This window comes from Streptomyces sp. NPDC050625, assembly GCF_040654755.1.
Lineage (GTDB): Bacteria > Actinomycetota > Actinomycetes > Streptomycetales > Streptomycetaceae > Streptomyces.
The window spans coordinates 1-89,675 of record NZ_JBFAIQ010000026.1 but is presented as its reverse complement, the minus strand read 5'-3'; the positions used below and the strand labels follow the sequence as shown (position 1 = coordinate 89,675).

Annotated in this window: 93 protein-coding genes, 1 tRNA gene and 3 pseudogenes; 58 read left to right on the top strand and 39 right to left on the bottom strand. The window is 70.0% G+C overall.

Annotated features, from left to right (window positions below; genetic code table 11):
• Nucleotides 1-245: 245 nt before the first annotated feature.
• A complete protein-coding gene (locus AB0I54_RS37580; RefSeq protein WP_363300768.1) occupies nucleotides 246-1,244 on the bottom strand; it encodes an inorganic phosphate transporter in 999 nt (332 codons plus the stop codon).
• Between the two features lie 7 nt (nucleotides 1,245-1,251).
• On the bottom strand, nucleotides 1,252-1,872 hold the full coding sequence (locus AB0I54_RS37575; RefSeq protein WP_053759661.1) for a DUF47 family protein: 621 nt from the start codon (nucleotides 1,870-1,872) through the stop codon (nucleotides 1,252-1,254).
• Nucleotides 1,873-2,060: 188 nt separating this feature from the next.
• On the opposite strand from AB0I54_RS37575, the gene AB0I54_RS37570 reads away from it, so the two are divergent.
• Nucleotides 2,061-2,399, top strand: a complete 339-nt coding sequence (locus tag AB0I54_RS37570; RefSeq protein WP_363300766.1) for a metal-sensitive transcriptional regulator — start codon at nucleotides 2,061-2,063, stop codon at nucleotides 2,397-2,399.
• 81 nt (nucleotides 2,400-2,480) lie between these two features.
• On the opposite strand, the gene AB0I54_RS37565 is transcribed toward AB0I54_RS37570, so the two are convergent.
• Together AB0I54_RS37565 and AB0I54_RS37560 are read right to left on the bottom strand one after the other, a co-directional pair.
• Nucleotides 2,481-2,657 (bottom strand): hypothetical protein, encoded by a 177-nt coding sequence (locus tag AB0I54_RS37565; RefSeq protein ID WP_363300765.1) that lies wholly within the window; start codon nucleotides 2,655-2,657, stop codon nucleotides 2,481-2,483.
• 94 nt (nucleotides 2,658-2,751) lie between these two features.
• Nucleotides 2,752-3,606 carry a hypothetical protein gene (locus tag AB0I54_RS37560; protein WP_363300764.1) on the bottom strand — a complete coding sequence of 285 codons (855 nt, stop codon included), beginning with the start codon at nucleotides 3,604-3,606 and terminating at the stop codon, nucleotides 2,752-2,754.
• A gap of 144 nt (nucleotides 3,607-3,750) precedes the next feature.
• On the opposite strand from AB0I54_RS37560, the gene AB0I54_RS37555 reads away from it, so the two are divergent.
• A complete protein-coding gene (locus AB0I54_RS37555) occupies nucleotides 3,751-3,924 on the top strand; it encodes a hypothetical protein (protein ID WP_363300763.1) in 174 nt (57 codons plus the stop codon).
• Nucleotides 3,925-3,968: 44 nt separating this feature from the next.
• Here AB0I54_RS37555 and AB0I54_RS37550 read toward each other — a convergent pair whose 3' ends face one another.
• The 4 genes from AB0I54_RS37550 to mshD all read right to left on the bottom strand — a co-directional run bounded on the left by AB0I54_RS37550 (nucleotide 3,969) and on the right by mshD (nucleotide 9,021).
• The gene (locus AB0I54_RS37550) at nucleotides 3,969-4,391 is read right to left on the bottom strand and encodes an NUDIX hydrolase (RefSeq protein ID WP_363300791.1); all 423 of its coding nucleotides are present in this window, start codon (nucleotides 4,389-4,391) and stop codon (nucleotides 3,969-3,971) included.
• A 28-nt stretch (nucleotides 4,392-4,419) separates the two neighbouring features.
• Nucleotides 4,420-5,481, bottom strand: a complete 1,062-nt coding sequence (locus tag AB0I54_RS37545; RefSeq protein WP_363300762.1) for a CHAD domain-containing protein — start codon at nucleotides 5,479-5,481, stop codon at nucleotides 4,420-4,422.
• Complete coding sequence (locus AB0I54_RS37540; RefSeq protein WP_363300761.1) at nucleotides 5,462-7,816, bottom strand: RNA degradosome polyphosphate kinase; 2,355 nt, start codon at nucleotides 7,814-7,816, stop codon at nucleotides 5,462-5,464. Before AB0I54_RS37540 ends, AB0I54_RS37545 begins: the two co-directional genes overlap by 20 nt.
• A gap of 275 nt (nucleotides 7,817-8,091) precedes the next feature.
• The gene (gene mshD, locus AB0I54_RS37535; RefSeq protein ID WP_363300760.1) at nucleotides 8,092-9,021 is read right to left on the bottom strand and encodes a mycothiol synthase; all 930 of its coding nucleotides are present in this window, start codon (nucleotides 9,019-9,021) and stop codon (nucleotides 8,092-8,094) included.
• A 157-nt stretch (nucleotides 9,022-9,178) separates the two neighbouring features.
• On the opposite strand from mshD, the gene AB0I54_RS37530 reads away from it, so the two are divergent.
• Nucleotides 9,179-10,981, top strand: coding sequence for a bifunctional metallophosphatase/5'-nucleotidase (locus AB0I54_RS37530; RefSeq protein WP_363300759.1), 1,803 nt, complete (start codon nucleotides 9,179-9,181; stop codon nucleotides 10,979-10,981).
• A 100-nt stretch (nucleotides 10,982-11,081) separates the two neighbouring features.
• Here AB0I54_RS37530 and AB0I54_RS37525 read toward each other — a convergent pair whose 3' ends face one another.
• A complete protein-coding gene (locus AB0I54_RS37525) occupies nucleotides 11,082-13,136 on the bottom strand; it encodes a pectinesterase family protein (RefSeq protein ID WP_363300758.1) in 2,055 nt (684 codons plus the stop codon).
• Between the two features lie 253 nt (nucleotides 13,137-13,389).
• Between AB0I54_RS37525 and AB0I54_RS37520 the strand changes: the two genes are divergently transcribed.
• The gene (locus AB0I54_RS37520; protein ID WP_363300757.1) at nucleotides 13,390-13,737 is read left to right on the top strand and encodes a DUF6247 family protein; all 348 of its coding nucleotides are present in this window, start codon (nucleotides 13,390-13,392) and stop codon (nucleotides 13,735-13,737) included.
• Nucleotides 13,734-14,093, top strand: coding sequence for a hypothetical protein (locus AB0I54_RS37515; protein ID WP_363300756.1), 360 nt, complete (start codon nucleotides 13,734-13,736; stop codon nucleotides 14,091-14,093). The genes AB0I54_RS37520 and AB0I54_RS37515 overlap by 4 nt, the downstream gene beginning before the upstream one ends.
• On the opposite strand, the gene AB0I54_RS37510 is transcribed toward AB0I54_RS37515, so the two are convergent.
• From AB0I54_RS37510 to AB0I54_RS37485, 6 genes are all read right to left on the bottom strand, one after another.
• Entirely contained in the window at nucleotides 14,068-15,525 is a 1,458-nt protein-coding gene (locus AB0I54_RS37510; protein WP_363300755.1) for a HAMP domain-containing sensor histidine kinase, read from the bottom strand. The genes AB0I54_RS37515 and AB0I54_RS37510 overlap by 26 nt on opposite strands.
• Before the next feature lie 2 nt (nucleotides 15,526-15,527).
• Nucleotides 15,528-16,262: a response regulator transcription factor gene (locus tag AB0I54_RS37505; RefSeq protein WP_363300754.1), complete on the bottom strand. Its 735-nt coding sequence runs from the start codon at nucleotides 16,260-16,262 to the stop codon at nucleotides 15,528-15,530.
• Nucleotides 16,263-16,398: 136 nt separating this feature from the next.
• Nucleotides 16,399-16,611 carry a hypothetical protein gene (locus AB0I54_RS37500; RefSeq protein WP_363300753.1) on the bottom strand — a complete coding sequence of 71 codons (213 nt, stop codon included), beginning with the start codon at nucleotides 16,609-16,611 and terminating at the stop codon, nucleotides 16,399-16,401.
• A 32-nt stretch (nucleotides 16,612-16,643) separates the two neighbouring features.
• Entirely contained in the window at nucleotides 16,644-17,744 is a 1,101-nt protein-coding gene (locus tag AB0I54_RS37495; RefSeq protein WP_363300752.1) for a trypsin-like peptidase domain-containing protein, read from the bottom strand.
• Between the two features lie 156 nt (nucleotides 17,745-17,900).
• Nucleotides 17,901-18,923 carry a LacI family DNA-binding transcriptional regulator gene (locus AB0I54_RS37490; RefSeq protein ID WP_363300751.1) on the bottom strand — a complete coding sequence of 341 codons (1,023 nt, stop codon included), beginning with the start codon at nucleotides 18,921-18,923 and terminating at the stop codon, nucleotides 17,901-17,903.
• An 86-nt stretch (nucleotides 18,924-19,009) separates the two neighbouring features.
• The gene (locus AB0I54_RS37485) at nucleotides 19,010-19,789 is read right to left on the bottom strand and encodes a response regulator transcription factor (protein WP_316749867.1); all 780 of its coding nucleotides are present in this window, start codon (nucleotides 19,787-19,789) and stop codon (nucleotides 19,010-19,012) included.
• A 166-nt stretch (nucleotides 19,790-19,955) separates the two neighbouring features.
• On the opposite strand from AB0I54_RS37485, the gene AB0I54_RS37480 reads away from it, so the two are divergent.
• The 8 genes from AB0I54_RS37480 (at nucleotide 19,956) to AB0I54_RS37445 (ending at nucleotide 25,212) form a co-directional block, all read left to right on the top strand.
• Nucleotides 19,956-20,822 (top strand): alpha/beta fold hydrolase, encoded by an 867-nt coding sequence (locus tag AB0I54_RS37480; protein ID WP_363300750.1) that lies wholly within the window; start codon nucleotides 19,956-19,958, stop codon nucleotides 20,820-20,822.
• Between the two features lie 64 nt (nucleotides 20,823-20,886).
• On the top strand, nucleotides 20,887-21,141 hold the full coding sequence (locus tag AB0I54_RS37475) for a MoaD/ThiS family protein (protein WP_263210273.1): 255 nt from the start codon (nucleotides 20,887-20,889) through the stop codon (nucleotides 21,139-21,141).
• A 3-nt stretch (nucleotides 21,142-21,144) separates the two neighbouring features.
• Nucleotides 21,145-22,428: a hypothetical protein gene (locus tag AB0I54_RS37470; RefSeq protein WP_363300749.1), complete on the top strand. Its 1,284-nt coding sequence runs from the start codon at nucleotides 21,145-21,147 to the stop codon at nucleotides 22,426-22,428.
• Nucleotides 22,429-22,537: 109 nt separating this feature from the next.
• Nucleotides 22,538-23,233 carry a DUF2993 domain-containing protein gene (locus AB0I54_RS37465; protein WP_363300747.1) on the top strand — a complete coding sequence of 232 codons (696 nt, stop codon included), beginning with the start codon at nucleotides 22,538-22,540 and terminating at the stop codon, nucleotides 23,231-23,233.
• 209 nt (nucleotides 23,234-23,442) lie between these two features.
• Nucleotides 23,443-23,523: an Ms5788A family Cys-rich leader peptide gene (locus AB0I54_RS37460; protein ID WP_350751515.1), complete on the top strand. Its 81-nt coding sequence runs from the start codon at nucleotides 23,443-23,445 to the stop codon at nucleotides 23,521-23,523.
• Between the two features lie 133 nt (nucleotides 23,524-23,656).
• A complete protein-coding gene (locus tag AB0I54_RS37455; protein ID WP_363300746.1) occupies nucleotides 23,657-24,502 on the top strand; it encodes a sulfurtransferase in 846 nt (281 codons plus the stop codon).
• Between the two features lie 42 nt (nucleotides 24,503-24,544).
• Nucleotides 24,545-24,832 (top strand): DUF1416 domain-containing protein, encoded by a 288-nt coding sequence (locus AB0I54_RS37450; protein WP_046732511.1) that lies wholly within the window; start codon nucleotides 24,545-24,547, stop codon nucleotides 24,830-24,832.
• 122 nt (nucleotides 24,833-24,954) lie between these two features.
• Entirely contained in the window at nucleotides 24,955-25,212 is a 258-nt protein-coding gene (locus tag AB0I54_RS37445) for a DUF3099 domain-containing protein (protein WP_363300745.1), read from the top strand.
• 18 nt (nucleotides 25,213-25,230) lie between these two features.
• On the opposite strand, the gene AB0I54_RS37440 is transcribed toward AB0I54_RS37445, so the two are convergent.
• On the bottom strand, nucleotides 25,231-25,593 hold the full coding sequence (locus tag AB0I54_RS37440; RefSeq protein WP_363300744.1) for a DsrE family protein: 363 nt from the start codon (nucleotides 25,591-25,593) through the stop codon (nucleotides 25,231-25,233).
• A 265-nt stretch (nucleotides 25,594-25,858) separates the two neighbouring features.
• Here AB0I54_RS37440 and AB0I54_RS37435 point away from each other — a divergent pair.
• The 7 genes and pseudogenes from AB0I54_RS37435 to AB0I54_RS37405 all read left to right on the top strand — a co-directional run.
• Nucleotides 25,859-26,185: pseudogene (locus AB0I54_RS37435) on the top strand (hypothetical protein); the annotation flags it as partial.
• Complete coding sequence (locus AB0I54_RS37430) at nucleotides 26,146-26,793, top strand: hypothetical protein (RefSeq protein ID WP_363300790.1); 648 nt, start codon at nucleotides 26,146-26,148, stop codon at nucleotides 26,791-26,793. The pseudogene AB0I54_RS37435 and the gene AB0I54_RS37430, both read left to right, overlap by 40 nt.
• Complete coding sequence (locus tag AB0I54_RS37425; RefSeq protein WP_363300743.1) at nucleotides 26,790-27,641, top strand: hypothetical protein; 852 nt, start codon at nucleotides 26,790-26,792, stop codon at nucleotides 27,639-27,641. The genes AB0I54_RS37430 and AB0I54_RS37425 overlap by 4 nt, the downstream gene beginning before the upstream one ends.
• Nucleotides 27,638-28,633: a hypothetical protein gene (locus tag AB0I54_RS37420; RefSeq protein WP_363300742.1), complete on the top strand. Its 996-nt coding sequence runs from the start codon at nucleotides 27,638-27,640 to the stop codon at nucleotides 28,631-28,633. The genes AB0I54_RS37425 and AB0I54_RS37420 overlap by 4 nt, the downstream gene beginning before the upstream one ends.
• 236 nt (nucleotides 28,634-28,869) lie before the next feature.
• A complete protein-coding gene (locus AB0I54_RS37415; RefSeq protein WP_363300741.1) occupies nucleotides 28,870-29,445 on the top strand; it encodes an FABP family protein in 576 nt (191 codons plus the stop codon).
• A 16-nt stretch (nucleotides 29,446-29,461) separates the two neighbouring features.
• Nucleotides 29,462-29,899: a transcriptional repressor gene (locus AB0I54_RS37410; RefSeq protein ID WP_363300740.1), complete on the top strand. Its 438-nt coding sequence runs from the start codon at nucleotides 29,462-29,464 to the stop codon at nucleotides 29,897-29,899.
• 10 nt (nucleotides 29,900-29,909) lie between these two features.
• Nucleotides 29,910-30,875, top strand: a complete 966-nt coding sequence (locus tag AB0I54_RS37405; protein ID WP_363300739.1) for a folate-binding protein — start codon at nucleotides 29,910-29,912, stop codon at nucleotides 30,873-30,875.
• Nucleotides 30,876-30,906: 31 nt separating this feature from the next.
• Here AB0I54_RS37405 and dtd read toward each other — a convergent pair whose 3' ends face one another.
• Nucleotides 30,907-31,332, bottom strand: a complete 426-nt coding sequence (gene dtd / locus AB0I54_RS37400) for a D-aminoacyl-tRNA deacylase (protein WP_363300737.1) — start codon at nucleotides 31,330-31,332, stop codon at nucleotides 30,907-30,909.
• A 158-nt stretch (nucleotides 31,333-31,490) separates the two neighbouring features.
• Here dtd and AB0I54_RS37395 point away from each other — a divergent pair, with 158 nt between their 5' ends.
• The 3 genes from AB0I54_RS37395 to AB0I54_RS37385 all read left to right on the top strand — a co-directional run bounded on the left by AB0I54_RS37395 (nucleotide 31,491) and on the right by AB0I54_RS37385 (nucleotide 34,755).
• A complete protein-coding gene (locus AB0I54_RS37395) occupies nucleotides 31,491-32,138 on the top strand; it encodes an aerial mycelium formation protein (RefSeq protein WP_363300736.1) in 648 nt (215 codons plus the stop codon).
• Between the two features lie 96 nt (nucleotides 32,139-32,234).
• Nucleotides 32,235-33,488 carry a GNAT family N-acetyltransferase gene (locus AB0I54_RS37390; RefSeq protein WP_363300735.1) on the top strand — a complete coding sequence of 418 codons (1,254 nt, stop codon included), beginning with the start codon at nucleotides 32,235-32,237 and terminating at the stop codon, nucleotides 33,486-33,488.
• Between the two features lie 349 nt (nucleotides 33,489-33,837).
• Nucleotides 33,838-34,755, top strand: coding sequence for a GntR family transcriptional regulator (locus AB0I54_RS37385; protein WP_363300734.1), 918 nt, complete (start codon nucleotides 33,838-33,840; stop codon nucleotides 34,753-34,755).
• On the opposite strand, the gene AB0I54_RS37380 is transcribed toward AB0I54_RS37385, so the two are convergent.
• Nucleotides 34,750-34,938: a hypothetical protein gene (locus tag AB0I54_RS37380; RefSeq protein ID WP_363300733.1), complete on the bottom strand. Its 189-nt coding sequence runs from the start codon at nucleotides 34,936-34,938 to the stop codon at nucleotides 34,750-34,752. The two genes, AB0I54_RS37385 and AB0I54_RS37380, sit on opposite strands and share 6 nt — an antisense overlap.
• Nucleotides 34,939-35,101: 163 nt before the next feature.
• On the opposite strand from AB0I54_RS37380, the gene AB0I54_RS37375 reads away from it, so the two are divergent.
• The 5 genes from AB0I54_RS37375 to AB0I54_RS37355 all read left to right on the top strand — a co-directional run bounded on the left by AB0I54_RS37375 (nucleotide 35,102) and on the right by AB0I54_RS37355 (nucleotide 40,634).
• Nucleotides 35,102-35,980: a GntR family transcriptional regulator gene (locus AB0I54_RS37375; protein WP_363300732.1), complete on the top strand. Its 879-nt coding sequence runs from the start codon at nucleotides 35,102-35,104 to the stop codon at nucleotides 35,978-35,980.
• Between the two features lie 29 nt (nucleotides 35,981-36,009).
• Nucleotides 36,010-36,735, top strand: a complete 726-nt coding sequence (locus tag AB0I54_RS37370; protein ID WP_363300731.1) for an HAD family hydrolase — start codon at nucleotides 36,010-36,012, stop codon at nucleotides 36,733-36,735.
• 112 nt (nucleotides 36,736-36,847) lie between these two features.
• Nucleotides 36,848-37,915: an aminoglycoside phosphotransferase family protein gene (locus AB0I54_RS37365; RefSeq protein ID WP_363300730.1), complete on the top strand. Its 1,068-nt coding sequence runs from the start codon at nucleotides 36,848-36,850 to the stop codon at nucleotides 37,913-37,915.
• Nucleotides 37,916-37,924: 9 nt separating this feature from the next.
• Nucleotides 37,925-38,530 (top strand): TetR/AcrR family transcriptional regulator, encoded by a 606-nt coding sequence (locus tag AB0I54_RS37360; protein WP_363300728.1) that lies wholly within the window; start codon nucleotides 37,925-37,927, stop codon nucleotides 38,528-38,530.
• A gap of 61 nt (nucleotides 38,531-38,591) precedes the next feature.
• Entirely contained in the window at nucleotides 38,592-40,634 is a 2,043-nt protein-coding gene (locus tag AB0I54_RS37355; RefSeq protein WP_363300727.1) for an AAA family ATPase, read from the top strand.
• A gap of 33 nt (nucleotides 40,635-40,667) precedes the next feature.
• Here the strand turns inward: AB0I54_RS37355 and AB0I54_RS37350 are convergent, their stop codons facing one another.
• Nucleotides 40,668-41,510: a nitroreductase/quinone reductase family protein gene (locus tag AB0I54_RS37350; protein WP_363300726.1), complete on the bottom strand. Its 843-nt coding sequence runs from the start codon at nucleotides 41,508-41,510 to the stop codon at nucleotides 40,668-40,670.
• 190 nt (nucleotides 41,511-41,700) lie between these two features.
• Here AB0I54_RS37350 and AB0I54_RS37345 point away from each other — a divergent pair, with 190 nt between their 5' ends.
• On the top strand, nucleotides 41,701-42,198 hold the full coding sequence (locus AB0I54_RS37345) for an HAD domain-containing protein (RefSeq protein ID WP_363300789.1): 498 nt from the start codon (nucleotides 41,701-41,703) through the stop codon (nucleotides 42,196-42,198).
• Nucleotides 42,199-42,268: 70 nt separating this feature from the next.
• On the opposite strand, the gene AB0I54_RS37340 is transcribed toward AB0I54_RS37345, so the two are convergent.
• Complete coding sequence (locus AB0I54_RS37340) at nucleotides 42,269-42,778, bottom strand: NUDIX domain-containing protein (protein ID WP_363300725.1); 510 nt, start codon at nucleotides 42,776-42,778, stop codon at nucleotides 42,269-42,271.
• 130 nt (nucleotides 42,779-42,908) lie between these two features.
• Here AB0I54_RS37340 and AB0I54_RS37335 point away from each other — a divergent pair, with 130 nt between their 5' ends.
• From AB0I54_RS37335 to AB0I54_RS37325, 3 genes are all read left to right on the top strand, one after another.
• Entirely contained in the window at nucleotides 42,909-43,373 is a 465-nt protein-coding gene (locus tag AB0I54_RS37335; RefSeq protein WP_363300724.1) for a helix-turn-helix transcriptional regulator, read from the top strand.
• Between the two features lie 77 nt (nucleotides 43,374-43,450).
• Nucleotides 43,451-44,098: a hypothetical protein gene (locus tag AB0I54_RS37330; protein WP_363300723.1), complete on the top strand. Its 648-nt coding sequence runs from the start codon at nucleotides 43,451-43,453 to the stop codon at nucleotides 44,096-44,098.
• Between the two features lie 127 nt (nucleotides 44,099-44,225).
• Nucleotides 44,226-44,570: a DUF2516 family protein gene (locus AB0I54_RS37325; protein ID WP_363300722.1), complete on the top strand. Its 345-nt coding sequence runs from the start codon at nucleotides 44,226-44,228 to the stop codon at nucleotides 44,568-44,570.
• A gap of 43 nt (nucleotides 44,571-44,613) precedes the next feature.
• Here AB0I54_RS37325 and AB0I54_RS37320 read toward each other — a convergent pair whose 3' ends face one another.
• From AB0I54_RS37320 to AB0I54_RS37310, 3 genes are all read right to left on the bottom strand, one after another.
• Nucleotides 44,614-45,924, bottom strand: coding sequence for a SpoIIE family protein phosphatase (locus AB0I54_RS37320; protein WP_363300721.1), 1,311 nt, complete (start codon nucleotides 45,922-45,924; stop codon nucleotides 44,614-44,616).
• Between the two features lie 249 nt (nucleotides 45,925-46,173).
• Nucleotides 46,174-47,277 (bottom strand): NlpC/P60 family protein, encoded by a 1,104-nt coding sequence (locus AB0I54_RS37315; protein ID WP_363300720.1) that lies wholly within the window; start codon nucleotides 47,275-47,277, stop codon nucleotides 46,174-46,176.
• 192 nt (nucleotides 47,278-47,469) lie between these two features.
• A complete protein-coding gene (locus tag AB0I54_RS37310) occupies nucleotides 47,470-48,207 on the bottom strand; it encodes a class I SAM-dependent methyltransferase (RefSeq protein WP_363300788.1) in 738 nt (245 codons plus the stop codon).
• A 294-nt stretch (nucleotides 48,208-48,501) separates the two neighbouring features.
• Between AB0I54_RS37310 and mshA the strand changes: the two genes are divergently transcribed.
• From mshA to AB0I54_RS37290, 4 genes are all read left to right on the top strand, one after another.
• A complete protein-coding gene (mshA, locus tag AB0I54_RS37305; RefSeq protein ID WP_363300719.1) occupies nucleotides 48,502-49,878 on the top strand; it encodes a D-inositol-3-phosphate glycosyltransferase in 1,377 nt (458 codons plus the stop codon).
• A complete protein-coding gene (locus AB0I54_RS37300) occupies nucleotides 49,871-50,383 on the top strand; it encodes a YbjN domain-containing protein (RefSeq protein ID WP_363300718.1) in 513 nt (170 codons plus the stop codon). Before mshA ends, AB0I54_RS37300 begins: the two co-directional genes overlap by 8 nt.
• A 119-nt stretch (nucleotides 50,384-50,502) precedes the next feature.
• Nucleotides 50,503-52,188, top strand: a complete 1,686-nt coding sequence (locus AB0I54_RS37295) for a glycosyl hydrolase family 28-related protein (RefSeq protein ID WP_363300787.1) — start codon at nucleotides 50,503-50,505, stop codon at nucleotides 52,186-52,188.
• 87 nt (nucleotides 52,189-52,275) lie between these two features.
• A complete protein-coding gene (locus AB0I54_RS37290; RefSeq protein ID WP_363300717.1) occupies nucleotides 52,276-53,079 on the top strand; it encodes a hypothetical protein in 804 nt (267 codons plus the stop codon).
• Here the strand turns inward: AB0I54_RS37290 and AB0I54_RS37285 are convergent.
• Nucleotides 53,072-53,944: an AraC family transcriptional regulator gene (locus AB0I54_RS37285; protein ID WP_363300716.1), complete on the bottom strand. Its 873-nt coding sequence runs from the start codon at nucleotides 53,942-53,944 to the stop codon at nucleotides 53,072-53,074. The two genes, AB0I54_RS37290 and AB0I54_RS37285, sit on opposite strands and share 8 nt — an antisense overlap.
• Nucleotides 53,945-53,993: 49 nt before the next feature.
• On the opposite strand from AB0I54_RS37285, the gene AB0I54_RS37280 reads away from it, so the two are divergent.
• Entirely contained in the window at nucleotides 53,994-54,431 is a 438-nt protein-coding gene (locus tag AB0I54_RS37280) for a DUF2000 domain-containing protein (protein WP_363300715.1), read from the top strand.
• A 29-nt stretch (nucleotides 54,432-54,460) separates the two neighbouring features.
• Here the strand turns inward: AB0I54_RS37280 and AB0I54_RS37275 are convergent, their stop codons facing one another.
• Nucleotides 54,461-55,714 carry an MFS transporter gene (locus AB0I54_RS37275; RefSeq protein WP_363300714.1) on the bottom strand — a complete coding sequence of 418 codons (1,254 nt, stop codon included), beginning with the start codon at nucleotides 55,712-55,714 and terminating at the stop codon, nucleotides 54,461-54,463.
• Between the two features lie 203 nt (nucleotides 55,715-55,917).
• Here AB0I54_RS37275 and AB0I54_RS37270 point away from each other — a divergent pair, with 203 nt between their 5' ends.
• On the top strand, nucleotides 55,918-56,679 hold the full coding sequence (locus AB0I54_RS37270; protein ID WP_363300713.1) for a phosphoglyceromutase: 762 nt from the start codon (nucleotides 55,918-55,920) through the stop codon (nucleotides 56,677-56,679).
• A 78-nt stretch (nucleotides 56,680-56,757) separates the two neighbouring features.
• Here AB0I54_RS37270 and AB0I54_RS37265 read toward each other — a convergent pair whose 3' ends face one another.
• The 4 genes and pseudogenes from AB0I54_RS37265 to AB0I54_RS37250 all read right to left on the bottom strand — a co-directional run bounded on the left by AB0I54_RS37265 (nucleotide 56,758) and on the right by AB0I54_RS37250 (nucleotide 61,393).
• Complete coding sequence (locus AB0I54_RS37265) at nucleotides 56,758-57,906, bottom strand: site-specific integrase (RefSeq protein WP_363300712.1); 1,149 nt, start codon at nucleotides 57,904-57,906, stop codon at nucleotides 56,758-56,760.
• A gap of 1,151 nt (nucleotides 57,907-59,057) precedes the next feature.
• A complete protein-coding gene (locus AB0I54_RS37260) occupies nucleotides 59,058-59,300 on the bottom strand; it encodes a nickel-binding protein (protein ID WP_363300711.1) in 243 nt (80 codons plus the stop codon).
• A 768-nt stretch (nucleotides 59,301-60,068) separates the two neighbouring features.
• Entirely contained in the window at nucleotides 60,069-60,344 is a 276-nt protein-coding gene (locus AB0I54_RS37255; protein ID WP_363300710.1) for a ribosomal protein L7/L12, read from the bottom strand.
• Nucleotides 60,345-60,384: 40 nt separating this feature from the next.
• Nucleotides 60,385-61,393, bottom strand: a pseudogene (locus AB0I54_RS37250) (site-specific integrase).
• A gap of 879 nt (nucleotides 61,394-62,272) precedes the next feature.
• On the opposite strand from AB0I54_RS37250, the gene AB0I54_RS37245 reads away from it, so the two are divergent.
• Nucleotides 62,273-62,821 carry a hypothetical protein gene (locus AB0I54_RS37245; RefSeq protein ID WP_363300709.1) on the top strand — a complete coding sequence of 183 codons (549 nt, stop codon included), beginning with the start codon at nucleotides 62,273-62,275 and terminating at the stop codon, nucleotides 62,819-62,821.
• Here AB0I54_RS37245 and AB0I54_RS37240 read toward each other — a convergent pair.
• A pseudogene (locus AB0I54_RS37240) lies at nucleotides 62,773-63,060 on the bottom strand (transposase); the annotation flags it as partial. The gene AB0I54_RS37245 and the pseudogene AB0I54_RS37240 sit on opposite strands and share 49 nt — an antisense overlap.
• Nucleotides 63,061-63,216: 156 nt before the next feature.
• Here AB0I54_RS37240 and AB0I54_RS37235 point away from each other — a divergent pair.
• Entirely contained in the window at nucleotides 63,217-63,735 is a 519-nt protein-coding gene (locus AB0I54_RS37235) for a hypothetical protein (RefSeq protein WP_363300708.1), read from the top strand.
• Nucleotides 63,736-64,662: 927 nt separating this feature from the next.
• On the opposite strand, the gene AB0I54_RS37230 is transcribed toward AB0I54_RS37235, so the two are convergent.
• Complete coding sequence (locus AB0I54_RS37230; protein WP_363300707.1) at nucleotides 64,663-64,962, bottom strand: hypothetical protein; 300 nt, start codon at nucleotides 64,960-64,962, stop codon at nucleotides 64,663-64,665.
• 655 nt (nucleotides 64,963-65,617) lie between these two features.
• Between AB0I54_RS37230 and AB0I54_RS37225 the strand changes: the two genes are divergently transcribed.
• Both AB0I54_RS37225 and AB0I54_RS37220 read left to right on the top strand, forming a co-directional pair.
• Nucleotides 65,618-66,685, top strand: a complete 1,068-nt coding sequence (locus tag AB0I54_RS37225) for a MerR family transcriptional regulator (protein ID WP_363300706.1) — start codon at nucleotides 65,618-65,620, stop codon at nucleotides 66,683-66,685.
• Nucleotides 66,686-67,074: 389 nt separating this feature from the next.
• Entirely contained in the window at nucleotides 67,075-67,560 is a 486-nt protein-coding gene (locus AB0I54_RS37220) for a DUF4265 domain-containing protein (RefSeq protein WP_363300705.1), read from the top strand.
• Nucleotides 67,561-67,803: 243 nt separating this feature from the next.
• Here AB0I54_RS37220 and AB0I54_RS37215 read toward each other — a convergent pair whose 3' ends face one another.
• The 3 genes from AB0I54_RS37215 to phoU all read right to left on the bottom strand — a co-directional run bounded on the left by AB0I54_RS37215 (nucleotide 67,804) and on the right by phoU (nucleotide 69,212).
• Nucleotides 67,804-68,055 (bottom strand): SCO4226 family nickel-binding protein, encoded by a 252-nt coding sequence (locus AB0I54_RS37215; RefSeq protein WP_363300704.1) that lies wholly within the window; start codon nucleotides 68,053-68,055, stop codon nucleotides 67,804-67,806.
• Nucleotides 68,056-68,185: 130 nt separating this feature from the next.
• Entirely contained in the window at nucleotides 68,186-68,341 is a 156-nt protein-coding gene (locus tag AB0I54_RS37210) for a hypothetical protein (protein ID WP_363300703.1), read from the bottom strand.
• Between the two features lie 181 nt (nucleotides 68,342-68,522).
• On the bottom strand, nucleotides 68,523-69,212 hold the full coding sequence (gene phoU, locus AB0I54_RS37205; protein ID WP_361616779.1) for a phosphate signaling complex protein PhoU: 690 nt from the start codon (nucleotides 69,210-69,212) through the stop codon (nucleotides 68,523-68,525).
• A gap of 223 nt (nucleotides 69,213-69,435) precedes the next feature.
• Here phoU and AB0I54_RS37200 point away from each other — a divergent pair, with 223 nt between their 5' ends.
• Nucleotides 69,436-70,752, top strand: a complete 1,317-nt coding sequence (locus AB0I54_RS37200) for an ATP-binding protein (RefSeq protein ID WP_363300702.1) — start codon at nucleotides 69,436-69,438, stop codon at nucleotides 70,750-70,752.
• Nucleotides 70,749-71,429, top strand: coding sequence for a response regulator transcription factor (locus tag AB0I54_RS37195; protein WP_010358452.1), 681 nt, complete (start codon nucleotides 70,749-70,751; stop codon nucleotides 71,427-71,429). The genes AB0I54_RS37200 and AB0I54_RS37195 overlap by 4 nt, the downstream gene beginning before the upstream one ends.
• A gap of 98 nt (nucleotides 71,430-71,527) precedes the next feature.
• On the opposite strand, the gene AB0I54_RS37190 is transcribed toward AB0I54_RS37195, so the two are convergent.
• Nucleotides 71,528-72,202: a DUF461 domain-containing protein gene (locus AB0I54_RS37190; protein WP_363300701.1), complete on the bottom strand. Its 675-nt coding sequence runs from the start codon at nucleotides 72,200-72,202 to the stop codon at nucleotides 71,528-71,530.
• A gap of 594 nt (nucleotides 72,203-72,796) precedes the next feature.
• Between AB0I54_RS37190 and AB0I54_RS37185 the strand changes: the two genes are divergently transcribed.
• From AB0I54_RS37185 to AB0I54_RS37160, 6 genes are all read left to right on the top strand, one after another.
• Nucleotides 72,797-73,279 carry a CarD family transcriptional regulator gene (locus AB0I54_RS37185; RefSeq protein ID WP_003953493.1) on the top strand — a complete coding sequence of 161 codons (483 nt, stop codon included), beginning with the start codon at nucleotides 72,797-72,799 and terminating at the stop codon, nucleotides 73,277-73,279.
• A 344-nt stretch (nucleotides 73,280-73,623) separates the two neighbouring features.
• On the top strand, nucleotides 73,624-74,376 hold the full coding sequence (ispD, locus tag AB0I54_RS37180; RefSeq protein WP_363300700.1) for a 2-C-methyl-D-erythritol 4-phosphate cytidylyltransferase: 753 nt from the start codon (nucleotides 73,624-73,626) through the stop codon (nucleotides 74,374-74,376).
• Entirely contained in the window at nucleotides 74,366-74,881 is a 516-nt protein-coding gene (gene ispF, locus AB0I54_RS37175) for a 2-C-methyl-D-erythritol 2,4-cyclodiphosphate synthase (RefSeq protein WP_363300699.1), read from the top strand. Before ispD ends, ispF begins: the two co-directional genes overlap by 11 nt.
• Nucleotides 74,882-75,063: 182 nt before the next feature.
• Nucleotides 75,064-76,467 (top strand): cysteine--tRNA ligase, encoded by a 1,404-nt coding sequence (cysS, locus tag AB0I54_RS37170; protein ID WP_363300698.1) that lies wholly within the window; start codon nucleotides 75,064-75,066, stop codon nucleotides 76,465-76,467.
• 97 nt (nucleotides 76,468-76,564) lie between these two features.
• Nucleotides 76,565-77,503, top strand: coding sequence for a 23S rRNA (guanosine(2251)-2'-O)-methyltransferase RlmB (gene rlmB / locus AB0I54_RS37165; RefSeq protein WP_363300697.1), 939 nt, complete (start codon nucleotides 76,565-76,567; stop codon nucleotides 77,501-77,503).
• Nucleotides 77,504-77,664: 161 nt separating this feature from the next.
• Nucleotides 77,665-79,350 carry a DoxX family membrane protein gene (locus tag AB0I54_RS37160; protein WP_363300696.1) on the top strand — a complete coding sequence of 562 codons (1,686 nt, stop codon included), beginning with the start codon at nucleotides 77,665-77,667 and terminating at the stop codon, nucleotides 79,348-79,350.
• A gap of 96 nt (nucleotides 79,351-79,446) precedes the next feature.
• Here AB0I54_RS37160 and AB0I54_RS37155 read toward each other — a convergent pair whose 3' ends face one another.
• The 3 genes from AB0I54_RS37155 to ugpC all read right to left on the bottom strand — a co-directional run bounded on the left by AB0I54_RS37155 (nucleotide 79,447) and on the right by ugpC (nucleotide 82,068).
• Nucleotides 79,447-80,178: a nucleotidyltransferase family protein gene (locus AB0I54_RS37155; RefSeq protein WP_363300695.1), complete on the bottom strand. Its 732-nt coding sequence runs from the start codon at nucleotides 80,176-80,178 to the stop codon at nucleotides 79,447-79,449.
• Nucleotides 80,179-80,263: 85 nt separating this feature from the next.
• Nucleotides 80,264-80,731, bottom strand: coding sequence for a hypothetical protein (locus tag AB0I54_RS37150; RefSeq protein ID WP_363300694.1), 468 nt, complete (start codon nucleotides 80,729-80,731; stop codon nucleotides 80,264-80,266).
• A 200-nt stretch (nucleotides 80,732-80,931) separates the two neighbouring features.
• Entirely contained in the window at nucleotides 80,932-82,068 is a 1,137-nt protein-coding gene (gene ugpC / locus AB0I54_RS37145) for a sn-glycerol-3-phosphate ABC transporter ATP-binding protein UgpC (RefSeq protein WP_363300693.1), read from the bottom strand.
• 218 nt (nucleotides 82,069-82,286) lie between these two features.
• Here ugpC and AB0I54_RS37140 point away from each other — a divergent pair.
• A tRNA-Thr gene (locus AB0I54_RS37140) sits at nucleotides 82,287-82,360 on the top strand.
• A 63-nt stretch (nucleotides 82,361-82,423) separates the two neighbouring features.
• On the opposite strand, the gene AB0I54_RS37135 is transcribed toward AB0I54_RS37140, so the two are convergent.
• Nucleotides 82,424-84,061: an FAD-dependent monooxygenase gene (locus AB0I54_RS37135; protein WP_363300692.1), complete on the bottom strand. Its 1,638-nt coding sequence runs from the start codon at nucleotides 84,059-84,061 to the stop codon at nucleotides 82,424-82,426.
• 211 nt (nucleotides 84,062-84,272) lie between these two features.
• Here AB0I54_RS37135 and AB0I54_RS37130 point away from each other — a divergent pair, with 211 nt between their 5' ends.
• From AB0I54_RS37130 to AB0I54_RS37100, 7 genes are read left to right on the top strand one after another with little or no spacing between them, the layout of a single operon-like run.
• Nucleotides 84,273-85,358 (top strand): SchA/CurD-like domain-containing protein, encoded by a 1,086-nt coding sequence (locus AB0I54_RS37130; protein WP_363300691.1) that lies wholly within the window; start codon nucleotides 84,273-84,275, stop codon nucleotides 85,356-85,358.
• Nucleotides 85,359-85,409: 51 nt separating this feature from the next.
• Nucleotides 85,410-85,880, top strand: coding sequence for a cupin domain-containing protein (locus tag AB0I54_RS37125; protein WP_363300690.1), 471 nt, complete (start codon nucleotides 85,410-85,412; stop codon nucleotides 85,878-85,880).
• Nucleotides 85,877-87,145: a beta-ketoacyl-[acyl-carrier-protein] synthase family protein gene (locus AB0I54_RS37120; protein ID WP_363300689.1), complete on the top strand. Its 1,269-nt coding sequence runs from the start codon at nucleotides 85,877-85,879 to the stop codon at nucleotides 87,143-87,145. Before AB0I54_RS37125 ends, AB0I54_RS37120 begins: the two co-directional genes overlap by 4 nt.
• Complete coding sequence (locus AB0I54_RS37115; RefSeq protein WP_363300688.1) at nucleotides 87,142-88,392, top strand: ketosynthase chain-length factor; 1,251 nt, start codon at nucleotides 87,142-87,144, stop codon at nucleotides 88,390-88,392. Before AB0I54_RS37120 ends, AB0I54_RS37115 begins: the two co-directional genes overlap by 4 nt.
• 60 nt (nucleotides 88,393-88,452) lie before the next feature.
• Nucleotides 88,453-88,710 (top strand): acyl carrier protein, encoded by a 258-nt coding sequence (locus AB0I54_RS37110; RefSeq protein ID WP_263210185.1) that lies wholly within the window; start codon nucleotides 88,453-88,455, stop codon nucleotides 88,708-88,710.
• Between the two features lies 1 nt (nucleotide 88,711).
• The gene (locus AB0I54_RS37105) at nucleotides 88,712-89,191 is read left to right on the top strand and encodes an SRPBCC family protein (protein ID WP_363300687.1); all 480 of its coding nucleotides are present in this window, start codon (nucleotides 88,712-88,714) and stop codon (nucleotides 89,189-89,191) included.
• 22 nt (nucleotides 89,192-89,213) lie between these two features.
• Nucleotides 89,214-89,537, top strand: coding sequence for a TcmI family type II polyketide cyclase (locus tag AB0I54_RS37100; protein WP_363300686.1), 324 nt, complete (start codon nucleotides 89,214-89,216; stop codon nucleotides 89,535-89,537).
• Nucleotides 89,538-89,675 lie beyond the last annotated feature (138 nt).

Genomic DNA, 89,675 nt, shown 5'->3' with positions numbered 1-89,675 from the left:
GGGCGGGTGAGGTGGGGACTCGGTCGGCTGGTAGCGGGCGCTGTAGCCGGGCCTCAGGGCTCACTTCTCAGCCCACCGAGACGGGTGGGCGGGTGGGAAACGGGGGTCTGGGGGCGGAGCCCCCAGGCGTGGACTGGCTCGGCTGGTAAGTGGGCCCTGCGACCGCGCCCCTGGGGCGACTTTTCGGCCGACCGAGACGGGCGGGTGGGTGGGAAACAGAGCCCCCAGGGACCAACACCCCGCCCCTACAGGAACGCCAGCTTCACAACGGCGTAGGCCAGCGCAGCGACCAGCGCTGCTGCCGGCATCGTGATGAACCACCCCATGACGATGTTCTTCGCCACACCCCACCGCACCGCGTTCACCCGCTTCGTCGCCCCGACGCCCATGATCGCCGAGGTGATGACATGGGTCGTGGAGATCGGCGCCTTGAAGAGGAACGCCGTGGTGAACATGATCGACGCACCGGTCGTCTCCGCCGCGAACCCCTGCGGCGGATCCAGCTCGATGATCTTCCGCCCCAGCGTCCGCATGATGCGCCAGCCCCCCGCGTACGTACCGAGCGACAGCATCACCGCGCAGACGATCTTCACCCACACCGGGATCGGATCGCCGTAGGTCTCGTGGCCGGAAATGACCAGGGCCATCACCACGACACCCATGGTCTTCTGCGCGTCCTGGAGGCCATGGCCGAGCGCCATACCCGCCGCGGACACCGTCTGCGCTATCCGGAAGCCGCGCTTGGCCTTGTGCGGGTTGGCCCGCCGGAAGATCCACATGATCGCCGTCATGACCAGATAGCCGACGATGAGACCCACGATCGGCGACAGGAACATCGGGATGACGACCTTGTCGAGCACCCCGTTCCACAGCACGGTCGTGCCGCCCGCGAGCGCCGCGCCCACCAGGCCGCCGAACAGCGCGTGCGAGGAGGAGGACGGCAGGCCGAAGTACCAGGTGATCAGGTTCCAGGTGATCGCACCGAGCAGCGCGGCGAAGAGGATGCCCATCCCCCTGCTGCCCTCGGGTGTCTCGATCAGCCCCTCGCTGACGGTCTTGGCGACGCCGGAGCCCAGGAAGGCACCGGCGAGGTTCATGACCGCGGCCATCGCCAGCGCGGCCCGCGGCGTCAGCGCACGCGTCGACACCGACGTCGCGATCGCGTTCGCCGAGTCGTGGAAACCGTTGGTGTACGTGAAGAAGAGCGCGACCGCGATGGTCACGACCAGAGCGAAGGTGTCCATCGACGCCTCAGGACTCCTTGACGGCGATGGTCTCCACCGTGTTCGCCACGTGCTCGAAGGCGTCCGCCGCTTCCTCCAGCACATCCACGATCTGCTTGAGCTTCAGGACCTCGATCGCGTCGTACTTGCCGTTGAAGAGGTGTGCAAGAAGCTTTCTGTGGATCTGGTCCGCCTGGTTCTCCAGCCGGTTGACCTCGATCCAGTACTCGGTGAGGTTGTCCAGGGTGCGCAGATGCGGCATGGCCTCGGCGGTCAGCTCGGCCGCCCGCGCCAGCACCTCGATCTGCTGCTCGACACCCTTCGGCAGTTCCTCGACGTTGTAGAGGACGACGAGGTCGACGGCCTCCTCCATGAAGTCCATGATGTCGTCGAGGGAGGACGCCAGGGAGTAGATGTCCTCACGGTCGAACGGCGTGATGAACGAGGAGTTCAGCTGGTGGAAGATCGCGTGCGTGGCGTCGTCACCCGCGTGTTCCGCTGCCCGCATACGCTCTGCGATCTCGGCCCGGGCGGAAGCGTCCGCCCCGAGCAGTTCCATCAGGAGTTTCGAGCCGGTGACGATGTTGTCCGCGGAGGCGGCGAACATGTCGTAGAAGCTCGTCTCCCTGGGGGTCAGACGAAAGCGCACGTGGGGTCCTCGGGGTGCTTCGGTTTCGGTCAGGCTGATGCTAGAGGCAACATCCGGCCACGGCTATCGGGCCGTCCTCCAGTGTCGCCCATCGGACAGATCGATCATCACGGGGGCGTACCAAGGGCCCTATACCCAGCAAAGTTCGTTACCATATACCCACTAGGGGTATATGTCTGGAGGACGCGATGACGACCACCGAGGCCGGAGCCACGGCGCCCTCCGAGGGCGCGCACCAAGGGGCGACGCACGGGTACCACAAGCAGAAGGACGAGCACCTCAAGCGGCTGCGCCGGATCGAGGGGCAGATCCGCGGGCTGCAGCGCATGGTCGACGAGGACGTCTACTGCATCGACATACTCACGCAGGTGTCCGCCTCGACCAAGGCCCTGCAGTCCTTCGCGCTGCAGCTCCTGGAGGAGCATCTGCGGCACTGCGTCGCGGACGCGGCCGTCAAGGGCGGAGACGAGATCGACGTGAAGGTGGACGAGGCGACCAAGGCGATCGGACGCCTGCTGCGCACCTGACCGCGTACAGGACGAGCAGGGGAAGAGACAGGAGGAGTCACGGGGCGGGCGGTCCCCCCGCCCGCCCGTGGGACACCCGGCCTACTCGCCGGAGGTGTCACGCTCCTGGGCCACTTTCAGCACCTCGTCGATGCTCTCAAGGCTGAGCCGGTCCTCGCGGGCGGCCGAGGCCGCGATGATCAGGTCTCCGCACAGCTCGATCTCGGCGAGGGCCACGTGGTCCTGAACTGCCGTACCGCCGACCGGAGCCACGTGCATCACCTCTTCTCTGCCGTCACCGACTTCCTAGAGTAGGCAGTGGTCTACACACCGCGCATGGCACGGACGGGCTAGTTCGCGAGATGGTTACCGGCTAGTTCTCTGGCTGGTTTTCTGCGATGCGGCCCGCGTAGATGTCCTTCTCGCGCGGCAGCCGTACGTCCGCTGGGGCCCCGAAGTCGTACAGCAGCGTCGTCGAGGCGACCGCCACCGTGGCCTTCTGCTCCCCGTTGACAAAGCTGAAGTGCTGTCTGAGCTTGCGGATGCGGCCCTGGTCGTCGAGGTAGGCGTCGAACGGCACACGGGCCGTGGCGAACCCTTTCGCCGCCGCCGCCAGGGCGTCCCGGTTGCCCGCCGAGGCCGTCCTGGCCGCCGTGCCGAGATCGGCGGTGCCCCGGAAGTGACGCACCTCCGTCCCGCCCACCTCGGTCCGCCCCACGAAGGTCGCCGTGCGCGTCCCGCGCAGCAGCTCCGCGGCCGCGTACGGATCCGTCGCCCCGCCCGTCACCAGGTTTCCGTCGGAGAGCGTCGCGGTCTCGACCCGGACCCATTTGTCGGCGGGCACCCCGGCGCCCCGGTTCTTCATGAACAGCGCACCCGGGGCGAGGAGCTCCGTGATGGGCCGGTGCTCCACCGTCCCCGCCGGGTCCTGCGGGAGCTGCACGGTGAGCCGGCCGAGCTGTCTGCGGTAGTCGTAGACACCCTTGCCGCGGATGGTGACCCGGGTGCCGCCGGTGGCCATCTCCATCGACGTGCTCGCCTTCGAGCTGCCCGCCTCGCGCAGCAGATCGGCGGCGCGGTGCAGCGCGACGACCGGATCCACCGCGCCGCGCACGTCCTCGGCGGCGGCTCCGCTCCCGGAGCACCCCGTTCCGCACACCCCCAGCACGAGCGTGATCCCCACCGCGGCGACCGTGCCTCCCGAGCGCCTGTGCTGCCGCCGATCCATCGCCTGCCTACCCCCAGCCGGTACGTCCGTCACGGGCCCCCTGTCGCATCGGCTAACGACGAGCAGGGGCCCGCCGTCACGCGCAGGCGAGGGCATACCGCGGGCATGGGAGCGCTTTACCTTCGGGCCGGTAACGTTGTCGGCGTGACACAGCAGGACGGTCCGGATCGGGTCCGACAGGGGCAGGAACACCACACGACGACCTACGAACAGGGCCGCTTCTGCGTGGCCCGCTGCACCTGCGGCTGGCGCGGTCCGGCCCGCCGGGCCAGAAGCCAGGCCCGGACGGACGCGGAAGGTCACGCGGCGGACCGCTGACCGCTACGCGTGTTCTACACGTGAGTTCTGGACACGTTCGAGTTCTACGTGTGTTCGAGCTGCCGCAGCAGCACTTCGACCAGGTCCCGGTCGCGCGGCTGGGTCAGCCGGCCGCGGGCCGCGACGGGGGAGAGCCACAGGATGCGGTCCACCTCGTCGTTCGGGACGAAGCGCCCGGAGCCTGCCTCGGCCGCCCAGTAACGGACCTGTTTGGGGCGGCCGTTGGCCAGATAGTGCAGGGCGGGCAGCTCGGCTCCGAGCACGGCGCCGTAGCCGGTCTCCTCCGCGACCTCGCGCAGCGCACCCGCCCTCGGGTCCTCGCCGCGCTTGAGCTTGCCCTTGGGGTGGGACCAGTCGTCGTACTTGGGCCGGTGGACGAGACAGACCTCCAGGTCGCCGTCCACCGGAGAACGGCGCCACAGAACGCAGCCCGCTGCCTGGACGATGGTTTCCTTCGCGTGCGTCACCGGTGCTCTCACCGCCTCCTCGGGAGGGTCAGGGTGCGCTGACCACCTGTTTCTGCCATGACTGCTGGAACGCGAACCGCGCCGCCTCCACCTCGTGCCGCTGGTCGGCGTGCAGCACACCGAGGGCGTACGCCGTCGCCGGGGCGATGCGCGGGGTGCGCGCCGCCTGGGCCGCCGCGGCGGCCGCCTCCGAGGCGTCCCGGTGCCGGTTCAGGGCCTGGCCCGCCGCGAGGAGCCGTACGTCCACGGGGGCACCGGGCCCGAGGAGGACCTCGCGGGCGTAGCGGTGCAGCCGCAGCAGCAGGCGGACCTGGTGCCAGGGGCCGTCCTGGGGGTGCGGGGACGGGTCCGGGGACAGGCCGTGGATCAGGGCCTCCGCGTTGTACGGATGGCCGGCGGTGACCAGGGGCAGACCGGCGATCGCGGCGGTGAGCCGCTCTTCGGCCGCGGCGGCCGCCGGGCGCAGATCGGTGGTGGCCGCGGCGGGGGTGAGCGGGACCTCGCTGGCGAGTACGGCGACCTTGTCGGCGACCGCGTGGAAGCGGGAGGAGCCGAGGGCCTGGAGGGCCGTGGAGTGGGCGCGGGTCCGGGCGAGGGTGAGCTGGCGTTCGAGCAGGGCACCGGCCTTCGCGGCGCCGACGGTGAGGTTGCCGCGTTCCGGGACGGCCGTGACCGTGACACCGCGGCCGCTCGCGCTCGCGGCGGTCGCCTCGACGGCCTGTGCGGGAAACGCCGTCGACCCCGACAGCCGGTGCAGCGCGAGCAGCAGCCGCTCCAGCCGGGCCTCGTAGGCGTGCTCCAGCCCCAACGTTCCCGAGAGCCAGGCCAGTTCGGGGCGCATCTCCTCGGACCAGTCGGAGTCGAGGAGCGGGCGGAAGGTGTGCAGGCTGCCGCTGATGCGGCGGGCCGAGCGGCGCAGGGCGCGTGCCGCGTCGACGGTCTCCTCCGCGGTCGCGGCCGCCCCGGTCTCCCGGTGCAGCCGCAGGGCACGGAGGAACTCCGTGGCCTGGGCGCGCAGGTAGCTCGCGAGGGCGTCCCCGGTCACAACCCCGGCCGTGGGGTCCGTCGGGTCAAGGTGTTGCTGTGCCACGCCGGCGCCTCCGGGCGTCTATGAGCATCTCCTGGACGTTGCGCAGGGGCTGGCCGTCCGCGTCGGTCGCGTGCCGGGTCCAGTCGCCGTCCGGGCCGAGGTGCCAGGAGGACGTGGTGTCGGACATGCCGGTATCGAGCAGTCGGTTCAGGGCCGCCCGGTGGGCCGGGTCGGTGACCCGTACCAGGGCCTCTATCCGGCGGTCGAGGTTGCGGTGCATCATGTCCGCGCTGCCGATCCACACCTCGGGCTCGCCGCCGTTGCCGAAGGCGAAGATCCGGGAGTGCTCCAGGAAGCGGCCGAGGATGGACCGTACGCGCATGTTCTCGGACAGGCCGGGGACGCCCGGGCGCACCGCGCAGATGCCGCGCACCCACACGTCGACCGGCACACCCGCCTGCGACGCGCGGTAGAGCGAGTCGATGAGCGCCTCGTCGACGATCGAGTTGACCTTGAAGCGGATGAACGCCGGACGGCCCGCACGGTGGTGCTGGACCTCCTTGTTGATCCGCGAGATCAGGCCGTCGCGCAGGGACTTGGGCGCGACCAGCAGACGGCGGTACGTCTCCCGGCGCGAGTAGCCCGACAGCCGGTTGAACAGGTCGGAGAGGTCCGCGCCGACCTGCGGGTCCGCCGTCAGCACGCCCAGGTCCTCGTAGAGCCGGGCCGTCTTCGGGTGGTAGTTGCCGGTGCCGACGTGGCTGTACCGGCGCAGCGTGTCACCCTCCTGGCGGACCACCAGGGACAGCTTGCAGTGGGTCTTCAGACCGACCAGGCCGTACACGACGTGGCAGCCGGCCTCCTCCAGCTTGCGCGCCCACTTGATGTTGGCGTGCTCGTCGAAGCGGGCCTTGATCTCCACCAGGACGAGGACCTGCTTGCCGGACTCGGCCGCGTCGATGAGCGCGTCCACGATCGGGGAGTCGCCGGAGGTCCGGTACAGGGTCTGCTTGATCGCGAGGACGTCCGGGTCGCCGGCCGCCTGCTCCAGGAAGGCCTGCACGGACGTCGAGAAGGAGTCGTACGGGTGGTGCAGCAGCACGTCCCGGCTGCGCAGCGCCGCGAAGATGTCGGGCGCCGAGGCCGACTCGACCTCCGCCAGGTCGCGGTGGGTGCCCGCGACGAACTTCGGGTACTTCAGCTCGGGCCGGTCCAGGCCGTGGATGCGGAACAGACCCGTGAGGTCCAGCGGGCCGGGCAGCGGATAGACCTCGGCCTCGCTGATCTTCAGCTCGCGCACCAGCAGGTCGAGGACCTCGCGGTCGATGGACTCCTCGACCTCCAGGCGCACCGGCGGCCCGAAGCGGCGCCGCATGAGCTCCTTCTCCAGTGCCTGGAGCAGGTTCTCGGCGTCGTCCTCCTCCACCTCCAGGTCCTCGTTCCTGGTGAGCCGGAAGGCGTGGTGCTCCAGCACCTCCATGCCCGGGAAGAGCTCTTCCAGGTGCGCGGCGATGACGTCTTCGAGGGGGACGTACCGGCCGGGGGCGGCCTCCAGGAAGCGGGACAGCAGCGGCGGCACCTTCACCCGGGCGAAGTGCTTGTGGCCGCTGACCGGGTTCCGTACGACCACGGCCAGGTTCAGCGACAGACCGGAGATGTACGGGAAGGGGTGCGCCGGGTCGACCGCGAGGGGCGTGAGGACCGGGAAGATCTGGTGCCGGAAGAGCGTGAACAGGCGCGCCTGCTCCTTCTCGGTCAGCTCGTTCCAGCGGACCAGGTGGATGCCCTCCTCCGCGAGGGCGGGGGCGACGTCCTCGTGGTAGCAGGCGGCGTGCCGGGCCATGAGCTCGCGGGAGCGGGCCCAGATCATCTCCAGCACCTCACGGGGCTGGAGCCCGGAGGCGGAGCGGGTGGCGACGCCCGTCGCGATCCGCCGCTTCAGACCGGCCACCCGGACCATGAAGAACTCGTCCAGGTTGCTGGCGAAGATCGCCAGGAAATTCGCCCGTTCGAGAAGGGGCGTGTTCGGGTCCTCGGCCAGTTCGAGGACCCGCTCGTTGAAGGCGAGCCAGCTGCGCTCCCGGTCGAGGAAACGACCCTGCGGCAACTGGACCCCTTCAACCTTCGACTCCTCGTACGCGTCGAGGTCGGCATCGATGTCGGGTTCCAGGTCGGAGACCGCGCCAGCCACGGTGTGCGGGCGGTGCGCGGCTATGGAGCCCACGGAGGGCTGCGCGTGCTGGACCTGTGCCTGGGTGTCTGACTGGCTCATAAACCCATTGTTCCGCGCCACGAGCGAGACGGGCGCGTCGGAACGTGCGGGTGGGAGCGTCACGGCCCCGTTTTCCCCGGGCCCCTCGGGAGGCGGGGAAGGCTCTGGCACGGCGGGCTTCATTGGCTGAGCGTCGCAAGTTCGTCTGAACCGATGGTTACGGAGACATGGCGTGCGGGATATGTGGGAGCGGCTCCCGGGCGTCTACGCCGACCGGGTTCCCGTACGAGCCCGAAGGTGGCGGCGCGTACGTCCTTCCCCCGTGGAGGGACGTACGCGTCCGCCGGTCTCATACGGCAGGGCGGTGACGGTGAGGAGGAGAGCGGTCGCGGTCAGTTGCAGGCCCTCATCAGGGGTATGTCATGTATGCGATATGTGTCAGGTCCATGAGAGATGTGTCAGGTCTCGGTCCTGTACATCAGGTCGGTCTCGTGCGTCACGAACCCGAGCCGCTCGTACACCGACACCGCGGACTTGTTGTCGGCGTCGACATACAGCATCGCCGTGGACAGCCCCTGCGCGGCCAGATGCCGCAGGCCGATCGTGGTGAGGGACCTGCCGAGCCCGCCGCCCTGCGCGCCCGGGGCCACCCCGAGGACGTACACCTCGCCGATGCCCTCCGCGGCGTGCACCTTGGTCCAGTGGAAGCCGACCAGCACGCCCTCCCGCTCGGCCAGGAAGAAGCCGGCCGGGTCGAACCACGGCTCGGACATGCGGTCGTCCAGATCGCGCTGGGTGAGGGAGCCCTGCTCCGGGTGGTGCGCGAAGGCGGCGGCGTTCACCGCGAGCCAGGCCGCGTCGTCCTGCCCCGGCACGAACGTGCGCACGGTCACGCCGGCGGGCAGCTTCGGCTCGGGCAGCTCCAGATCGGTCAACGACCGCCGCATCTGGCGTAGTTCACGGAACAGGGTCAGCCCCAGGACCTGGGCGAGGTGCCGGGCCGCGGAGTGCCCGCCGTGTGCCCACACCCGCAGCCGCTTGCCGGACGCGGCCAGCAGGGCCGAGCCGAGCGCGCGCCCGTGTCCGTGCCCGCGGTGCGAGGGATGTACGACCAGTTCGGCGGCCGGCGCCTCCACCGGATCGGTGTCCTCCAGTTGGGCGTAGCCGACGAGTTCGCCGTCCACGGTCAGCAGCAGATGGGAGACGCCCTCGCGCGCGCCTCCGCGCAGTTGCAGCCGCCCCTGCTCGGACACCGGATGCTGACCGTCGGACCGGGCAGCCTCCGTGAGCAGTCCGACCACGGCCTCGGCCTGGTCCGGGGAGAGCTCGGAGAAGGTCTCGATGGAACGGGAGTGGAAGGGCCGTACGGTGTCGTCGTCGCTGGTCATGCGTATGAGGGTACGGCGCGGTCCCCGCAAAGTGGCGGCAAAGGAACAGGCAAAGGGAAACCAGGATGTAACCCTGAACCCCCTGTCGCGCTACGCGCGTTGACCCTAGGCTGCGCCCGATCGGACACTCACCACAGCAGACCCACAGGGGGGTTCCATGCCGGCCACGTCCCCATCGCCACGCCCCGCCAGACGCCGTACGTACGCGCTGCTGGCGGCCGCGGCGAGCCTCGCCACCGCCGCCGCACTGGCCGCCGCGCTGCCCGCGGACGCGCACGACAACAAGGGCGGCGGACATCTGCCGAGCCGCTACCAGGACGTCCAGCTCCTCTCCTTCAACGACCTGCACGGCAACCTCGAACCGCCGGCCGGTTCCTCCGGCCGGGTCGCCGAACTCCAGGCGGACGGCACGACGAAGAACATCGACGCGGGCGGCGTCGAGTACCTCGCCACCCATCTGCGCCAGGCCCGCCAGGGTCAGGCGTACTCCATCACCGCGGCCGGCGGCGACATGGTCGGTGCCTCCCCGCTCATCTCCGGCCTGTTCCACGACGAGCCCACCATCGAGGCGCTCAACAAGCTGGACCTGGACGTCACATCCGTCGGCAACCACGAGTTCGACGAGGGCGCCAAGGAACTGGCCCGGCTGCAGAACGGCGGCTGCCACCCGACGGACGGCTGCTACTCGAACGAGGGGTTCTCGGGCGCGGACTTCCCCTACCTGGCCGCGAACGTCCTCGACGAGAAGACCGGCAAGCCGATCCTCAAGCCGTACTGGGTCTGGAAGAAGAAGGACGTCAGGATCGGCTTCATCGGCGTCACGCTGGAGGGCACCCCCGACATCGTCTCCGCCGACGGGGTCAAGGGCCTGAAGTTCAAGGACGAGGTCGAGACGATCAACAAGTACGCCAAGGTGCTCCAGCGCCAGGGCGTCCAGTCGATCGTGGCGCTGATCCACGAGGGCGGCTTCCCGGCCTCTTCCTCGTACAACTACAACTGCGACTCGCCGGGCGCCGGTGACGGCATCTCCGGCCCGATCGTCGACATCGCCAAGAACGTCACCCCGGCCGTGGACGCGCTCGTCACCGGCCACACCCACACGGCGTACGTGTGCACCATCAAGGACCCGTCGGGCAAGCCGCGCATGGTCACCTCGGCCGCGTCCTTCGGCCGCCTCTACACGGACACCACGCTGACGTACGACCGTTGGACGGGTGACATCGCCCGTACGGCCGTGAAGTCGGCGAACCACGTGGTCACCCGGGACGTCCCCAAGGCGCCCGACATGACCGCGTTGATCGGCAAGTGGAACACCCTGGCCGCCCCGATCGGCAACCGCGCCATCGGCTACATCTCCGCCGACATCAACAACACCGGCACCGAGTCCCCGATGGGCGACCTGATCGCGGACGCGCAGCTGGCGTACGGCAAGGAGCTGGACCCGGAGACCGACCTCGCGCTGATGAACCCGGGCGGCGTCCGGGCGGGCCTGACCTACGCGGCCAAGGGCGCCGAGGGCGACGGTGTCGTCACCTACGCCGAGGGCTTCACCGTCCAGCCCTTCTCCAACACGGTGAACCTGCAGAGCTTCACCGGGACCCAGCTGATCCAGATGCTCAAGGAGCAGGTGAGCGGTGCGAACGCGGCCGCCCCGAAGATCCTCCAGCCCTCCGCCGGCCTGACCTACACGCTGGACCTGACGAAGACGGGCGCGGACCGGGTGGTCACCGACTCGATCCGGCTGAACGGCGCCGCCATCGACCCCGCCGCCACCTACCGCGTCGCCACCAACAGCTTCCTCGCGGGCGGCGGCGACGGCTTCCCCACCCTGGGAGAGGGCGCGGGCGACCTCGTCGGCACGGACGACCTGACCGCCCTGGAGAAGTACCTGACGGCCAACTCCTCCGCCACCGCGCCGATCGCGCCGCCGGCCGCCGACCGGATCACGATCGTGCAGTAGAACCCGTGTGAACAGCGCTTCGGTTCCGAAATGACCCTGAGAACCGGTCTCAGGGTCATTTCATCGAGGCGCTCCGACGAAGAAGTGCCGCACGACACGGTCAGGAGGCCGTGGGCGTCCAGTCGCCCAGCCAGTCCGCGACCTCCTGGTCCGCGGCCTGGGCGTCGGTCAGCTGCGGGCGGTTGCCGCTCGCGGCGCCCGCCCCGGCGCCGGTGTTCCTGTACTCGGCGAACCGGTCGTCCTTCCAGCTGAAGCCGCCCATGTCCGACCACGGGGTGGACTTGATCGCGGCGCTCAGGGTGCTGTTGCGGACGGTGGCCTGCGGGTCGACGGTCGTGTCGCCGCCGGGGTGCCAGTTGCGGCCGAGGAAGAAGCTCGCGGCGGAGACGTCGCCGCCGATGGTCGAACGGTTGACGAGGATGCCCTTGCGGCCGGCGGCGGTCGACGGGGCCGTGACATAGCCGGCCGAGGTGCCGTTCCAGCGCTTCTTGAGGGTGATGACGGACCTGTCGATCACCGCCGTCGCCCGGCCGAAGACGAAGTCGACGTTGCCGGTGACGTAGGAGTTGGTGACGAGGACGCGGCCGGGCTTGTCCTTGGCGGCCGTCTCCATCTCCAGGGTGTCCTGGTCGCCTTCGATGATCACCGAGTCCAGCATGACCTTGTCGGCGGACGTCAGCAGCGCGACCGCCTGATTGGCGATGTCCGGGTGCCTGGCCTCGTCGAAGTCGTTGGTGACGGTGAGATTGCGCAGCTGCGAGTCGTCGGCCTGGAGGGAGACGGTGGCGCTGCCCGGGGTGCCGTAGGTGCCGGAGCCGTCGGGCTTGGTGGTCCCCGCGGCGTTGTCGTAGACGATCACCGTGTCCTTGCGGCTGCCGCCCGCGCCCTGGATGGTGACGTGCGGCTTGTTCGCCGGAACCTTCACGGTCTCCCGGTACGTGCCCGGCTTCACGGAGATGACGACACGGGAGGCGTTGTTCGCGGGTACGGCGTCGACGGCGGCCTGCACGGTCTTGTACTGTCCGCTGCCGTCCCGGGCGACGGTGAGCGTGGTGGCGGCCGCCTTGGTGGTGGCGGTGGCGGTCGTACCGAGGGAAGTACGGGGCCCCGCACCGGACTTGAGCAGGGCGGGCACGTCGCCGGCCTTGTCGAGGGCGTACGGGTAGTAGCGCTTCGGGTCCCACGCCGAGCCCGTGCCCCCGCTCTCGTTCCTGCCGCTCGTACCGGAGAACCGGTTGCCGCGCTGGACGAGGGTGGCGGTGCTGTCGCGGATGACGGGGTTGTTCATGCCCTGGAAGTAGGAGTTCTCCAGCAGCATGTTGGTCCTGCCGCGCGCGTAGTCGCCGTACGAGGACTTGATGGCGGTGCCCGCCTCGTCCTCCAGGTAGTTGTTGTAGAGGTGCGCGTGGGCCACGTTGTCCGTGGAAGGGTTGCGCTGCTCGGTCTCGCGGATCCAGTTGTGGTGGACGGTGATGTCCGCGGTGACGTGGTCGGTCCAGCCGATGCCGAACGCCTTGTTCTCCTGGCTGAGCCTGTTCCAGGAGACGGTCAGGTACGTGGTGTCCTTGCGGCTGTCGATGAGCCCGTCGGCCATGTGCCGGATGTCGTTGTGATCGATCCACACATGATGGGCGCCGTCCATCTGGATGCCGTCGTAGTCGTGCTCCTTGTCGTTCCAGACCCCTTGGTACGCGTCCCGGATGGTCAGGTTCCGGATGATCACGTTGTGGACGCCCTGGCCGAGGAAGAAGCCGCCGCCGACGATCTGCCCGGAGGTGCCGGACCCGATGATGGTCTTGTCCGACCGGACCTTGATCTCCTTGCCGACCGGGTCCATGCGGATGGCGGCCGCGACGACGATGACGTACGGATCACTGGCGGTGGCGTACTTTTCGAGGTCGGCGAGCGTCTTGACGGTGACGATCCGCCCGCCCCGGCCGCCGTAGGTCCCCTTCTGCCCGAGCGCGTCGACGGAGGCGAACCCGTCGGCGGTGGCGGTGGCCCAGGCGGGCACGGCGGTGGCGGCGGAGGCCTGCGGCTGGGTGCCGGCACCGAAGAGGCCGTAGGTCAGGGACCCGGCCGCGGTCAGCGCGAGGGGCAGCCCGACGGCGAGGGCCTTGCGGCGCCGGCGGTGGCGGGGGGTGCGGGGGCTCATGGGCGACTCCAGTCCCGGTGGTCGTGTGGGGTGAACTGGAGTTGCCGCGAAGGGCGGGAAGGTTGCCCCCGGGAGTGAGCGAAGTAGGTTCTCACACCTTCGGGTGACACTTTCGAGTGTTTCGTTTTCGATGCCGCGCTTACGCCATCGTTGATCTTCCGGCCTAGAGGACGGCCAGGTCACGAACTACTGCTGCAAAGGGTGCAAGGCGGTTATGGTCCTAGACACAGCGCGTCGAAGGAGGACATCGGTCATGGCTGCTCACGCTGCGGAATCCGAGTCGGTCGTCCCCCCCATGCCCGAGCGGACGCCGAAGGCGCTGCGCGAGGCCATCGCTCAGCATGCGCCGGAACTCCTACCCGACTTCGACAAGCACTGGAAGCGGGCCATCGCCGACGCATACAACGTGACTCCTCTGCACGCGTTCGTGGCCCGCTGGTGGGTCGAGTACGCGATCGCCCGTGATCCCAAGCTTGATGCTCACCTGCAGGACTTGGAGCTCCGCGCGGCGGAGTCCACCGACAGCGCCGAGGCCAAGGCCTTCCTCGAAGAGGCGTCGAAGATTCGTCACCGGGCTCTGAGGACGGAGCCCGGCGAGTGACCGACGAGTTCATGGGGCCGCCTTGGCAGATGGACTGGCGGCTCGATGCCCTCACTGCCTTTGACGCACTGCCAGACCACGTTCGTGAGATCGTCCAAGTAGCACGTGGCGAACTGGTCACAGCGAAGGACCCGTACTTCCGAGGCATCGAAACCGATACGCACCTGCCCGACGGCATGTGGGTCGAGCCAGCACGGTCCAGCCAGCCAAAGGGGCCTCGTGTGTGCTACTTCGACGACGGAAACGGCTGGCTCACCTACACCTTCGTGCCGCGCGCAGAAGACCCGCAGATCACCGTTGAACAGGTTTTCTGGCTGGAGTACGAACCCCCTACGGAACCTCCGGCGGAGCCGTAGGCGCCCCCGGCAGTCGTACCGTTGCCGTCGTGCCGCCGCCCTTCGCGTGGGACAGGGTCACCTCGCCGCCGGCCTGCTGGATCGTGCGGGCGACGATGGACAGGCCCAGGCCCGAGCCCGGCAGGGCCCTCGCGCTGGGGGAGCGCCAGAAGCGGTCGAAGACGTGGGGGAGTTCGTCCTCGGCGATGCCGGGGCCGTGGTCGCGGACCGTGAGCACACCCTTCTGAAGGACCACGTCGATCGTGCCGCCCTCGGGGCTGAACTTCACCGCGTTGTCGAGGACGTTGACCACGGCACGTTCCAGGGCCGACGGTTCCGCCCGTACGTACCAGGGCTGCACGTCCGCCGTGATCGTCAGCTCCGGGCCCCGCAGACGGGCGCGGACCATGGCCGCCTCCACCGTGTCGTGGAAGGCGACCACCTGGACGCGCTCGCCGCGCTGGCCCGCCGAGCGGGACAGCTCCTGAAGGTCGCCGATGAGCGAGGCCAGCTCCGTCATCTGCGCCTTCACCGAGGCGAGCAGCGCCTTGCGGTCCCCCGGCGGGAGGGGGCGGCCCGTCTCCTCGCTCCGGGTGAGGAGTTCGATGTTCGTGCGCAGCGAGGTCAGGGGGGTGCGGAGTTCGTGGCCCGCGTCCGCGATCAGCTGTTGCTGAAGCTCGCGGGAGCTGGCCAGGGCCGTGGTCATCGAGTTGAACGAGCGGGACAGGCGGGCGATCTCGTCGCTGCTGTCCTCCTCGACCGGGATGCGGATGCCCAGGTCCTCCGTGCGGGCGACGTGTTCGACCGCCTCGGTGAGCTTGTCGACGGGCCGCAGACCCGCCCGGGCGACGGCCAGACCGGCGGCTCCTGCGCCGATGACCCCGACACCGGAGACGAGGAGGAGGATCAGGGCCAGGTCGTTGAGCGTGGACTCGGTGCTCTTGAGGGGTACGGCCGCCATGATGGCGTAGCTGGAACTCGTGCCCGTGGTCGGGTCATTGATGGTCAAGGGCACGGTCATCACGCGCACCGCGTTGCCGTCCTGGTCCGTTCCGTTGCGGAAGATCCCCTGATGGCTGCTCGCGTTCTTGATCACGTCCTTGTCGGCCTGGGTGACCTTGATCCTGCCCACCGAGGTCAGGAAGAGACAGGGCGTCCCGTCCGGCTGGACCACCTGGGAGTAGGTGTTCCGGTAGCCGCCGTTGAATATGTTCTGCGGGGTCTGCGTGCAGTTGTTGAGCGCGTCCGCGAACTGGTTGACCTGTTGCTGTTCGACGGGCCCCCGCGTGAACTGGGCCTTCCGCAGGTCGTTGTTGAGCTGGTCGTACAGCTTCCCCTGCACGATGAACCAGCAGGTGACCGCCACCGCCGCCACCGCGAACGCCACCGCCGCCGCCACCAGCATGGACAGCCGTGCCCTGATCGGCAGCGCCCGGAACCGGCGCGCGAGCATGTTCACTCCGCCGCACCCTGTCGCAGCACGTACCCCACGCCCCGCACCGTGTGCACCAGTCGCGGCTCGCCGCTCGCCTCGGTCTTGCGGCGCAGGTACATCACGTAGACGTCCAGGGAGTTCGAGGACGGCTCGAAGTCGAAGCCCCACACCGCCTTCAGGATCTGCTCACGGGTGAGGACCTGGCGCGGGTGTGCCATGAACATCTCCAGCAGGGTGAACTCCGTGCGGGTCAGTTCCACCTGGCGCCCGCCCCGCGTGACCTCACGCGTCGCGAGGTCCATGCGCAGGTCGGCGAAGGTGAGCGCCTCGTCCTCCTGGGCCGCGCCCACCACGGCCGCCGCGTACGAGCTGCGTCGCAGCAGCGCGCGGATACGGGCGAACAGCTCGTCCAGCTCGAACGGCTTGACCAGGTAGTCGTCGGCGCCCGCGTCGAGCCCGGTGACCCGGTCGCCTACCGTGTCGCGGGCCGTCAGCATCAGGATCGGTGTCGTCTCGCCCGCGCCGCGGATGCGGCGGGCCGCCGTCAGGCCGTCCATCCGGGGCATCTGGATGTCCAGGACCACCAGGTCGGGCTTGTACACGGTCGCCTTCTCCAGGGCGTCCGCACCGTCGACCGCGACCTCGGTGTCGTACCCCTCGAAGGCAAGGCTGCGCTGGAGTGCTTCGCGCACGGCCGGCTCGTCATCGACGATCAGGATGCGCTGGGGGTCACGGTCGCCATCGGCGGGACTCATCGCTCGCGGTTCCTCGGGGTGGGGTGGAGTGCGGTGGGTGCGAATGGGGTGGTCGTGGGTGGGTCGTCGGTGGGGCGTCTCTCAGCGTCGCATGTTTCGGGGCCGTGGGGCACGCGCGACCGTGGGCGAGGGATGATCAGCCGCGCATCGTGGTCAGCCGCTTCAGCGGAACCTTGTGGCGGTGCGGGCGGGCCGCGGGCAGCCGCAGGCCCATCATCTGGGGGGCCGCGACCTCCGGGGGCCGGGTCGCCGCGGCCGGGGCGTGCAGCTCGTACGCCACCTGGAGGGCCAGGGCGATACCGGCCGGGTCGTGGGAAACGGCCACGGGGTGCAAAACCTGCTTGATCATGACGTACTCCCTACTGCCCGCGCGGGGGCCTGTCAGCTGGTGGAGCCGGCCCGCAGCTTGGCCAGGTCGGACTTGACGGTGTTGATCGGGATCGCGAAGCCGAGGCCGACGCTGCCCGCGTCCGAGGACGAGGAACTCGAACCGGACGAGTACATCGCGGAGTTGATGCCGATGATGTTGCCGGCGCCGTCGATCAGCGCGCCGCCCGAGTTGCCGGGGTTGAGGGACGCGTCGGTCTGGATGGCCTTGTAGGTCGTGGTGGCCGAGCCCGTGTCGCCGTTGAACTCCCGGCCGCCGAACTCGAACGGCCACTGGCCGTCGCCGCCCTGGCCCTGGCCCTGGTTCTCGCCGGTCGAGACGGTCACGTCCCGGTTGAGCGCGGAGACGATGCCGCTGGTGACGGTGCCGGTCAGGCCCTCGGGGGAGCCGATCGCCACGACCGTGTCGCCGACCTGGACCCCGTCGGAGTTGCCGAGGGTCGCGGGGTTCAGACCGGAGGCGTCCTTCAGCTTGATGAGGGCGAGGTCCTTGGAGCTGTCCGTGCCGACGACCTCGGCCGTGTACTGCTTGCCGTCGCTGGTCCGCACCTTGATCGACGAGGCGCCGGAGACGACGTGGTTGTTGGTGACGACCTCGCCACCGGAGGTGATGATCACGCCGGCGCCGGTGGACGAGCCGTTGCTGAGGGTCGCGACGACCTCCACCACGCTCGGGCTGACCGCGGAGGCGATGGCGGCGACGTCGCCCTTCTTGCCGGCCGGCACCACATTGGCGCTGGTGCCGCTGGAGGCGACGGTGTCCTTGCCGGTCAGCTCCTGGAAGGCGTACGCCGTGCCGCCGCCCACGGCCGCCGCGACGATCGCCACCGCGGCGAGCAGCGCCAGCGTGCCCCGTGAGCGCTTCTTCCTCGGCTCGGCGGCGACGGGGGCGACGCCCGCCGGGACGGAGGACAGGAGAGCGGTGTCGCCACCGTGACCGTCGACGGCGGCCGGCTGCACGGGCTGGTACGCCGGCGGGGGCGGCCACTCGGGGTTCACGGGGGCGGAGGCGTGCTGCTGCTGGGGGTACGCGCCCTGATGGGCGTCACCCTGGGGGTTCTCGTACTCGCCGCTGCGGCGGAAGCTCTCGGTCATGGATAGAGCTTTGCCCGCGACCATGAGAGCTTCCTGAGTGCTCCCTGAGAAGCCCGGCAGAACCTCGTTTGCCCGATATAAAGAAGCTTCTCGCAGCTCGGCGAGGGCTCTCAGAGATCCTTCATGGACGGCTGAGGCACACCGCCCACGCCCGCGTCAGCCACAGCCGCAGGAACCGCGGACCACCAGCCGTGACGGGAAGGTCTTCAGCCGCTCCCGCCGGGACCCCGCCACCCGCAGACCGTCGTCGAGCACGAGGTCCACGGCGGCCCGGGCCATCGCGGACCGGTCCGAGGCGATCGTCGTCAGGGGCGGGTCGGCCAGCGCCGCTTCCTTGATGTCGTCGAAGCCGGCCACGGCCAGCTCCCCGGGGACGTCGATGCGCAGCTCGCGCGCCGCCCGCAGCAGGCCGATCGCCTGGTCGTCGGTCGAGCAGAAGACCGCGGGAGGGCGGTCGGGGCCGGAGAGGAGCTCCAGGGCGATCTGATACGCGTCGTAGCGGTTGTACGGCGCCTCGAAGAGCCGGCCCTCGGTCGGGATCCCCGCCTCGTCCATCGCGCGCCGCCAGCCCTCGACGTGGTCGGAGACCGGGTCGCCGACGGCCGGGGTCTCCGCGGTGCCGCCCACACAGGCGACGTACTCGTAGCCGTGCTCCAGCAGGTGGCGTACGGCGAGGTGGGCGCCCCCGAGGTCGTCCGTGACGACGGCGACGTCGTCGATGGCCTCGGGCCGCTCGTGCAGCAGGACCACCCGGGCGTCCCAGGCCTCGATCTCCGCGGCGGCGAGGTCGTTGAGCGCGTGGCTGACCAGGATCAGACCCGAGACGCGCATACCGAGGAAGGCGCGCAGATAGTGGACCTCGCGCTCGCCGACGTAGTCGGTGTTGCCGACGAGCACCATCTTTCCGCGCTCGGAGGCGGCCTGCTCGACCGCGTGCGCCATCTCCCCGAAGAAGGGCTGGCGGGCGTCGGGGATGATCAGGCCTATGAGATCGGTGCGCCGTGAGGCCATGGCCTGGGCGACCCGGTCGGGCCGGTACCCCAGTTCCTTGATCGCGGCGAGGACACGCTCGCGCGTGGCCGGGGCGACCGGCCGGGGTCCGTTGTTGATGACATAGCTGACCACGGCGGTGGAAGTTCCCGCCAGCCGCGCCACATCATCCCGAGTCACCTTGGCCACGCGCGGAGTCTACGCGGATGGACCCGCTCTGGGCAGGGCGTATCGAAGCTTCCCTGTGCGGAAGCAATGCCTTGCCCGAGCGCCGGCTAGGCGTCGGCCGGGACCTCTGTGGCACCCAGGACGGCCGATGAGTCCGCATTCTCGGGCTTTGACCGGTCCGCCTTGGCCTTCGCCTCGTCCGAGGAGCGGTCGCCCTTCTCAGGAGTAACGAATCGATAACCGACGTTCCGGACGGTTCCGATCAGCGACTCGTGCTCCGGGCCCAGCTTGGCGCGCAGCCGTCGTACGTGGACGTCCACGGTCCGGGTGCCGCCGAAGTAGTCGTAGCCCCAGACCTCCTGCAGCAGCTGCGCGCGCGTGAAGACCCGGCCCGGGTGCTGGGCGAGGTACTTCAGGAGCTCGAACTCCTTGAAGGTGAGGTCGAGGACCCGGCCCTTGAGCTTGGCGGAGTAGGTCGCCTCGTCCACGGACAGGTCGCCGTTGCGGATCTCCATGGGGGAGTCGTCGTTGACGATCTGCTGCCGGCCCATGGCCAGCCGCAGCCGCGCCTCGACCTCCGCCGGACCCGCGGTGTCGAGCAGCACGTCGTCGATGCCCCAGTCGGCGGTCACGGCGGCGAGACCGCCCTCCGTCACGACGAGGACGAGGGGGCAGCCGGGGCCCGTGGAGCGCAGCAGCTGGCACAGGCTGCGCACCTGGGGGAGGTCACGGCGGCCGTCGATCAGGATGACGTCGGCGCCCGGTGTGTCGACGAGCGCGGGTCCTTCCGCCGGGGCGACCCGCACGTTGTGCAGGAGCAGGCCGAGGGCCGGAAGCACCTCCGTCGACGGCTGGAGGGCGTTGGTCAGGAGTAGCAGAGAACTCATACGTCTTGTTCCTCCTCGGTCCCTGCGAGGACGTTTGCGGTACTGCTCTGCGGTCCCGGGGCCCCGTACACCCGCGGTTCCCCGCGTCGTATACAACGCTTCCGAAAGCACAAAAGGACCCGGGGGCTACGCTGCCCGAGTCCTCATGCCCAGCAGAATAGCCCACATGAGCAACGGTCCGGCAGGTCATACGGCACGTTCCACCGATCGTCCGAATCCCGAGACGGTTGGATGTGCCCCTATGCGGACGTTTCTGCACACGGCCGACGGGATTCCGGTCGATTCCGTATACAACCCGGGTGCGGTCGTATACGACGCCTCCGCGCCACCCTCGCGTGACCTGGTGTTCGTCGTGGCGCACGGCTTCACGGGCGATGTCGACCGCCCGCACGTACGCCGCGTGGCGGCCGCGCTCGCGCGCCACGGTGCCGTCGTCACCTTCTCCTTCCGGGGCCACGGAGCCTCCGGAGGGCGCTCGACGGTGGGCGACCGGGAGGTGCTGGACCTGGCGGCCGCGGTGCGGTGGGCGCGGGAGCTGGGCCACGCGCGCGTGGTCACCGTCGGCTTCTCGATGGGCGGCTCGGTGGTGCTGCGGCACGCGGCGCTGCACCGGGGCGTGGACGCGGTGGTCTCGGTCAGCTCGCCGGCCCGCTGGTACTACCGGGGTACGGCCCCCATGCGCCGGCTGCACTGGCTGGTGACGCGCCCCGAGGGCCGCCTGGTCGGCCGCTACGGGCTGCGCACCCGCATCCATCACCGCGTGGGGGTCCCCCCTGCTCGAAGAGCTTGGGGGAGGCACCCTGTTCCGCTGTCCCCGGTGCAGGCGGTGCCGAGGATCGCCCCCACCCCGCTGCTGATCGTGCACGGCGACCGCGACGGCTACTTCCCCCTGGACCACCCCCGGATGCTGGCCGCGGCCGCCGGTGACCACGGCGAACTCTGGGTGGAGCCGGGGATGGGCCACGCCGAGCACGCGGCGGCCGACGCCCTGCTGACCCGGATCGGGGACTGGGCGGCCGCCCGGGCGGGCTAGCCTGACGGTGTTGATGCGCGGATGCCGATCCGCTGCCGATCCGCCGAAGGACTTGAGGGACGAGATGGCAAAGGTCACGGTGCGCTATTGGGCCGCCGCGAAGGCCGCGGCCGGGGTCGCCGAGGAGCCGTACGACGCGGCTACCCTCGCCGAGGCGCTGGACGCGGCGCGTGAGCGACACCCCGGCGAGCTGGCGCGCGTGCTGCTGCGATGCTCGTTCCTCATCGACGGTGACCCCGTGGGCACCCGCGGACATGAGACGGTACGGCTGGCCGAGGGCGGCACGGTCGAGGTGCTCCCGCCGTTCGCAGGAGGGTGAGCGATGACCGATCAGCCGTATGAGGGCGGGCCCTACGAGGGGCAGCACGGGCAGCAGGGATATCAGGGGTACCAGGGGTATCAGGGCTACGGGGGGCACGACCCGTATCAGCAGCAGGCGCCGCAGGCGGCGGCTCCGCAGGCGTGGCCCGAGCAGAACGGGTACGACCAGGCCGGTCACGGCCAGACGGGACATGACCAGGCCGGATACGGTCAGCCGAGCTATGGCCAGGCCGGTTACGACCAGTCGGGGTACGACCAGCAGCAGTACACGCAGCAGTGGCAGGGCCAGACCTGGGAGACGCAGACGCACGCGCCGGTCCAGCAGCCGGTTCAGCAGCCGCTCCAGCCGCAGGTGTCCGCCGCGGAGACGTCGTACCTGCCGCCGCAGAGCTACGAGCAGCCGCCCGCCGCTCCCGCGGCTCCCGCCACGCCTTCCGCTCCCGCCGCTCCCGTCCGGCCGGAGCCCACCGCCGGCCAGGCCGAGGCGGATCCCGCCTACGGTCCCGCCACCCTCGCCGGCAACTCCCGCGTCACGGACGCCCAGCGCGCCCGTATGGAGGGCCGCTCCCCGGTCATCGAGCCCGGTATGCAGCCCGCCGCCCTCACGGCGCTGCTCGGGCTGCTCCTCGCCGTCACGGCGGCCGTCGGCTCGTACGCGCTGGTCGTGCCGCTGGTGCTGCTCCAGGCGGTCACGGCCGCGGGCTGGTTCCGGCTGAACGGCATGTGGCCGGCGCGCCAGGGCATCGCCCTGGCCTTCGCGGGGGCGCTGACGGCGGACGTGGCGGTGCTGGCGGCGGGCCGCGACCAGGCGCCGGCCGCGATCCTCGGCCCGCTCGGCGTGTGGGTCCTGCTCTCCCTCGTCCTCCAGCTCCGCTCGCACGCCTCGCCGGACGAGCGGATGTACGGCCTGATGGCGACGGTCGCCTCGTCGGCGCTGGCGATCATCTCCACCGGTTTTCTGGGAGCCGACGCGCACGCGGCCTCGGTGGGCGCCGCCGCGGTGGCGGTGGCCGTCCTGGCCCGGGCTCTCCCGCTGCCCACTCCCGCCTCCGTGGCGGTCTCCGTCCTCGCGGCGGCGGGCGCGGGCATCGCGGTGGGCGGGACGACGGGCATGGGCGCGAAGGGCGCGCTGCTGGGAGCGGCCGCGGCGGCCTGTGCCCTGGTCGGCCACCGTGTCGCGAGCTACGACTACCCCTCCCGCTTCGTCCACTTCACCGCGGGCGTGGCCCTCCCGCTGTCGGCGGCGGCCCCGGTGGTGTGGGTACTGGGCCGGGCCCTGACCTGATCCCACGTCGATCCCACGTCACAGGTGATCGACAATTTCCCGGTGCCCGAGCCCCGCAGCGTTAGCGTTGAGGACCGTTGAAGTCCGTCGACCCGGGGGAACGACACCCATGCGAGCGCTGCGAATATTCCTGATCGTCGTCGTGATCCTCGGCGGCCTCTTCGTGATCGCGGACCGGGTCGCCGTGCACTTCGCCGAGGGGGAGGCCGCGGACAAGCTGAAGGCGACGGAGAGCCTCGCCGACACCCCGGACGTGTCCATCAAGGGCTTCCCGTTCCTCACCCAGGTCGCGGGCGGCTCCCTGGACGACGTCGAGGTCGGCATCAAGGACTACGAGGCGGCCACGGGCAACGGCGCCGAGAAGATCCGTATCGACGACCTGAAGGCCCATATGAAGGGCGTCGACTTCTCCGGCGACTACAGCTCCGCCACGGCGGCCGACGCCTCCGGCACCGCGACGATCGCCTACGACCAGTTGCTGAACGCGGTCAAGAACGACCCGGTCGACCTGCCCCTGGGCGCCACCGGCAAGGTGACCGGCCTCTCCTACGGCGGCAACGGCAAGGTCCGGGCCACGGTCGTGGTCGCGGGCGTGCCGCTCCCGGTGCTCGGCACGGTCACGGTCCAGGGCGACACGGTGAAGGTGCATGCCGATGGGCTGCCCAGGTTCGGCAACCAGGCGATCGACGTCTCCGAGGTGAAGATCGACCAGCTGCCCGGCGGCATCAAGCTGGACAAGGTTCAGGCGGCGAAGGACGGCGTGGAGATCACGGTGAAGGGTTCGAACGTCAGGCTGGCCGGGTAGGACGAACACCGTCCCGGACTTCCGTCGGGTTCCCCGTCCGAAAGGCGAGACGGCGGCGTCCGTTCCGCAGATGTGACGACCGATACAGGCGCCCGGAGGCCGTGCAATCATGGCCCGGGCGCCCATCTGTTCCCACATCGTGGACGATCGCGTCTCAAGATACGACACACCGGTGACACGCCCGGCTGTCCGTCCCTACGATCGAGCCCATGAAGCGACAGGCGGATCTCACGAAGCGGCGGGCAGTAGACCTGTGCCGCGTTGCCGCCATGCTCTGTCGCCCCTTCTGAAGCGGGTGCGGCCACTCGGCCCTCCGCATTCCCAGCCGCCCAGCTCAGGGCACCCGTGCGTCGCTCCGCCCCGGAGTGCGCGCACCCCTCTCACTTGCACGCCCCGCCGCAACTGCCCCGGAGGAGAAAGAGCATGAGCCGCAGCGACGTCCTCGTCGACGCCGACTGGGTCCAGGACCACCTGGACGACCCGAATGTCGCCATCGTCGAGGTGGACGAGGACACGTCCGCCTACGAGAAGAACCACATCAAGAACGCGATCCGCATCGACTGGACCAAGGACCTGCAGGACCCGGTCCGGCGTGACTTCATCGACCAGGAGGGCTTCGAGAAGCTCCTGTCGAAGAAGGGCATCGCCAACGACACCCTCGTGATCCTCTACGGCGGCAACAACAACTGGTTCGCGTCCTACGCCTACTGGTACTTCAAGCTGTACGGCCACGAGAACGTCAAGCTCCTCGACGGCGGCCGCAAGAAGTGGGAGCTGGACGCCCGCGAGCTGGTCGACGGCTCCGAGCTGCCCGAGCGCGCCACGACCGACTACAAGGCCAAGGCGCAGGACACCTCGATCCGCGCCTTCCGCGACGACGTGGTCGCCGCGATCGGCGCGCAGAACCTGGTCGACGTCCGCTCGCCCGACGAGTTCTCCGGCAAGCTGCTCGCCCCGGCGCACCTGCCGCAGGAGCAGTCGCAGCGTCCGGGTCACGTCCCGACCGCCCGCAACATCCCGTGGTCGAAGAACGCCAACGACGACGGCACCTTCAAGTCGGACGACGAGCTCAAGGAGCTCTACGTCGACGAGAACGTCGACCTGGCCAAGGACACCATCGCCTACTGCCGCATCGGTGAGCGCTCCGCGCTGACCTGGTTCGTGCTGCACGAGCTGCTCGGCGTCCAGAACGTCAAGAACTACGACGGCTCCTGGACCGAGTACGGCTCCCTCGTCGGCGTGCCGATCGAGCTCGGCGCCGGCAAGTAGTCGACCCCGACCGACCTCTCAAGACCTCTTCAGGAGAAAGACATGTGTGGAGCGAAGGCCGGCGGCCCGGACCCCTCGACGATCAAGCCCGGTGAGACCACGATCCAGGGGCAGGTGACCCGCGACGGCGAGCCGGTGGTGGGCTACGTCCGCCTCCTCGACTCGACCGGTGAGTTCACCGCGGAGGTCCCGACCTCCGCCACCGGACAGTTCCGCTTCTACGCGGCCGAGGGCACCTGGACCGTGCGCGCCCTCGTGCCCGGCGGCACCGCCGACCGCACGGTCGTCGCCCAGCAGGGCGGCCTGGCGGAGGTCGCGATCGCGGTCTGACGAGGACCCCGTACGGCTGAGGGCCGCACCCCACCGGGTTGGACGCCCGGGGTGCGGCCCTCCGGCACGTCCGGGCCCGCGACGGTCGTGCCGGGAGGCCGTCTCCGACCTACCCTTGACGTATGTACGCACGGCGGCGGCACGTGTATTTCGCCATGATGGGGACCTGCGTAGGGCTCTTCGTCCTGGCGTGGGCCGTCGTGCGCCTCTGGTCGATTCCGGCGGCGGTGGGCATGTGCGTGGTGGCCATGGTCATCCCGCCGCTCGCCGCGATCGTCGCCAACCGCCGCGGGCCCGAGGACCGCTGGTGGGACGATCCGTCGGGCGACCCGCAGTCCGACGAGTGGTGGGACGAGCTGGACGGAAAGAAGCGCCACTGAGCCCTCACCCCCAGCGTCTCAGTAGACGAGCGCCTGCGTCTCGTCCCCGAGTGCCTCCTGCACGAAGACCTGGGCGCCCGCGATCCGTACGCCCTTGATGACGTCCTTCTCCGTGATCTCCCGGCGGGCCGCGCACTGCGTGCACAGGGTGACGGTCCCGCCCGCCAGGATCGCGTCGAGCAGATCGGGCAGCGGGGCCGCGTGCGGCAGTTCGAACTCGGCGGCCCGCCCCGGCAGCGCGAACCACGAGGACTCACCGGTCAGCCACAGGGAGACGACGACCCCACTGGCCACGGCCACCGAGGCGACCGTGAAGGCCTGCGAGCAGCGTTCGGGTGCGTCGGCCCCGGCGGTCACCTTGATCACGAGCTTCTTCGACATACGGCGAAGATTAATAGGCACGCGAGCACGGTGCTCAAGACGGCGCCCGCTCCGGGACCCCGAGGAGTGGCACATGCAGCTGGAGCATCTCCAGCTCATGACGTATCGCCACCGACACGATGTTCCTGCGGGGCGCGAGCGGACAGGCCGTGGCGTGGGTCGAGACCGGCTATTCCGGCGAACTTGTCCAGGAATCGGCGGCAGTTGAGCGACTTCAGCTCGGGGCTACAGCAACCAGGACGGCGGCGAGTGCGTCGAGGTCGCCCACAACCTCCCCGTCGTCCCCGTCCGGGACAGTAAGGACACCGCCCGTACCCCCTCGTCTTCGCCGGGACGGCCTGGGCGGTGTTTGTGGAGTACATCAAGTTGTAACCGAACTCCTGCACAACCCCGGACGTCACCCATGAGTCTGCTGTGGGGCGCGGATACGGAATCCGCGCTTCACGCCCTGTGGGGGACGTCTTGGAAGTACCCGATAGAACCGAAGCGCCCGAAGCGTCCAGTGCGCCGCGCCGCCGCGGGCGTACGGCCCTGCTGCTCGCCACCGCCGCCGTGCTCGGCCTCGTCGCCGGGACCTGCGCCGGCTATCTGATCCAGGCCGACCGGAAGCCCACCGCCCTGCCCCCGCTCTCGCAGCCGGTGCTCGCGCAGGCGAGGGGTGAGGGGCCCGAGCCGCTGTCCGCCGCCCAGGACCGCAAGGTCAAGACGGACGGCGACCTGCGCAAGCTGCTCATCGCGCGGCCGAAAGGGGCGAAGAAGCCCCCCTTCGGGCCCGGCGAGGACGGCTGGCTGAACATGGCCGAGTACGCGTCGCAGCTCGAGAACTCCGACGAGGAGTTCGTCTCGCTGGCGACGTCGGAGTTCCGGCGGGCGGTCGGCACCGCCTGGACCGAGCACGGCAACCAGCTCGTCGAAATCCGGCTCGTGCAGTACCACCAGGAAGAGGACCTCGACGCCGAGGACGGGGCCAATGGATGGGATGTCGACGGCACCCACAGCTGGTCCATCCCGGGCACCGGCGACGGCATGGTCTACCTCGACATCGAGCCGGAGCGGAAGCCCGGCTATCTCCCCCTGTACAAGGCACAGGCGCACGCCTGGCGGGGTGACATCGCCATGGAGATCTGGATCTACGACACGAAGCCGATCTCCAAGTCAAGGATCATGGACCTGGCGAAGCGGCAGATGGAGCGGCTGTGACCGAGGAACTCAGAGAAGAAGAAGCGGTCGCGAGCGGGCAGCCGGAGCCGGAGGCGGCCGCAGCCGCGAAGAAGCCCGTACGACGTGGCCGTATCGCCGCCGTCGCCGCCTCCGTCCTGCTCGCCGTCGCCGTCGTCGGTGGCGCGGGCTACACGGTCGTCACCGTCCAGAACGCCGACCGTGATCCGGGCACGCCCACGTGGAAGTTCCCGAAGCCCGCGAAGGCGAAAGAGGGAGCCGGGGACAAGGGCGCGAAGGGGGCCTCTTCGCTCGCCGCCATGCTCGTGCCGTTCGGCACCGACGGCTGGCGCCGGGGCCCGGACATCGCCGAGTTCGGCTCCGACGCCGCGCTCAGCGGACCCGAGGCCGCCGCCCTGCGCAAGGAGTCGATCCGCGGCCTACCCCGCTCCCAGCGGCGCGAGCTGGAGAAGCGGATCGACAAGCAGCACACCAAGGGCATGGCGATGCGCAGCTACATCAGCGCTGATGCGGCCGGTGCCATCGACTCCTCGCTCTACAAGGACGGCACCTTCACCGTGAGCGTCGAGCTGGTCCAGATCCAGGACAAGGCAGCGGTGCGGAACATGTCCACGTTCCAGAGCGGGTTCCTGGCAGCCCTCAAGATCTTCCGCAAGGGGCCGGAGATCCCGGGCCACAAGAACGCCAAGTGCTTCCTGCCGCCCGCGGAGGACAAGGAGAAGCTCGACATGATGCTCTGCTCCGCCTACCGGGGCGACGTCCTGGTCACCGCCACCGCGTACGGGGCCGAGCCACTGCACACCAAGAAGATCGTCGGGCTGCTGCGCGAGCAGCTCGACCGCATCGCGGAGCCGGGGGAGGCGGTATGACCGAGCAGACGGAACCGATGGAGCAGTCGGAACCGGTCGAGCCGATCGGACACCCCGCGCGGACCGCGGAGCCCGTGCAGGCCGCGGACGCCGTGCAGACGGAGCCGGTCGCGTCCCTGCCGCCAGCAGCGGACGCTGGGGTGTCGGCGGGCCCCGGAGCGTCGGCCGCCCCCGGGGACCTGCCGCCCCTTCTCCCGCCGCCCCCGCCGGAGGCACCCGCACCCAAGAAAGACCGCCGCGCCCTGCGCGCAGTCCTGCGCTGGACCGCGGCCGTCGCCGTCTTCGCGGTGGCCGGGGCGGGCACCGCGTACGGCATCACCCGCATGGAGCGCACCGACGTACCGGGCCTTCGGACCGAGTCGGACGGCCGCTGGGACTACCCGGCGATCGTCAGGCCACCGCTGCCGGCTGGCAGCCCCGCACCGTTCGCCGACGTCAACAAGGCTGGCGCCCACTACGCGGACCTGCGCAAACTGCTCCTGCCCGCGCCCGGGGGCGCCAAGGCCGACGCGGCGCTGCGCGGGACGGACGGCTGGCTGGTGACGAAGACGTTCCTGGCGCAGTACTCCGCGAAGACGGACCGGGACGCGGTCGCGCAGCTGCTGACCGACTACGGCCTGCGGCACATCGCCGCCCGCGGCTGGACCATGCCGGACGGCACCCGCACCCGGATCTACCTGCTGCAGTTCAACACCGCGGCCGTTGCGGACGAGGTGGTCAGCATGGAGCTGACGAAGTACAGCTCCCCGACGTTCCCGGTGCGCGGTGCCGCCACGTCCGAGCGGGACGAGGACTTCCCCCAGAGCGCGACCGTCGACGACGTCGCGAACTTCGTGTACACGGAGAGCAAGCCGTACGGCGCCGAGCAGGTCCGGCAGGCGTACCTCTCGGCCGGTGACGTCGTCGCCCTGATCGTCCAGTCCCGCAAAGGCACCGCCCCCACCGTCCCCTTCCAGCAGACCGTGACCCTGCAGAGCCAGCTGCTGGACTGACCCCGCACGGCCGTGAGGGCGTACCTCGCACGGAGGGCCGGGCCCCGGCCGCGTAAGCTGGGGCACGGCCCTGTGCATGCCCACCCTCGCTCAAGGAGCACCCGTGGAGATCTTCTTCGAAACCCTGTTGGTCCTGGTCTGTGTCGGCGTCCTCGCCTTCGCCGGGCTGACCGTGAAGAAGCTGTACCAGGGCCAGCGCTGACCCCCGTCCGGAAACTGGCTAGGAACCGCCGCTCATGATCGAGATTCCGTCCGACCTCCACAAGGACCTGGTCCCGCTCGCCTTCCTGCTGGGCAACTGGGCCGGCGCGGGCGTGCACGACTTCCCGGGCTCGGAGAAGTGCAACTTCGGGCAGGAGGTCACCTTCACCCACGACGGGCGGGACTTCCTGGAGTACCACTCCCACACCTGGGTGCTGGACAACGACGGGAACAAGGTCCGTCCGCTGGAGTCCGAGCACGGCTTCTGGCGGATCGACGCCGACCGCAAGGTCGAGGTCACGATGACCCGCGACGACGGCGTCATCGAGATCTGGTGCGGCGAGATGGCCCACAAGAAGCCGCAGATCGACCTGGTCACCGACGCCGTTGCCCGCACGGCCGCCTCCAGCCCCTACAGCGGCGGCAAGCGGCTGTACGGCTACGTCAAGAGCGACCTCATGTGGGTCGGCGAGAAGCAGACCCCCGAGGTCGAGCTGCGCCCCTACATGTCGGCCCATCTGAAGAAGGTCGTCACCCCGGAGGACGTCGAGCGCTGGGCCAAGGCCCTGCCCGACGACATGCCGGACGACGGGATCGCTTTCTTCAAGTAGTCCTAGACTCTCTGGTGTGGTGAGCACCGACTGGAAGAGCGACCTCAGGCAGCGCGGCTACCGGCTGACGCCGCAGCGGCAACTCGTGCTCGAAGCCGTGGACACCCTTGAGCACGCGACCCCCGACGACATCCTCGTGGAAGTGAGGAAGACGGCGTCGGGGGTCAACATTTCCACGGTGTACCGCACGCTGGAGCTGCTGGAGGAGCTGGGTCTCGTCTCGCACGCCCACCTCGGCCACGGCGCCCCGACCTATCACCTCGCGGACCGCCACCACCACATCCACCTGGTCTGCCGGGACTGCCAGAACGTCATCGAGGCCGATGTCGACGTGGCGGCCGACTTCAGGGCCAAGCTCCGTGAGACCTTCGGTTTCGACACGGACATGAAGCACTTCGCGATCTTCGGTCGCTGCAAGGACTGCACGCTCAAGCGTTCAATTACCAAGTCGTAGGCTTACGGATATGAAGAGCCCCCTGCTGTCCCTGCCCGGCGCCGTCCCCGCCGAGGGCGTGGACGAAGGCGTCGCCGCCCACTACGGCGACCTGTTCCGTGAGCAGCGTGCCCTCGCCGACGGCACCGGTTTCGTCGACCTCTCCCACCGCGGTGTCGTCACCGTCACCGGCGAGGACCGGCTGAGCTGGCTGCACCTCCTGCTCACCCAGCACGTCAGCGAGCTCCCTGTGGGCGAGGCCACCGAGGCGCTGATCCTGTCGGCGCACGGCCACATCGAGCACGCGCTGTACCTGGTGGACGACGGCACGACGGTCTGGGCCCATGTGGAGCCCGGCACCCAGCACGAGCTGATCGCGTACCTGGAGTCGATGAAGTTCTTCTACCGGGTCGAAGTGGCCGACCGGACCGACGACTTCGCGCTCGTCCATCTGCCGGCCGGTTCGATCGCCGAGGTCCCCGAGGGCGTCGTCGTACGCGAGACGGCGTACGGCCGTGACCTCTTCCTGCCCCGCGCGGACCTGGAGTCGTACGCCGAGAAGGCGGGCCCGGCGGCCGGGATCCTCGCCTACGAGGCGCTGCGCGTGGAGCACCACCGCCCGCGTGTCGGCTTCGAGACCGACCACCGCACGATCCCGCACGAGCTGGGCTGGATCGGCGTCGCGGTCCATCTGCAGAAGGGCTGCTACCGCGGCCAGGAGACGGTCGCCCGCGTCCAGAACCTGGGCAAGCCCCCGCGCCGGCTGGTCTTCCTCCACCTGGACGGCAGCGACGTCCATCTGCCGGTGCACGGCACCGAGCTGCGGCGCGCCGACGAGGGCCCCGACGGCCGCAGGATCGGCTTCATCACCACGTCCGTACGCCACCACGAGCTGGGCCCGATCGCCCTGGCCCTGGTGAAGCGGAACGTACCGGTGGACGCCCCGCTGGTGGCGGGGAACACGGCGGCCGCCCAGGAGACGGTCGTCGAGCCGTAGCGGCGCGTCGGACCGGCCTGACCGGACCGGCCTAGACCTCGATCAGGACGGTGAACGGGCCGTCGTTCGTCAGCGAGACCCGCATCCGCGCGCCGAACCGGCCCGTCGCCACCGTCGCGCCCAGCGAGCGCAGCTGCGCGACCACCTCGTCGACCAGCGGTTCGGCGACATCGCCGGGGGCGGCCGCGTTCCAGGTGGGGCGGCGGCCCTTGCGGGCGTCTCCGTACAGGGTGAACTGGCTGATCACGAGCAACGGCGCGTTGATGTCGCTGCACGACTTCTCCTCGTGCAGCATGCGGATCGACCAGAGCTTGCGGGCGAGCTGGGCCGCCTTCTCCTTGGTGTCCTCGTGGGTCACCCCGACCAGGACGCACAGCCCCTCGCCCTCGATCGCCCCGACCGTCTCGCCGTCCACGACGACGCTCGCGCCGTCCACCCTCTGCACCACTGCACGCATGCCGACCATCATGCCGGGTGCCGCATCCGCGTTCACGGGGGGTCGATTTCTGATCCTTAACCCCACATCTGGGGCCGTTCGGGGGCACTCGGTCACATAGCGGCCACTCGGGGTGGCACGATGCTCCCGTACGCCGGTCGAGGGGACGGTTGAGGCAGATGAGCACACCGAGCACCGGGCAGCCGCCCGGGGCGGTCGCGGCCGCCCACGCGGGCGACCCGGACACGCACCGGCCGCCCGCGCAGCGCAGCGACAGCACGTCGCTGCCCGCGGAGTCCTCCCCGAGTCCGTCGAGCGCGGGACACCCCCAGTCGCACGGCCTGACCCTGCTGAGCCTGCCGGAACTGCGCACCCTGCGCCGGGACGCCCAGCGGGACGAGGCGGATCTCAGCTATGTGCGGCGGCTGCTGCAGGGGCGCATCGACATCCTGCGCGCGGAACTGTCCCGCCGCGGAGCGGCCTCGCTGGTGGCCCCCGAGGACGCCTCCGTGGTGGCCCGGCTCCCGGAGATCCTCACCGACGCCCCGGCCCGCCACCGCTCCTCGGCCCGCCACGTGACCCTGGGCACGCCGCACAACGAGGAGTACCGGCAGCTGGCCGCCGAGATGCTCGCCGAGGTCGAGCTCTCCGATCTGCAGGCCCGCACCGACCTGGAACTGAACGCCGCGATGGGCCGGCTCGTCCGCTACGAGCAGCAGGTCTCCCGCCGCCGCCAGCACCTCCAGCGCACGACCGACGACTGCAGCGCGGAGATCGCACGGCGGTACCGGGACGGAGAGGCGCAGGTGGACGACCTGCTGATGTGAGGGGCGCGGCAGTGGTGCGGACCGGTGGCGCGGAGTGGTGGGCGGGCGGGTGAAATCCCCGCGACACCCCGGCCGCCGTAGACCTACCGTGACCCCATGAGCCGCCCCGCCGAAGACATCGACGTCCGTCCCGTCACCGAAGCCGATTTCGCCGACTGGCACCGCGCGCTGAACACCGGGTTCCTGCGGGAGCCGACCCTGACGCAGGAGCAACTGGAGGCCCGCCGGCACCAGTTCGTCCCCGGCCGTCTCCTCGGCGCCTTCGACGGCGACCGGTGTGTCGCGACGTTCCGTTCCTTCGCCCAGGAACTCACGGCCGTGGGCGGTGCGGCCGTCCCCGCCGACGCCATCTCCAACGTCACCGTCAGCCCCACCCACCGCCGCCGGGGCCTGCTCACCCGCATGATGGGCCGGGACCTGGCCGCCGCGAAGGACCGCGGGGACGTGGTCGCCACCCTCATCGCCGCCGAGTACCCGATCTACGGCCGCTACGGCTTCGGCCCCGCCACCTGGATGACCGAGTGGACCGTGGACGTGTCCCGCGCCGGTCTGGACCCCCGCTGGTCGGGCCCGGAGGGCGGCGGCCGTATCGACCTCGTCGGCGGCGAGGAGGTGCGCAAGACCGGTCCGGAACTCCATGAGCGCATACGCCGCACCCAGCCCGGCGCCGTCAGCCGAGACGAGCTGTGGTGGCGGGTGCAGACGGGCGCCGTGCGCTTCGGGGGCGAGTGGACCGAGCCCTTCCACGCCGCCTACCGCTCCCCGTCCGGCGAGGTCGAGGGACTGGTGTCGTACAAGTCGGACGACAACTGGGTCGGCAAGCTGCCGAAGAACACGGCCGAGGTGAACTGGCTGCTCGCGACGACCCCGGCCGCCGAGCGCGCCCTGTGGCACTACCTCTGCTCGATCGACTGGATCACCCGGGTCAAGAGCGGCTGGCGGGCCCCCGACGACCTGCTCCCCTTCTTCCTGCCCGACCCGCGCGCGGCCGAGGTCACCACGCAGGGCGACTGGCTGTGGGTACGGATCCTGGACGTCGTACGGGCCCTGGAGGCGCGGACGTACGGGGCGACGGGCACGCTGGTGCTGGAGGTAGTGGACCGCCAGGGCCTGGCCGGCGGCCGCTACCGGCTGACGGCGTCGCCCACGGGCGCGTCCTGCGCGCCGGCCACCGAGGAGCCCGAACTCGTGCTGGACGTCGCCGACCTGGCCACGCTGTGGCTCGGCGACGAGTCGGTGGCGCGGCTGCTGGCGCTGGGCCGGGTCCGGGAAGTACGAGAGGGCGCCGCCCGGCTGGCCGACGCCCTGCTGCACACGCCCAGGCGACCGTGGTGCCCGGACCTCTTCTGACGCCCCCTTCCTCCCGATGGCGGTGCTGAACTCATCTCATCCGTAGCGAGCTGTTGAGTTGTGGCTGTGCTGTCGATGTGAAGTTTTCGGTGTTCGGTTGTCGGTGTTGAGTTGTGGCTGTGCGTTCAGTTGTGGCTGTGCCTGTGGTGCCGCTGTGGTTCGTCACCGGCCGGTTCGGTCTTCCGGGCTCCCGGCTCCCCTCCGGAAGGGAGCCCGGTCGGCCAACCACCAGGAAGTTTGACCATGTTGCTTAAGTTGGTGACCAACTCAACTGTACTTATCTCCACTTGGACGCGACTCATAACCACCTCTGCTTGAACTGCCGAAAGATGGCGAGAAGTTGTAGGGTTTGTCCGTGGACCCGGAACACGCCTCCGTCAATGGGCGGAAGAGGTCACAGCGGCCACAGAAGTCACATCGCGAGGTGGCCGACGAGTTGCGCACCCGGATCAGGTCCGGCCTGCTGCAGCCTGGTCAGCGCATGCCCACTCAGGCCAAGCTGGCCGACGAGTTCGGCGTGGAGCGCGGCGCCGTACGCCTCGCGCTGCGCATCCTGCAGTCGGAGCACCTGCTCACCGGCGTGACGAAGGGCAGCCCGGCCACGGTGGCCCCGGATCCGGGCCTGTCCCCGCTCACGGCCGGCCCCGGGGCGCCTCCGCAGCCCACGATGGTGGCCCTGGCCTCCCGTACGGCCGCCGCCTTCGCCGCCCCGCACGTCGAGATCGACGCCCTGTGCCTGACCTCCGTCTCGCTCACGCTGGCGATCGGCGAACCGCTGCGCCAGATCCACGCCGGGCGACTGAAACCGGCCAAGGTCGACGTCCGGGTCCTGCTGCCGAGCCGCGACATCGACCTCGCCTTCCCGGCGCCGGTGGACGACGTCTCGGTCGCGGGCCTGCTGCACCGGCGCTGGCTGGCCCAGCGCAACGCCCAGGGCCAGGTCCTGAAGCACAACCTGCTGGCGCTGCGCGCGACGCACGGCATGGATGTGCACGTCTCCTTCCGCGCGCTGCCGTTCACGCCGCCGGTGAAGCTGTATCTGCTCAACGGCACGGAGGCGCTGTTCGCCTACTACACGCTGACCCGGCGCGAACGGGAGATCGAGCACGAGCACCTGGAGATGTACGACGCGGAGGGCACCCGGTCGATGCTGTTCGCCTTCGAACAGGGTGCCGGTCTGCGGGACACGACGTTCGTGGAGCAGTCCCACCTGTGGTTCAACGCACTGTGGGAGACGATCAGCACGGAACTCGTGCTGACCTCATAGGGCGGGCCCCGCGAGCAGGATCGCGAGGAGCACGGCCCCGGCGGAGCTGACGGCGGGGCTCTTGGCCTTGATGCCGATACTGAACAGCAGCAGGCCGACAATGCCGGTGGCACCGTACTTCCACTGGACGAGCTGCTCGAAGCCGACGACGAAGACGGCGGAGATGAGAGCGAGGGCAGGCACGATGATTCCCCCTTCGGGCTGCCGGTGTGCGGAGACAAGGGAAGCAAAACTTCCGCCAACTCAACCAAGTTGGCAACCAACTCTGACTAAGTTGTCCCCACTTGGTGGCTACTCATAAACAACTTTCGGACAACTCCCCTTAGATGGATCAGAGTTGTAACGTTTGGTCGTGACTCAGGAGAACGTGGCAGTGAACGGCAGCAGAAGGCTCACTCCCGAGGAGATCGCCGACACCCTGCGGGAGCGCATCCGCGTCGGCGAACTCAAGGCGGGGGACCGCCTGCCCACCCAGGCCGAGCTCGCCGAGGAGTTCGGCGTGGAGCGCGGCGCCGTACGCCAGGCCCTGCGGTCGCTCCAGGCGGACGGCCTCCTCAGCAACGTCAGCAAGGGCAGCCCGCCGCGGATCGCGGAGCCGGCACCCGCCCTGGACGAGCCCCAGCCCACGATGGTCGGCCTCGGACCCCGTCTGGCGGAGGCCTTCTCGTCCTCGCAGGTCCGGGTCGACGCCGTCTGCCTCACGGCCGAGAGCCTGATCCCGGCACTCGGCGAACCCCTGCGTCAGATCCACGAGGGCCGCATCCGCCCGGAGACGATCGACGTGCGCATCCTGCTGCCGTCCCGGGACATCAATCTGGCCTTTCCGGTGCCCGTCGAGGGCCGCGGCGACGACGACCCCGTCCACCAGCGCTGGCTGGCGATGCGCAACGCCCAGGGCCAGGTCCTCCAGTACAACCTCCAGGCCCTGCGCTCCACGCACGACATCGACGTGCACGTCACCTTCCGCGCGCTGCCGTTCACCCCGCCGGCGAAGCTCTACCTGCTCAACGGCGCGGAAGCGCTCTTCGCGTACTACATGGTGACCCGTCGCGCGGAGTCGACGGACGGCGGAACCCTCGACATGTACGACGTGCTGGGCTCCAAGTCCCTGCTCTTCTCCTTCGAGAAGCGCAGAGGCGCGCGGGACGAGGCGTTCGTGGAGCAATCCCAGAAGTGGTTCGACGCCCTCTGGGAAACCATCTCGACGGACCTGACACTCTCCTAGTGACTTCTGATACGCAGCAGACTGCACCGATGGTGGCGGGAACGGAGACCGAGGCGGAGATCGAGACGGCGGGGCTTCGGGAGCTCGTGGCGCGCGCACGGGTGGTCCTGTGGGACTTCGACGGGCCGATCTGCCGGCTGTTCGCCGGTCACTCGGCGCACCGCGTGGCCCGCGAACTGGTGGAGTGGCTCGAAGGACGCGGCATGCGCCGGCTGCTCACGGACGACGAACGGGCGGCCCCGGACCCCCATGTGGTCCTGCGCGCCGTGGACCGGCTGCATCCGCGCAGCGACCTGGTGATCGAGCTGGAGGAACGTCTCACCCAGGAGGAACTGCGCGCCGTTCCGTCCGCGATGCCCACCCCCTACGCGGACCCGTTGATCCGTACCTGGTCGGCCGTCGGTGTCCGGCTGGCCGTGGCGACCAACAACTCCCCGCGCACCGTCCGCACCTACCTCGGGAGCCGTGGCCTGCTCGGCTGCTTCGCCCCGCACATCTACGGCCGGACCGCGGAACTGCACCGTCTCAAGCCGCACCCGCACTCCCTCAACCGCGCACTGAGGGCCACGGGCGCCGACCCCGCCGCGGCCCTGATGATCGGCGACTCCCCCTCGGACCTCACCGCCGCCCAGGAGGCCGGGGTTTCGTTCCTGGGCTACGCGCGCAACGAGCGCAAGGCGAAGCTCCTGGTGGATGCCGGAGCGGAGCACGTCATCGGGTCGCTCCAGCCCGTACTGGAAGCGCTGCGGCGGTAGGTGCGACATTCCCGCCGAATGAGCGGTTCTCCGCCACTGCCCGAGTCCCGTGGAGTAACGTGCCTCCACCCTTACCCCACTCGTTCCACCGGAAATGGCCTGAACCCAGAGAATGACTCCGAGAACGGTCTCCGACGTTCGGCTGCGGGCCGACGAGTTGAGTGGCGACGCGACCGTGGTGATCGGCCCGCTGGAGGGCTACCACCACGAGACGTACGTCTTTCCGCTGCCGGACGGGACGCGGGTCGTCAAGTGCCGTGAGCCGCGGGCGCACATCCTGTGGTTCGACCGGCGCTGCTTCGTGTCGGAGGAGGAGCTGCTGTGCGCCCTGGCGGGGCGCATCGCGCGCGTGCCCGAGATCGTCGACATGGAGGGCGTGGGGCTGCAGCGGTTCATCGAGGGCCGGACCCTCGGTGCCTCGCGCCGGCTGTCCCGGCGGGTGCCCGAAGCGATCTTCGGCCAAATCGTCGGCTTGTTCGGGGAGATGGTGCGGATCACGCCCGCCGAGCTCGGCTCCGTGGAGCGCCGCTGCGCTCCCGAGGACCGTGCCGAGGACGGGGACAGCGACGGATTCCTGGAGCGTCTCGTCGTCTTCATCGAGGAGCACGTCTACGCGAGGAACGCCGCGGAGTTCGGACCGCTGTTCCATGCCCTCGGCGTCGGCGAGGAAGCGTTCACCCGCCTCAGGAAGCATGTCGCGGGACTGAAGGAGCGGCCCTTCAGTCTGCTGCACGCGGATCTGCACCGCGAGAACTTCATCGTCGACCCGCAGGGCCTGCTGTGGACCATCGACTGGGAACTCGCCATGCTGGGCGACCCCCTCTACGACCTGGCGACCCATCTGCACCTCATGCGCTACCCGGCGGACCAGGAACTCCGTATGACACACGAGTGGTGCCGGGCCGTGGAGGGGGTCCGGCCGGGCAGTTCCCACGGACGGGAACAGGACCTGGCGCGGATCCTCGGCTTCAAACGGGCGCAGTCCGTCTTCACGGACGTCATCCGGGTGTCGCTCTCGCTGTCCGAACGGGGTGAGCCCGGCTGGTTCGCGCTGCACGGAGCCGCGGGCAGACTCCAGCGGGTCCTGATCGCCGCGGCCGAGCCGCTCGGACTGGAGGCGGTGCCGAGCCGCTCGGAGATCACGGCCGCACTCGCACGCGTGGTCGGCGGTGGTGCGTAGGCTCGGCGCATGGGTGAGGAAATGGGCCTGCGCGAGCGCAAGAAGATGCGGATGTACCAGGAGGTGTCCGAGGTCGCCGTGCGGCTCTTCCTGGAGAAGGGGTTCGACGCGGTGTCGGTCGCGGAGGTCGCCGCGGCCGCAGGGATCTCCAAGCCGACCCTCTTCCGGTACTTCCCGGCCAAGGAGGATCTCGTTCTCCAGATGATCGCCGACCACCGGGAGGAGGCCGCGCGGGTGGTCGCCGGGCGGTCGCGGCCGGTCGACGCGCTGCGTCGGCACTTCCTCGACGCGCTGGAGCGGTGCGATCCGATCACGGGACTGAACGACGATCCCGGCGTGCTGGCTTTCCACTCCCTCCTCTATGGGACGCCGTCCTTGGTGGCGCGGCTGTACGAGTACCAGGAGCGGTCGGAGGAGGCGCTGGCCGAGGCGCTCGGCGGGGGTCTGGACGCGCGGCTCGCCGCCGCGCAGATCATCGCCGTGCGGCGGATCCTCGCGCAGGAGAACTGGCGGCGGGTCGCGGCGGGGGAGGGGGTGGAGCAGGTGCGCGGGGACGCGGTGGCGGCGGCCGAGCGTGCGTTCGGGCGGCTGGAGGGCCTGCTCGAGGACCACTGAGACCGATTGAGACTCGGTTAAAGATGTAACTCGGTTACGCTATTTCGGTACGGTGGGTGGCATGACGTCATCCCACCCTGCCCTCGAGGACAACCTCCACCACGCCCTCCACGACGAACGCGCACACCACGACACCTGCCGCACCGCCCTCGCCGCCATGGTCGACGGCGCGGCCGAACAGGTCGTCACCGGCGAGGACGTCTCCGCCTCCGGTGCCGACGCCGAAGTCCTCGGGTACCAGCTGCGCAGCCGGGCCAAGGCGCTCACCGAACTGCCCGAAGGACCGCTGTTCTTCGGGCGGCTGGACTTCGGCGCGGGCGGCGGCGAGCACGGCGGGCAGCACTATCACGTCGGCCGGCTGCGGATCTCCGAGCATCCGGCCGCCGCGCCCCTCGTCGTCGACTGGCGCGCCCCGGTCTCCCGCGCCTTCTACCAGGCGAGCGCCCGCGACCCGCAGGGCGTGGCCGTACGGCGCCGGTTCGGCTGGGCGCCGGGCAGCCGCGGCGACTCCGCCGACCTCACCGGGATGGAGGACGAGCACCTGGGCAGGGGCGAGTCGGGGACCGGCGACTTCCTCGCCCGTGAGATAGAGCGGCCCCGCGTCGGGCCCATGCGGGACATCGCCGCGACCATCCAGCCCGAGCAGGACGACCTCGTACGCGGCGACATCTCCGGATCCGTGTGCGTGCAGGGCGCCCCGGGCACCGGCAAGACCGCCGTGGGCCTGCACCGTGCCGCGTATCTGCTGTACACCCACCCGCAGCGCATCCGGCGCGGCGGACTGCTGATCCTCGGCCCGAACCGCACCTTCCTCTCCTACATCGCCGAGGTGCTGCCCTCCCTCGGCGAGACGGGCGTACGGCAGTCCACCCTCCACGACGAGATCGCCCGCCACCCGGTGACCGGCACCGACTCCGAGCGGGCCGCGGCCGTCAAGCACGACGCGCGCATGGCCGAGGTGCTGCGCCGTGCGCTGTACGCGCGCGTGTCGGCCGACGGGGGCGAGACCCTCTCCGTGGCGGACGACACGTACACCTGGCGCCTCCCGGCCCACCGGCTCGCGGAGATCGTGGCCGGGGTGAGGGCTGAGGAACCGCCGTACGCCGTCGGGCGGGAACGGGTGCGGGCCCGGGTGGTGCGCTCCGTCCAGGCGCGGGCCGAACGCCGGGCCGGGCCGCAGCCGGGTGCCTGGGTGCGGCGGATCGAACGGGCGCGGGCGCTGAGCGCGTACCTCGACGCCGTGTGGCCGAAGGTCCGCCCCGAGGAGGTCGTGGCCGGACTCCTCATGGATCCGGGGGCGCTGGCGGCGGCCGCCGACGGACTTCTGGACGCAGACGAGCAGGAGGCGCTGCGCTGGGCGCGGCCGCCGCGCTCGTACAAGTCCGCGCGCTGGTCGGCCGCCGACCTGGTCCTGTTGGACGAGGTCGCCGGGCTGATCGAACACCCCGAGGGCTACGGCCACATCGTCGTCGACGAGGCGCAGGACCTGTCGCCGATGGAGTGCCGGGCCATCGCGCGGCGGGCCTCCTTCGGCTCGCTGACCGTGCTCGGTGACCTGGCACAGGGCACCACCGCGTGGTCCGCGCGCCGGTGGGACGTACTGCTGCGGCACCTGGGCAAGCCGGATGCGGCGGTGGTCCCGCTGACGACGGGCTTCCGGGTGCCCGCGGCGGTCGTGGAGCTCGCCAACCGGCTGCTCGGACGGCTGGACGTCGACGTACCGGCGGCCCGCTCGATGCGGCGCGACGGGGAACTGCGCATCCGGCACACCGACGACGTCCTCGCCGAGACCGTGGCCGCCGTACGGGACGCGCTCACCAGGGAGGGGTCCGTCGGGGTCGTCGCGGCGGACACGGAGGCGGCCCGGGTGCGGGAGGCGCTCACGGCCGCCGGCATCGCGGCCGCGGACCCCGACGAACTGGGCGCCCGGGTCGCGCTGGTGCCCGCGTCCCTGGCCAAGGGCCTGGAGTACGACCATGTCGTGGCCGTGGAACCGGCCGCCGTCGCCGAGGCCGAGGAACGGGGGCTGCACCGTCTGTACGTGGTACTGACCCGGGCGGTGTCACGCCTGGACGTGGTGCACGGACGGCCGCTGCCCTTCTAGCCCATCCGGGACCGCAGCGGCCGCCCGCGCGGATCAGACGGCGTCGAGGAGCGGGACCAACTGCTCCTCCTCGTAAGCGAGGTGGGCCTCCAGCTCGTTCGTCAGCCGCTCCACCTCGGCGCGGGCGGCTGCCGGATCGCTGCCCGCGCCGGACACCGCCTCGCGCAGCCGCTCGACGAGGCCGGCGATGTGCTCGTGCTCCGTGCGCAGGCGTTCCAGGGTCGGGGCGAGATGGGGGTGGAGGCCGGCGAGGTGCGGGAACAGGACGATGTCCTCGCCGGTGTGGTGGTTGTGCAGGCCCTGGCAGAGGGTCAGGCAGTTGACGCGGAGCTGCGCGCCGAGCGTGGACCCGTTGCCGTCCGCCATCTCCTTGCGGATCAGGGCGAGTTCATGCCGGAAGGCGTCGTGGACGACCCGGATCGCCTCGCCCGGTGACCCGGCGGCGATGTTCCCCGGACCGCCCTCGGCGATGCTGTACAGCGCCACGACGGGGATCACCCGGTCCGTCTTCTCCTGGTACGCGGCCCAGCCCGGGTCGGCCTCGACCGCCCGCGCGAAAGCACGGTCGCGGTCCTCGCCGTCGAGCACGACGGCCTGCGCCTCGTAGGTGAACACACCGCTCTCGACGGTCACCCGGGGATGGGCGCGGAGGTTGTGGAACCAGTCCGGGTGCCGGGGGGAGCCGCCCGCCGAGGCGATGACCAGGACCCGGTCGCCGCCGTCGGGGAGGTAGCCGACCGGGGTGGTGTGCGGGGTGCCGGTACGGGAGCCGGTGGTGGTCAGCAGGAGCAGGCGGGCGCCCTCGAAATGGCCGCCGACACGGCCGTGGCGGGCGCGGAACTCGTCGATTATCTGCTGGTTGAAGTCGTTGGGCACTCTTTCTTCTTTCTTCTTCCTCTGCGGATGTTGTCCGTCCGTGTGTGTGGAGGAAGAAGCGGCGGGCTCCTGGCCCGCCCGGGCCTCACTCGGAGGCCGGGTACCCAACTCGCTCGCGGCCCTTGGCCGACCCGGCAGTCATGGCGAGGACGCTACCGTCCCCCTCATGACTGACGCCACCGAACTGGTGATGCTTCTCTTTCTCGATGTCGACGGCCCGCTCATCCCGTTCGGAGCGAGGGACCGCCCGTATCCGCTGTACCAGGCGCCGGCCGTCCCCGCGCAGGCCGTCGCCGACCACCCGCTGCTGTCCCGGATCGATCCCGCCCTCGGCCCGCGGCTGGCGGCGCTGGGCTGCGAACTGGTGTGGGCCACCACGTGGATGGACGAGGCGAACGACGTCGTCTCCCCCTGGCTCGGCCTGCCCCCGCTGCCGGTCGTGGAGTGGCCGGACGAGGACGAGCCGCCGTCCCTGCTGCACTGGAAGACCCGGCCCCTGGTCGCCTGGGCGGCCGACCGCCCGTTCGTCTGGCTCGACGACGAGATCACCGAGGCCGACCGCGCCTGGGTCGCCGCCCACCACCACAGACCCGCGCTCCTGCACCGCGTCGAGCACTCCTACGGCATCACGGACACCGACCTCACGACAGTCACGGAGTGGCTGCGGACGAACAGCCGGTCCGCATGACGCCGGATGGAGTCGTCTCACAGGGCGCGTTGGCCGCAAGCAGGCATCCCGGCCCGAGAGGCGAGCAAGGTCAGGTCTGCGCGCTCCGGAACGCGAGATACCGGCTGAAGGCTTCGTGGCTGTCGGGGGTGAAGCGCCACTCCAGCAGGGCCGAGCCGAGCTCCGGCTCGGTCAGCCAGCCATGCCAGGCGACCTCATCGGGATCGGGGACCACGGCGTCCGGCACCACGGCTTCGTGCACGCCGAGCCAGTGAGGGCTCAAGCCGCTGCGGTTGATGAACGTGAACAGCAGGCGCGGCAGCGCACGAATGCCCAGCTCTTCGGCCAGCTCCCGCGCGGCGGCCTGTTCATAGGACTCGCCGACATGTGCGGCGCCGCCGACCTCGACCTCATAGAGCCCGGGGAAGCGCGACACCTGCTCCGACCGCCGGTGGACGAGGATCCGGCCACGATCATCACGACACACCGTCACGGCGACCCGATGCAGCCAGCCCTCCCGGATGGCCTCCCGACGGCTGACCACCCCCAGCACGCGATCTCGACCGTCGACATGCTCCACCCATTCATCCACGACGCCCATCCTGGCAGAGCCCACCGACAACGCCGTTTCCCGGCGACTCGTGGAGCTCAACACCTCCGCAGGAGTGGTGTGGCGCACTTTTGCAAGCAGGTGCTTGCAATTGTTAGCGGGGGTGGGGCAAGGTGGGGGCATGGCATCGCTCAACGTCGGCAATCTCGGTGAGTACCTGCGCGAGCAGCGTCGCAGTGCGCAGCTGTCGCTCAGGCAGCTCGCCGATGCCGCCGGGGTGTCCAATCCGTATCTGAGCCAGATCGAGCGCGGGCTGCGCAAGCCGAGCGCGGAGGTGTTGCAGCAGGTCGCCAAGGCCCTGCGGATCTCCGCCGAGACGCTGTACGTCCGCGCCGGCATCCTCGACGCCGAGCGGGACCTGGACGAGGTGGAGACGCGCGCCGTCATCCTCGCCGATCCCACGCTCAACGAGCGGCAGAAGCAGGTGCTGCTGCAGATCTACGAGTCCTTTCGCAAGGAGAACGGATTCGCAGGCGTCGCGGACGGCGACGGTACGGAGGAGACCCGGCCCCACGACGACACCACCGTGCGCGGCACCCGCACGGCCGACGCGAGCGAAGCCGATCCGCAGCAGACGGCCGGCTGAACCGGACCAGGGCGCCGGCCGCCCGACCGCGGACCACAAGACCCTCAGCCGAATGTGAATCCGGGAGGACCCTCACCATGGCCATCACCGACGATCTGCGCAAGACCTTGAGCGACCCGACCCCGCTCTACTTCGCGGCCGGCACCGCCGACCTGGCGTTCCAGCAGGCCAAGAAGGTGCCCGCGCTGGTCGAGCAGCTGCGCGCCGAGGCCCCGGCCCGTATCGAGGCCGTCCGCAACACCGACCCCAAGGCCGTGCAGGAGAAGGCCGCCGCGCGCGCCAAGGAGGCCGGTGCCAAGGCCAAGGAGGCCCAGGAGACCATCCAGGCCAGGGTCAACGAGTTCATCGGCACGCTCGACGGCGACCTGAAGAAGCTCGGCAGCACGATCGACGCGGACCTCAAGAAGCTCGGCGAGTCCGCCCAGGACCTCGCCCTGCGCGGTGTCGGCGTCGCCGCCGAGTACGCCGTGAAGGCCCGGGAGACCTACGAGAAGGTCGCCGAGCACGGTGAGCAGACCGTGCGGGCCTGGCGCGGCGAGGCCGCCGAGGAGATCGAGGAGCTCGCCGTCGCCGTCGAGCCCAAGGGCGAGCCGGACCAGGTCAAGTCCGAGCCGAAGCCGGCCGAGGCCGCCGCCGAGGCCGCCCCGGCGAAGAAGCCGGTCGCCAAGAAGGCCCCGGCCCCGCGCAAGGCCACGGCCAAGAAGAGCACGCCGCCCGCCAAGTAAGCCGAATAGGCCGAGCAAGCCGAGTAAGGGCGACTATGCGCATGGGCCGGGCACCCTTGGGGTGCCCGGCCCGTTGTACGGGTACGGTGGCCGCGTAGGAGTCGGGAGAGAACGGGCGGTGGGCGGCATGTTGATGTTGGGCTTCACGGGGTTCCTGGGACTGCTGAAGATCGTCCTGATGGCCCTTGCGGCGTTCGCGCTGGTCGACGCCGCGATCCGGCGCGAGGACGCCTACCGCGCGGCGGACAAGCAGAACAAGATGTTCTGGCTGATCATCCTCGGCATCGCGCTCGTGGTGAGCTATCTCTTCTCGATCCTCTCGATCCTGCCCATCGCGGGCGTGATCGCGAGCATCGTCTACATCGTGGACGTGCGTCCCGCGCTCAAGCAGGTCTCCGGCGGACGCGGCTGGGGCCGCCGCGGCGGAAGCAGCAGCGACGGTCCGTACGGGCCGTACAACGGCGGCCGCTGACCGGATCCCCTCACACACGACACGGGGTACCCGGTCCGGTCCCTTACGGCACGCGGTCCAGCAGGACCACCGCCACGTCGTCCGTCAGCTCCCCGCCGTTGAGCTCGCGGACCTCATGGACCGCGGACCGCAGCAGATCCTCGCCGCGCAGCCCGGCGGCGAGCTGCCGGCGCACCATCTGCACCATGCCCTCCTGGCCCAGACGCTCACCGCCCCCGCCGACGCGGCCCTCGATCAGGCCGTCGGTGTAGAGCATCAGGCTCCACTCCGCGCCCAGCTCCACCTGCATCCGCGGCCAGCGGGCGCCGCGGAGCAGGCCGAGGGCGGGGCCGTTGTTGTCGTACGGCAGCAGCTCCGCGGGCCGCCCGGGGCGGGCGATCAGCGGAGACGGGTGGCCGGCCAGGCACAGGCCCGCGCTGCGGCCGTCGGGGGAGATGTCCACCGTGCAGAGGGTCGCGAAGATCTCCTCGTCGCCCCGCTCGTGCTCCAGTACCTCCTGCAGCGTGCTCAGCAGCACGTCGCCGCACAGCCCGGCCAGCGTCAGCGCCCGCCACGCGATGCGCAGCTCCACGCCGAGCGCGGCCTCGTCGGGGCCGTGGCCGCAGACGTCGCCGATCATGGCGTGCACGGTGCCGTCGGGCGTGCGCACGGTGTCGTAGAAGTCGCCGCCGAGCAGTGCGCGCGAGCGGCCGGGGCGGTAGCGCGCGGCGAACCGCAGCGAGGAGCCCTCCAGCAGGGGCGTGGGCAGGAGCCCGCGCTCCAGGCGGCGGTTCTCCTGTGCGCGCACCCGGCCCTCGGCGAGGCGTCGCTCGGCCGAGTCGGACCGCTTGCGCTCCACGGCGTACCGGATGGCGCGGCTGAGCAGCCGTCCGTCCAGTTCGTCCCGGAAGAGGTAGTCCTGGGCACCCACGCGCACGGCCTCGGCGCCGCGCTCGGCGTCACCGGACGCGGTGAGCGCGAGGACGGCGTGCCGGGGCGCGAGCTCCAGCACATGCTTGAGCACGGCCAGCTCGTCGTCGCCGTCGCCGGCCCGGCCGGGCGCCGGGAGCGCGAGGTCGAGCAGGATGCAGTGGACGTCGTCGGTGAGCAGCCGCCCGGCCTCGGTGAGGTTGCGGGCGGTACGCACGCGGATGGGCTTGCCGGCCGAGTCGAGCAGTTCGGGCACGATCGGCCAGCCCGCCGGATCGTCCTCGATCAGCAGCAGGGTGAGAGTGGTGCCTGCCGCGGTGCTGTTGGCCGGGGCGGACTCGGTGCGGTTGGCCTCTTCCTTGAGGGGGCCGCCTGCGGACGCGGCCTGCGCCTGACCACTCTCCACGGCCGGGATCGCTCTCTGCCGCGGTACGGGTACGGGCATCTTGTTGGTTCCTTCCCTCCCCCCGAGGGCATGGTGGGGCGAGGGACCTCGACCCACCGACGGGGACCATAGCGGTACTGGCCGCCGCAGCGGAATGGTGTGAGCCGCGTCGCTCCGCCGCAGACCCCTGTCATATGCCGCGTTCCGTACCGCAGTTGGACAGGCTTGTGGTCAAAAGAGGATGACGAAGGTCACGTCCTGCCAGGGTTTTGAAGGTTGTTGACCGTGGACTGGGTCACATGGCGCATATCACGCATCCGGCCGCACTACTCCCAGAATGGGCATTTCGCCCGCCCCGGCGAGCGTCACCGTCCGTCCGGGGCGCGGGGCGTGGATGATCGCGCCGTCGCCCACGTACATCGCCACATGGGTGGCGTCATCGAAGTAGATGATGAGGTCGCCGGGGCGCATGTCCTTGATGTCCACGTGCTTGAGCTGCTTCCACTGCTCCTGCGAGGTGCGCGGGATGGGACGGCCGGCCTTCGCCCAGGCCTGTGAGGTCAGACCCGAGCAGTCGTACGACTCGGGGCCCTCCGCGCCCCAGACGTACGGCTTTCCGATCTGGGCCGTCGCAAACTCCACCGCCTGCTTGCCCTGCTCGGACGCCTTGCCGTTGATCTCCTTGAGGATGCCGCTGTCCAGCCAGGCGGTCTGCGACCGGTAGGCGGCCTCCCGCTCCAGCTCGGCCAGGCGCTCCTTCTCCTTCTTCTCCAGCTGGGACTGGAGCTTCTCGGCGGCCGCGATCTGCTGCTTGATCTTCTTCTTGGCGGCGGCCTTGGTCCTGCGGTTGGCCTCCAACTCGTCCCAGCGGTCGGAGGCGTCCGCCGCGTACCGCTGCAAGTCCTGCTGGGTGCGGGTCATTTCCCCGATCAGGCCCTTGGTCGCCCGCTGGCCCTGGAGCACCCGCCCCGCGCCGTCCAGGAACTGCTGCGGGTCGTCGCTCAGCATCAACTGGGCCGTGGGCGGCAGTCCGCCCGTGCGGTACTGGGCGCGGGCCGCGGCGCCCGCGCGGTCCTTCAGCTCGGCCAGCTTCTTCTGGCCCTCGACGATCTTCTTCGCCAGCTCGACGATCGCGGCGGACTGCTTCTGGGCCTTCTCCTGGGCCGCGTTGTACTCGTCGGTGGCGACGGCCGCGTCGTGGTAGAGCTTGTCGAGCTTCTTGCGGACGGCCTCAAGGTCCTTGTTCGGCGGGAGCGTCGGCGAGTCGGTGGGGGTCGGCGAGGCCGTGGAGGGCGCCGTGGCCGTCGGCTTCGGCGTCGGGGCCGCGAACGCCGTGCCGGGTGCCGCCAGCACGGTCACCGCGCAGACCACGGTCACGGCCGCCGTGATCAGGCCGCGCTTGCCCGTCCCCATACCCGTCCCCCAAACTGATTTCCCGTCAGTAACTTACGGTCGCCCGGGGGATCGTGCCACGCCGCGGCGTAAAGCGACAGAGGTGGTGCCCGGTGGATCCTCCCCACTTTCCCGCCCGGACATGACGATCCCCCACCCTTGTGACGAACGCCGCATGAAGATCGTTCCCCGCAGGTCAGGGGTGGTGAGGGGTCAGTTCCGGGGCGCCAACGCCCCCCAGGTCACCGTCACTTCGCCCTGCCGCCAGCGCGCCGCCGAGTCCGTGACCGGCCAGTCGGCCGTCAGGTCCCGCACCGCGCGGATCCAGCGCTGGCGGGCGCCGTAGGAGGCGTAGGGCGCGGCGGCCGCCCAGGCGCGGTCGAAGTCGCGCAGGAAGGCATGGACCGGCTCACCGGGAACATTGCGGTGGATGAGCGCCTTGGGGAGGCGTTCCGCGAGGTCGGACGGCCGCTGAAGGGAGCCCAGACGGGTGGCGAAGGTGACCGTCCGCGGCCCCTCGGGACCGAGTGCGACCCAGACGTGCCGCCGCCCGATCTCGTCACAGGTCCCCTCCACGAGCAGCCCGCCCCGCGAACCCGGGCCCGCCGGTGCCAGCCGCCCGCACAGCCGCTCCCACACGGCGGCGACCTCGTTCTCGTCGTACTGCCGCAGCACGTTGGCGGCGCGGATGAGGTGCGGCCGCTGGGGCACGGGGATCTCGAAGCCGCCGTGCCGGAAGGCCAGGCCCTCACGCTCGTACGGCTCGGCCGCCGCGACCCGGGCCGGTTCGATCTCGACGCCGACCACCCGCGCGCGGGGCGCGGCGGTGCGCAGCCTGCCGAGCAGTTCGACCGCCGTCCAGGGCGCGGCCCCGTACCCCAGGTCGATCGCCACGGGGTCGGCGGCCCGGCGCAGTTCGGCGCCGTGCGTGGCCGCGATCCAGCGGTCCATGCGTCGCAGGCGGTTGGGGTTGGTCGTCCCGCGTGTCACCGTGCCGACGACGGGGGTGCCCCCGGTCGAGCGAAGCCGAGCCTGGGGGAGGGCGGCTGTGCGGGCTGTCATACGTACGAGGGTATGCGGGCCCCGGCCGGTGAACGCACACTCGTATCGAACGGTTGAGCGACCCAGGGTAATGATTCGGTAAAGCTCCGTAATCGGGAATTGGAGCCGACGCCTCCGATGTTGCACCCCCTTGGAGGGCCGAGGTCCTCCCACCGGCATGCCCGCAGCGAGGAGGACCGCCACGTGAGCCAGTACGTCAGCAGGCTCGGGCGTCGCTCTCCGGCGGCACCCTCGCGGCTCAGGCTGCACCGCAGGCCCCGCCGTGTCGCCATGCTCTCCGTGCACACCTCACCGCTCCACCAGCCCGGCACCGGTGACGCCGGCGGCATGAACGTCTACATCGTGGAGCTCGCGCAGCGCCTCGCCGCCATCAACATCGAGGTCGAGATCTTCACCCGGGCCACCTCCGGCGGCCTCCCGCACACCGTCGAGCTCGCCCCCGGCGTCCTCGTCCGGCACGTCGACGCGGGCCCCTACGAGGGCCTGGCCAAGGAGGACCTCCCGGCCCAGCTGTGCGCCTTCACCCACGGCGTGATGCAGGCCTGGGCCGGCCACCGCCCCGGCCACTACGACCTCGTGCACTCCCACTACTGGCTCTCCGGCCACGTCGGCTGGCTCGCCGCCCAGCGCTGGGGCGTCCCCCTGGTGCACGCCATGCACACCATGGCCAAGGTCAAGAACGCCAACCTGGCCGACGGCGACACCCCCGAGCCCGCCGCCCGGGTCATCGGCGAGACCCAGATCGTCGCGGCCGCCGACCGGCTGATCGCGAACACCGCCGAGGAGGCCGACGAACTCGTACGGCACTACGCCGCCGACCCGGCCAAGGTCGCCGTCGTCCACCCCGGCGTCAACCTCGACCGCTTCCGCCCCTTCCCCAAGGGCTCCGACACGCTTCGCCCCGGGGGCCCCACGACCGCCCGCGCCGCGGCCCGCGCCCGCCTCGGCCTCCCGCAGGACGCCCTGATCCCGCTCTTCGCGGGCCGCATCCAGCCCCTCAAGGCACCCGACGTGCTCCTGCGCGCCGTGGCCGTCCTCCTGGAGGAGCGCCCCGAGCTGCGGTCGAGGCTGCTCGTGCCGGTCGTCGGCGGCCCCAGCGGCAGCGGCCTCGCCAAGCCAGAGGGCCTGCAGAAGCTCGCCGCCCGGCTCGGCATCGCCGATGTCGTACGGTTCCGCCCGCCCGTCGGGCAGGAGCAGCTCGCGGACTGGTTCCGGGCCGCGTCCGTGCTCGTCATGCCCTCCTACAGCGAGTCGTTCGGCCTGGTCGCCATAGAGGCGCAGGCGGCCGGCACGCCGGTGCTCGCCGCCTCGGTCGGCGGGCTTCCGGTGGCGGTGCGGGACGGTGAGACCGGGTTCCTGGTCCGGGGCCACGATCCGGCCGACTACGCGCGCGTGCTGCGCGGTTTCGCCGACGACCCCTCGCGGCCGGACCGCATGGGCGCGGCCGCCGCCCGGCACGCCCAGTCCTTCGGCTGGGACACCGCGGCCGCCGCCACCGCCGACGTGTACACGGCCGCGACCCAGGCCCATCGCCGTCGCGTACGCTCCCACCATGGGTGAGGCTTCACAGCAGCAGCAACGCGCGGCGCAGGTCATCGAGGGTGTCCTCAAGGACGCCGAACTCGACTGGGAGAGCCCCGAGCCCGGCAACTACGTCGCCAAGCTGCCCGGCACCCGCAAGCTCTCGACGACGGTCTCGCTCCTTGTCGGCCGCCACTCCCTCTCCCTGAACGCCTTCGTCATCCGCCACCCCGACGAGAACGAGGCGGGCGTCCACCGCTGGCTCCTGGAGCGCAACCTCAAGCTGTACGGCGTCGGTTACGCCGTCGACCGGCTCGGCGACATCTACGTCACCGCCCGCCTGCCCCTGGCCTCCGTCACCGAGGACGAGATCGACCGGCTCCTCGGCCAGGTCCTGGAGGCCGCGGACGGCAGCTTCAACACCCTCCTGGAGCTCGGCTTCGCCTCGGCGATCCGCAAGGAGTACGCGTGGCGGGTGGCGCGCGGAGAGTCGACGCGGAATCTGGACGCGTTCACGAATCTGATCCAGCGTCCGACCGACTGAGCAAATGACTCACGGCACAGCCCCTTCCCTGTAAAGGGCCTCTGGTGGCATGCTCACCGCCAACGCACATCTGAACGTCATTCATATCCATGAAAATTCCCATGGGAGGGCGGACGGACATGGGCAAGGCGCATCTCACCAGACGGGCTCTGCTCGGCGGAGCCACCGCAGTGGCGCTCGGCGCGACCACGGGGACCGCGGCGGCCACGGGCACCGCTGCAACCGGCACCGCCGCGGCCGCGCCGGCCGCGGAAGTCCCCTCCCTCTGGCGGGAGTTCACCCGCACCCCGTTCACGCACCCACAGATCCCGTACATCGGCCGGGCCGGCTGCCACGGCGGCGCGGCGCGCTTGCCCCGACGCCCCGTCGTGGCCGATGTGACGGACTTCGGCGCCGTGGCGGACGGCACCACCGACTGCGCCCCCGCGATCAACCGTGCCATCGCCGCCGCCGGAAGGGCCGGCGGTGGCACGGTCACCATCCCGCCGGGCACCTTCCGCATCGACGGCCTGATCCGGGTCGCCGACTCGAACGTGGTCCTCAGAGGCGCCGGCAGCGATCGTACGAAGCTGTACGCGACCAGGAACCTCACCGAGCTGATCGGCGTCTACGGCTCCCGCTACGGCGGCGACAAGTCGTCCTGGTCCTGGGCGGGAGGGCTCATCTGGCTGGCCCCGCACGCCCGTTGGGACTCCCTGGTCGCCGCGATCGGGGCCAGGGCCTGGCCGTTCGAGGGCTGGACCGGCAACCGGCGCGACGAGTGGACGACCCTGACGACGACCGAACCGGCCCGCCAGGGCTCCTGGACCCTGACCGTCGCGGACCCCCGGCAGCTGAGGCCCGGCCGACTGGTCCTCCTCCGTCTCGCGGACGACCCCGACCACACCCTCCTGGAGCACATGTCGGGCGGCGGGCCCGGCCCGCAGGCGTACTACTGGGCCGACAAGACCAAGCTGACCTCGTACGTCCCCTACGAGTGGCCCGTACGCATCACCCGCGTCCACGGCCGCCGCGTCACCCTCGAACGCCCGCTCCCGCTCGACGTACGCCCCGAGTGGGACCCCCGGCTGACCACCCACGTACCGGAGTTGACCGGCGCGGGCGTCGAAGGCCTGACCCTGGAGGCCGTGCAGACCCCGCAGTCCCCGCACCTCCTCGACAAGGGCTACAACGGGGTCGTCCTGCAGTGCGCCTACGACTGCTGGCTCGACGACGTCACCGTCCGGCACGTAGACAACGGCTTCGGCCTGGTCGCCGCCTCCGCGTGCACCCTGCGCGGCACCCGGGTGTCCGGCCGCGGCTCGCACCACCCGTACTTCTGCCGCGAGGGCTCGCACGACAACCTCATCGAGGACTTCACGATCGAGGAGCGGACCGTTCCCGCACCGCCCAACACCCAGTTGCACGGCATCAACGTCGAGGGCCTGTCCTCCTACAACGTGTGGTCGCGCGGCGACATGCGCATGGGTACCTTCGACAGCCACCGCGGACTGCCCTTCGCGAACGTCCGCACCGACATCACGGTGAACAACAACGGCCGCCACGGCGGCGACGCCAGCGCCGGCCCGCTGTTCGGCGCCCGCTTCACCCACTGGAACATCCGGGTCACCAACGGCCGCGCGGGCCTGATGAAGATCGACGGCCTGGCACCGTACTCCGCCACCGTCGGCCTCAACACGGTCACCGAGTTCGACCAGATCGACGTCCCCGACTTCACGGGCGAACTGCACTCCCGGCTGGAGCTGTACGGCACGACGGACGAGGTGCGCCCGCGCAATCTGTACGAGGGGCAGAGGGGCCTGTAGCGAGGCCTGCGGGGCACGGCTGTTAGCCTGCGGCGATCCGAATTCTTACCGGTCGCTCACCGGTCTCTCACCAGCAAGAGGTTGTGCATGCGCGCAGGCAGATCCGGCTCCGCGTTCGCGCTCGCGGGAGCGCTCGCCCTGGGGGCGTTCACCGCGCCGTCCGCGGCGGCGGTCGACACCGGCGTCACGGTGTCGAAACTGGTCGTGAACAAGGGCAAGCCCATCATCGTGGGCACCACCGCGGAGGTGAGGCCTACCCTCACCTTCCACTTGTCCCTGCCGTCCGGCGTCGGTGTCGGCGACGTGACCCCGTTCCCGTACCTGTACCACGACACCACGGCTGCCAAGGGCGCCGAATCCGGCGGCATCTACACGGGCTTCACCGACTGCACCGCGACCGGCGCGGGCGCCGCCGACTGCAGGGGTGAGCTGTACATCGATCCACGCTGGACGCTGGACTCCAACAACGACGCGACGACCTGGAAGACGGCTGTCTGGGTGCGCCTGTGGGACTCGAACGAGAGGTTCAAGGGCGAGGAGTACCTGACCGGCTTCAGCTCCGTGCAGGTCAAGCGCGCGGCGAAGGTGACCGTCAACGCCGCGCCCGAGCCCGTCACGAAGGGCAAGACGCTCACCGTGACCGGCAGGATCACTCGCGCGGACTGGGTGAAGCACGCCTACACCGGCTTCGGCGGCAAGGCGGCCAAGCTGCAGTTCCGCAAGGCGGGCACCAGCACCTACACGACGGTCAAGACCGTGTCGGCGGACTCCGCGGGCTACCTGAAGACCACGGTCACCGCGTCCACGGACGGCTACTGGCGCTGGACCTTCGGCGAGACGACCACGACGGGCGGCGCGACCGCGGCCGGCGACTACGTCGACGTCAAGTGACCCGGTACCGCCTCAGCGGCCGCTGACCCGGTACCGCCTCACTGGCCGCTGACCCGGTAGCGCCTCGCTGGCCGCTGGCCCGGTAGCGCCCGGGAGTCACGCCCACCAGTTTCCTGAAGTGCCGGGTGAGATGGGCCTGGTCGTAGAACCCGGTCGCCGACGCCACCTCGCCCGGCGCCCGCCCGTCGAGCAGCAGCCGACGGGCGCGCTCGACGCGGCGGGACATCAGGTACTGGTGCGGCGCGATGCCGTACGCCCCGCTGAACGCCCGTACCAGATGGGCGGGATGGGCATACAGCAGCCCGGCCGCCTCCTCCAGGGAGAGCCCCTGCGCGACCCGCTCGTCGAGCAGCTCGCGCAGGGCACGGGCGACGGCGGGGTCGCGCCGGCCCTCCGCCTGGGCCACCCGGGGCCGGAGGTGCTCGCGCAGCCGCTCCCCGATCAGTGTCAGCCGGCTCTCGGCCTCCAGCTCGTCGCCGGGGTGCGCGAGCGCGCCGTGCAGCTGCCCCACGCGCAGCCGCAGCACGGGATCCCGGAGATCCGGCCCGTCGACCGCAGGCCCGATCAGCTCCTCCCCGAGACGGGTGGCGTCGAGATACAGGACGCGCTTGCGGAAGCCGTGCGGGGTGGCCGGGGAGCCGTTGTGCGGGACGTGCGGCGGCAGCAGCGAGACCGTGTCGTGCGGGGTGCCGTGCTCGTGCCGGTCGAGGTCGTACCGTACGGCGCCGTCGTCCACGATCAGCAGCGTCCACGCCTCGTGCACGTGCATCGGGTAGGCGTACTCGGTGAAGTGCGCGTGGAACACCTCCACGACGCCCGGGACACGCGGGCGCCAGGCGGAGACGTCCGGCTGGGCAGCGGCCATGCAAAGAACGTACAAGACGATGTGGGGGACGGCCCGGCAGTCTCACCCCATGAACACCGAGCCGACCCCCGATCCGATCCGCTTCGACACGAAGATCGCCGTCCTGCTGCGCGAGGACCTGGAGACCTGGCAGCGCCTCAACGTCACGGCCTTCCTGGTCAGCGGCCTGGGCACACAGCTTCCCGAGGTGATCGGGGAGCCGTACGAGGACGCGGACGGCGTGGCCTACCTGCCGATGCTCCGGCAGCCGGTACTGGTCTTCGAGGGCACCAAGGAGACGCTGACCGCGGCGCACACCCGGTCGCTCTCCCGCGCCCTGCCCCGCGCGGTCTTCACCTCGGACCTCTTCAGCACCGGCAACGACCGGGACAACCGCGCGGCCGTACGGGCGGTGGGAACAGCGGAGCTGGACCTGGTGGGCCTCGCGGTGTACGGCCCGCGCAACGCGGTGGACAAGGTGCTGAAGGGGGCGCGGATGCACCCGTGAGGGGGGCGGCGGTCGCCCAGCTGTCGGCCCTACGCCGTACGAACTTCGGGCTCGGCGTCCACCGGAGCGGTGGCGCCCACCGCCCCGATCGCCGGAAGACGCCGCATGACCACGCCGTACCCGATCGCCGCCGCCGTACCGACCACCGCGCACATGCCCCACAGCCACTCCGCGCCGAACCGGTCGATGACGACGCCGGACATGAGGGGCGCGACCAGGGCGGCGACCGACCAGGACAGGGTGTACATGCCCTGGTAGCGCCCGCGCCCGTGGACGGGCGAGAGCCGGACGACGAGGCTGGTCTGGGTCGGGGCGTTGACGATCTCGGCGAGCGTCCACACGCACACGGTGAGCGCGAAGACTCCGACCGATCCGGCGAAGGCGGTGAGCCCGAAGCCGTACCCGGCGAGGACGGAGGAGATGACGAGGAGACGTCGCGGATCGCGGTGCTCGATGAAGCGGGTGACGGGGATCTGCAGGGCGACGATCAGGACGCCGTTGACGGCGATGGCCATGCCGTAGTCGGCGGGCGAGAACCCTGCCGTGCCCATCGCCACCGGCAGTCCGACCGAGCCCTGCTGGAAGACGACCGCGACGAGGAAGGACAGCCCGACGACGGCCATGTACCGGCCGTCGCGCAGCACGGTGCCGAGACTGACCTCGTCCCGCGCCTCCTTGGCGGTCCTCACCGGCCGTGACTCGGGCAGCTTGGCGAAGACGACGACCGCGCAGACCGCCGTCATCCCCGCCTCGATCAGGAAGCCGGCGAGATAGCTGACCTCGGCGATGAAGCCGGCGGCCATGGAGGAGACGGCGAAGCCGAGGTTGATCGCCCAGTAGTTGAGCGAGAAGGCCCGCACCCGGTCCTCGGGCCGGACGATGTCGGCCATCATCGCCTGCACGGCGGGCCGGGAGGCGTTGGAGGCCATGCCGACCAGGAAGGCGACGCCGGCGATGGCGACGGGGTCGGTCATGAAGCCGAGTAGCGCCACGGACGCGGCGGTGGCGGACTGGGCGACGAGCAGCGTCGGCCGCCGCCCGAGCCGGTCGGCCATCACGCCGCCGCCGAGGGAGGACACGACCCCGCCGAGCCCGTGCAGCGAGGCGACGAGACCGGCGTACGACGCGCTGTATCCCCGGTCAAGGGTCAGATACAGCGCCATGTACGTCGCCACGAAGGCGCCGAGCCGGTTGACGAGGGTGCTGGTCCACAGCCACCAGAACTCGCGGGGGAGACCGGAGACGCTTTCCCGGGCGGCACGTCTCAGGGCGGCGAGTGGCATGGGTCCCCCAGGGTCGGACGATCGGCGAAGCTGAGCCGGGAGCAACGGGCCATGGACAATGGGCCGGAAGTAAGTGCCCCTAGGGCTCACCGCAACTTACTGGTGGCGGTCCCCGCCCGGCCACTCGATTAACAGATGCCGTCAACCGTCCGGCCTTCGGGCACTCGAGCGGGGGTCCGAATGCGTGGATTACGCTCTGAGGCATGGCCGACGCACCGTACAAGCTGATCCTCCTCCGCCACGGCGAGAGCGAGTGGAACGCGAAGAACCTGTTCACCGGCTGGGTGGACGTCAACCTCAACGAGAAGGGCGAGAAGGAGGCAGTCCGCGGTGGCGAGCTCCTGAAGGACGCCGATCTCCTTCCCGACGTGGTCCACACGTCCCTCCAGAAGCGAGCGATCCGCACGGCACAGCTTGCGCTGGAGTCCGCCGACCGCCACTGGATCCCGGTCCACCGCTCGTGGCGCCTGAACGAGCGCCACTACGGCGCCCTCCAGGGCAAGGACAAGGCGGCGACGCTGGCCGAGTTCGGCGAGGAGCAGTTCATGCTCTGGCGCCGCTCGTACGACACCCCGCCGCCCCCGCTCGCGGACGACTCGGAGTTCTCCCAGTCCGCCGACCCCCGCTACGCCTCCATCCCGCCGGAGCTGCGCCCGCGCACGGAGTGCCTGAAGGACGTCGTCGTCCGCATGCTCCCGTACTGGTACGACGGCATCGTCCCCGACCTCCTGGCCGGCCGCACGGTCCTGGTCGCGGCCCACGGCAACAGCCTCCGCGCCCTGGTCAAGCACCTGGACGGCATCTCCGACGCCGACATCGCGGGCCTGAACATCCCGACGGGCATCCCCCTCTACTACGAACTCGACGCCGACTTCAACCCGCTCACCCCCGGCGGCCGCTACCTCGACCCGGAGGCAGCGGCGGCAGCGATCGAGGCGGTCAAGAACCAGGGCAAGAAGAAGTAGGTATTGCGATCATGCCTCCCACCTGCGCGAATGGCGCAGATGGGAGGCATTTTCGTGCCCTGGAACCTCTCTGGAACCTCAGCCCGTGGGATCTTGTGGCCTGAGTGCCCTGCCGAGGGCTTTCCGGGCACGGTCCCGGCTGCTCGGCATGAGGTGCGCGTACACCTTCAGCGTCAGCCCCGGGTCCGAGTGTCCGAGGTACTCCGCGAGGGCCTTGATGCTCTCTCCTGCGTCCAGCAGCACCGACGCGCAGAAGTGCCGCAGGGCGTGCATGCCGTGCTCGCGCGCGGCCTCGTGCTCACGGCTCTTGGCTTTGGAGATGACGCCCGCCTTCGCGAGCGCGGGCTTCCAGTGGTCCTCGTTCAGCGACGTACGCCAGACGTGCCCACCCTTGGGGCCCATGAAGATGAGCCGCCGGGTCACCGGCTGGCCGTTCGCCCGCATCCACGGGAGCTTGATCTCCACAGGCGGGAACCGCTTGATGTGCTCCTGTAGCGCCTCCGCCACGGGGTCGGGCAGAGGCACGTCACGGAGCTTGCCGCCCTTCGGGGGCGCGAACACGGCCTTGCTCAGGCTCAGCTTGAGTTGCTGCACCACGTGCAGAGTGCCGCTGTCGAAGTCGATGTCATCGACGGACAGCCCGAGGATCTCCCCTTGCCGCAGGCCGCATCCGGCGCCCACATCGACCATGGGCCGGAAGCGCTCGACCATGGCGGCGCGCACGTCGAAGACGCGGCTCGGCTCCCAGCGGACGACGCGGCGCGAACCCATGGCCGGCGGGGTCACCGTGCGCGAGTGGCAGGGGTTCCGGCGTAGGCATCCGTCCTCTACGGCAGCGGAGAGCACGGCGCGGACGTTGGAGAAGATGACGCGGGCGTACGAGCCGGACATGCCGGTCTCTTCGAGCTGGGTCACGAACTCGCGGATGTGGCTCGGCTGGAACGACCCGAGCTGACGCGACCCGATGCGGGGGAAGGCGTGCAGCTTGAGCTGAGACTCCATTGATGCCCGGGTGTTCGGGTCGCCGCTCTGGCTCACGAGCCACTTCTCCGCAAACTCTTGGAACGTCGTACGGGACGCGTTCGGGTCAATGAAGTCGCCACGGGCCACGTCCGCCTGCATGGCACTCAGCCACTGTTCGGCGAGGCGCTTCTGCCCGTCGGGGAAGGACTTGTTCTTTCGCTTGCCGTCGGGTGTGAAGTAGCGGGCTTGGTAGCGCAGGCCCATGCCGTAACGGTCGGTCTTGACGCGGACGGTCTTGCCGTCGGCGTCGGTGGCGGTTAACTCTCTAGGAGGAGAGGGTAGGAACGGCTTTTCAGGAGGGGCGGGATCGTGGACACGGACGGCCGCCCGCCCCCTGAAAAGCCGTGGTGAGCCACGGAGAGTGGGGAGGCTCGGCGGCGCCTGCCCACATCTGCCGTCTGCCGCTTGGAAGGCCCGCAGGAGGCAGTCCAGGGGCGGCCCCCGGCAGGTATCTTGCTTGTGTGGGCGGTCGTGGCGCTCCCTGGATGCCTTCCAAGCCGCGGCGACGAATGCCCCCATCCCTGGACTGCCGCCCACTGGAGCATGGGGGAACCGTGCGCGGGTGTCAGGGCCAGGTGTCAGGGGGTGTCAGCGCGCGCTGTTAGGGAGCGTGACACCCGCGCCTGCCTAGGGGTTTGGGTGTTATGCGGCCGTGACGGTGTCAGGCGTTAGGCGGGTGTCAGGGCAAGGGTGGCCTGTCGGCCCCACTGGCTACTGGCAACCTTGCCACTAGCCAGCAGCCCGATCCGAGGAGCCAACGGCCCTCAGGACGACAGACGGCGTTTGGGGCGGTGCGGCGGACCCCAAATGGCATCGGGCGGTGCAATGGCCGTACGTCGCCGACGCGGCGTATGCCGGACGAGGGTAGGCGCCTGAAGAACGCGCGGCCGTAGGCCGCTCCCTTCTTGCTCCTCCCTCGGCAGCCGTCGCCCGCTCCGCCGGCGCCCGCTTGTCTTGTCGCTTGTCGCCCGCAGGACAAGGACGCTTCCATGGCTGCCGTGGGAACGAAAACCGCGTCTGACCTGCGAGCCGACAAGCGACAAGACAAGACAAGCGACAAGTCAGACGACAAGCGACGCGACAAGCGGCCAGGCGCACGTCCTGTACCCAGCAGGAGTTGGGAGCTCCCGTCTCAGCGCGGCTCACGGACTGCTGGGAGGTGCTGAGACGCGATGAGACGGGACTCAGCTCATGGCAGCTGCTTCCATCCAGGCCAGCCGATTGCAGCAGCCGACCTGACGGATCCTCAAGTGAAACCCTGACAAGACCCGGGCAAGATGAAGTGAGCCCGCACCAGCCCCCCACCTGCGGTCTCTCCGTGAGGTGGGGGGCTTGTCCTTGGCTCGGACGGTGACTCACATGGCCAGCGGCACCGCGTGGATCTCGTCGGGCTTGCTGCCGCCGCCGCGTTCGTGGGCGCGCTGGACCGCCTCGGCCGAGGGGCCCTCGGTGAGGCAGTAGAGTGTGCCGGACTCGGGGTCCGCCCAGGCGTGCTCGACGTGCACCCCTTCTTCCTTCTCGACCGCGAGCGCGCCCTCTCGCAGCTGGTCGGCTGTGATGCCCTGCATCCCGTGGTGGACATCCATGAACCGCGTCATGTACGTCGCACCTCCTTCCGCTCCTCGGAGTGTGCTCGCCTGCTCTCCTTCCATGCTGCGCTCGCGCGGCCTCCACGGCCAGAGATGACGCCAGGGTTAGCCGTCCCGTCGGTCCTGTTCCGGCCCCATGGCCACCAGAGCGATGCCTGAGCGGTCGGGAAGCCTGATGGCACCCCTGGCGGGAGCCTCGGCCGATAGCAGCACGGGCCACCCTCTCGGGAGTCTGCTTGGGGCCGCCTCTGGGGTCTGCGAGGATCGGCCGCTATCCGCTAACGCCCTGGTCACCTGCGGTTTTGGTCGCTATCAGGGTCGCTATCGTTAGCGACGCCTGCCGCTATCGATAGCGGCTCGGATGTAAGGGGTGCCTGCTATCGGTGCCGCTATCGTTAGCGGGCCTAACGACTCACGAGTCTAGCGTAGGTCTAGCGTCCTGGTCAGAGATGGTGCAGGCCGCTAGCGAGACCTCTAGCGGTAGAGGGTCCGGCCTCTTGCGCTAGAGGCCATGAGGGGCCCCGGAGCCGGGACCTCTCTGGAACCTCCGAGGTTAACCAGCAACGACAGACAACGGCCACCAACGACCGCCCGACCACAGGTCAGTTGAGGTGAGCACCCCGCTGACCAGCCCCCAAAACCGGGCGGTCGAAACCCAGGGCAAGAAGAAGTAACCGGACGCGATCAAGCCCCCTACCTGCAGGTTCTCTGCCGGTAGGGGGCTTGTTGCTGTGCTGGGGCCGTCTCTGGGCCGTCAGCCGGTTGATCGGGCCGTATTCAGTGCTTCAGGTCGTCCGGTTCAGGCTGTTCCCTGATCTCTGCCTGGGCTCCCACATCGCGGAGGGCCAAGACGGCTGCCGTTGCGTCTTCCTGTGGCACACCGTCGAGAATCAGGGCCGGAACCTGCGTTGCCAGAACCTTGCTGCGCCAGAGGCTCAGCCCCGTCATTTGACGCACGACCTGAGCGACGTCGAGCACGCGGGCGCCAGGGGCAGTGAGCACTACGTCATGGGGCACGTCGTCGCACACAAGCAAGAAGTACTCGTCTGCCATTGCTCTCCCCGCCCCTCTCTGTTTCGGAGCGTACGAGCCTTCAATCGTCATGTCGCGTCGTTTTGGTGGTACTGAAGACAGTGGCCACAGCTTTACGAGTCCGCTCCTGGCTCGACGGCATGAGATGCGTGTACACGCGAAGCGTCAGGCCCGGATCCGAGTGACCGAGGTACTCGGCGAGAGCCTTGATGTTCTCCCCGGCGTCCAAGAGCACCGAGGCGTAGAAGTGGCGTAGGGCGTGCATGCCGTTCTCGCGGGACTCGGCGAACGACGCGCCCGGCTTCCGCTCGGGGATCACCCCGGCCGAGGCCAGCGCCCGCTTCCAGGCTTCCTCGTTGAGGGACGGTTCGCCAGACATGACCGCCGCGCGGCCCGGTGAAGATCAACCGCCTGGTCGTTGGAGGCCCTTCAGCTTCCTTCCACGGCAAGGTGATCTCGACCGGCGGGAACCGTTTGATGTGGACCCGGAGTGTATCGGCGACCGGACCGGGCAGCGGCACGTCCCGCAGCTTGCCGCCCTTGGGCGGGGCGAATACGGCCTTGCTCCGACTCAGCTTGAGTTGCTGGACCACGTGGAGTGTGTCCGACCGGAAGTCGATCGCGTCGACGGCGACGCCGAGGATCTCGCCCTGTCGTAACCCGCAGCCGCCGCCCAGGTCGACCATGGCTCGGAATCGCTCGGGCATGCCGGCCTGTACGGCGAAGACGCGTTCCGGCGTCCAGGGGACGACGCGCTCCTTGGCCGCGTACTTGGCGATGTACGCGGCAACGGCCCGTTCGGTCAGCTCGTGGCCGTCGTTGAGGTCGGAGGGTCGGATCGTGCGGACATCGAGTTGGCGGCCGAAGGCGAAGGCGTGTGCCCGGCCGTTGAAGGACGGTCCGTCCACGCGGACCTTGGCGGCAGCGGTGCGGATGGCGTCGGTCAGCAGCTCGGCGGTGGCCCAGGCCGGAGGCGGGGTGTCGCCGCCGTCGGGGCCGTCGAGGCGGATGACAGCGTGGAAGTGGACGGCGCCGGGCTTCTGGTACTCGGCGACCTTGGCGAAGGACACGCGCGCGTGTTCGCGAAGTCGGCGTTGGGACAGGCCCGCACCCTTGGCGACCTCTCGGCGCGGGTGATGTCGCGGAAGCGGCGGTTAGCGGGCACAACCGGTTTCCTTTCCTTTGTTCGCTTGCCTGGGGCGCGCGGGCGTGCGTAGATGAGCGGCATGTCACAAGGGGCGCGGCGGCTGGCCGCCTTCGGTTCGGCCGCGTTGGTACTTGGGCTCGCGTGTGTTGGGGGAAAGTGGTGGTTGGGCGAGTCCTGGGCTACCGCGATCACCACGTGCTGCCTTGAGGTACTGATCATTTCGGCGGTTGTCGGAACGCGGCGAGTGTTGCGGAAGCAGTAAAGCCTCCCGCCAAGGCCCGCCTTCAGAGCCGGGCGGCGATGGCTTCGGCCATGGGAGCTGGAACGCCGAGGCGGGCACGAAGGGTTGGCGTGTCGATCGGTGTACCGGTGCGGGTGTGATGTTCGGCGGTGACCCTTCGGGCGTAGTCGACCAGGGCGGCCGGGACCGGGACGGGCGGGCGTAGGGGCACACCGTGGCACCCCCGCTCGGGCCGTTTCTGGGCCGTGCGGCGGTGACCAACGATGACAGATGACGACAGCCGCCAACGGCTCTCCCCCTGATCAGAGACAGTGCTTCGAGTACCCACGCAGGTGCTCACCCCCAAAGCAGAGTTGAGGAACCACTGAGATAGGCCGCCTGCGGTACAACACAGAAGCACAACAACTGTGGAGACCTCAGGTGACCGCCCGCGGCCGCGAAGGCGTCGTTTCCTTTGGTGGGCCACGGCTGCAAGGCCTCAGCGGGGTGCAGTTGTACAGTCATCGCTGATCAGCGTGCCGCGAGGCGCGGTTCCGTGATGCCCTGGAGGGATACGCGCAGATGTGGTCCATCGCCGACGACGCCCAGCGAGCGCAGTGGAACTTTGTGCCGTTCGAGGCTGTCGGCCCGCTTCGGTTCGGCATGAGCATCGAGGAAGTGGCCACGACGATGGGTGCACAGGGCTTCACCAGCACTCATTCTTCTATGACCCGGCCGCACGGTGCTCTGGTGCAGCAGGCTGGCTTCCGCTCCAAGGACGCACCACTGTACGAGGAGGCCGTTACGGCCTACTGCCGTAAGTCCGGTGATCTGGCCGCCGTCGCGGTTGACGCCTTGTGTGGTCCGCAAGTCTCGATCGATGGGCTTCGCCTGGTTGGCCGGGTGCCGTCTGAACTTGCAGATCAATTCCATGCATATGCGGAGAATCATGGCATGGCGCCCGCGTTCTCTGTTGAGGGCGATGCAATATCGGAAGAACTCGGGCTGTTGGTGCGGGCTCAGCGAGCCGGTGACATCCTCCTGTCAAGGGTCTTCTTCGTCGGTAACTTCCAGGATTGGGCCTACACGGTGCATGACTGCGTTCCGGTCGATGAGTGGGACATTCGTTGATTCCGAGCCAGTGGCATTGGCTGCTGCTTCATCCGGCGAGTGGCGAGCCTGCGATAGTTGATCAAGCTTGCGGCGATGCCGGCGAAGGCGAGGAAGTGTTCGGCCTTGCGCTCGTAACGGCGGTGGAGGCGGCGGCAGCCGGCCAGCCAGGACACCGTTCTCTCGACCACCCAGCGGTGACGGCCCAGTCGCTGTGAGGACTCGATGCCCTTGCGTGCGACGTGGTGACGCATGCCGCGCCCGCGCAGCCATCGGCCCTTCATTTCTTCGGGTACTGATCAGCTGCGTGCCGGGGTGCACGTACTCGATCTTCCAAACTGGCTACGCAGGAGGACGCGTGCGCTGTGTCGGCTCGAACCACACGACGAGCCCTTGTCAGACATGGCTTCTACCCTGTGACCGAAGTGATCGCGAACTACGGAGGACAGGCCATGGGCGCCAGCGGCTGGAACTATGTCACCCCTTTCCGGGGGAGTATCGAAGCCACGCTAGAGGCTCTACACGATGACGTCTTCCAGGAGTTCTACGGCGACGGCGAGGAGTACGCGAACCGTGAAGAGCTCTATGCCGACGAGGAGTTCATGGGAGAAGAAGGCACACACTCGGTGCTGGACGTGCGCCGCGTCGTCAAGACGACCGAGCAGCCAAACCCGAACAACATGCACGATTACTCCACCTTGCGTCCACTCGCACCCGAGCGGCTGTTGCACCACTTCGACACCGAGCAGCCAACCGTCCAGCAATACGAGGACGCGATAGCTCGGGCCTATGAGGCCTTGAGTACCAGGCCTTTCACGGAACAGGACACGACGCTGCTTGGTGAGGATCGGATGCGTTGGACCGGGGTCTACATACTCCTGTACACCGATGGTGAACCCACCCACGTCGGTATTTTCGGCTCCTCCGGAGACTGACAGGTGCGGGGCCGTCTCTGGGCCGTCCGAGGCGAACCGGCGAACCTCAGCGACCTACGCGCCCGTAGTTCGCGCCGGGGGGCGGTCTCGCGGTGCAGAACCGTGCCCCGCCCGTGCCCGATGGGGCGGGAAGCCACGGGGAACACCGGGCTACCCCGGGCAACCCCGGCAGCCGGACACGAAAGCGTCCCCCGATCAAAATCACAGGTCAGGGGCCGTTCTCACTGCTTCTCATGCGGCGAGGTCGAGCGAGCCTACGCGGCGTTGAAGGACCACCCCTGATCACCAACGACCGGCATCGGTCGATTCTGGAGGGGGACCGATTGCCCCTTGAGGTATCCGTCTGACCAGAAGCCGAGGCCGTCGCCGGACGCCTCGCTCGCGTCATGGCTTGCGAACGACCTGAGAGAACTTGCCGGGCTGCTCGGCGAAGGGACCGTGCCAGACCCGTGCCAGGTCGTGCGGGGAACCACGGGGAACCACGGGGAACACCGGGGGTCAGGGCGACGGAAGCCCAAGCCCCGACACCGCTTCGCCGCTGGTCAGCTGGGCAACCTCCTCCAAGAGCCCCTAGCTTCCCCAGCTGAGGGCTCGCACGTCGTCGTCACGGATCCGCCGTCAGAACTTGCTCAGGTCGACGACTCAAGCCGGTAGCGTGGCTGAGGCCGGCGGGGGTACAGCGAGGCATACGCGTGCGTGGTCGGTCGGCGCAGCCGCCGTCCTGGCTGACTGTCGTCGGCTGGGGTTCGTGCCACCGTCGCGCCAGATGCTGCGGTCAGCCACGGTCAACGAGGGTGTCTCGCGGTCGAGTTCTCGGCAGCCTGACCAAGTGTCGAAGCCCCAGCTCAGCAGCATGATCCCCGGCCCCTCTCCTAAAGCGGGGTTTAACAGCATCAAGCACGAAAGCACTACCTGCTCGTCTCACGGCTACCCAACGGTGGGAGGACGAGAGGAAATTCCTGCTGCATTGCGCTGATACCCTCGCCCAGCTATGCCGAGATCGTGACGAATGGCGGAATTGAATTCGTCGCGCGATATCCTGTATTTTTTATACGATTTTTCCCACTCCGCTGCGTCCACGTCAACTAATCCGCGTGCATAGTCACTCAGTTTCCACAAGGCCGAGCGAAACGCATGTGCAGCCCTTCCAACTTGCTCATCACCAATCATTTGTACCGTTTCGTATGCGAGTGCCAGGCGTCTATCAGATTCAGCGATCTCTTTCATCCCATCTTCAACAGAAATCGGAGGGGGGCCTTCGAGGAGATTCCTCGTTGTAGCAAGCGAACGCGCAGCACCAACCTGAACATGTGCTACATGGATTAGCTCTCGGTACGCCTCGAATCGGCGCTGACTCCACTCGCGTTGGACATCCCGCTTCCATCGGAACCGCTCTGAAAGCGCACTGCCAGCGAAGGAGACGACACCGCCGATCACTACGCCTATCAGGGCTGGAAGTTGAACCGCCAAGCTCACATGTCCCCCAAACAGGCCGGTGACCCTCGATCGAACTGCCCAATGACTCCCTTGTCTGTGCCGCCAAGTAGTCTGCCCTGCAGCGTGCTTGCTCAGCCCTTTCCCCGCGGTTCAGGGCGTTACAGCGCTCGCCAGGCCGGATGACGGGGCAGCGGACTCCCAGAGCGGCGCTCAGGGGCCCTCACAGGCGGTTCCTCTGCACGAGCACCGCACCGGGTGAGTGTCTACTGACCTTCAAAGTGTGGTGTTGTGGGGGGCCGACCGGTGGTGATCACTCCGGTATGTCATCTGTATCAGGCACGCGCAGGGTGGCGGGCCGGCTGCTGAGCGCCGTGAGATTCCGCTCCGGAGCCAGATTGACCCTCGACCTTGTGCAGGGCTCAGAGTGCCGGGTGTGGAGAACGACATGCGCAGCATTGGCGAGATGGCCCGCGACAGCGGCCTGGGCGTGAGTGCCCTGCGGTTCTACGACCGTGCCGGTGTGCTGGTCCCGGCCTGGGTGGATCCGGTGAGCGGATACCGCTGGTACGAACCCGAGCAGCTCGAAGAGGCCCGGGTGCTGGCTCGCTTGCGCCGGGCCGGGATGCCGCTGGCGGACATCCGGCTGGTGCTGGCCAGCTGGTCCGGCGCGGACACCAACCTGGTCCGGAAGCTGCTCAAGGCGCACCTGCGCCGCATCGAACAAGGGCTGTCCGATGCCCGCAGCGAGTTCTCCGCGCTCCAAGCACTACTCGATCACAGGGAGAACGTCATGACTTCGCTCCGCATCGCCACCGTCCGGCTGTCCATCGCCGCGCCCGAGCTGGCAGCCGCGCTGGACACGGTCCGTTTTGCGGCGAGCACCGACCCGGAGCTGCCCATGCTCGGCGGGGTCCTGTTCGACATCGAGGGGGAGAGCCTCCATGTCGTGGCCACCGACCGGTACCGAATGGCTGTCGCGCAGGCCGGCGTCGCCGGACACGACGGGAGCCGAGTGCAGGTCATCGTGCCCGCCCCGCTCGTCGACGCGATGCGGGCGCTGTCGGACGGCGAGGGACCCGTGCGGCTCTGCGTCGACGGTGGCCGCGTGACTCTGTTGGTCGGGGACAGGCAGGCGGCCGGTCAGTGCCTTGACCACGACTTCCCCGACTACCGTCGTCTCCTGCCGGCGGCCGGCGGACGCCGCGCCCTTGTCGAGGTGGCGGCCTTCCGGAAGGCCCTGGAGAACGGTCCTGTCCGAGCCGGTGAGGCGGGAGCGCCCGACCTCAGCGTGCTCAGGGTGGAGGACGGCGGCATGGTGACCCTCTGCGCGGACAGTGACGACGACCCGAACCGCGTCGCGGTCAACCGTGAGTTCCTGCTGAACGCGCTGGCCGCCGGAGCCCGGGACCGACTGTTTATGGAGCTCGGGGCCCCCACGGCGCCGATCGCGATCCGACGGCCCGACGACGAGGGCACCTTCTCGATCCTGATGCCGGTCCGCCTGGAGGACTGACTGTACGTTCGCCCTGGTCCGGTCCGCTCCGACCAATCGGACGCAGCCGGATCAGGGTGCTGGGGAACCCAGGGAATCCGTCACAGCTGCTGGGCCTCGGCGTGTGACGCCACAGGCACGAGGGGCGAGGATATCGGCTGACGAGATGTCGATTACCGCAGGGATCACCATGGGTCAGCCGCACGACACCACGCTTTGAAGGTCAGTAACTGCGTGACAACGCCGACGACCACCAGCGGACAACCGCGGCCGCGTGCGGACGATCAGTGCAGGTGGCGGGCACACCTGCCCAAGGCAGCGCACCCACCCAAGTTCCTTCGGGACGAAGAGGTCACCATCGAAAGGGGTCCCCTCTAGGCGGCTTGTCTCATGCGTGCATCCTGGGCGGCATGACGAGTCCCGGCGGCCCGTATGTGAAGGTGCACTTCCGGCTTGAGATAGAAGACGACTGGCCTCCGGCGTCGGTGGAGAGCCTGTGGGCCGTCGACCAGGGAGACGGCACCGCACGGCTCGACAACATCCCCTGGTTCGTCCGAGGCATCGCCTGCGGGGACGTCGTGGCCACAGAACCCGACGAGGACGGGGTGCGATGGGCCGGCGAGGTGGTTCGGCGTTCGGAGAACTGCACCATCCGCCTCATCGTGTTCCGTGACGTCGGCTCGGGCCCGGCACGGCAGAGCGTGCTCAACGCGTTTCAGCAACTTGGCGTCAACGGCGAGGGCATAGAACGGTTCGGCATGGTGGCCCTGGACGTTCCGCCCACCGCTGATCTCGCCAAGGTGCAGAGGCTGCTCAACCACGGCGTAGCCGAGGAGTGGTGGGACATGGAAGAGGGGTGCATCACGGCGCAGTGGCGGGCCACTTCCGCTGGCTGAAGCCGATCACGTGGGCCAGGGCTGGGCCGTCCCTGGGCCGTCCGAGGCCGATCGACAGTGGCCAACAACGACCAATGGCGACCCCTGAGTCATGGCGGACCAGCGCCGGGAGGGGGCTTTTCGCTGCGTTGGGGGCCGTCTCTGCCCGGTCGACCGCCGACGCATGACCAACGACGCCGGATCGCATGTTGATCATCCGTTGACCTTGACGACAGATGACCCAGGCCCGGGGGATCGGGGGCTTCACCAGATCGACAGTGGTACCGGGTGGATTTCGTCCGCCCGGTGGCCCGTGCGTTCGTGGATGCGTTGGATCGCTTCGGGTGAGGGGGCCTCGGACAGGCAGTAGACCGTGCCGGACTCGGGGTCTGCCCAGGCGCGTTCGAAGTGCACGCCCTCGTCCTTCTCTATGGCCTGGTCGGCATCGTGGGCCTGCTGCAGTTGTTCGGCGGTGATGCCCTTCCACCCGTGGTGGACGTCCATGAACTGGGGCATGGCCTTGCACCTCTTTCCTGCTTCCTGCCCGCTGGCACCCCTTCATGCTGCGCCTCAGCGGCGCGTACGGCGAAAGCCCCCGGTGCCAGTGAACACCGGGGGCCTTCGTCGTCGTATCGGATGTGAGGCGTCAGCCGCACTGGCAGGGGTTGCCCGACTGGCACCCGCAACCACAGCCCGAGCCGCAGCCGCACGCGGCGACGAGCGGGAGGCTCCTGGTCTCGGTGGGCTGGTCGGTCTCGCGCTGCTGGGTGGGGTCGGGCGTGGTGCTGGGCGATTCGGCCATGGGTCCCCTCCTGGAGGCTAGGGCCTGGTGCCTTTGCCCATTTCATGCCCGGTCTGCCGGGCGCATCAACGGCGCACAGTGGCGTTCATGCGCCCGGTGCGGGCAACGCGCGCGGCATCGAGCAACCCGCGCGCGACACCCGGGCAGCCGTGAATGTCGTCTGCCGGCCCGCCCGGGAGGGCTACGCCCCCTCGACCCCCGTCACCGGCTGGATGTCGGCCTGGATGTCGTCCGCGTGCTCGCCCGTCACCAGGAACACCACGCGCTTGGCGACCGCCACCGCGTGGTCGGCGTAGCGCTCGTAGTAGCGGCCGAGCAGGGTGACGTCGACGGCCGTCTCGATGCCGTGCTTCCAGCGCTCGTCGATCAGGTGCTGGAAGAGGGTGCGGTGCAGCAGGTCCATCTCGTCGTCGTCCTGCTCCAGCTGGAGCGCGAGGTCGACGTCCTTGGTGATGATGACCTCGGCCGCCTTCGCCATCAGGCGCTGGGCGAGCTGGCCCATCTCCAGGATCGTGGCGTGCAGGTCCTGCGGGACCGCGCGCTCCGGGAAGCGGAGGCGGGCGAGCTTCGCCACGTGCTGGGCGAGGTCGCCGGAGCGCTCCAGGTCGGCGGACATACGGAGCGACGTGACGACGATCCGGAGATCGGTCGCCACCGGCTGCTGACGGGCGAGCAGGGCTATCGCCCGGCCCTCGAGGTCGTGCTGGAGCTCGTCGACCTTCTTGTCCGCCTCGATCACGCTCTCGGCCAGCTTGAGGTCGGAGTCCAGGATGGCCGTCGTGGCGCGCCCGATCGCCGATCCGACCAGCCGGGCCATCTCCACCAGTCCGTCGCCGATCGAGTCCAGTTCCTCGTGGTACGCGTCCCGCATCAGGGTTCCCTCTCGTACGTGTTCTTCGGGGGGTCCGGGGGCCGGGGCCCGTGGCGAAACCACCGGTACGAACCCCACGCTCCCACGTTCCGGCCCCCACGCGTCCGTTTCTGCCACCTCAAATGAACCATCACTGGCTCCAAGGTGAACTCTGGGCGACGAGTGTTCGAGCTCGCACCTCGACGGCTGTGGGGATGTCGTACGTCATGCCTAACCTGGATGCATGGACGTGAACGCGGCGGTCGCCGCAGCGGCAGCGATCGCCGGGGTGCTCACCGGTGTCATCGCCATGCTGGCGTTCCGCTGGAGCGAACGCGACCAGAAGCGACCGACCAGGACTTCTCTGCACACCGACCCCGTGCTGCCGCCGGGCGTGGACACCGTGCTGTCCGTGCTCCGGTCCTCGGCGGTCGTCCTCGACGAGGGCGACGCCGTCGTCAAGGCGAGCTCCGCGGCGTACGCCCTCGGGCTGGTGCGCGGCGGCAAGCTCGCCGTCGAGCCCATGCTCCAGATGGCCCGGGACACCCGGCGGGACGGCGAGATACGCCAGGTAGAGCTGGATCTGCCCAGGCGGGGCACCGGGCGGGGCGAGGCCCTCGCCGTGTCCGCCCGCGTGGCACCGCTCGGCTCCCGGCTCGTGCTGCTCCTGGTCGAGGACCTCACCGAGGCCCGCCGGATCGAGGCCGTGCGGCGTGACTTCGTCGCCAACGTCAGCCATGAGCTGAAGACACCGGTCGGCGCGCTCTCCCTGCTGTCCGAGGCCGTCATGGACGCCTCGGACGACCCGGAGGCCGTACAGCGCTTCGCCGGTCGCATGCAGATCGAGGCCACCCGGCTGACCAACCTGGTGCAGGAGCTCATCGACCTCTCCCGGGTCCAGAACGACGACCCGCTGGAGGACGCCGAGCCCGTCCGGGTGGACGAGCTGGTCGCCGAGGCCATCGACCGCTGCCGCCACCAGGCCGGTGCGAAGCAGATCACCATGGCCGCCGGCGGCACCGCCGACCTGCATGTCTGGGGCAACCGCGGGCAGCTCGCCGCCGCCCTCGGCAACCTCGTCGAGAACGCCGTCAACTACTCCCCGGCCCGTACCCGCGTCGGCATAGCCGCCCGCCGGGTCAGCGCATCCGGCGGCGACATGATCGAGCTCGCCGTCACGGACCAGGGCATCGGCATCTCCGACAAGGACAAGGACCGCATCTTCGAGCGTTTCTACCGCGTCGACCCGGCCCGCTCGCGGGCCACCGGAGGCACCGGTCTGGGTCTCGCGATCGTCAAGCACGTGGCCGCCTCGCACGGCGGGGAGGTCACGGTGTGGAGCGCCGAGAACCAGGGCTCCACTTTCACCCTGCGGCTGCCGGAGGCGGGCGTGGCCCGTGACCGCGCGCTGCAACACCCCGACCTCGACGAAGAGGCCGGACCCACCGCACAACCGTCCCCCGCGTCCTCCCACTCGGGCGCATCCCACCCAGCCGCATCCCACGAATCCCCCGACTCAACCGCGTACGAAACGCTTCCCGCCCCGGAGGTCCTTCCGTGACCCGAGTGCTCGTCGTCGAGGACGAGGAGTCCTTCTCCGACGCCCTGTCGTACATGCTCCGCAAGGAGGGCTTCGAGGTCGCCGTGGCGGCCACGGGCCCCGACGGCCTCGACGAGTTCGAGCGCAACGGCGCCGACCTCGTCCTCCTCGACCTGATGCTGCCGGGGCTGCCCGGCACGGAGGTGTGCCGCCAGCTGCGCGGCCGCTCCAACGTCCCGGTGATCATGGTGACCGCCAAGGACAGCGAGATCGACAAGGTCGTCGGCCTGGAGATAGGAGCCGACGACTACGTCACCAAGCCGTTCTCCTCGCGGGAGCTGGTCGCCCGCATCCGCGCCGTGCTGCGCCGCCGCGGTGAGCCGGAGGAGGTCACCCCGGCCGCCCTGGAGGCGGGCCCGGTCCGCATGGACGTCGACCGGCACGTGGTGACGGTCTCCGGCTCGAAGGTGGACCTCCCCCTCAAGGAGTTCGACCTCCTGGAGATGCTGCTGCGCAACGCCGGCCGCGTCCTGACCCGTATGCAGCTCATCGACCGCGTCTGGGGCGCCGACTACGTCGGCGACACCAAGACCCTCGACGTCCACGTCAAGCGCCTGCGCGCGAAGATCGAGCCGGACCCGGGCGCGCCGCGGTACCTGGTGACGGTGCGTGGTCTGGGCTACAAGTTCGAGCCGTAAATCGTCCACGTGGACTGACGCGAGTGAAGGGCGGCATCCCCTCGGGGGTGCCGCCCTTCACTCGTGCGGATGGTCGTGCGGACGGGTCGTACGGCCGATCAGTGGCCGGACGGCGTGGCCGACGCCGACGCGGAGTCGCTCGGGGTGGACCCGGTGGCGGACTCCGTCGCGGTCGCGGTGGCCGACGAGTGCTTGCCCGGCTTGGCGCTCGTGGACGCCGAGGCGCCCGCGGCGGCCGTGGGCGTGGCCGAGGAGGTCGGGATCTCGCTCGGGCCCCAGTCGGTGAAGTAGTGCGTGGCCGGGACGACGAAGGCGCGCAGGCTCACGTCACCGGTCTTGCTGAAGGTGAAGGTGATCTTCTGGGCGTTGCCGTCCTGGACCGACTCTCGGCTGCTCGCCAGCACGGCGGAGGCGTTGTTCTTGCCGCCGATGACGAGCCGGCCGCCGGCCGGGATGGTCAGCGATCCGCCCTTGGCGGGGGAGAGCTGCGCGGTCTTGCCGGTGCCGGGCAGGACGAGCGACTGCAGGGTCTGCGGGGTGGTGCCGGTGTTGAAGACGGTCGCGGAGATCACGGCCGGACCGGTGGACTGCAGATCGGGCTGCGTGATGACGGTCGCGTTCTGCACCTTGATGGGGCCGACGCTGGTCGCCGCGTTGTCCGGCTTGACCTGCAGCGTCTGAGAGTCGTTGCCGGCACCGCATGCGGCGAGCGAGGCGATCGAGAAAGCGATGGCGGAGGCGGCGAGGGCGCCGCGTCGAAGGCTGCTGCTCACGGCGGCGGCAACTCCTTGAACGCGCGGGCGGCCTTCCTTATAAAGCCACCCTAAGTGTCTGTCAGCGGCCATAGGTTACCGAGCCGTTCCGGAGCGCTCGCACCCGACCCTCCCCCAACCTCACACGCTTCGCTCGTGCAGGGGGTACCCGGGGGCCACAAGTGACCCCCGAGTCACTTTGACTCCGGGCTCGTACGGCATTCACATAAGGCGTCCCGCAAAATTTCCGTGAAGGAATGCGAAGCCGCCCCGGAATTGATCACGTACGGCTCAGTCGGCCACCCGTGATCAATTCCGGAAACGTCTCGTACCCGACTCAGGCCATCCGAACGGAGTAGCGGAAGTCGCACGCTTGGGACCGGACAAATGTGGACGTTCGACCACTTGGAGGGGCCTCCGGATGTGTGTAACGTACGCGTTTCACCTCGCCCGAAGAGCCGCTCCGACCTGCGAATACCTGCTTCCGCCGACCTTCCGAAGCACGTTCCTGTCGCTGTTGTCAAGCCCCGAGATATGCCCTGACCTGCGAAAACGCCATTCAGAAGACGCCGTATCCGTGTTACCCTGGATAGCCACGGAAGGGGTACCTGTCACATGACGTTCAAGGTTGGCGACACCGTGGTCTATCCCCATCACGGGGCCGCGCTGATCGAGGCCATCGAAACTCGCCAGATCAAAGGCGTGGACAAGACCTACTTGGTGCTGAAGGTCGCCCAGGGTGACCTGACGGTGCGTGTGCCAGCGGACAATGCTGAGTTCGTGGGCGTGCGTGATGTGGTCGGTCAGGACGGGCTGGACCGGGTCTTCGAGGTGCTGCGCGCGCCGTACGCCGAGGAGCCCACGAACTGGTCTCGTCGTTACAAGGCAAATCTGGAGAAGCTCGCCTCCGGCGATGTCATCAAGGTCGCGGAAGTCGTGCGTGACCTGTGGCGTCGTGAGCGCGAGCGCGGACTCTCCGCCGGTGAGAAGCGCATGCTCGCCAAGGCCCGCCAGATCCTGGTGAGCGAACTCGCTCTCGCGGAGAACACGAACGAGGACAAGGCCGAGGCCCTGCTCGACGAGGTCCTCGCGTCCTGACGCGAAGCCGGCTGCGCCCGCTCTGCTCAGCACAGTGAAATGCCGCGGTGCCCGATGACGTGACTTCTGTCGCCGGGCGCTGCGGCATGTTCGTACCCGGATGCCGGATGCCGGATGGCGTACGTCTGTCACGTACTCGGATCCCCATACTCTGACCGCCCGGTCGAAATCGAGTATCGGATCGATCGAGTATCAAGTCGAAGGGATTTCCCCCCGATACATGGCGTGCCGGGCCCGGGCAGCTGGCTCGACCGGTGTCACGGAAGGGTCCGGTCGGGGCGTCGCGCCCGGCACTTCCCAGGCCATACCCACGTAGGCCGAGCACACAAACCTGACAGGAACCGATGTCTGACGATTCGCGCCCTTCGCCCGCGGAGTTGCGTACGGCCGCGGTGATTCCGGCCGCCGGCCGGGGCGTACGCCTCGGCCCGGGCGCCCCCAAAGCGCTCCGCGCGCTGAACGGCACTCCCATGCTCATCCACGCGGTACGCGCGCTCGCCGCCTCCCGTGCCGTCTCCCTGGTCGTCGTCGTGGCCCCGCCGGACGGCACCGCCGAGGTCAAGTCGCTGCTCGACGCGCACGCGCTGCCCGAACGGACGGACTTCCTGGTCGTGCCGGGCGGCGACTCCCGCCAGGAGTCGGTGAAGCTGGGGCTCGACGCGCTCCCGCCCGACTACGGCATCGTCCTGGTCCATGACGCGGCCCGTCCGCTCGTGCCCGTGGACACCGTGGACGCGGTGATCGAGGCAGTACGTGACGGAGCTCACGCCGTCGTCCCCGCGCTGCCGCTCGCCGACACCGTCAAGGAGGTCGAGCCCGCGGCGGTGCCCGGCGAGCCCGAGCCGGTGCTGGCCACACCCGAGCGCGCCCGGCTGCGCGCCGTACAGACACCGCAGGGCTTCGACCGGGCGACGCTCGTACGGGCCCACGAGACCGTCACCGACGACGTCACCGACTGCGCCGGCATGGTCGAGCGGCTCGGGGAGCCGGTCGTGGTGGTCCCCGGCCACGAGGAGGCCTTCAAGGTCACCCGTCCGCTGGACCTGGTCCTCGCGGAGGCGGTCCTGGCCCGCCGGAGGCTGAACGATGGCTTCTGACCCGGTGCTGCCCCAGGTCGGCATCGGCACCGACATCCACGCCTTCGAAGAGGGCCGCGAGCTGTGGTGCGCCGGCCTGAAGTGGGAGGGCGAGGGGCCGGGCCTGGCCGGTCACTCCGACGCGGACGTCGTCGCGCACGCCGCGTGCAACGCGCTCTTCTCCGCGGCCGGCCTCGGCGACCTGGGACAGCACTTCGGCACCGGGCGCCCGGAGTGGTCGGGCGCGTCCGGCGTCACCCTGCTCACGGAGGCGGCCCGGATCGTCCGCGCGGCGGGTTTCCGCATCGGCAACATCGCGGTCCAGGTCGTCGGCCCTCGCCCCAAGATCGGAAAACGCCGGGACGAGGCCCAGAAGCTCCTCTCGGAGGCGGCCGGCGCCCCGGTCTCGGTGTCCGGGGCAACGACGGACGGCCTGGGCTTCCCGGGCCGGGGCGAGGGCCTGATGGCGGTGGCCACGGCGCTGGTCGTCCGGGTGGACCGGCCCACGAGTCCGTCCGGCGACTGAGGACGCGAGCCACGACCGAGGACGCGAGCCACGACTGAGGAAGCGAGCCACAGCGCACCGGCACGACCACGCACCAGCAGTTGCACGAAACCGCCGCCGAACCGCCGGAGGCAACGTCACGAAATCGTGGCCCTTCGGCGGTAGGTCGCAAGGCACTCCCCGTCGCCCACTACCCTGGAGTGGTGACTATTCGGCTGTACGACACCAACGCCCGGCAGATCCGTGACTTCGCCCCGCTCACGCCGGGTTGTGTCTCGATCTACCTGTGTGGTGCCACCGTGCAGTCGGCGCCGCACATCGGGCACATCCGCTCGGGCCTCAACTTCGACATCATGCGCCGGTGGTTCGCCCACCGGGGCTATGAGGTGACGTTCATCAGGAACGTCACCGACATCGACGACAAGATCATCGCCAAGGCCCACGAGCAGAACCGGCCCTGGTGGTCCATCGGGTACGAGAACGAGCGCGCGTTCGACGACGGCTACACGGCACTCGGCTGCCTGCCGCCGACGTACGAGCCCCGCGCCACCGGCCACATCACCGAGATGATCGAGATGATGCAGGGCCTGATCGAGCGCGGCCACGCCTACGCGGCGGACGGCAACGTCTACTTCGACGTGCGCTCCTTCCCGCGGTACCTGGAGCTGTCCCGGCAGGAGCTCGACAACCTGCTCCAGCCCTCCGGCGAGGGCGAGACCGGCAAGCGGGACCCGCGCGACTTCGCCATGTGGAAGTCCGCCAAGCCCGGCGAGCCGACCTGGCCGACGCCGTGGGGGGACGGGCGCCCCGGCTGGCACCTGGAGTGCTCGGCCATGGCGCACAAGTACCTGGGCTCCGCCTTCGACATCCACGGCGGCGGCCTCGACCTGATCTTCCCGCACCACGAGAACGAGATCGCCCAGGCCAAGGCCTACGGCGACGACTTCGCCCGGTACTGGGTGCACAACGCCTGGGTCACCATGGCCGGCGACAAGATGTCCAAGTCGCTGGGCAACAGCGTCCTGGTCTCCGAGATGGTCAAGCAGTGGCGTCCCATCGTGCTGCGCTACTACCTCGGCACCCCGCACTACCGCTCGATGATCGAGTACAGCGAGGAGGCCCTGCGCGAGGCCGAGTCCGCGTTCGCGCGGATCGAGGGCTTCGTGCAGCGCGTCGTCGAGCTGTCCGGGGGCGTCGTCGAACCGTCCGCCGAGGTGCCGCCCGCGTTCGCCGAGGCGATGGACGACGACCTCGGTGTCCCACAGGCACTGGCCGTCGTGCACACCACGGTCCGGCAGGGCAACTCCGCACTCGCCGCCGACGACAAGGAAGCCGCCGTCGCCCGCCTCGCCGAGGTGCGCGCCATGCTCGGCGTCCTGGGTCTCGACCCGCTCGACCCGCACTGGGCCGGCGGCGGCGCCGACAGCAAGGAAGACCTGCACGGCGTGGTCGACAGCCTCGTACGACTGGTCCTCGACCAGCGCGAGGCGGCCCGCTCCCGCAAGGACTGGGCCACCGCGGACGCCATCCGCGACCAGCTCAACCAGTCCGGTCTGGTCATCGAGGACAGCCCGCAGGGGCCGCGCTGGAGCCTCGGCCCGCGCTGAGGCCACCTACGGTCCGATGATCGATTGTGCCGCCCGGGTGTCCGGGCGGCACACTGCATATACACGTACGCACGCTTTCGTAGAGAACAGGTAGGTCATGGCCGCGAACAACCGCCGCATGTCCGGCAAGAAGGGCGCGCAGGTCGGCAGCGGCGGCCAGCGGCGCCGGGGCCTGGAGGGCAAGGGCCCCACCCCGCCCGCCGAGATGCGCAAGGGACACGCCAAGCAGCGCGCCGCGAACGCGAAGGTGCGCCGCGCCCAGGGGCGTCCGCAGCAGCGCCGGGGCGGCAAGGCGTCCTCCGAGCTGGTCGTCGGCCGCAACCCCGTCGTCGAGGCGCTGCGCGAGGGCGTGCCCGCGAGCACCCTCTACGTCCAGCAGTTCATCGACAACGACGAGCGCGTCCGCGAGGCCCTGCAGCTCGCCGCCGAGCGCGGGGGCATCAACCTCATGGAGGCCCCTCGCCCCGAGCTCGACCGTATGACCAACGGGCTCAACCACCAGGGCCTGGTCCTCCAGGTCCCGCCGTACGAGTACGCGCACCCCGAGGACCTCGCCGACGCCGCCTACGACGAGGGCGAGGACCCGCTGATCGTCGCCCTCGACGGGGTGACCGACCCGCGCAACCTCGGCGCCGTCGTCCGCTCCGTCTCCGCCTTCGGCGGTCACGGCGTCGTCGTGCCCGAGCGGCGCGCGGCCGGCATGACCGCCGGTGCCTGGAAGACCTCCGCCGGTACGGCGGCCCGTACGCCCGTCGCCCGCGCCACCAATCTGACGCGCGCCTTGGAGTCGTACAAGAAGGCCGGGATCGTGGTCGTCGGCCTCGCCGCCGACGGAGAGGCCGAACTCGGTGACCTGGAGGCCCTTCAGGGTCCGGTCGTCATCGTCGTCGGCAGCGAGGGCAAGGGCCTGTCCCGACTGGTCGGCGAGACCTGCGACTTCCGGGTGCGGATCCCGATGCCGGGCGGCGCGGAGTCGCTCAACGCCGGTGTGGCGGCGGGGATCGTGCTGTACGAGGCCGCTCGGCGCCGGAGCTGACGACGGGCCGGCGAAGAGCCGGCAGCGGTTGCGGGCGCGCTTGAACGCGCGTCCGCAAGTTCACCCGTACGGGCTAAATCCGGCGTCCAGGACAACCTTGACGCGGTCCGGACAGATCCGACTGGTCAAAGCAGTGTCCTAACACCACGTCACTCGGTTAGATGAGTGTGGACACCAGAACACCCCGCACACCCACGGGGGACCGCTCGTCGGGATTCGACGACGCTCCCGCGCTGAGCATGGTGAAGGTGCCGAGCGATCCGGCGCAGGTCATCGTCAATCACGCGAGCTTCCGCGTGCAACTGGGCGTATCGACGCGGCGTACCCAATCCCCGCGGGTCGCACGGCACTTGAGCGCCACCGAGCACACCGCCCGGATCCCGGTCGTCGGCACGGCGGGCACAGCGGCCCAGGCCCCGCGCCGGCGACGCCCCGTCGTCTGGAGCGGCAGGTCCGCCCCCGACGACACCGGCGCCCACCGGCTGCTCCAGGCCGTGCGGGGCGGCAGCGTCCGCTACGCCGACGACCCGTCCGTCGACGTCGGGGCCACCCGCGTCATCCCACGCGTCGGTCTCGGGGGCGGTTACGGCGACGTCGGTTACGACGACTTCGACCGCACCGCCGAGACCCCCGTCGTCGGCCCCCAGCGCGCGCCCGCCGCCGGCGAGAACCGGCTGCTGCCCCCCATGCGGCCCGTGGGCAGCGCCTACGACGAACCGGGCTACGGCGAACGCGGTTACGACGAACACCCCTACGCCGACGACGAGTTCGAGGACTACGGGGAGCTGGTCGAGGCGCCCCCCGTCCCCCGGACCAGGCGGCACGCCGAGGACCCGGCCCGGCACGCCTACTACCCCGGCCGCAGGCTGAACCTCGGCGTGGTCCTGCTCCCGCTCCGGATCTTCCTCGGCTTCATCTCCATCTACGCCGGCATGGGCAAGCTCTGCGACCCCGTCTACTTCGACGGCGGCAAGCGCGGCTCCATGGTGAAGTGGCTCAACACCCTGCACCCCTGGGAAGTCGCCGAGCCGCTGCGGCAGTTCGCGCTCCAGCACCCCGTCGGCTCGGGGCTCGTCATCGCCTTCCTCCAGGTCGTCGTTGGCGTCCTCACGATCCTGGGCTGCTGGCAGCGGGTGGCCGCCGTCTTCGGCGCGCTGCTGTCCGCCGCGCTCATCGTCACCGTCAGCTGGAAGACCGTCCCGGCCTACGACGCCCCCGACATCATCTACCTGGCCGCTTGGTCCCCGCTGATCATCGCCGGCGCCCCCGTCTACTCCGTCGACGGCCGTCTCGCGGGCCGCGCCTGGCGCACCCTCGGACCGCGCTCGGACATCTGGGACCTGCGCCGCTACGTCCTGCGCCGCGGCGCCCTGATCACGGCCGTCACCGTCGGCCTCACCCTGCTCGTCGGCTCCCTGCTGGGCGGCGCCGTCCGCGACTCCAGCCGCGTGGTCGTGCCGGGCCCCGGCGAGGCCCCGCGCAACAACCTGCCGGGCTCCCCGCTCCCGGACGGGCCCGCCAAGCAGCGCCAGAAGGCTCCGGCGGCCTCCACCCCGCCGTCCGGCGGCGCCACGGCGTCCACCTCGCCGTCCAGCGCGGCTACGACCCCGGGCGCGGCCCACTCGTCCGGCGCCGCCACCGGTGGCGCCCCCAGCCAGACCCAGGGCACCGTGGGCCAGGCCCCGCCGCAGCACACCTCCCCGGCCGGCCGGGCCCCGAGCACCACCTCGGGCCCCACCTCCGGCGGCGCGGCGACGGGCGGCACCGGCTCGACCGGCGGCACGGGCAACGGCGGCGGCAGCACGTCCTCGGGCCAGCCGGGCCTGGTGGGCGGCCTGCTGGGCTAGGCCCTGCCGGACCGGCATCCAAAGGGGCCCCGCACCACGAGGTGCGGGGCCCCTTTCGGCTTACGGGACGACAGCGCGCCCCTTACGACCGAACGGTCACCGCCCCAGGGCGGCCAGCTCCTTCGCCGCCTCCGTCAGGTCCTTCGCCGTGTCGATGGCCCGCCAGTACGCCCCCTGCGGGATCGGGAAGCCCGCCAGCCGCCGCTCGCGCGCCAGATGCGGGAACGTGGTCCGCTCGTGGTCGCCCCGCTCGGGAAGCAGCCCGGCGAACTCGGGCGAGAACACATAGACGCCCGCGTTGATCTCGAAGGTCGACGGCGGGGCCTCGATGAAGTCCGTGATGTGCCCGAAGCCGTCCGTCTGCACGGCGCCCCAGGGAATGCGCGGCCGTGCCAGCGCAAGGGTCGCGACGGCGTCGCGCTCGGTGTGGAAGTCGGCCATCTCGCGCAGCGAGAAACGGGTCCAGATGTCGCCGTTGGTGGCGTACCAGGGCCGGTCCGGGCGGGGCAGATGGGCAGCCGCGTACTTCAGGCCGCCGCCGCGGCCGAGGGGTTCCGTCTCCACGACGGTGGTGACCTCGACCGGCAGGTCGGCCGAGTCCAGCCACTTCTGCAGGACCTCGGCGAGATGGCCGCAGGAGATCACCACGTCCGTCACGCCCTCCTCGGCGAGCCAGGACAGCTGGTGGCCGATGATCGGGGTGCCGGTGCCGGGGATCTCGACCATCGGCTTGGGCCGGTCGTCGGTGTAGGGGCGCAGCCGTGAGCCCTGGCCACCGGCCAGGATGACGGCTTGAGTGGGGCGCGACGCGGCGTTCGGATGGGTCATGACCGAACTGTACGTGGCGCCCCGCTCGTGACTTTCGCCTGCAACCGTTCCTTAATCAGCCATTACCGAGCTCCAACCGCCGCGGTCAGCTGTGCGCGGCCAGGACGCCGGAGGCGAAGGAGGTGTCGCAGACCGGGCGGGCGTACGCCTGGGCGCGCGAGGCGCCGTACATACGGACGGCGGCGCGGCCGAGGGCGCGGGCGATGGAGGTGCAGTGCCTCGCGAGCGACGGGTGGCCGTTGACCGCCTGCTGGAGGTGGGTGAGGACCTCGCCCGGGTTCTTCTCCTGCAGTTCGGTCATCAGCTGGTCGCGCAGCACGTCCTGCGGGGCGTGGGAGACGGCTCCGGCCCGGGCGGACGACACCTCCGCCGAGGAGACGTCCGAGGCGGTGAGCACCGAGTTCCGGGGGCTCCCCGTCCAGTTGACTCGGGTGACCGCGAGGGTCCCGGAGAGCACCAGGACGACGGGCAGGACAAGGGCGAGGGTGCGGCCGATCCGGCGGGCAGGACCCCGGTGGCCGCGTCGCGTCTGTTGGGTGGTGGAGTGCTTCACGCGTGTGAGGGTAGCGCCCAGTGATGATTTGGCGACATTTGGTCACCGTTTCGAGGGACGAAGTCGTGCCCCCTCAAGGGTGACGGGTTGACGTACGCCGATCGAAATGAACTGTCTTGCCGGGGTATCCGGCGACGACGGAAAGGGCCCCGCAGCGGTCTGCGGGGCCCTCGTCGTCAACCTGGGTGAATCGTCCGAGGTCAGTCGGAGAGACGCTCGCCCGTGGAGGTCGAGAACACGTGGGTCTCGCCCGGCCGCGGCACGACGTGCAGCTGCGCGCCCTTCTCCGGGACCTGACGGCCGTTGACGCGGACCACCAGGTCCTTCGTCTGGCCGCCGACCTCGGCGGTGCCGTAGACGTAGCCGTCGGCGCCCAGCTCCTCGACGACGTTCACGGAGACCGCGAGACCCGCCGGGGCGTCCTCGGTGTCCTTGGACAGGGCGGAGGCGGCGCCGCCGTTGTGCTCGACCACGTCGAAGTGCTCGGGGCGGACGCCGACCGTGACGGTGCGGTCACCCTTGTCGGAGGCGGCCTTGAGGGCCTCGCGGTTGACCGGGACGACGCTGTTGCCGAACTTCACGCCGCCGTCGGTGATCGGGACCTCGACCAGGTTCATGGCGGGGGAGCCGATGAAGCCGGCGACGAAGAGGTTGGCCGGGCGGTCGTACATGTTGCGCGGCGAGTCGACCTGCTGGAGCAGACCGTCCTTGAGGACCGCCACGCGGTCGCCCATCGTCATGGCCTCGACCTGGTCGTGGGTGACGTAGACGGTGGTGATGCCGAGACGGCGCTGCAGCGAGGCGATCTGCGTACGGGTGGAGACACGGAGCTTGGCGTCCAGGTTGGACAGCGGCTCGTCCATGAGGAAGACCTGCGGCTCACGCACGATGGCGCGGCCCATGGCGACACGCTGGCGCTGACCGCCGGACAGGGCCTTCGGCTTGCGGTCCAGGTACTCGGTGAGGTCGAGGATCTTCGCGGCCTCCTCGACCTTCTGCCGGATCTCCGCCTTGTTGACGCCGGCGATCTTGAGCGCGAAGCCCATGTTGTCGGCGACGGACATGTGCGGGTAGAGCGCGTAGTTCTGGAACACCATGGCGATGTCCCGGTCCTTCGGCGGCAGGTGGGTGACGTCGCGGTCGCCGATGCGGATGGCGCCGGCGTTGACGTCCTCGAGCCCCGCGAGCATGCGGAGCGAGGTGGATTTGCCGCAGCCCGACGGGCCGACCAGGACGAGGAATTCGCCGTCCTCGATCGCGATGTCGAGACCATCGACGGCGGGCTTGGTGGAACCCGGGTAGATCCGGGTCGCCTTGTCGAACGTGACAGTGGCCATGGTGAATGGGCCCCCTTCTACCGGCAGGAACGTGCCGGACGATCCGAGTAGGAAGGTGGTTGGTGTAGTCCACAAGAGTGCACTGGGTCAGGACGGTACCTGGCGTTCACCGGTCTGTCAGTAGCCGGAGGACTGTGAACTTCGCGGAAATTTTCGCCGAGCCGCCCCGGGGACCTGGGTACACTGCACGGGCACGTACGCACCACGCACGCGTGCAGGCCTCCTTAGCTCAGCTGGTCAGAGCGCCGCTCTTGTAAAGCGAAGGTCGTCGGTTCGAATCCGACAGGGGGCTCTCCACGGCGAAGGCCACCCGCGGATTTCCGTGCGGGTGGCCTTCTCTGTTCGTGGGGCGGGGTCAGTCCGTGCGCAGGAGGGTCGCGAGGACCTTGCGCAGGGCCGCCTCCGGGTCCGGTACGGCGCCCGGTGCGCGCCAGGCCACGAATCCGTCCGGGCGTACCAGGACCGCTCCGTCGGCCGTGGTGCCGTGGACCCGTGCCCAGTCGTCGGTGTCGGAGTCGTGGGTCAGGTCGGCGTCGGGGCCCGGGCCGATCCGGTACGCGTCGAGCCGTACTCCGTCCCGGTCGGCGACACGGCGGGCGGCGGCGTGCCAGCCCGCGTCGTCCGGTGCGTCGGTGAGCAGGACCAGTGAGCGCTCGTAGAGGTCGATCGTGGAGATCCTCTCGCCGCCGCGGTGCAGCCACATGTGGGGGGCCCGGCTGCCGGGCTGCCCTGCGAGGTCCATGCCCTCGGGCACCACCGGCTGCGCCGGGTCGGCGTCGATGACGGCGCCCTTCGGGTAGCGGTAGCCGAGGACGACGGGCAGGATGCCGCCCTTCTTGTTGCCCACGCCGGGGCTCGGCGAGAAGCCGGGGTGGCTGTGTTCCACGGAGCGGGCCGAGGCGCGGGCGCTGGTGGCGGCGGCCACCGGGCGGCGCTCGGTGTCGTAGGTCTCCAGCAGGTGCGGGCCCGCCCAGCCCTCCAGCACGGCGGCTAGCTTCCAGGCGAGGTTGTGCGCGTCCTGGATGCCGGTGTTGGAGCCGAACGCGCCGGTGGGGGACATCTCGTGGGCGGAGTCCCCGGCGAGGAACACCCGGCCCTCCCGGTACCGGTCGGCCACGCGCTCGGCGGCACGCCAGGACGCCTTGCCGGTGAGCTCCACATCGAGGTCGGGGACGCCGACCGCACGGCGGATGTGCCGGGCGAGCCGGTCCTCGGTGAAGTCGTCGAGCGTCTCGCCGCGCTCGGGGTGCCAGGGCGCGTGGAAGACCCAGCGCTCCTTGTTGTCGACGGGCAGCAGGGCGCCGTCGGCCTCGGGGTCGGTGAGATAGCAGCAGATGAAACGCCGGTCGCCGACCACGTCGGCAAGGAGCTTGGATCGGAAGGTGACGCTGACATTGGCGAACAGCTCGCCCGGCCCGCTCTGGTGGATGCCGAGCCGGCTGCGGACGGGGCTGCGCGGGCCGTCGGCGGCGACGAGGTAGTCCGCGTGGACGGTGTAGCGCTCCTCGCTGCCGCGGTCCCGGACGATCGCCGTCACCCCTTCGGCGTCGTGCTCGAAGGTCTCCATCTCATGGGAGTAGCGCAGGTCGCCGCCGAGTCTGCGGGCGCCGTCCAGGAGTACGGGCTCCAGGTCGTTCTGGCTGCACAGGCACCACCCCGTGGGGCTGAACCTCGCCAGTCCGCCACTGGGGTCGATGTGTTTGAACAGCCATTCCCCGGCGTCGCCGACCAGCGTGGGGGCCTGCAGGATGCCGTGGTTGTCAGAGAGCAGTGAGGCCGCCGTATGGATGTCCGGTTCGATGCCGGCGACCCGGAACAGCTCCATCGTCCGGACGTTGTTGCCGCGTCCGCGTGGGTGATGGGAGGTCCCCGAGTGCCGCTCGACCAGCATGTGTCGCACACCGAGACGGCCCAGGAAAAGGGACATGGACAGGCCCACCAGGGAGCCGCCCACGATGAGGACGGGGACCCGGTGGTCGGCTTTTCGAAGCATCGAAGCCTCCAGAGGCAGGGGTGCGCGCATGAGGCGCCTGTGAGGTTCCATGCCCTCTCGGGCCTTGTGGGAGCGCGTCGGCGCGCCCAATCACCCACGTGGTTCATACGAGTCGCGCACTGCTGGGGACCGGCACAGGATCAAGGAACGCTGACGTCGCGTCACCCGCGGCCGACGTCCGCCCCTGCCCCGTGAAGGAGATGTCCGCAGGATGACCACTACGTCTGAGCGTGTTTCAGAAACGCTGTCGCGACAGGTGTCGAAAGTCTCCCAGTCCGTGTTCGACGGCTCCCGGCTGAGGGTCGTCCTGCTGGTCGACGTGTACGACGGAGCCCAGCAGCAGTTCCTGGAGGCCTACGAGCAGCTGTGCAACCAGGTTGCGTCCGTGCCCGGCCATGTCAGCGACCAACTCTGCCAGTCGATCGAGAATCCATCCCAATGGCTCATCACGAGTGAGTGGGAAAGTGCTCCGCCGTTCCTCGCCTGGGTGAACAGCGAGGAACACGTGCGGATGGTGCAGCCGCTGCACAGCTGCGTCCGGGACACCCGGTCGCTGCGCTTCCACATCGTCCGCGAGACCGGCGGCGAGGCGGCGGGCAGCACCAGGGCGGCGCAGCGCCGGCTGCAGGCCCAGCCACGGATCGGCGACGGCGTCATCCGCCACGCCCTGACCTTCACGGTCAAGCCGGGCAGCGAGCGGGAGGTCGCGAAGATCCTCGCGAACTACGCCTCGCCCGAGGCCCGGGTCGATGCCAACACGCAGCTGTGCCGCACCTCCCTGTTCATGCACGGCAACCGGGTCGTCCGGGCCATCGAGGTGCGCGGCGACCTGCTCGCGGCGCTGCGCCACGTGGCCCGGCAGCCCGAGATCCGTGCCGTGGAGGAGGCCATCAACCCCTATCTGGAGCAGGAGCGGGACCTCAACGACCAGGAGTCGGCGCGGGTCTTCTTCACCCGGGCGGCGCTGCCCGCCGTACACCATGTGACGGCGGACGAGCTGCACGACGGCGAGCGGCACGCGCTGTACTACCCGGCGAAGCCCGGTGACGGCATGCGGCTGGCCGAGCTGCTCGCCCAGCACGACGAGGCGGCGGCGGAGGACCCGGCGAGCCCGGTCCTGCGCAGCACGATCTTCCAGCGCGACGACGTCGTGGTGCGGCTGGTCGATGTGCGCGGCACCGGCGGTGCCGATCCCGCCCTGCCGGAGTTCGCGCAGGCCGGCGAGCTCAAGAAGCTCCTCTATGGCGCCGCGGTCCGCATGGACCTCATCACCGACCGCCGTTCGCCGGACGCCTGACCCGGTGGCCACGCCCCTTTGCCGACGCAGCACACCCATCGGAGGAACGTCGTGATCAAATCCCGTCCGAGAATCGTGGACCTCAGCGAGGTCGAGCCCAATGTCCGGCGCGGCGGTGATCTGCGCGCCATGCTCACCCCGACCACGGTGGGATCGACCAGCGGTTTCATGGGAGTGGCCATCGTGCAGCCCGGCGACCGCATCGGTGAGCACTACCACCCCTACTCCGAGGAGTTCGTGTACGTCGTCTGCGGGCGGCTGGAGGTGGACCTGGACGGCGAGCCGCAGCCGCTGCAGCCGGAGCAGGGCCTGATGATCCCCGCCCACATGCGGCACCGCTTCCGCAACGTCGGCAATGTGGAGGCGCGCATCGTCTTCCACCTGGGCCCGCTGGCGCCGCGTCCGCAGCTGGGCCATGTCGACACGGAGGAGACCGAGGTCATCGGTGCCGCCGCGGTCGTCACGGAGGGAGCCGGGGCGGGCGCCGACCGCACGGCCGACCGAGGTCGGGTCCGGTCATGACCCGGCGCGTGGCGGTCACCGGCATAGGCATCGTGGCTCCGGGCGGGATCGGCGTACCGGCGTTCTGGGATTTGCTCGCCAACGGCCGGACCGCGACGCGGGGCATCACGTTCTTCGACCCGACAGGCCTGCGTTCGCAGATAGCCGCGGAGTGCGACTTCGACCCCGTGGCGCACGGCCTGGACGCCGAGCAGATCGAGCGGGCGGACCGGTACATCCAGTTCGCCCTGGTGGCCGGGGACGAGGCCGTCCGGGACTCCGGACTCGACCTCGCCGGGGAGAACCCCTGGCGGGTCGCGGTCTCGCTGGGGACCGCGGTCGGCGGCACCACCCGTCTGGAGCACGACTACGTCCTGGTCAGCCATCGAGGGCAGCGCTGGGACGTGGACCACCGGGAGGCGGAACCCCAGCTGCACCGGGCGTTCTCGCCCAGCACGCTGGCCTCCGCGGTGGCGGAACGCTTCGGCGCGCAGGGGCCGGTGCAGACCGTCTCCACGGGCTGCACCTCGGGCCTGGACGCGGTCGGATACGCCTTCCACACCGTCGAGGAGGGCCGGGCCGACATCTGCATAGCGGGCGCGTCGGACTCGCCGATCTCACCGATCACCATGGCGTGCTTCGACGCGATCAAGGCCACGTCGCCGAACAACGACGACCCGGCACACGCCTCCCGGCCCTTCGACAACAACCGTGACGGGTTCGTCATGGGCGAGGGCGGCGCGGTGCTCGTCCTGGAGGAGCTGGAACACGCGCGGGCCCGAGGCGCGCACGTGTACTGCGAGCTCAGCGGCTACGCCACCTACGGCAACGCCTACCACATGACCGGCCTGACCAGTGAGGGCCTGGAGATGGCCCGGGCGATAGAGGTCGCCCTCGACCACTCCCGGCTCGACGGCTCCGCGATCGACTACGTCAACGCGCACGGCTCGGGCACCCGGCAGAACGACCGTCACGAGACGGCGGCCGTGAAGCGGGCGCTCGGGGAGCACGCCTACGGCACGCCCATGAGCTCCATCAAGTCCATGGTGGGGCACTCCCTCGGGGCGATCGGCGCGATCGAGGTCGTGGCCTGTGTGCTGGCGCTGGCCAAGCAGGTCGTGCCGCCGACCGCGAACTACGAGACCCCCGACCCCGAGTGCGACCTGGACTACGTCCCGCGCGTCGCCCGCGAACGGAAGCTGGACAGCGTGCTCTCCGTGGGCAGCGGGTTCGGCGGGTTCCAGTCCGCGGTGATCCTGACCCGTCCCAGGGAGAAGGCACGATGAGCGCACCCCATGAACGGCGCGCGGCCATCACCGGCATCGGTGTGGTCGCGCCCAACGGAACCAGCACCGACACCTTCTGGAAGTCCACCCAGGAAGGGCTCAGCGTCCTCGACCGGATCACCCGTGAGGGCTGTGGGCAGCTGCCGCTGAAGGTGGCCGGCGAGGTCCGCGCCTTCGACCCGGCGGCGGCGGTCGAGGAGCGCTATCTCGTCCAGACCGACCGGTTCACGCACTACGCGATGACCGCGGCCGACCTGGCACTGGACGACGCCCGGCTCGGGTCGGCCGACACCGCCGACGCGCCCTTCTCCATCGGCGTGGTCACCGCGGCCGGCTCCGGCGGCGGCGAGTTCGGCCAGCGGGAGCTGCAGCGACTGTGGGGAAAGGGAAGCCGGTTCGTCGGCCCGTACCAGTCCATCGCCTGGTTCTACGCCGCCAGCACCGGTCAGATCTCCATCCGCCGCGGATTCAAGGGCCCGTGCTCGGTCGTCGCGGCCGACGAGGCGGGCGGTCTGGATGCCGTCGCCCATGCGGCGCGGGCCGTGCGGCGCGGCACCGACGCGATCGTGGCCGGCTCGACCGAGGCGCCGCTGGCCCCGTACTCGATGGTCTGCCAGCTCGGCTACGAGGAGCTGAGCACCGTCGACGACCCGACCCGGGCCTACCGTCCGTTCACCACCGCGGCCTGCGGATTCGTGCCCGCCGAGGGCGGCGCGATGCTCATCGTGGAGGCGGCGGACGTGGCGCGCGAACGGGGCGCCCGGGTCCGGGCGCTCGTCGCGGGACATGCGGCGACGTTCACCGGGGCCTCCCGCTGGGACGAGTCCCGGGTGGGGCTCGCCCAGGCCGTGCGGGGAGCCCTGGACGAGGCCGGCTGCGACCCCGAGGAGATCGACGTCGTCTTCGCCGACGCCCTCGGGGTGCCGGCGGCGGACCGCGCCGAGGCGCTGGCCATCGCCGACGTCCTGGGCGGGCACGGCAGGCGGGTGCCGGTCACCGCGCCGAAGACCGGCATCGGCCGGGGCTACTGCGCCGCGCCCGTGCTGGACACCGCTGCGGCCGTGCTCGCGATGGAGCACGGACTGATCCCACCCACCCCCAACGTCTTCGACGTCTGTCACGACCTCGACCTCGTGACCGGCCGCGCCCGCGCCGCCGAACTGCGCACGGCGCTGGTCCTCAGCCGGGGACTCATGGGGTCCAACTCGGCGCTGGTGCTCCGGCACGGCGCCGCCGACGCCTCGTAGCGGGGCGCCTCGTCGCGGGGAGCGCCGCAGCACTGCCTCGCAGCAAAGGAGAGGAACCACATGACTGCCCAAATCACCGTGGAAGAACTGGCCGGGCTCATGAAGAAGGCGGCCGGGGTCACCGTCGCCCCGCAGGACCTCGAACAGCAGAGCGACGTGGGCTTCGACGTCCTCGGCATCGACTCGCTCGGCCTGCTCGGCATCGTCGGCGAACTGGAGAACCGTCACGGCACGCCGATGCCGCCGGACGCGGAGCGCTGCAAGACACCCCGGCAGTTCCTCGACCTCATCAACAGCACTCTCATGGCAGGAGCCTGACATGGCCGGACACACGCAGAACGAGATCACCATCGCCGCACCCCTGGACCTCGTCTGGGACATGACCAACGACCTGGACAGGTGGCCGCAGCTGTTCAGCGAGTACGCGGCCTGCGAGGTCATCTCCCGGGAGGGCGCCAAGACGACCTTCCGGCTGACCATGCACCCGGACGAGAACGGCACCGTGTGGAGCTGGGTCTCGGAGCGGGAGCCGGACCGCGACACCCTCACGGTCAGGGCCCGTCGGGTCGAGACCGGGCCCTTCGCGTACATGAACATCCACTGGCAGTACGAGGAGGTGCCCGCGGGCACCCGGATGGTGTGGACGCAGGACTTCGAGATGAAGCCGGACGCCCCGGTCGACGACGACTGGATGACCGACAACATCAACAAGAACTCGAAGGTCCAGATGGCCCTGATCCGGGACAAGATCGAGAAGGCCGCCGCCGGCCACCGGCCCGCGCCGGCCCTGGCCGACTGAGCCGGACGGAGGACACAGTCCGATGCACCAGGCCCTCATCGTCGCCCGTATGGCCCCGGGTTCGGCCCCCGACATCGCCAAGGTGTTCGAGGAGTCCGACCGGGGAGAGCTGCCGCACCTCGTCGGTGTCGTGCGGCGCAGCCTCTTCCAGTTCGGCGATGTGTACATGCACCTCGTCGAGTCCGAGCGCGAGCCCGGCCCGGCCATCGCCAAGGTGACCGAGCACCCCGAGTTCCGGGACATCAGCGAGCGGCTGTCGGCGTACGTCAGCGCGTACGACCCGCAGACCTGGCGCTCGCCGAAGGACGCCATGGCCCGCCGCTTCTACCTCTGGGAGCGCCCCTGAGCCGTCCGGCCCACCCCGAACGGCCACCGGTCGCCGGGCCCGCAGCGTCGCGGCTCCCGCCGCCCGGGGGCCGGGGGGGGGGGGGGGGCGGGGCCCGGGGGGGGCCCCCGGGAGTAGGGGCGGGGCCCGGGGGGCGAA

Excerpts from the sequence above, each read along its gene's own strand:
- AB0I54_RS37345 (WP_363300789.1), top strand. The coding sequence starts at position 41,701 with ATGCTTCTCTTTCTCGATGTCGACGGCCCGCTCATCCCGTTCGGAGCG.
- AB0I54_RS37160 (WP_363300696.1), top strand. The coding sequence starts at position 77,665 with ATGAGTGTGGACACCAGAACACCCCGCACACCCACGGGGGACCGCTCG.
- AB0I54_RS37390 (WP_363300735.1), top strand. The coding sequence starts at position 32,235 with ATGAGCCGCCCCGCCGAAGACATCGACGTCCGTCCCGTCACCGAAGCC.
- AB0I54_RS37525 (WP_363300758.1), bottom strand. The coding sequence starts at position 13,136 with ATGAGCCCCCGCACCCCCCGCCACCGCCGGCGCCGCAAGGCCCTCGCC.
- dtd (WP_363300737.1), bottom strand. The coding sequence starts at position 31,332 with ATGCGTGCAGTGGTGCAGAGGGTGGACGGCGCGAGCGTCGTCGTGGAC.
- AB0I54_RS37325 (WP_363300722.1), top strand. The coding sequence starts at position 44,226 with ATGTTGATGTTGGGCTTCACGGGGTTCCTGGGACTGCTGAAGATCGTC.
- AB0I54_RS37300 (WP_363300718.1), top strand. The coding sequence starts at position 49,871 with ATGGGTGAGGCTTCACAGCAGCAGCAACGCGCGGCGCAGGTCATCGAG.
- AB0I54_RS37360 (WP_363300728.1), top strand. The coding sequence starts at position 37,925 with ATGGGTGAGGAAATGGGCCTGCGCGAGCGCAAGAAGATGCGGATGTAC.
- AB0I54_RS37110 (WP_263210185.1), top strand. The coding sequence starts at position 88,453 with ATGACTGCCCAAATCACCGTGGAAGAACTGGCCGGGCTCATGAAGAAG.
- AB0I54_RS37135 (WP_363300692.1), bottom strand. The coding sequence starts at position 84,061 with ATGCTTCGAAAAGCCGACCACCGGGTCCCCGTCCTCATCGTGGGCGGC.
- AB0I54_RS37560 (WP_363300764.1), bottom strand. The coding sequence starts at position 3,606 with ATGGATCGGCGGCAGCACAGGCGCTCGGGAGGCACGGTCGCCGCGGTG.
- AB0I54_RS37475 (WP_263210273.1), top strand. The coding sequence starts at position 20,887 with ATGGCAAAGGTCACGGTGCGCTATTGGGCCGCCGCGAAGGCCGCGGCC.
- AB0I54_RS37440 (WP_363300744.1), bottom strand. The coding sequence starts at position 25,593 with ATGTCGAAGAAGCTCGTGATCAAGGTGACCGCCGGGGCCGACGCACCC.
- ugpC (WP_363300693.1), bottom strand. The coding sequence starts at position 82,068 with ATGGCCACTGTCACGTTCGACAAGGCGACCCGGATCTACCCGGGTTCC.
- AB0I54_RS37510 (WP_363300755.1), bottom strand. The coding sequence starts at position 15,525 with ATGCTCGCGCGCCGGTTCCGGGCGCTGCCGATCAGGGCACGGCTGTCC.
- AB0I54_RS37220 (WP_363300705.1), top strand. The coding sequence starts at position 67,075 with ATGACGAGTCCCGGCGGCCCGTATGTGAAGGTGCACTTCCGGCTTGAG.
- AB0I54_RS37185 (WP_003953493.1), top strand. The coding sequence starts at position 72,797 with ATGACGTTCAAGGTTGGCGACACCGTGGTCTATCCCCATCACGGGGCC.
- AB0I54_RS37460 (WP_350751515.1), top strand. The coding sequence starts at position 23,443 with ATGAAGCGACAGGCGGATCTCACGAAGCGGCGGGCAGTAGACCTGTGC.
- AB0I54_RS37500 (WP_363300753.1), bottom strand. The coding sequence starts at position 16,611 with ATGATCAAGCAGGTTTTGCACCCCGTGGCCGTTTCCCACGACCCGGCC.
- AB0I54_RS37420 (WP_363300742.1), top strand. The coding sequence starts at position 27,638 with ATGACCGAGCAGACGGAACCGATGGAGCAGTCGGAACCGGTCGAGCCG.
- AB0I54_RS37260 (WP_363300711.1), bottom strand. The coding sequence starts at position 59,300 with ATGACGCGGTTCATGGATGTCCACCACGGGATGCAGGGCATCACAGCC.
- AB0I54_RS37540 (WP_363300761.1), bottom strand. The coding sequence starts at position 7,816 with ATGAAGCCCGCCGTGCCAGAGCCTTCCCCGCCTCCCGAGGGGCCCGGG.
- AB0I54_RS37320 (WP_363300721.1), bottom strand. The coding sequence starts at position 45,924 with ATGCCCGTACCCGTACCGCGGCAGAGAGCGATCCCGGCCGTGGAGAGT.
- AB0I54_RS37370 (WP_363300731.1), top strand. The coding sequence starts at position 36,010 with ATGGTGGCGGGAACGGAGACCGAGGCGGAGATCGAGACGGCGGGGCTT.
- rlmB (WP_363300697.1), top strand. The coding sequence starts at position 76,565 with ATGGCCGCGAACAACCGCCGCATGTCCGGCAAGAAGGGCGCGCAGGTC.
- AB0I54_RS37450 (WP_046732511.1), top strand. The coding sequence starts at position 24,545 with ATGTGTGGAGCGAAGGCCGGCGGCCCGGACCCCTCGACGATCAAGCCC.
- AB0I54_RS37295 (WP_363300787.1), top strand. The coding sequence starts at position 50,503 with ATGGGCAAGGCGCATCTCACCAGACGGGCTCTGCTCGGCGGAGCCACC.
- ispF (WP_363300699.1), top strand. The coding sequence starts at position 74,366 with ATGGCTTCTGACCCGGTGCTGCCCCAGGTCGGCATCGGCACCGACATC.
- AB0I54_RS37485 (WP_316749867.1), bottom strand. The coding sequence starts at position 19,789 with ATGAGTTCTCTGCTACTCCTGACCAACGCCCTCCAGCCGTCGACGGAG.
- AB0I54_RS37200 (WP_363300702.1), top strand. The coding sequence starts at position 69,436 with ATGGACGTGAACGCGGCGGTCGCCGCAGCGGCAGCGATCGCCGGGGTG.
- AB0I54_RS37280 (WP_363300715.1), top strand. The coding sequence starts at position 53,994 with ATGAACACCGAGCCGACCCCCGATCCGATCCGCTTCGACACGAAGATC.
- AB0I54_RS37415 (WP_363300741.1), top strand. The coding sequence starts at position 28,870 with ATGATCGAGATTCCGTCCGACCTCCACAAGGACCTGGTCCCGCTCGCC.
- AB0I54_RS37230 (WP_363300707.1), bottom strand. The coding sequence starts at position 64,962 with ATGAAAGAGATCGCTGAATCTGATAGACGCCTGGCACTCGCATACGAA.
- AB0I54_RS37115 (WP_363300688.1), top strand. The coding sequence starts at position 87,142 with ATGAGCGCACCCCATGAACGGCGCGCGGCCATCACCGGCATCGGTGTG.
- phoU (WP_361616779.1), bottom strand. The coding sequence starts at position 69,212 with ATGCGGGACGCGTACCACGAGGAACTGGACTCGATCGGCGACGGACTG.
- AB0I54_RS37310 (WP_363300788.1), bottom strand. The coding sequence starts at position 48,207 with ATGGACCGCTGGATCGCGGCCACGCACGGCGCCGAACTGCGCCGGGCC.
- AB0I54_RS37365 (WP_363300730.1), top strand. The coding sequence starts at position 36,848 with ATGACTCCGAGAACGGTCTCCGACGTTCGGCTGCGGGCCGACGAGTTG.
- ispD (WP_363300700.1), top strand. The coding sequence starts at position 73,624 with ATGTCTGACGATTCGCGCCCTTCGCCCGCGGAGTTGCGTACGGCCGCG.
- AB0I54_RS37580 (WP_363300768.1), bottom strand. The coding sequence starts at position 1,244 with ATGGACACCTTCGCTCTGGTCGTGACCATCGCGGTCGCGCTCTTCTTC.
- AB0I54_RS37565 (WP_363300765.1), bottom strand. The coding sequence starts at position 2,657 with ATGCACGTGGCTCCGGTCGGCGGTACGGCAGTTCAGGACCACGTGGCC.
- AB0I54_RS37335 (WP_363300724.1), top strand. The coding sequence starts at position 42,909 with ATGGCATCGCTCAACGTCGGCAATCTCGGTGAGTACCTGCGCGAGCAG.
- AB0I54_RS37130 (WP_363300691.1), top strand. The coding sequence starts at position 84,273 with ATGACCACTACGTCTGAGCGTGTTTCAGAAACGCTGTCGCGACAGGTG.
- AB0I54_RS37155 (WP_363300695.1), bottom strand. The coding sequence starts at position 80,178 with ATGACCCATCCGAACGCCGCGTCGCGCCCCACTCAAGCCGTCATCCTG.
- AB0I54_RS37355 (WP_363300727.1), top strand. The coding sequence starts at position 38,592 with ATGACGTCATCCCACCCTGCCCTCGAGGACAACCTCCACCACGCCCTC.
- AB0I54_RS37520 (WP_363300757.1), top strand. The coding sequence starts at position 13,390 with ATGGCTGCTCACGCTGCGGAATCCGAGTCGGTCGTCCCCCCCATGCCC.
- AB0I54_RS37315 (WP_363300720.1), bottom strand. The coding sequence starts at position 47,277 with ATGGGGACGGGCAAGCGCGGCCTGATCACGGCGGCCGTGACCGTGGTC.
- AB0I54_RS37470 (WP_363300749.1), top strand. The coding sequence starts at position 21,145 with ATGACCGATCAGCCGTATGAGGGCGGGCCCTACGAGGGGCAGCACGGG.
- AB0I54_RS37445 (WP_363300745.1), top strand. The coding sequence starts at position 24,955 with ATGTACGCACGGCGGCGGCACGTGTATTTCGCCATGATGGGGACCTGC.
- AB0I54_RS37225 (WP_363300706.1), top strand. The coding sequence starts at position 65,618 with ATGCGCAGCATTGGCGAGATGGCCCGCGACAGCGGCCTGGGCGTGAGT.
- AB0I54_RS37480 (WP_363300750.1), top strand. The coding sequence starts at position 19,956 with ATGAGCAACGGTCCGGCAGGTCATACGGCACGTTCCACCGATCGTCCG.
- AB0I54_RS37100 (WP_363300686.1), top strand. The coding sequence starts at position 89,214 with ATGCACCAGGCCCTCATCGTCGCCCGTATGGCCCCGGGTTCGGCCCCC.
- AB0I54_RS37330 (WP_363300723.1), top strand. The coding sequence starts at position 43,451 with ATGGCCATCACCGACGATCTGCGCAAGACCTTGAGCGACCCGACCCCG.
- AB0I54_RS37340 (WP_363300725.1), bottom strand. The coding sequence starts at position 42,778 with ATGGGCGTCGTGGATGAATGGGTGGAGCATGTCGACGGTCGAGATCGC.
- AB0I54_RS37285 (WP_363300716.1), bottom strand. The coding sequence starts at position 53,944 with ATGGCCGCTGCCCAGCCGGACGTCTCCGCCTGGCGCCCGCGTGTCCCG.
- AB0I54_RS37465 (WP_363300747.1), top strand. The coding sequence starts at position 22,538 with ATGCGAGCGCTGCGAATATTCCTGATCGTCGTCGTGATCCTCGGCGGC.
- AB0I54_RS37395 (WP_363300736.1), top strand. The coding sequence starts at position 31,491 with ATGAGCACACCGAGCACCGGGCAGCCGCCCGGGGCGGTCGCGGCCGCC.
- AB0I54_RS37495 (WP_363300752.1), bottom strand. The coding sequence starts at position 17,744 with ATGACCGAGAGCTTCCGCCGCAGCGGCGAGTACGAGAACCCCCAGGGT.
- AB0I54_RS37215 (WP_363300704.1), bottom strand. The coding sequence starts at position 68,055 with ATGCCCCAGTTCATGGACGTCCACCACGGGTGGAAGGGCATCACCGCC.
- mshD (WP_363300760.1), bottom strand. The coding sequence starts at position 9,021 with ATGACCAGCGACGACGACACCGTACGGCCCTTCCACTCCCGTTCCATC.
- AB0I54_RS37120 (WP_363300689.1), top strand. The coding sequence starts at position 85,877 with ATGACCCGGCGCGTGGCGGTCACCGGCATAGGCATCGTGGCTCCGGGC.
- AB0I54_RS37505 (WP_363300754.1), bottom strand. The coding sequence starts at position 16,262 with ATGAGTCCCGCCGATGGCGACCGTGACCCCCAGCGCATCCTGATCGTC.
- AB0I54_RS37265 (WP_363300712.1), bottom strand. The coding sequence starts at position 57,906 with ATGGGCCTGCGCTACCAAGCCCGCTACTTCACACCCGACGGCAAGCGA.
- AB0I54_RS37275 (WP_363300714.1), bottom strand. The coding sequence starts at position 55,714 with ATGCCACTCGCCGCCCTGAGACGTGCCGCCCGGGAAAGCGTCTCCGGT.
- AB0I54_RS37245 (WP_363300709.1), top strand. The coding sequence starts at position 62,273 with ATGTGGTCCATCGCCGACGACGCCCAGCGAGCGCAGTGGAACTTTGTG.
- AB0I54_RS37290 (WP_363300717.1), top strand. The coding sequence starts at position 52,276 with ATGCGCGCAGGCAGATCCGGCTCCGCGTTCGCGCTCGCGGGAGCGCTC.
- AB0I54_RS37105 (WP_363300687.1), top strand. The coding sequence starts at position 88,712 with ATGGCCGGACACACGCAGAACGAGATCACCATCGCCGCACCCCTGGAC.
- AB0I54_RS37405 (WP_363300739.1), top strand. The coding sequence starts at position 29,910 with ATGAAGAGCCCCCTGCTGTCCCTGCCCGGCGCCGTCCCCGCCGAGGGC.
- AB0I54_RS37255 (WP_363300710.1), bottom strand. The coding sequence starts at position 60,344 with ATGGCAGACGAGTACTTCTTGCTTGTGTGCGACGACGTGCCCCATGAC.
- AB0I54_RS37210 (WP_363300703.1), bottom strand. The coding sequence starts at position 68,341 with ATGGCCGAATCGCCCAGCACCACGCCCGACCCCACCCAGCAGCGCGAG.
- AB0I54_RS37455 (WP_363300746.1), top strand. The coding sequence starts at position 23,657 with ATGAGCCGCAGCGACGTCCTCGTCGACGCCGACTGGGTCCAGGACCAC.
- AB0I54_RS37270 (WP_363300713.1), top strand. The coding sequence starts at position 55,918 with ATGGCCGACGCACCGTACAAGCTGATCCTCCTCCGCCACGGCGAGAGC.
- AB0I54_RS37530 (WP_363300759.1), top strand. The coding sequence starts at position 9,179 with ATGCCGGCCACGTCCCCATCGCCACGCCCCGCCAGACGCCGTACGTAC.
- AB0I54_RS37570 (WP_363300766.1), top strand. The coding sequence starts at position 2,061 with ATGACGACCACCGAGGCCGGAGCCACGGCGCCCTCCGAGGGCGCGCAC.